This is a genomic window from Clostridium muellerianum (assembly GCF_012926525.1).
Taxonomy (GTDB): domain Bacteria; phylum Bacillota; class Clostridia; order Clostridiales; family Clostridiaceae; genus Clostridium_AM; species Clostridium_AM muellerianum.
This window is the reverse complement of the sequence record NZ_JABBNI010000019.1, coordinates 1-92685: the sequence shown is the minus strand read 5'-3', so window position 1 is coordinate 92685 and position 92685 is coordinate 1. Positions and strand designations below refer to the sequence as shown.

Below are 92685 nucleotides of genomic sequence, written 5' to 3'. Positions count from 1 at the left end.
TTTGCAGTATATATTGGGGGAGATTATGTTAGAATCTCCTTCAGTATATCTCATATCTTTTATTTTATAGTTAATAAATTATAAAATCACATTTAACAAATCAAAAGTTTACCTATTGCTATCCAATAAATCCCAGTATGAATTAGTAAGACTTTTGGCAACTAAACATAGAAATATATGTGTAGTTGGTGATGATGATCAATGTATATATGCATGGAGAGGTGCAGATATAAAAAACATATTAGGATTTGAAAAAGATTATCCTGATGCAAAAGTTATAAAATTAGAGCAAAATTATAGATCTAAGGGTAATATACTAAAAGCTGCAAATGATGTTATAAAAAACAATGCGGAGAGGAAAAGAAAAATTCTTAGAACAGAAAATGAAAGCGGAGAGAAAATAAAAATATATAGAGCTTATTCAGATATGGAAGAAGCAAATTATGTGTGCTCACAAATAAAAAAAATTGGTAAAGATAAAAATATCAATTATAAAGATTTTGCTATACTTTATAGAACAAATGCGCAATCTCGTACTTTTGAAGATATTTTTATGAAATATAACATTCCTTATAGAATAATTGGAGGATTAAAATTTTATGACAGAAAAGAAATAAAAGATATACTAGCTTATTTAAAGTTTATAAATAATCCTCTTGATGATGTAAGTTTAAGGAGAATAATAAATGTTCCTAAAAGGAGTATAGGTGAAACTACAGTAAAAAAAGTTCAAGAATTTGCAAATTCCATGGAAGAATGTATGTATAGTGTACTTCTTGATGTAGAACAAATATTAAGTATATCTGCAAGAAGTATGTCATCTATAAAGAAATTTGTAAGTCTCATAAATAGTTTTATAAGGAGTAAAGATGAAATATCTGTTTCAAGCCTTATAAAAGAAATACTAGATACAACTGGGTATTTAGAAGAATTAAAGAATTCACAAAATGTAGATGCACTAAGCAGAATAGAAAACTTAAAGGAATTAGTGTCAGCTGCAGTAGAATTTGAGAGTACTTCAGAAGACAAGTCATTATCAGCGTTTTTAGAAAAAGTTACTTTAGTTTCGGATATAGATAACTTTAGCGAAGATGCGGATACTGTAGTTATGATGACTGTCCACAGTGCTAAAGGATTAGAGTTTCCAGTGGTATTTATGGTTGGGATGGAGAATGGAATATTTCCAGGAAGTCAATCATTAAATGATTTAAATGAGATGGAGGAATCCAGAAGACTTTGTTATGTTGGAATAACTAGAGCAAAAGAGCAATTGTATATGACCTCTGCAGAAACAAGAAGAGTTTTTGGAAGGACTGTATCTTATTCTCAATCTGATTTTATAAGTGAAATATCAAAGGATCTAAAAGAGAATGATAATGATATAATGAGAAGCTCTATTAAATCAAGAAGCTTTAATATGCATAGTAATAGAGCTAATAATACAGTTAGCAGTACAGTTAATAAACATATACCTGCTGTCAAAACTAATTTAAATACACATAAAGAGAATGCTAATTCTTTAAAAGTTGAAGATGTTAAATCGGGAGTAAAGGTTAAACATAATAAATTTGGAATAGGAACTATTGTAGGAATTTCCAAAAGTGGAGATCAGATAAAACTTACTATAGCCTTTGATAAAATGGGAATTAAAAATTTAATGTATGGAATAGCTGCATTAGAATTTATTTAAGGGGGGCATCAAAAAATATGAGTACAATTGCTGCTAAAAAGGAATATATTGAGAAACTGGTTGAAGAATTAAATAAATATGCACAGGAATATTATCTTTTTGATAATCCAAGCATTTCAGATAAAGAATATGATTTAAAATATGATGAATTGTTAAAACTAGAGAAAGAAACGGAAATAGTTTTGCCGTATTCTCCTACACAGCGAGTTGGAGATAACATATTAAAAGAATTCCAAAAGTACACACACAAGGGTAAGTTGTGGAGCTTAGATAAGTCACAAACAGTTCAGGGAATTATAGATTGGCATTTGAGAAATAAAAAGATTTTGGATGATTATAATTCCACTCATGATGAAAAGCTACCTGAACTTGAATATGTACTTACTAAAAAATTTGATGGACTTACTATAAACTGTACTTATGATAATGATGGTATTCTTATAAAGGCTGCTACAAGAGGAACGGGTGAAATAGGGGAAGATATAACTGCTCAAGCAAGAACAATAATGTCATTACCTTTAAAAATAAATAATAAACATGTTATAGAAGTGCATGGAGAAGCTATAATGACAAGAGAAGCTTTTGAAGAATATAATAAAAATTCAGATGTGCCCCTTAAAAATTTAAGAAATGGAGCAGCAGGAGCTTTAAGAAATTTAAATATAAAGGAAACAGCAAGAAGAAAACTTTCCGCCTTTTTTTATGATGTGGGTTATAATGAAGGCAATGCTTTTAAAAGTTATTTTGAAATGATGAACTTTATAAAAGAAATGGGATTTCCTATAGATGAGTATATTAAAGTATGTAGCAGTATAGAAGAAATAGAAAGTGAATTACAGTATGTAGAAAAAATAAGACATGAATTAAATTATGATATAGATGGAGTAGTAATTGCTATTAATGATATTAAGACAAGAGAAGTATTAGGATATACAATAAAGTTTCCTAAGTGGGCTATAGCTTATAAGTTTGAGGCAGAGGAAGCTGCTACAAAGCTTTTAGATGTGGAATGGAATGTAGGAAGAAGTGGCCGAGTTACTCCTACAGCAATACTAGATCCAGTAGAATTAGCTGGAGTTACAGTAAAAAGAGCAACACTTAATAATATGGATGACATAAAAAGAAAAGAAGTTAGAATTGGGTGCAGCGTGCTTGTACGAAGATCTAATGATGTAATTCCAGAGATAATTGGAATTGATCAGGATACTTTAGAAGGTAGTGTAGAAATAGAACCTCCAAAGAAATGTCCTTATTGTGATAGTGAATTAGTACAAGATGGTGTTCATTATTTCTGTGATAATACTTTATCCTGCAAACCTCAAATGGTAAAAAGTATAGTGCATTTTGGAAGTAGAGAAGCAATGAATATAGAAGGTTTCAGTGAAAAAACTGCTGAACAGCTTTTTGAAAAACTTCAGATAAAATCTATACCTGATTTATATAGAATAAAAAAGGAAGATTTATTGAACTTAGATAAATTCGCTGAAAAAAAAGCACAAAACCTTGTAAGTGCTATAGAAAAGAGTAAAGATTGTAATTTGGCATCTTTTATATATGCATTGGGGATACCTAATGTAGGTAAAAAAACAGCTACCGACTTAGCTAAGAATTTTAAATCATTAGAGAATATACAGAAAAGCACTATGGAGGAACTTATATCAATTCAGGATGTAGGAGAAATTGTTGCTAAAAGTATAATAGAATTTTTCTGTGAGGAGAAAATAATAAAGAGCATAGGTGAACTTTTAGAATTAGGAGTAAAACCAACTTTTGAAGAACAAGAAATATCTAAAAGTCCATTTAGTGATAAGACTGTAGTTGTAACTGGAAGTTTAGAAAACTACACTAGAACTACTATAAAAGAAAAATTACAATTAGTTGGAGCTAAGGTTTCAGGAAGTGTAAGCAAAAAAACTGATTATGTTTTAGCTGGAAAAGAGGCTGGTTCAAAATATGATAAGGCGTTGGAACTTGGCATAAAAGTTATAAATGAAGAAGAATTTCAGCAGATGTTAAAAGAATAGTAAAGTTTTGTAAAAGTGGTTAAATAGGTATTTACAAAATACAGAAAAAAGGTTATCATAAAAATGATTTAGCTTGTACACAAACGTACTCTATATGTGGAGGAGAGGAAATGAAAAAAACTATAAATTTGCTAGGATGGATAGGGGTTTGTTTAACTATTCTTACATTAATATTAACACTCCTTACTACATATCAATTTACATATGTAAAGTATTTTAATAGTTATAATACTATGCAATGGTGTATATTTTTTACTATGATTGCTTGGGCTGGAAAAATGTTTGACTTCAAAGCTAGTCATAGAGATATTATATGTCCGATAACTTGCATAATAATTGCAATTGGAACTATGTTTTTTATATTTATGAAGGTTTACTAGAATAAATTAAAGCTTAATAATTTTTGGCAATCTTTTTAAGATTGCCTTTTTATATTTCAGTAAAACCCCATTTTTGTATAAAATTTAGATGTTAATTTTAATCTGTGTCAAAAATCAATATAGAATCATATAATAAATTAATATTTAATAATTTTTTGGAGGCAAGGTGTGAGGGGATTACTAGAGAAATGGGGTTTCAGCGGAGAAAAAAGTGAATTATATAGAGCAAAAACTAAATTAAAAAAAGTGAGTATAAATGAAGTTCTGAATAATATCACCAAAAGCTGTTGGAATTATAATATACAATATGAAATAATTTTAAAAAATTCAGATAAATTAATTATAAAGCTAATTGGAAGAGAAAAAAAACTCTTGTTAAAGTATCATAAGAAAGATAGCATAATGATGAGAGATTATGAAGAATTTTTGAATTGGTTGGAGCATTGTAAAATAGAAAGGGGTATTTACATTGCTACAGGTTTTTTTGAAAAGAAAATATATAGTGATGAATGCAATCTTTTTCATAATAAGGTAAAAAAAATAGATGTAGAAAAGTTTATAAAAAAACAAATGAATATTGACAGATTAAGTTTTTTGGAATATCTTCCTTAAACAAAATATAAAAAATAAACAAAACTTATATAAAAAGTTTTGTTTATTTTTTATGTAACTGCTAATAATTTAAATATATTATTATACAAGGGAGATACTCTATGAAGAAAATCATTTTCTGTTTATTAATTATAAGTTTTACATTTTTTAATGGATGCATTGAAAAGGATGTACAGAGTAGTAAAAGTATGCAGGTAAGAAACTACATAGTATGTAGTGTTGGGGAAATGTCCAAAGATTTAATTATGCTTAATGATTATAATTTAAGGCAACAAGATTTATTAACCAATTTATTTGAAGGACTCGTTAGAATTGATGAAACTGGAAAAGTGACACCAGCAATAGCTCAAAGTTGGAGTTTAAACAAAGAAGAAACTTGTTATACATTTAAAATAAAAGATAGTGCAAAATGGAGTGATGGAACATCTATCACGGCAGAAGATTTTGTGGTCTTTTTTAAAGAAATCTTAAGCAAAGACAGTGAAAATGTATATGCAGAACAACTGTATTGTGTATTTGGTGCTGAAAATTATAGAAATGGGAAATGTGATTTTAATAATGTGGCAATCAGGGCATTAGACGCAAAAACTTTGGAAATAAGATTAAACTATCCATGCTGTTATTTTTTAAACATATTATCAGAGCCGATATATGGAATAAGGAAGATGGATACCAAATTAAAGAATTGGAATAAAGATTTTAAAAGTATATTGTATTCTGGTTATTTTGTAATAGGCGATTTTAAAAATACTAAAGAAGTTATTTTGAGGAAAAATAAATATTACTGGAATAAGGATTCTGTTAAAAGTGATAGACTACATTTAGTTTTTAACGAAGGAAGTGAAACATCACTTGCAGCATTTCAAAACTCCAAGATTGATTTATTCACAAATCCACCAGTAAGCGAAGTGAAAAAACTTATAGATAAGAGGAATATACTAGAACAGCAAAATTTTTCTGTAGGAGCTTTAGTTTTTAATTTAAAGAAAGATGGCATAGTAAATGATATAAACTTTAGAAAGGCAGTATCAGAGTGTATAGATAGAAATGCTATAGTAAAAAATGTATTAAATGATTTAGCAAAACCAGGAGTATCATTCATACCACCAGGTGTTAGTGATAGTGCTAATGGATATTACATTAACAAGGAGTTTTTATCAGCCAGCATACAAAAAGACAAAGCGTTAAATTTTATAAAAAATAGCAAATATAATAAAGATAAAGATTCATTAAAAATTATTTATTTGGATGCAGTAGAAAATAAGAAAATATGTGAAAGTGTAGCCAAAAATTTAAAAGAAAATCTAGAAATAAAAGTAGAATGTATAGGGTATGGTAAAGAAGAATTTAGTGATGAAATAAAAAAGAATGATTATGATATAGCAAGTATACAGTATGAAGCTGCATATAATTATCCGTTATCATTTTTAGAACAGTGGCAGTCAGTATCTCACAGTAATATATATGGATATAAAAGTGTTGAATTTGATAATAGCCTAACAAAAATAAAAATGGAGAATAATAAGGATAAAAAAATAACTATGGCAAGAATAAGCGAAAATATGCTAATGCAAGATATGCCTGTTGTACCAGTATATTTTAATAGTACATTGGTTTGCAAAAAGACAAATATAACAGGTGTTCATATAAGTAAAAAAGGAAGTCTAGATTTTCACGCATTAGAGACAATGAGAAAACCATAAAAATCCCCTTTATATTTATGAAGGGGATTTTTATAAAAACCTATACTTAAGGTTTCAGAATGTATATGATAAGAAAGAATATAAACATGTTTTTATAACTATCAAAAGAAACCTTGGATGGTTTAAAAGTTTCCTTTCTTTTACTATAAGTAACATGCTTTATAAATATAGGAGCAAGTTCACAGCTCTCAGGTGTAGGTATAGAAGGTGTTCTGAAGAATTGTTCATCTATTAAATCTTCTGATTTCAATGTGTAGTTATTATATCTTTCTATATCATTTAAATTAGGAACATCTGGCCAACTTAATATAATACCTGAATCTACAAGTTGGCGCTTGAATATATCTAATATAATCAGGTTAGTATCATCTTGTTCTTTACTCATGTTACCATGAATCAAGCAAACTAGTAAGTATAGAGATATTTCAGTGCAAGAAAATGTTATATCCTTTTTTTCTGTATGTTTTATAAAAATACCTTTTTCAGGATCATAAAGATTTAAAAGTTTATTATATATTTTTTCGGCATCTTCTTTAAATTTAATAATGCTCATATTTTTATATAAAAGGAAGTAGTTTATATATTTCAAATAATCATATTCTAACTTGTTATCATCAGAAATAGCGGCAGTATCGTTAATTTTATCGGATAGCAATTCACATAAATCTAATAAAAGTACCTTGCATTTTTTATTCTTTGAATAACTATAAAAAATATTTAAACATAGAGTTAATTTTAAAATTTCTTCATGGGATAACAAATATATATCTTCTTTAAATTCAACAAGCATATTAAGAATATCTAGTGCAAAATTTTCATAGAATGTTTTTTCTTCATCATCACTTAAAGAAGAATATATATAATACGCGTTCATAAGTAAGGCTTGAGATGAAAATTTAAACTTTTTGTTTTTTTCCTCAAAGTTTACTTCACCATTAGAAGAATTTTTAGTTTCTTTTTTATCAACAAAAACACCATCTTCGTTTCTGAAATGGGAAGCGTAAAATTCTAGTTGATTTTTACAAATTCCCATGTAAAGCTTAGCTAAATTAAATTTTTTAGTATTAACACCTTCAAAGCGCTTATAATAATTACATAATTCAAGAATAGAAAGAGTCATTAGCGCATTACTACCAATGTTTACTTCTTTTTTAAAGCCTTCATCATCCCAGCATAAATTATTATCAATATTTATGAGCTTAGGATTAGCCTTTTTATATAGGCAGAGAAGTGGAGAAATATTTCCAAATGTGTTAATATCAGAACTAGATAAGTTTTTTATTTTAAGTTCTTTAATAGGAGTGTATACTCCACACTTAGAATATAGTACAATTTGATTTAAAGATTCTTTTGCTAAGAAAAAGAGCTGATGTTCTATGTTTTCTTTTTTTAATTTATTGATTCTTAAAAATGGGCCAATATATTTCAAAACATACACCTACCATAAATTAATCCTTATATAAATAATATGAAGTAGAGTGTGAAATAGTGCTTATTTATTTTTATGGAAAGGGAGAAATTTTAATGAAAGTGGGAAAATTAGATTGGGATGATTTAAAATATATAATAGATAATTCTAGAGGATCAATTAGAGATGATGTTAGAATTAGAAGTGGTATAGGAGAAGACTGCAGTGTTATAAACTTTGGAGAATATGAATGTGTGGTTTCAACAGATCCTATTACTGGAGCGGAAAAAAATTCAGGGAAATTAGCAGTAAATATAAACTGTAATGATATAGCTTCTTGTGGAGTAGAACCTTTAGGAATGTTAGTAACAATATTAGCACCAGAAGGTTCTTCACTAGAAGATATTAAAAATGTTATGCAGGAAATTGGTGAAGAAACTAAAAAACTAAATGTTGAAATTTTAGGTGGCCATACAGAAATAACTAGAGCTGTAAATAAAATGGTAATATCCTGTAGTGTCATAGGAAAAGGAATAAAAGATAGGGCTGTAGCTACTTCTGGAGCCCAAGAAAATGATGATGTTATAGTAACTAAATCATTATGTCTTGAAGGCACAAGTATAGTTGTAAATGATTATGAAGATAAAATTAAAAATATTTTAACAGATGAAGAAATAATAGAAGCTAAAGGATATGTAAATAGTTTAAGTGTGGTCAAAGAAGGAGTTATAGCAGGTGAATTTGGAGTTAATTCAATGCATGATATAACTGAAGGTGGAGTTTTAGGTGCATTATGGGAAGTTGCTAGGGCTAGTAAGTTAGGATTTAAAGTGTATAAAGAAAATATGCCTATAAGTTATATAACTAAAAAAATATGTAAAGAATATTCAATAGATCCCTTAAGGTTTATATCTTCTGGAAGTATGCTTATAACAACTAAAAATGGAGATAAGTTATTAGATATATTAAAAAGTCATGATATTGAAGCAACCATAATAGGTAAGATTGTTAAAGAAAATGGTATTTTAGTAGAAGAAGGTATAGAGAAGGAAGTACTTCCACCGCAACGTGATGAATTATTTGTACTAAAAGAAAGAATAGTATAAATTCAATATTTTTTATAATTTATACTGGTGTTATTGGAGGGGTAAGTTTGAGAATTGATGGTAGAAAAAATGACCAAATCAGGCATATAAAGATACAGAGAAATTATACTAAGTATGCTGAAGGATCTGTATTAATAGAATCAGGAGATACGAAGGTAATTTGTACGGCTTCAATAGAAGATAAAGTACCACCTTTTTTGAAGGGCAAAGGTGAAGGCTGGATTACTTGTGAGTACAATATGATACCTAGAGCAACTAAAGCTAGAAAAGTTAGAGATATCAATAGAGGAAAAATCGATGGAAGAACTATGGAAATCCAAAGAATAATAGGAAGAGCATTAAGATCTGTAGTAGATTTAAAATTAATAGGAGAAAAAACAATTTGGATAGATTGTGATGTTATACAAGCAGATGGGGGAACAAGAACAGCTTCAATTTCAGGAGCTTTTGTAGCTTTAGTAGATGCTGTAAATAAGCTGCATAAACAACATCCATTTAATGTATATCCTATTAGAGATTTTGTAAGTGCTATAAGTGTAGGAATTGTAGGAAATGAAAAGATGTTAGATCTATGTTATGAAGAAGATTCAAAAGCTAATGTAGATATGAATGTGGTAATGACAGATTCTGGAGAATTTATAGAGATACAAGGTACAGGAGAAGAAAAACCTTTTTCAAAGCAAGATCTCAATGAATTACTCTCATTAGCTGAACAAGGAGTAAATCATGTAATTCAAATACAAAAAGAAAGTTTAAAGATGGATTCGTTATGGATTGGAACGGGTGATAGAAAATGAAAAAATTAATAGTTGCAAGTAACAATGAGCATAAGATAGTGGAGATAAAGGAGATACTGTCAAAATACTCTATAGAAGTATTATCTCTTAAAGAAGCAGGAATAAATATAGAAGTAGAAGAGGATGGCACTACTTTTATGGAAAATGCTTATAAAAAGGCTAGCGAAATACATAAGTTTATACAGAATGCAATGGTATTAGCTGATGATTCAGGATTAATGGTTGAATGTTTGGATGGAGCACCAGGAGTTTATTCTGCAAGATTTGCAGGTGAGCATGGAAATGATAAGAAAAATAATGAAAAATTATTATCACTATTAAAAGGAAAAAGTGATGAAGAGAAAAAAGCTAAGTTTGTATGTGCAATGGCTCTTATATCAGATAAAGGCAAAGCTATTAGAGTTCAAGGAGAAATAAATGGTATGATAGTTTGTGAAAAAAGAGGAAAAAGTGGATTTGGATATGATCCAATATTTTATTTACCAGAATATAAAATGACTTTTGCGCAAATGGATTCTCATTTGAAGAACTCTATAAGCCATAGGGCAAATGCTTTAAAGAAATTGGAGGATGAAATTAAAAATCTTATGGAGGATGAGTAAAAAGTGGTAATAGGTGTAATAAGTGATACCCATAGATATGTATGGGTTATTGAAAATGCTATAAAAAAATTGGAAAATGTTGATGTATTAATACATTTAGGAGATAATGTGCAGGATGTTACAGAAATAAAAAAATACTATAAGGGTGAAATTATAAATGTTAAAGGAAACTGTGACTTTTCGGTGGACGTGCCTGGTGAAAAAATGCAAGTTATTGGTGGAAAAAAAGTATTTATAACTCATGGTCATAGATATGATGTAAAGTATGATTTATCGAGAATAAGGTATAAAGCAATGGAAATGGAAGCAGATATAGTGCTTTTTGGACATACACATGTATCTAAAATTGCATATGAAGATGGTATATGGTTTGTAAACCCTGGAAGTCCTGGTGTACCAAGGGATGGATTCAATAGTGTGGCAACAATAGAGATAAAAAATGGTAAGATTAATCCCAGTATAAAGGGGGTTTAAATAAAAAAAATGAAAAAAAATTAAAATAACTATTGACGGATTTAAATATATCGTGTAGAATAATCTATGTTGTCGGGAGTTGATAAGAACTTCCAAAAACATTCAAGATAAAACTTGAATGTCGGGGTGTGGCGCAGATGGGAGCGCGCGTGGTTTGGGACCATGAGGTCGCAGGTTCAATCCCTGTCACCCCGACCACGAAACTTGACAAAAGGGTTTCTATTGTGTTTATAATTAGATATGCGGGTGTAACTCAATGGTAGAGTGCTAGCCTTCCAAGCTAGTTACGAGGGTTCGATTCCCTTCACCCGCTCCAGTACATGCGTCTTTAGCTCAGCTGGATAGAGCAACGGCCTTCTAAGCCGTGTGCCGGGGGTTCGACTCCCTTAAGACGCACCAAATTGCGGTGGACGTAGTTCAGTTGGTAGAGCGCCAGATTGTGGTTCTGGTTGTCGAGGGTTCGAGTCCCTTCGTCCACCCCACTAATATTATAAACATTGGGGTGTCGCCAAGCGGTAAGGCATAGCACTTTGACTGCTACATGCGTAGGTTCGAATCCTGCCATCCCAGCCATATGGTTTACTAGCTCAGTTGGTAGAGCACATGACTTTTAATCATGTTGTCCGGGGTTCGATTCCCCGGTAAGCCACCAAATAGATAAAAGACAATAAAGTATTAAGAAATAAATTTTTCTAATTTCTTTAAAACGTCTATATATCTATGGAATGTTTACAAAATATAATTGAAATATATGCAGGTGTGGCGGAATTGGCAGACGCACTAGACTTAGGATCTAGCGCCAACGGCGTGGGGGTTCGACTCCCTTCACCTGCACCATATATTACAATATGCGGGAGTGGCTCAGTGGTAGAGCGTCACCTTGCCAAGGTGAACGTCGCGAGTTCGAATCTCGTCTTCCGCTCCAATATGCGGGTGTAACTCAATGGTAGAGTGCTAGCCTTCCAAGCTAGTTACGAGGGTTCGATTCCCTTCACCCGCTCCAATATATGCGTCTTTAGCTCAGCTGGATAGAGCAACGGCCTTCTAAGCCGTGTGCCGGGGGTTCGACTCCCTTAAGACGCACCATATACGTGCCATTAGCTCAGTTGGTAGAGCACCTGACTCTTAATCAGGGTGCCCAGGGTTCGAATCCCTGATGGCGCACCATAAACTATAAACCGGGGTGTGGCGCAGATGGGAGCGCGCGTGGTTTGGGACCATGAGGTCGCAGGTTCAATCCCTGTCACCCCGACCACTTTAAAAAAAGACATATTGCGGGTGTAACTCAATGGTAGAGTGCTAGCCTTCCAAGCTAGTTACGAGGGTTCGATTCCCTTCACCCGCTCCATATATATGCGTCTTTAGCTCAGCTGGATAGAGCAACGGCCTTCTAAGCCGTGTGCCGGGGGTTCGACTCCCTTAAGACGCACCACATATGTGCCATTAGCTCAGTTGGTAGAGCACCTGACTCTTAATCAGGGTGCCCAGGGTTCGAATCCCTGATGGCGCACCATTTTTATGTCATGGTGGACGTAGTTCAGTTGGTAGAGCGCCAGATTGTGGTTCTGGTTGTCGAGGGTTCGAGTCCCTTCGTCCACCCCATTTTAATATGGTTTACTAGCTCAGTTGGTAGAGCACATGACTTTTAATCATGTTGTCCGGGGTTCGATTCCCCGGTAAGCCACCAAAAGTAGATAAAAGATAATGAATTTTATAATTTATTTAAAATGGTGTCTATTATCTATAAAATATAACCAAATATATAACATGCAGGTGTGGCGGAATTGGCAGACGCACTAGACTTAGGATCTAGCGCCAACGGCGTGGGGGTTCGACTCCCTTCACCTGCACCACATATATTTCAAGATGCGGGAGTGGCTCAGTGGTAGAGCGTCACCTTGCCAAGGTGAACGTCGCGAGTTCGAATCTCGTCTTCCGCTCCAATATGCGGGTGTAACTCAATGGTAGAGTGCTAGCCTTCCAAGCTAGTTACGAGGGTTCGATTCCCTTCACCCGCTCCAAAATATATGCGTTTTTATGTTTGTAGATTTTAAAGTTTAATTTATAGAACTGGAAGTAAGTAAAACGCACAGATATCCTAATGAGCGCCCATAGCTCAGTTGGATAGAGTGATGGACTTCGAATCCAGAGGCCGCGGGTTCAAATCCTGCTGGGCGCACCATAGTGATTGATATAAGCAGATTTCGATATTTGAAATCTGCTTATTTTTTTATTATAAAATATATTTTTGAATTTGTTAATAATTAGAAATATAAAATTGTTATCATATATAAATTTATATTTTAACCGATTCTTTTAATTCTGTTATATTTGTTCAATATTAAGGGCATAATAACTTAGGTTTTAAATAAGCAGAGATCTGCATGATTGTATTTATCTAATTATAAAGAAATTTGAAGTGTATTATTATAATTATGAAATAAAAAAATCAAAATTCATAAAAATTTATTGCAATAAAATGTAGTTTCTAATAAAAATTCATTGTAGAAAGCTTATAAATATGTTAGAATGTATTTAAAAGTTAAGAAAATAAAAAGACATTTTTGCATATTTGTGTTTGAGACACATATATCTACACACAACGTACAAATGTAAACGTTTGACAGAAAGACAAATTGTAAAATATCTTAATTTTAAGAGTTACACAAGTATAATTTTTATTCAAAGCTATGTATGCAATATTTAATTCGCATTTAGAGTTACGTGACAGAAATTATCCAATGTGGATGAATTATATAAAATATTTATACAAGTAGGGGGAATAAGTTATGGAATTAAATTTAGAAAGAATTAAAAAGGCTCAGGAAAATATCAAGGGAGTTGTAAGAAAAACACCTATGTTCTATACAAGCACTTTCTCAAAGAAATGTGGTTGCAATGTGTATTTAAAATGTGAAAATAAACAAAAAACTGGCGCTTTCAAATTAAGAGGAGCATATAATAAATTAGTTAACCTAACAGAAGAAGAAAAGAAAAAGGGAGTTATAGCTTCTTCAGCTGGAAATCATGCGCAAGGAGTTGCTTATGCTGCAACATCATTTAATGTTAAATCTACTATAGTAATGCCATTAACTGCACCACAAGCAAAAGTAGCAGCGACAAAAGGATATGGTGCTGAAGTTATTCAAGCAGGTCAAGTATATGATGAATGTCATGATAAAGCTGTAGAAGTACAAAAAGAAACAGGAGCAACATTTTTAGAACCATTCAATGATGTGGATGTAATGGCAGGACAGGGAACTATATCCCTTGAAATTTTAGAAGATTTACCTGAAGTTGATGTTATAGTAGTTCCAATTGGCGGTGGTGGATTAATATCTGGTATGGCTACAGCAGCTAAAGCAATAAAACCTTCAATAAGAATAGTAGGTGTTGAACCAGAAATAGTACCATCTACTAAAGCTGCACTAGAAAAAGGAAAGGTTACTACTGTGCCAGGAGCAAAATCTTTAGCTGATGGTATATCAGTTAGTACAGTAGGAGATGAATGCTTCAAGTACATTCAAAAATATGTAGATGAAGTAGTTACAATAAGCGAAGATGAAATAGCACATGCTATGTTCCAAATAGCAGAGAGAAATAAATTGGTAGTTGAAGGTTCAGGAGCAGCACCTTTAGCAGCTTTATTAGCTAATAAAGTAAAGGGAATAGAAGGCAAAAATGTTGTTGCTCTAGTTAGTGGTGGAAATGTTGATATAGCAACTACAGCTAAAATAATAGAAAGAGAATTAGTTTTAGAGAAGAGAAGAATAAGATTTGAAGTAGAACTTCAAGATAAAGCAGGAACATTAGGTGCTTTAATATCTGAAATAGGAAAAATGGGAGGAAATGTTGTTACAGTAAGACAAAATAGTAACTGGAATGAAAAAGGACTTGAATCTGCTGATGTATCATTTGAAATTACAGTTCAATCTGCAGAACATGGTGAAGGCATATTAAAAAGTTTAAAAGACCATGGATATGCAGTAAAGTTACATCAATAAATTGTGTATAAATTTCTTCTAAAAAATTTTATAAAATTAGATTTGTTAAATAGATATCAGCCTATAGGGCTGATATTTATTTTTTGATAAAGTAATTAATATTTGCCAATGATTTTGGTTTAATGCAGAAAAACAAGTATATAAATTTACTATATATATGAGAGTATGTATAAATAAATTTAATAAGTAGCATTAGTGCATATATGCTATCATAGAATTAAGAATGTCTAAAGGTTGTATGTTCATATTTATTAATACATAAGCTTATGTTAAAAAACTTTAATATATAAATCGGAGGATATTAAAATGAATGAATTACCAGAACAAATAAATGAATTTGGAGAAAAAAGAAGAAAAGGTTTTGTAACCATAAAAAACTTAAAGGATGAAGGTAAAAAGGTGGTAGGTGTATTTTGTGCTTTTACTCCAAAAGAAGTAATTGCTGCAGCAGGAGCAATACCTATTGGAATATGTGGAACTAGTGAAGAACCAATACAGGATGCAGAAAAGCATTTACCAAGGAATTTATGTCCTCTTATAAAATCCAGTTATGGTTTTGCTATAACAAATAAATGCCCTTATACATATTTTTCGGATTTAATAGTAGGAGAAACTACCTGTGATGGAAAGAAAAAAATGTATGAAATGCTTGGAAAAATAAAAAGTGTACATGTAATGCAGTTGCCGCAGACTACAAAAGGTGAAGATTCTTATAAACTATGGAAAAATGAAATTATTAAGCTAAAAGAAAAAGTGGAAAAAGAATTTAATGTAGAGATAACAGAAGAAAATTTAAAGGATGCAATTAAACTAAAAAATATAGAGAGAGAAACTTTAAAAGAATTTTATGAATTAGGTAAGATGATGCCACCACCTATTCTAGGTATGGATATATTAAAGGTCCTTAGAGGAGCTGCTTTTAGTTATGATAAAGAGGAAGAAATAAAAACCATAAGGAATATGACAAAAAATATTAAAGAAGCTTATAAAAAAGGAGAAAACAAAGTATTAAGTTCGGCAAAAAGAATATTAGTAACAGGATGTCCTTTAGGAGAATCTACTGATAAAATAATTAATACCATAGAACAAAATGGAGGGGTAGTTGTTTGTTTCGAAAATTGTGGCGGTGTTAAAGATATAGGATTTTTAGTAGATGAAACCATAGATCCTATAGATGCGCTTACAAGTAAATATTTAAATATAGCTTGTTCTTGTATGACACCAAATGATAATAGAATAGAGTTATTATCACAGCTAATAGATGAATATAAGGTTGATGGAGTTGTAGATGTAATACTTCAAGCATGTCATACTTATAATGTAGAAACTTATAGAATAAAAGAATTTGTGACAAAAGAGAAGAATATACCATATTTAAGCATAGAAACTGATTATTCTCAAACTGATATAGGACAACTTAAAACTAGAATTGGTGCTTTTGTAGAAATGATTTAGTTTTTGTAGAAGAATAACTTATAAATGAATTATATGCTATTAAATATTAAAATAACGTTTTCAATGCGAATTGTGTTAATATGTAGTTATAAAAAGTATACTTGGAGGTAGTTATAATGGGAGATTATAGACAATTATGGACTGATTTAGGCGTGGATTTGGAAAAACATGATAAGTTATGTGCTGTGCTACCAGAACTTTATGGTGATACATATTTAAATCAAGAAGATAGACCAGAAGGTATGAATTATTTTAATTTTGTTGTTGCTGAAGTACATGGACTTAGAATACAAGAATTAGATGAACATAGAAAAAAAGGTGGAAGAGTAGTAGGTACTTTTTGCGTGTTTGTACCAGATGAAGTAATACTTGCAGCTAATGCTATTGGAGTTGGTCTTTGTGCAGGTTCACAATTTTGGATTGAGGATGGAGAAAAAGTTTTGCCAAGAAATATGTGTCCCCTTATAAAAGCATTTATGGGAGCTAAAGTTGGTGGTACATGCCCTTACTTCCAATCTTGTGATATGGTAATTGGAGAAACTACTTGTGATGGTAAGAAAAAAGCTTGGGAAGTATTAAATGATTACGTTCCAGTTCATGTTATGGATCTACCACAAATGAAAAGAACTAAGGATTATGCAATGTGGGGCAGTGAAATAAAAGATGTTATTGTAAAAATGGAAGAGCTTACAGGAAATAAGGTTACAGTGGACAGTCTTAAAGAGGCTATAAGAACAGCCAATGCTAAAAGAAGAGCATTAAAGAGATTGTACGATTTAAGAAAGTATAAGCCATCGCCAATTAGTGGGCTGGACTGCCTTTTAATATCTCAAATTGCTTTCTATGATGATCCTCATAGATTTGTTGAAAAGTTAAATGAGCTTTGTGATGAATTAGATGAAAGAGTTAAAAATTTGAAGGATCAAGGGAAAAAGAGATTAATGATAACAGGAAGTCCTATGGCATTGCCAAATTGGAAACTTCATTCTATAATTGAGGGATTAAATGCTCAAGTAGTAGTGGAAGAAACTTGTACAGGTACAAGATATTTTGAAAATGAAGTATCAGAAGAAGGAAATACTATAGATGATTTGATTAAAAATTTAGCTGATAGATATTTGAATATAAATTGTGCCTGTTTTACTCCTAATACAGGTAGAATAGATGATATAATAAAGTATTCAAAAGAATATGATGTAGACGGCGTAATAGATTTTAACTTATCTTTCTGTCATACTTATGCAGTAGAGCATAAGTCAGTGGATAAAGCATTAAAAGAAAAAAATATACCTGTTATGCATATAGAAACTGATTATTCAACAGAAGATGCTGGACAAATAAAAACAAGAGTAGAGGCTTTCCTTGAAATGATTTAAAAGGAAGGTAAGTAAGATGCAGCAAATAAGATACTATATACTATTTCCTTCACATACTGAAGGTATGAAATTAGAAAAAATATTGAAAGAACAAAAAATAAAGTATACAATAGTACCAACACCCAGACAGCTTTCAAGCTGCTGTGGTATTTCAATAATGTATAATAAAGAAGATGAAAATGAAATAAAAGATCTAATAGTTATACACAATGTGAAAACTTTAGGTATTCACTCTGTGGATAGAAAGGTAACAAATCCATACTTGTAAATAGAAAATTTTAAATGGGGAATGGGAAAGTGAGTTTTCTATTCTCCATTTTATTTAAATGGAGGTTTTTAATGTTTTACATTGGAATAGATATAGGATCAACAGCTTCAAAAGTTTGTATTTTTAATGATGATGAAATTAAAGAAACTTTTGTTTTGCCTACTGGATGGAGCAGTGTAAAAATTGCGGAAGATATAAAAGTAAGATTAAAAGAATTAAATTTAAACAAAGAGAATTGTAGAATTGTTGCTACAGGTTATGGTAGAGTTTCTGTACCTTATGCGGATAAAACTGTTACAGAAATAACATGTCATGGTAAAGGAGCATACTACATTTTAGGTGAAGATTGTACTGTTATAGATATAGGAGGACAGGATACTAAGATAATAACTGTACAGAATGGAAAAGTAACTAATTTTACAATGAATGATAAGTGTGCAGCAGGTACAGGTAGATTTTTGGAACTTATGGCAAATACTTTAGGACTTAATATAACAGAAATGTGTAAAATGTCACAGGAAGGAGACGGGGTAACAATAAGTTCTATGTGTACAGTTTTTGCAGAATCAGAGGTTATAAGTTTAATTGGAAGTGGAAAAAGGAGAGAGGATATTGCCTCAGGAGTGGTAGATTCTATTACGAGTAAGGTAAAATCATTATGTCAAAAACACTCAGATAGCTTTAATTATTTTTTAACAGGTGGATTAAGTGAAAATAAATATATAATAGAAAAATTATCTGAAAAACTTCAATTAAAAGTTAGATCTAGTGAATTAGGTAGATATGCAGGAGCTATAGGAGCAGCATTAGCAGCAAAAGATCTTAATTAAGAACTTAGCATATATAAATGATAGTATTCTAATTAGTGTTAAGGTGTATGAAAAAATAAGATGAAAAGATGTTGACTGCATATTTAGTTTATGATACAATGAACAAGATAAAAAATTAAATATAAGATTTTTTTATAACCTTTAAAACTGATACAGTGAGATCAGGAAGGCAAAGTGAGAAAAAATGTAATTGAAATTATTTGAGGAATCATGCCTTCTTTATCTTTATAAAGGAAGGCATTTTTTATACCTTTAAATTTAGCACAGAGAGGCTAAGAAGGAGGAGATATTATGTTAAAAGGTAGAAATTTAATAGACCCTATGGATTTTTCATTAGAAGAATTAGAGGAAATTTTCAAATTAGCAGATCAAATTATTGCAAGTCCGGAGGAATTTGCCCATGTTTGTCAGGGTAAGTTACTAGCCACACTATTTTATGAACCAAGTACAAGAACTAGATTCAGCTTTGAAGCAGCAATGTTAAGGCTTGGTGGTCAAATTATAGGATTTTCAGAACCAAATTCAAGTTCAGTTGCAAAAGGAGAAAGTGTAGCTGATACTATAAGAACAGTAGCATGTTATGCAGATATAGTTGCTATGAGACATCCTAAAGAAGGAGCACCTAAAGTTGCAGCTATAAATTCACCTATACCAGTTATAAATGCTGGAGACGGAGGCCATCAGCATCCAACACAAACACTTACAGATCTATTAACAATTAAGTCTATAAAAGGCAGTTTATCAAATCTAAAAATAGGTCTTTGTGGAGACTTAAAATTTGGAAGGACAGTTCATTCATTAATAAAGGCTTTGTCTAGATATGAAAATAATGAATTTGTTTTAATAGCTCCTAAAGAACTTAAAATCCCTGAATATATAATTAAAGAATTAAATAAAAACAATATAAAGTATAAAGAAGTAGAAAAGTTAGAAGATGTTATTGGAGAATTAGATATACTTTATATGACAAGAGTTCAAAAAGAAAGATTCTTTAATGAAGAAGATTATATAAGACTTAAAGATAGTTATATATTAGATGAGCTAAAAATGTCTAAGGCATCAAAAGATATGATAGTTCTGCACCCTCTTCCAAGAGTTAATGAAATATCTTATGAAGTAGATGAGGATCCTAGAGCATGTTATTTTAAACAAGCTAAATATGGAATGTACGTAAGAATGGCATTAATTGCTAAACTCTTAGGTGTTAAATAGGGTTGAAGGGGGAAAATATAATATGTTAACAATAAATAGTGTGAAAAATGGTATAGTAATTGATCATATAAAGGCTGGACATGGAATAAAAATATTTAATTACTTAGGTTTAGATAATGTAGACTATTCAGTTGCATTAATAATGAATGCAGAAAGTAAGAAGTGTGGGAAGAAAGATATAATAAAAATAGAGAATATTTTAGAATTAGATCTTAAAGTTTTAGGCTTTATAGATCCTAATATAACTATAGATATAATAGAAAATGAAACTATAAAAGAAAAAATAAAATTAAAGCTGCCTGAAAAGGTTGAAAACATAATAAAATGTAAAAATCCAAGATGTATAACTTCTGTAGAAAGAAATTTAACTCATGTATTTCATTTAGTTGATGAAGAACATGGTGAGTACAGATGTTTATATTGTGACGAAACCTACAAAGTTTCAGATATGTAGAACTGCATACAGTTTATAAGTTTATGGTTCACAGCTAATGTATTAGCTGTGAACTTAAAACTGTATACCTTAAGCTGAAAGAGAGGGGATATTTATATGGAACTGTTAATAAAAAACGCAAAAATAGTAGATTGGTCACAAAGTTTTATTGGAGATGTTTATATAAATAAAGGTGTAATTTGGGAAATAGGTAAAAGCTTAAATAATAATTGTGAAACTATAGATGCTAAGGGGTTAACCTTATTACCATCTTTTATAGATTTACATGTACATTTTAGAGAACCTGGTTTCACAAATAAAGAAGATATCGAAAGCGGAAGCTTAGCTGCAGCTAAAGGTGGATATACTATGGTAAATCTTATGGCTAATACTAAACCTGTATGTAGCAATATGGATACTATAAATTATGTTTTGAATAGAGCTAAAGAAGTAGGAATTATAGATGTTCATCAGGTAGCAAGTATAACAAATAATTTTGATGGAAGAGATATAAGTCATTTAGATAATTTACATTCTTCTGTAAAAATCATATCAGAAGATGGAAATGACGTAATGGATAGCAAAGTTATGCTTAATGCAATGGCTAAAGCAAAGGAAAAAGACAAAATTGTTATGTGTCATTGTGAGGAACATTTACTTAGTAAAGTAGATACAAGGTTATCAGAAAATACAATGACCTGGAGAAATATATCACTAGCAAAATTTACAGGTTGTGCAGTTCACATAGCGCATGTAAGTACAAAGGAGTCTATGGAGTATATAATAGAAGCTAAAAAGAATGGTATTAATGTAACTTGTGAAGTTACACCACACCATATAGCACTTACGAATAATAACTATAGAGTTAATCCACCTATTAGAGAAAAAGAAGATGTGGAATTTTTAATAAAGGCTATAGAAGAGGGCTGGGTAGATGCTGTGAGTACAGATCATGCCCCTCATACTGCGGAGGATAAGAAAAATGGTTCACCTGGAATATCGGGTATAGAAACAGCTTTCGCAGTATGTCATACAAAGCTTGTTAAAGAAAGAGGAATAAGTTTAAGTAAGCTTTCAGAAATAATGTCTAAAAATCCAGCTCATATAATGGATGTTAAAAAAGGCCAGATAAAAATAGGATACGATGCAGATTTAGTTTTAGTAGATACAGAAAAACAATATAATATATGTTCTGATGCTTTTAGATCAAAAGGTAAAAATACACCTTTTGAAGGAAAAGAAGTTTATGGAAGTGTGGTAAGAACATTAAAGGCTGGAAAAACAATATTTAACCAAATATAAAAAGTCCAGTAAATGGGAAATGGAGCTGTGATTAATGATAATAGATAGATTATATGAAAGTGTAGAAAAAAAGGGCCATGTGTGTGTTGGTATAGATACTGACATAGAATATATTCCTAAATGGGTAATGGATAAAAATAATTCAATAGAAGATGCTATTTTTGAATATAATAAAAATATAATAGATGCAACTTTAGATATAGCTAGCTGTTATAAAGTTCAAATAGCATATTATGAAGCATTAGGTATATCAGGATTAATGGTTTATAAGAAAACTCTTGAATATATAAGAAATAAAAAAGCTATAGTAATTGCAGATATAAAAAGAGGAGACATAGCTAAAACAGCTGAGATGTATGCTAAAGCACACTTTGAAGGTGATTTTGAAAGTGATTTTTTAACTCTAAATCCATATATGGGTTTAGATGGAATTGAGCCTTACTTACCTTATGTAAAGAATAAAGAAAAAGGTTTGTTTTTATTAGTTAGAACATCCAATAAAGGTGCTGAAGATATACAGTATATAGATACAAAGAAAGAAGAAAAGGTTTATAGTGTAGTAGGCGAAAAAATACAACAAATAGGCAATGAATGTATGGGAAGTTGTGGGTATAGTTCTATAGGCGGAGTTGTAGGCTGCACCCATGTAGAAGAAGGAATAAAACTTAGATCTGATTTAAATAAGATGTTTTTTCTTATACCTGGTTATGGGGCACAGGGAGGAAAGGCTGAAGATGTAGCTCTTTATCTTAAAGAAGGTAATGGTGGAGTAGTTAATTCTTCAAGAGGAATATTGCTTGCTTATAAAAAGGTGGAGAATGGAGAAAAGAATTATGCACAATATGCAAGAGAAGAAGCTATAAGAATGAGAGACGATATACTTAGCAAATTGAATGTTAATAACTAAAATAATATGCAATAATCATTTTAGGAACGGAGAATGATTTATGGAAAATATAAAAATGAATTATTCAACTGAAAAAGTTTATGAAAATGTTGAGATAGAAGATGGAATATACAAATTAACTATTAAGGGAAACTTTAATGGAAAGCCTGGTCAGTTTTATATGTTAAGAAGTTGGAATAGAGAACCTCTTTTATCAAGACCTATAAGCATAAATCATATAGATAAAGAAAAAATAGTTTTTTTATATCAGGTAGTTGGTGAAGGAACTGAAACTTTAAGTAGACTAAAGAAGTTTGAAGATGTGGAAATAATGGGACCATTAGGAAATGGATTTGATATAGATAATATAAAAGGAAAAGTAGCTATAGTTTCAGGAGGTATAGGAACTGCTCCTATGCAGTATGTAGCGGAAACACTTAAAGAGTGCAGCATAGATTTATATGCAGGCTTTAGAGATAAAAGTTATATTATTGATGAATTTAAGCAAGCTGTTGAAAATATAAAAATATCTACGGAAACTGGAAGAGAAGGATATAAGGGGTATATAACAGATATATTTAAGCCTGAACTTTATGATGTAGTGTTGTGCTGTGGACCAGAAGTTATGATGAATAAAGTAGCTAAGTTATGCAAAGATAAAAGCATAAAAGTATATATTTCCATGGAAAAGCATATGGCATGTGGAGTAGGAGCATGCTTAGTATGTACTTGTAAGACAAAACATGGAAACAAAAGAACCTGTAAGGATGGTCCAGTGTTTTTAGGAGAAGAAATTTTATAGAGTTGACAAAGGACAGAGGACAGAGGACAGTGAAGGTGAGTTTTCCTCCTTACGTCAGAAAACTAATTTATTTTAAATCTTATTTTGCTAACGCAAAACAATTTTGGAATTTATATACGTCAGCAATGTTTCGCTTTAGCGAAACGATCTATCCAAAACTTAATTAAAGATTTTTCGTAGTGTAACGGAGAAAAATCCTCCTTCACTGTCCTCTGTCAATTGTCCTTTGTCCTCTGAAAAAGTTGTGTCGCAATGTGCTCATAAGTAGAAATTTTGTATGTATGAAAGTTGAGTTATTAGTTAATAGTTGAGAATGGAGAATTAAGATGAATGTGAATATATGTGGAGTAGATTTGAAAAATCCAGTTATTGCTGCATCAGGTACTTTTGGATTTGGTGAGGAATATGCTAACTTTTATGATGTGTCAAAATTAGGAGCAATATGTACTAAAGGTCTTACACTAAATCCAAAGGAAGGAAATGATGGTGTAAGAGTTTGTGAAACAAGAAGTGGTATGTTAAATAGTGTAGGACTTCAAAATCCAGGGGTTGATCATTTTATACAGTACGAACTTGAAAATATGAAAAAAATTGATACTGTTATAATAGCCAATTTAGGTGGAGCATCTGTTGAAGATTATATAAATGGTGTAGAAAAGCTGAATAATACAGATATAGACATGTTAGAACTTAATATATCCTGTCCTAATGTTAAATCAGGAGGAATGGCTTTTGGTATTAAGTCAAAAGTTGCTTATGAAGTAGTACACGAAGTTAAAAAGGCTTGTAAAAAACCTTTGATAGTAAAGCTTTCTCCTAATGCAGAAGATATAGTAGATATGGCTTGTAAGTGTTGTGAAGCAGGAGCGGATTCAATATCACTTGTGAATACTTTTAAAGGCATGGCTATAGATATTAACAAAAGAAAACCTGTATTTGATAATATATCAGCAGGGCTTTCAGGACCAGCAATAAAACCTATAGCACTTAGAATGGTTTATGAAGTTAGCAAAGCAGTAAATGTTCCAGTAGTAGGACTTGGAGGAATAAGCAGCTTTAAGGATGCTATAGAATTTATTATGGCAGGAGCCAGTGCAGTTCAAGTTGGAACAGCAAACTTTATAAAACCAGATATATGTTTGGATATTATAAATGGAATAGAAAGCTATATGAAAAAAGAGAATATAAAAGACTTAAGTGAAATAAGAGGAATTATATAGAATTCAATATAATGGAGGAATTTATAATGGAAAATACAGATAAAATGGTTATAGATACATTAAAGGAAGTAGGAGCACTTCTAGAGGGACATTTTCTTTTATCATCAGGAAAACATAGTGATAGATACTGTCAGTGTGCAAAATTATTACAATATCCTGATAAGGCTGAAAAAGTTTTAAAAGTAGTTGCAGATAAGCTTAAAAATGTAGACTTTGATATTATAGTAGGACCAGCTATGGGAGGAGTAGTTGTATCTTATGAATTGGCAAGACAAACAGGAAAACCTGGAATATTTGCTGAAAGACAAGATGGAGCTATGACTATAAGAAGAGGCTTTGAAATAAAGAAAGGTCAGAAGGCTATAATATCAGAAGATGTTATAACTACTGGTAAATCATTCTTAGAAGTAGCTGAAATTATAAAGGGTTTAGGCGGCGAAGTAGTTGGAATAAGTTGTATAGTAGATAGAAGAGCAGAAGGGGTAGAAATAGAGTACCCTTTGTATAGTGCTGTAAAATTACAAATTGAAAGTTATGACAAAGAAGAATGTCCTATGTGTAAACAGGGCACTCCATATGTAAAACCTGGCAGCAGGAATATTAAATAGCTAAGTATTTTTCTTTATATATATTTTTATTTTAGACCTCAAACTATTAAAGTTTGGGGTCTGTTTTTATGTTATGCAAAAATTTTAATTAAATAAAATCATAATAGCATTTTTATTTATAAGCTTTTATTGACAACAAATCGGTGGTGTGATATTCTATGTGTAAATATTAATGAATATGAATAAAAATAAATAACTGTTGATGTCTTAACTAATAAAAGGTGAGTTTAACTTATGAAAGGCGAAAAGCAAAGATTTATTTTATGTATAATTTATGTATAAACACTAATTCTAAAGTGAAAAAATTTAATCCTTCTGCCATATGCAGGAGGTTTTATTTATAAAAAAGTGTAGAGGAGTATATAAAAATGAATGGATTATTGTATTTAGAAGATGGCAGTATATATGAAGGAAAAGGATTTGGTAAGAGTGGAACTTCTGTAGGAGAGCTTGTTTTTAATACTTCTATAACAGGATATCAGGAAATACTTACAGACCCATCTTACGCAGGACAGGTAATAACAATGACTTATCCCCTAATAGGAAACTATGGAGTAAATAGTTTTGAAGATGAGTCTTATAAAATACATGCAAAAGGTTTGATTGTTAAAAGCATATCCAATAATCCATCTAATTATTTAAGTGAAAATACTGTAGATGAAATGCTTAGAAAGATGAATGTAGTTGGAGTATATGATTTAGATACAAGAAGTATAACTAAAAAGGTAAGAAGCAAAGGGGCTATGAAATGTGTAATATCAACAAAAGAATTAAATAAGAAACAGCTTAGTGAATATTTAAATGAAGCAGAACTTGGAGAAAATTTTATGGAAGAGGTTAGTACAAAACAACCTATTCATATAGCAGGAAAAGGAGCTAAGGTTGCTGTTATAGATTTTGGAGTAAAGTCAAATATAATAGAAAATTTAAAACATAGAGAATGTGATATAACAATATTACCTTATAATACACCTTATGAAGAAATAGTAAAACTTAATCCACAAGGAATTCTTTTAAGTAATGGACCTGGAGATCCTAAAGCAGTAAAAGAAGGAATAAATTTAATTAAAGATGTGATAAATAAGTATCCAGTATTCGGAATATGTTTAGGCCATCAAATGTTAGCTTTAGCAGTTGGTGGAGATACTTACAAGATGAAGTATGGTCATAGAGGTGGAAATCATGGGGTTTATGATATAGAAAAGGATAGAGCATATATAACATCGCAAAATCACGGTTATGCAGTTGATACTGAAAGTGTAAAAGAAAAGATGATTATAACTCATATTAATTTAAATGATAATACAGTAGAAGGTATGAGACATAAAGAACTTCCTGTATTTTCTGTGCAGTTTCATCCAGAAGGAGCACCAGGACCACAAGATTCAGCATATTTGTTTGATAAATTTATAGAATCAATGAATGAGTAATTAAAGGTTGCAAAACAGGAGGTAGAAATAATGGCTTTAGATAAAAATTTAAAAAAGGTTTTAATATTAGGATCAGGTCCAATAATAATAGGTCAGGCTGCTGAATTTGATTATTCGGGAACTCAAGCTTGCAAAGCTATAAAAGAAGAAGGAATAGAAACTATACTTATAAATAGTAATCCAGCAACAATAATGACAGATAGTAATATAGCAGATAAAGTTTATATAGAACCCTTAAATTTAGAATGTGTAAGGAAAATAATAAAGAGAGAAAAACCAGATGGAATTTTAGCAGGTTTTGGAGGACAAACTGCTTTAAATCTTGCTATGGAATTAAAAGAAAATGGTGTACTGGATGAATATGAAGTAAAGCTATTAGGAATAAATAGTGAAGCTATAAAAAAAGCAGAGGATAGAGAAGAATTTAAAAAATTAATGATAGAAACTAATCAACCTATACCTATGAGTATTATAGCTACTAATGTAGATGAATGTGTGGATTTTGTAAATAAATATGGCTTTCCAGTAATAATAAGACCTGCATATACACTTGGAGGAACTGGCGGTGGAATAGCTGAAAACATGGCTGAACTTTTAGAAATATGTGATTTAGGAATAAAAATGAGTCCTATAGGTCAAATACTTTTAGAACAAAGTGTAGCAGGATGGAAAGAGCTTGAATATGAGGTTATAAGAGATGGAAAAGATAACTGTATAATCATATGTAACATGGAAAATATAGATCCTGTAGGTATACATACAGGTGATAGTATAGTAGTAGCACCTTCACAAACTTTAAGAGATAAAGAATATCATATGCTTAGAAAAGCAGCTATAGATATAATAAGAAGTCTTAAAATAGAAGGCGGATGTAATATACAATTTGCATTAGATACAGAAAGTAGTAATTACGTTGTAATAGAAGTTAATCCTAGGGTTAGCCGTTCCAGCGCATTGGCTTCAAAAGCTACAGGGTATCCTATAGCGAAAATAGCATCGAAAATAGCTATTGGATATAGTTTAGATGAATTGAAAAATTATGTTACTGGAACTTCTAGTGCTTGTTTTGAGCCAACTTTAGATTATGTAGTAACAAAAATACCAAAGTGGCCTTTTGATAAGTTTAGCAAAGCAGAGAGAATGTTAGGAACTCAAATGAAGGCTACAGGAGAAGTAATGGCAATAAGCAGAAACTTTGAAAGTTCTTTATTAAAAGCTGTAACATCATTAGATGGAAAGTTCTCTACTTTAAAGATTGACAAGATGGAACAAATGACTATAGATGAACTTATAGAAAAGATAAAAATGCAGGATGACCAAAGAATATTTGCTGTAACAGAGGCTTTAAGAAAAGGAGTTACTGTAGAAGAACTGCATAATATAACTAAAATAGATAGGTGGTTTTTAAATGGCATAAATAATATTGTCATTATGGAAAATAGATTGAGAATAGAAGAAATGAATGCCACTCTTTTATATGATGCAGAAGCTATGGGATTTATAGAAGAAGAAATATATAGGATTTCTGGATCATCTAAAGAACAGGTAGATGATTTAAGGGTTAAAAATAATATATATCCAGTATATAAAATGGTTGATACTTGTAGTGGAGAATTTGAAGCACAAACACCTTATTATTATTCATGCTATGAGGATGAGGATGAAAATATAATAACTGATGATAAAAAGGTATTAGTAATAGGTTCAGGACCTATAAGGATAGGACAGGGAATAGAATTTGATTACTGCTGTGTACATGGTGTATGGGCTATAAAGGAAGCTGGGCATAAAGCAATAATAATAAATAATAATCCTGAAACAGTAAGTACTGATTTTGATACAGCAGATAAGCTTTATTTTGAACCACTTCACATTGATGATGTAATGAACATTGTTAACAAAGAAAAGGTAGAAGGTGTTATAGTTCAGCTTGGTGGACAGACATCTATAAATTTAGCACAAAAACTTTATGAAAAGGGTGTGAAGATATTAGGAAGTTCTTTTGAAGCTATAGATCTTGCAGAAGATAGAGATAAGTTTAGAAGGTTTTTACAGGAACTTAATATTCCATCACCAACGGGAGCAGCAGTTACAAATATAGAGGAAGCTTATAAGGTAGTAGAGGAGCTTCAATATCCAGTAGTAGTTAGACCTTCATATGTAATTGGAGGACGTGCTATGGAAGTTGTATATGACAAAAAAGGACTTACAAAATATATGAATGAGGCAGTTCAGCTTTCAACAGATCATACCATTCTTATAGATAGATATGTTAAAGGAACAGAAATAGAAGTTGATGCTATATGTGATGGCGAGAATATATTAATGCCAGGAATAATGGAGCATGTTGAAAGAACAGGAGTACATTCAGGAGATAGTATAACAGTATATCCTTATATCACTTTAAAAGAAGCAACAATAAATACATTAATTGAATATACAAAAAAAATAGCGAAGAATATGAACATAATAGGGCTTGTCAATATACAATATGTATTTGATGGAAACAATGTATATGTAATAGAAGTTAATCCTAGAGCATCAAGAACAGTACCTATACTTAGCAAAGTTACAGGAGTTCCAATGGTTAAAATAGCTGTAGAAGTTATGCTAGGGAAAAAATTAAGTGAGCTTAATTATGGTACAGGTCTTTTAAAGAACAAAGATTTATTTGCTGTAAAAGTACCTGTTTTTTCAGGAGAAAAGTTAGCTGATGCAGATATGTATTTAGGACCAGAAATGAAATCTACAGGAGAAGTACTTGGAGTAGACAATACTTTAAGTAAAGCTATATATAAGGGATTTAGTGCATCTGGTGTGAATATAGTTACAGAAGGAAGTGCGTATGTATCACTAAAAGACGTGGATAAAAAAGAAGGAATAGAAATAATAAAGGATTACTTAAATTTAGGATTTGATTTTTATGCTTCAGAAGGAACGGGGGAGTATTTAAAGGAGAATGGGATAGACTGTGAAGTAATAAATATGGATCAAGTTTCAGAACTAATAGTAGAAGGAAAAATAAATATGCTTATAAATACTCCAACTAGAGGTAACAATCCTGAAAGTGAAGGATTTAAACTAAGACGTAAGGCTGCAGAATACAAAGTACCAGTGTTTACATGTATAGATACTGCAAAAGTATTTTTGACAGCTGTGAATATTAAGAAAAATGATGAAGAAGTAGATTATATGAGTATGTCAGAATATTTAAATTAACAGGGAGGGGTATCGGGCAAGAATCTGAATTTATAGAATTTAGAATAATGTTAAGTTTAGCTCTTATTTAGAAGCCGTGAAAGTAGGGCGTAGTGCCCTGTTTTCACGGCTTTTGGTACATATAAATAAGATATGATTCTTAAAATTGTATTTCAAAATAAGCAATTTGGTAGGCAATTTCAATTTTGAATTTTGAGACATATTGAGGTTGTATTATTAATAACAAAAAATTATTATTATTATTTAAACTTTTGAGTTATAATAAATAATGAAGTGTTATGGTATAATAAGAAAATGTAAATACATTTTAAATATTTTATGTAGGAGGAATTGAAGGTGGCAAAACCAAGTATATTTAGTAAGGATTATGAAAAAAAGATGAGAAGAAGAAGGAAAACAATCACCTTCATTGTTGTTATATCTGCTATTGTAGTAGTATTCATAGGAATATATATCCAAGGAATATTTAAGGATTTAAGCAAGGATAACAATGTAGTTAAAAACACTGCTACAAATCAGACTAATCAAGATGAAAAAACAAAAAAACAAGTAGAAGCACCTGCTAAGAAAGAACAGAAACAAGAAAAATCAGAAGGCTATGCAATTAATTTAAGTAATGGCAAAAGTGTAAATGCTGTATATGAAACTAAAAATGGCGATAAGATATTTAAGGAATTATCACCAGCAGGAACTAATACAGTTTATAGCATAAGTCCGTCAGGTAAAAATATGATAGTTTATGATGAGAAAGTTCAGGGTATTATACTTATAGATATAAATGGAAATAAACAAGATTTAAGTAATATGCAGTATACTGCAAGTAATGGAACAGTAATAACAAGAGATGCTCAAATTTCATCTCAGTCTAATTATGTATGGTGTTCCTCCCCAAAATTTATAGATGAAAATAACATTGCTTATATAAGTCAGCTTCCATGGCTTGGAAAATCCACAAAGTATGTTTGGATTGAAACAATAGCAAACAAAAATCATGTTCTTGTTCAAGGTATTGAGGGAGAAGATGTAAAGCTAGATAAAATAACAGATAAAGGATTAACAGTAATTTCAGATGGCAAGACTGTATATTTAACGCCTGATGGAAGTGTTAGTGAATAATTTTGGAGGACATAATGGAAATAGGAATATCATCAGCTAGTTTTTATCCTAATCTTAATACTGAAGACAGTATTAGTTTTATGAGTAACTTAGGATTTAAAAGCGGCGAAATATTTTTGAACAGTCCAAGTGAATATGAAGAGGATTTTATAAAAAGAATTTTAGAACAAAAATTAAAATATGATTTTAAAATTCATTCAGTTCATTGTCTATCCTCAGCTTTTGAACCATATCTTTTTGATGATTATAAAAGAAGAAGAGATGATATGCTGTTATGTTTTAAGAAAATATGCAGGGCGGCAAAGCTGTTAGGGGCTAAATGTTATACATTTCACGGAATGAGATGGAAGAATATAAATGATTTAAATTATAAGTTTATATTAGAAATATATAATCAATTAACATATTTAGCTATGGAAGAAGGTATAAAGCTTGCTCAAGAAAATGTATCCTGGTGCATGTCATCAAATTTAAGCTTTTTAAATAAGATAAAAGACAATGTAAAATATCCTATACATTTTACATTAGACATAAAGCAGGCCTATAAGGCACATGTGCCTCCAGAAAAATATATAGATGTAATGGGGAGTCTTATAGCCAATTTTCATGTAAATGATAGGGATGATAATAATATTTGTTTATTGCCTGGAAAAGGTGAAGTAAATTTTAAAAAAATATCTTGTAAATTAAAGGAAATAGGTTATAATGAAATAGGAATTATTGAAGTGTATAGTAATAACTATGATAATTATGATGAAATTAAAAATTCAAAGGAATTTTTAATAAGTCAAGTATAAATTAAAAAATAATTGTAAAATTTATATTTTTAGGTATATAATTATAATACAGAAATTTAAATTTTAAATATTAAATAACTCATAACATTAATTGAATGTATGTTAATACTTTAAAATGTATGTTATAATGTTGTGGTTAACATAAGCACGTATGGTGATTAGGAGGAATAGTGTAATGAATGCTAAAGTAGAAAAAATAGAAAATAATGTTGTAAAATTAGAAATAACAGTAGAGGCAGAAAAATTTAATGGGGCTATTAAAAAGGCATTTAATAAAAATGCTAAAAAGTTTAATATACCAGGATTTAGAAAAGGTAAAGCTCCAATGAATATAATAGAGAAGTATTATGGAAAGAATGTATTTTATGAAGATGCTATAAACTTCTGCTGTGATGATACATATCCACAAGCTTTAAAGGAAAATGACATAAAGCCAGTTGATTATCCACAGATAGACATAGTTCAAATAGAAGAAGGAAAAGATTTCATATATACAGCAAAAGTTACTGTTGTACCTGAAGTAAAACTTGGAGATTATAAAGGCATCGAAGTTAAGAAAAATGTATATGAAGTAAAAGAAGAAGAATTAGAAAATGAATTAAAAGCAATGCAACAAAAAAATGCAAGAATTGAAACAAAAGAAGAAGGATCAATCGAAAAAGGAAACTTAGCAGTTATAGACTTTAAAGGCTTTGTAGATAATAAAGCATTTGAAGGTGGAGAAGGAAAAGATTATGAATTAGAAATTGGTTCAGGTACATTCATAGATAACTTTGAAGATCAGTTAGTAGGTTTAAATAAAGGGGATGAAAAAGATGTTGTTGTTACATTCCCAGAACAATATGGTAAAGAAGAGTTAAATGGTAAAGAAGCAACTTTCAAAGTTACTGTTAAAGATATAAAGATAAAAGAATTACCAGCATTAGATGATGAATTTGCAAAAGAAGTATCAGAATTTGATACATTAAGTGAATTAAAAGAAGACTTAAAGAAGAAAATGGAAGAAGCAAATGAATTAAGAACTAAAAGAGAATATGAAGAAGCAGTTATTGATGCAGTATGTGCAAATGCAACAATAGATATTCCTAAAGTTATGATAGATAAAGAAATTGACAATATGTTAAAAGACTTAGAAATGAGATTAAAGTATCAAGGATTAGATCTTCAAACATATTATCAATATACAAACAATACAGAAGAAAAAGTTAGAGAATATATGAGAGAAACTGCAGAGAAGAGAGTAAAGACTGACTTAACTATTGAAGAAATATCAAAAGTAGAAAAAGTTGAGCCAACAGAAGAAGAACTTGCAATTAAAGCAACAGAAATGGCAAAACAATATGGAACTAAAGATATAGAAAAAACATCAAAATTAATCCTAGATTCACAGAAAAGTTATTTAAAACTTGATGTAATCAATGAAAAAGTAATAAAGATGTTAGTAGACAATAGTAAAGCAATAGCATAATATGTTAAAAGGATTAATTGCCAGGAGTTTTTCTGGCAATTAATTTTAAATTTAATAAATTTTTTTAATTTTAAATGGGTGAAATCATTATTAGGATTCAAAAAGGAGGAGAGAGTTATGAGTTTAGTACCAGTTGTTGTAGAACAAACTAATAGAGGAGAACGATCTTACGATATTTATTCTAGACTTTTGAAAGATAGAGTGGTAATGTTAACTGAAGAAGTTAATGATGTAACTGCAAGTCTTGTAGTTGCACAGTTACTTTTTTTAGAGGCTGAAGATCCTGACAAGGATATATATTTATACATAAATAGCCCAGGAGGATCAATAACAGCTGGAATGGCAATTTATGATACAATGCAATATATTAAACCGGACGTATCCACAATATGTATAGGAATGGCTGCTTCAATGGGAGCTTTCTTATTAAATGCAGGTGCAAAAGGAAAAAGAGTTGCACTTCCAAATGCAGAAATAATGATACATCAGCCACTAGGTGGATTCCAAGGTCAAGCAACAGATATAAGTATTCATGCTGAAAGAATACTAAAAATAAAGAAAAAGTTAAATACTATATTTAGTGAAAGAACAGGTCAGCCATTAGAAAAGATAGAACAAGATACAGAAAGAGATAATTTTATGTCAGCAGAAGAAGCTAAAGAATATGGACTTATAGACGAAATTATGGTAAAGAAGAAATAACCTTATAGAGAGGTGTAGAGATGGCCAAAATTGATGATAAAAAGCAATTAAAATGTTCATTTTGTGGAAAAACTCAAGATCAAGTTAGAAGATTAATAGCAGGACCAGGTGTATATATTTGTGATGAATGTATAGAACTTTGTTCAGAGATAATAACTGATGATTTTGAAGAAGATACTCAAGTAGATATGAGCTCACTTCCAAAACCAATAGAAATAAAAAATTATCTTGACCAATATGTAATAGGTCAAAGTGAAGCAAAAAAATCTCTTGCAGTAGCAGTTTATAATCATTATAAGAGAATAAATTCAAATGCAAATAATGAAGATGTAGAATTACAAAAAAGTAATATTTTATTGCTTGGACCTACAGGTTCAGGAAAAACTCTTTTAGCTCAAACTTTAGCTAAGTTTTTAAATGTTCCATTTGCAATTGCAGATGCTACAACTTTAACTGAAGCTGGTTATGTAGGTGAAGATGTTGAAAATATACTTTTAAAGCTTATTCAGAATTCTGATTATGATATAGAAAGAGCAGAAAGAGGAATTGTATATATAGATGAAATTGATAAGATTGCTAGAAAGTCTGAAAATCCATCTATAACAAGAGATGTATCTGGAGAAGGAGTACAACAAGCATTATTAAAAATACTTGAAGGTACAGTAGCTTCAGTGCCACCTCAAGGTGGCAGAAAGCATCCACACCAAGAGTTTATACAAATAAATACTACTAACATATTATTTATTTGTGGTGGTGCCTTTGATGGAATTGATAAAATTATTGAGGGCAGAACAAGAGTAAGTACTTTGGGATTTGGAGCTGAAATACAATCCAAAAAAGAAAAAGATATAGGAAAGCTTTTACAAGAAATAATGCCAGGAGATCTTTTAAAGTTTGGTCTTATTCCTGAATTTGTAGGAAGACTTCCTATAGTAGTAACTCTTGATGCATTGGATAAGAATGCGTTAATTAGCATATTAAAAGAGCCTAAAAATGCACTTGTTAAGCAGTATAAGAGGCTTTTTGAAATTGACAATGTTGAGCTTGAGTTTAAAGAAGAAGCTTTAGAAGCCATAGCAAATGAAGCATTTAAACGTAATACAGGTGCTAGAGGCTTAAGGGCTATAATTGAAGATACAATGAAGGATATAATGTTTGATATTCCTTCAAGAGAAGAAATTGCTAAAGTAGTAATAAATAAAGATACTATTGAAACAAAAAAGCCAGAGCTTATTAATGCAGAAGGAGATAAAAGAACTCCTATAAAAGTAAAAAAATCTAGATCGAGAAAAGGATCAGAAAGTGCATAATAGCACTATAGAAGAGTACTGTTTTTTATATTCAGTACTCTTTTTTTGTTTTAAATAAATTTTAATTAATAATTGGTAAAAAATTTATTATATAAGCTTTTTATAGAATATACAAAATGAAAAATGTGCATAATATGAAAGTAAAAGTAACCATGAATAGAATGATAATATTCTAACAGATAATTAAGGAATAAAGTAGCGGAGAGAGGTTTTTAGTAATGATGTACACTTTAATGATTATTGAAATGATATTTACTGTAGTTATGGGGCTTTATTTTTTCAATGCACTAAAAGGTCAAAAGTCAAATAGGATAGTTGTGGATAGAGAAAATAAAAAGGAAATGGAAAACTTAAAAAAACTACGAAGCATAAAGCTTACAGAACCTCTTACAGAAAGAAGTAGACCGTCAAGCTTTAGCGAAATTATAGGTCAAGAAAAAGGAATAAAGGCACTTCAAGCAGCACTTTGCGGTCCAAATCCGCAGCATGTAATAATATATGGACCACCTGGAGTTGGAAAAACAGCTGCAGCTAGATTAGTACTACAGTATGCTAAGAATAAAAGCTATTCGCCTTTCACTGGAATTTCAAAGTTCATAGAAATAGATGCTACCACTATAAGATTTGATGACAGAGGAATAGCTGATCCACTTATAGGTTCTGTGCATGATCCTATCTATCAGGGTGCAGGACCATTAGGGGTTGCTGGTATACCACAACCTAAACCAGGAGCAGTTACAAAAGCTCATGGAGGTATATTGTTTATTGATGAGATAGGAGAACTACATCCTATAGAAATGAATAAACTTTTAAAAGTATTAGAAGATAGAAAGGTTTTCTTAGATAGTTCATATTACAGTTCATCAGATGCTAATATGCCAACTTATATCAAAGATGTTTTCGATAATGGCCTTCCAGCTGACTTTAGACTTGTTGGGGCAACCACAAGGAATCCGGAAGAAATCACTCCAGCGTTAAGATCTAGGTGTGTTGAGGTGTTTTTTAGAGCGCTTACTCCAGAAGAAATTGAAACTATAGCTCTTAATTCTATAAAAAAGATAGGGTTTACTATAGAGGATAAAGCATGCAACATGATAGGGAAATATTGTCAAAATGGTAGAGATGCTGTAAATTTAATTCAATTAGCTTCAGGTATAGCACTAAATGAGGACAGAAATAATATTACAATAGAAGATGTGGAATGGGTAATTGAAAATGGACAGTATTCGCCAAGATTTGAAAAAACAATAAGTGATAAGCCTTCTGTGGGCTATGTTAATGGTTTAGCTGTTTATGGGTCCAATATTGGAGCTGTAATGGAAATAGAGGCCACAGCTAAAAAAAGCAGCATTAGAAAAGGAATATTAAAAATAACAGGTATTGTGGAAGAAGAAGAAATAAGCAGTCAAAATAGAAAAATGATAAGAACTAGTACTGCTAGATGTTCTGTAGAAAATGTAATTACTGTTATTGAAAGAAATTTTGGATTAAACTGTGATGAATACGATATACATATAAACTTTTCAGGTGGTGCACCAGTAGATGGACCATCTGCAGGTATAAGTATTGCTGTAGCAGTGTATAGCGCTATAAATAATGTTGCTGTAAACAATGAGGTGGCAATGACAGGAGAATTGTCTATACATGGAGATGTTAAAGCCGTTGGTGGAGTGAGTGCAAAAGTTCAGGCAGCTAAAAAAGCAGGTGCTAAAGTTGTTATAATACCAAGTGAAAATTGGCAGGAGAATTTTTCAAAGCTAGAAGGAATGAAAGTTATACCAGTTAAAAACATAAAAGAAGTAATAAAAATTTCATTAACAAAAGGAAAAGAAAAGTCTAAGTGCATAAATAATAATACGGATGTATTGGCAGCAGAATCGTTAAAAGCGTAAAAATCTAAGAGTATTTTAATGCTAAATTGTTTTTTTCATTAAAATACTTTTTTATATGGTTTTTAATATAAAAAATATAGAGTATTAGCACAGGTAACTAAAAAAATTAAACAAGTTAAATAGAATAATTGAAAAAAAGCTATTTTATGGGTATAATATATTAGTCTAATTATATATTAAATTATATTTATAGATATACAATATCATAATTAAGTTTTGTTAGTTGAGTTAATCAAAGTTAGAGTTTAGTTTTGATTTTATAGTGAAATTAAGATTTTGAAGTTGAATGTCTATAGTGTATGACAAATTTTTAAAAGTGAGGGGAGAAATAATGAATAAAACTTTAGAAGTTCTTCCTCTAATTCCATTAAGAGGCATTACTGTATTTCCATACATGGTTTTACATTTTGATGTAGGTAGGGAAAAATCTATAGTTGCTATTGAAGAAGCAATGCTTAATGAACAAAAAGTATTCTTAGCTGCTCAGAAGGAAGCTAAAATTGAAGAACCTGAAGAAGAAGATATATTTGTAATGGGAACTATTTGTAATATAAAACAAATTCTTAAGTTGCCAGGTGATACTATAAGGGTACTAGTAGAAGGGGAAAGTAGAGGAAAATTAGAAAGCTATGTTGAAAAAGAACCATTTTTAAAAGTTAAGGTAGAAAAGTTAACGGATGAGGATGGTATTAAGGATAACAAGTGTGAAGCGCTTGTTCGTTCAATTAGAAAAAATTTTGATGAGTACATAAAGCTATCAGGAACTATACCACTAGATACTATAGTTTCATTAGAAGAATTAAATAATCCAGGAAGACTTGCAGATGTTATAAGTTCTTATCTTATGCTTAAACAAGAAAAAAAGCAGGAACTTTTGAATTCTTATGAAGTAGAGGAAAGACTCCAAAAGCTTTTAGATATATTAGTTAATGAAGTTGATGTATTAAAGATAGAGAGAAAAATAGGGATAAAGGTAAAGAATAAAATTGATAAGGTACAAAAAGAATACTATCTAAAGGAACAATTAAAAGCTATACAAGAGGAACTTGGAGAAGAAGACGAAGATAAAAAAGAGATAACTAAATATAAAAACAAAATAAGTAAAGCAAAACTTCCTAAGAATGTTAAAGATAAAGCTTTATATGAATTAGAAAGATTAAAAAGCAATGGCAGTTATTCAGCTGAGAGTGGAGTAATAAGATCATACCTTGATTGGATACTAGATCTACCTTGGAATAAACAAACCGAAGATAATTTGGATATAAAGTCTGCTAGAGCAGTGTTAGAAAAAGAACACTATGGTCTTAAGGATGTAAAAGACAGAATAATTGAATATTTAGCTGTTAAAAAAATGAGTAATTCTTTAAAAGGACCTATACTTTGTCTTGTAGGACCTCCAGGGGTTGGAAAAACATCTATAGCTAAATCTATAGCGCATGCTTTAAATAGAAACTTTGTTAGAATGTCATTAGGTGGAGTGAGAGATGAAGCTGAAGTAAGGGGACATAGAAAAACTTATGTAGGAGCTATTCCAGGAAGAATAATATATGGAATGAAGCAGGCAAAGTCTAAAAATCCTTTATTTTTATTAGATGAAATAGATAAAATGAGTAATGATTTTAAAGGTGATCCAGCAGATGCACTTTTGGAGGTATTAGACAGTGAACAAAATAGTACATTTAGAGATCATTACTTAGAATTAGAATTTGATTTATCAAATGTATTATTTATAACTACAGCTAACAGCTTAGAAAATATACCTGGACCATTATTGGATAGAATGGAAGTAATAGAGGTTTCAGGATATACTAGTGAGGAAAAATTTCATATAGCAAAGGAACATTTAGTAGCAAAAGAATTAAAAGCACATGAAATAGGTGATGATAAAATAAAGATATCTGATTCAGCTATACAACTTATAATAGATAGTTATACAAGGGAATCAGGGGTTAGAAGCTTAGAAAGAAAGATATCTTCTGCAATAAGAAAAGCTATAGCAGAAATTATAGAAAAAGATAAGGAAAGAATTGTACTTAATTCAAGTAAAGTAAAATCTTATTTTGGACCTGAAATATTTACTTATGATAAAGCTGATGAAGAAGATAAAGTTGGAGTAGTAATGGGAATGGCATGGACAGGATATGGTGGAGATACTTTACCTATAGAAGTAAGTGTTATGCCTGGAACAGGAAAGTTAGAACTAACTGGTAAGCTGGGAGATGTTATGAAAGAATCTGCTAAGGCTGGATATAGCTATGTTAGAGCTAATGCACATAAGTATGGAATAAAAGGTGACTTTTATAAAGATAAAGATTTACATATACATGTTCCAGAAGGTGCCGTACCTAAAGATGGTCCATCAGCAGGGGTTACAATGATAACTGCAATTATATCTGCTTTAAGCGGCATGAAGGTTAAACATAATGTAGCTATGACTGGTGAAATAACTTTGACAGGTAGAGTTCTTTCCAATAGGTGGACTTAAGGAGAAAAGTTTAGCAGCTTTTAGAGCTGGAATTACTACTATAATAATACCAAAGGATAATGAAAAAGATTTGGCAAAAATACCAAAGACAGTTACAAGCAAGGTAAACTATATAATGGCAGATAAGATAGATGTTGTTTTAGAAAATGCCTTAGTTAAAAATGAGTAGGTGAAAGTGAAAATATGGAAATAAAGCAATCGGAATTTATAATTTCTGCAGTTGCAAACAGTCAATATCCTCAAGATAATAGGGTGGAAATAGCTTTTGTAGGAAGATCTAATGTAGGAAAATCATCTTTAATAAATACTTTAGTTAATAGAAGAAAGTTGGTTAAAGTTAGTGGTACCCCAGGAAAGACTAGGTTGGTAAACTTTTTCTTGATAAATAATGAATTTTACTTTGTTGATTTACCTGGATACGGATACGCAAAGGTTTCAAAATCAGAAAAGGAAAGTTGGGGGAAAGTAATTGAAAGATATTTAACAGGAAGAGAACAATTAAAAAAGGTTGTACTTCTTGTTGATTGTAGGCATAAACCTAGTGAAGATGACATAATTATGTATAAGTGGATAAAGCATTATAACTATGATGCCCTTATAGTAGCAACTAAAATAGATAAATTAAAAAAAGCTGAACTTAGAAAAAATCTTAATGTCATTAGGGATACTTTTCAATTAAGAGAGGATGAAAAGATTTTAACTTTTTCTTCGTTAAAAAAGTTGGGTAAAGAAGAGCTTTTAGATGCAATTGAAGAGTGCGTAAATGGTTAGTTGCTTTAGGGTGAGGATATAAAATAAGGAGGATATACAATGATAAAATATAGCATTATCAAGAATTTACTAGTATTTTTATTTGTTTATGTTCCTCCACTTGTAATTTTCATAAGATTTTCTAGGGAAAGAAACAAAAGTAAGATAGTATTATTTCTAATAGCAATATTTTATATGATATTATCTGTATTTACTAACAATCTTTTACCTTTTATCCTTACAGCAATTAATATTAAATATTTAAGAGATGCAAATAGATCACATAATTTTTATAAAGATCAATGTTCTTTGTGTCTTTCAAAACACAATTTTAAAGAAACTATAAGCAGTAGATTAAGTAATGATTTTATAAGATTTGGGTTTACCAGGAAAAAGTTCAACATAGTTTCAGCTATAAAATCAGCAGCTTTTTCCTATATGGTAATATTTATGATTTCTATTATAGAAAAAATAATTATTTCTATGTTTAGTGTACAGGTTAAAGATCAAGAAGTAGTTACAGAGATGTCTAATATGCCGTTAAATAAATTCATAATATTAATTCCAATAATTATAATTTTTGCTCCAGTTGTTGAGGAATTTGTATTTAGATGGTTAATATTTGAAAAGATATTTATACCTAGAATAGGGATTTATTTCTCAGCATTAATAAGCAGTGTGATTTTTGCTTTTATACATTTTAATTTAAAAGCATTTCCTTTAATACTCTGGATAGGATTATATAATTGTTATCTAATAGAGAAGAAAGGTTATTGGTATTCTGTATTTAATCATTTTACATTTAACCTTGTAACTACTATGGTATTGTTAGCGCAAAAATTGCCTGCAATTTAAATATAAAAATAGACATATATGGTTTATTACCGTGTATGTCTATTTTTCGTACTTAAATGTAATAATTTTTCGTACTTAGAAATTATTTTCTATATTTTATGTGAAATACACTAAAAATTTCATTAAAAATACCGATATAATTAAATATTAGGATAAAATTATATTGGGGGTAAAAAAGTATGTCTAAAATTTCTCATTTAATAGAAATGATAATTACATTACAATATAAAGGGCTTACTACTGCTACAGAATTAGCAGAAACTTTAGAAGTTGATAAAAAAACCATATATAGATATATAAGTAGTTTAAATAAGGCAAACATACCAGTGCATACCAAGAAAGGAAGGTATGGTGGATTTTATATAGATCAAGAATTTTTCATGAAACCATCAAAACTTAGTGAAGAAGAGCTGCAGGCTTTACTTATGTCTGCGCAAATACTTACCAAAGAAAATGGATTTGTTTATGAAAGTGAATTACAAAAAGCTGTTACAAAGATAAAAAGTTTGTATATAAATTCAGATAATGAATTAAATTATTTAAATGAAGATGGGAATTTTAAAATTAATGAAGTTGGCAGCTTACAAAATCTACAGGACAAAATATCTCAAATAAATTATGCTATGAGTAGAGGAAGAACTTTAAGTATAAATTATTTTTCCATAAATAGAAACAACTTAACTATAAAAAAAGTAGATCCATATAATTTAATTTTTAGAGAAGGTTCATGGTACATAATAGGATATTATTATAAAAATGATAAAGTTGAAACATTTAAGGTATCAAGAATACAAAACTTAAAAGTAACTGAGGAAATATATATGATACCCCATACTTTTTCCTTAAAAGAATATTTAGATGAAAATTGGGCAATTTTTAAAGGAGATAAAAATAAAATTATAATAAAGTTTGATGAAAAGGTTTCGGAATTCATAAAAAACGGAAAATGGCATCCTAATGAACAAATACAAAATCTAGAGGATGGTTCTGTATTATTAACTATTTATTTAGACGAATTAGATGAAATAAAAAGTTGGATATTAGGATTTGGAAAAAATGCAGAAGTTATAGAACCTGTAGAATTGAGAGAAGAAATAAAAAAGGAAATAGAATATATTTATAAGAAATATTAAAAAAATTAATTAAAGTTGAATAAAATTTTTACAAATGGGATATTATAATAAATGTAATTGGGAGATATGATCTCCTAAGGTATCAAACAAGTTACATATAAGTTTGTTTGATACTTATAACCCCCCATCCCCCTTGGGACCGTAAAACGGTCCCTTTTGTTTTTACTTAAAATAAAGAAGAAATTTTAAAATGGTAATTATCTTTACTATTTTCATCAGGTGTTAGTAAGAGATTTATAGTGTAATTTTTTATTGTTTTTTTATCTAAATTTGATATGCCTCTGAAATTTAGAGTCCAATATACTTCTGACACATCTCCATCCTGATTGCATTTATTTTCTTTAAATATACTGTCTTGAAATATATAGGTATTATTTTCTGAAGAAAGTTTTGATATTGATTGTAATTCTCTATTCGATAAGTTACTGCTAAAAATATCTTTAGGTTTAAAGTTTTCAGTACCAGGAAGCCCTTGTACGAATTGAATAAAAGTACATATAGTATCTGCACCCATAAAAGTAGTATTATTTTCATAGTTATAATTTTTAAATTTATAATTTAAAAACATATAATTTGAAAGACTAATAGTATTGTCTTGAAATTTGCCAGAGATAACCTTTGGAGTTTTGTTATTTTTGCAATCAATAAAGCCTAAAATATTATTTGAATTTGAAAGTACATTATCAAACTTTTCATAATTCCAAACAAAAACGTATTGAAGAGGGTTGTCTTTGTTTGAAGTTTGGATAAATATCTCAGGAAGTTTATCTCTGGATACATCCATAAGAGTTATTCTCATAGGCCAATAGGATGAATAATTACATAAGGTTGAAGAATTTTTATATGTTGTAATAGGGAAAATTTTATTTTTAATTTTAACATCTACAGAATACTTATCGTTATTTTTCCTAACTGATAGTATGTCCTCTTTTCCATCACCATCAAAGTCAGCTTTTAACATTTTGTCTTCAGAAATGTTAGTAAAAGTTGGTGAGTAATGTCTTGATAAAAGTAATACAGCTATCAGTATAAAAAGTATCAAAGTAAATGCTATAAAGTAAATATATTTCTTTTTTAGAAATATGACTCTAAATTTCATATGTTTCACCTCCACTTAATTATATGAAATTATTATATATTTAATTATTATGTACAAAATAAAATTAGAAGTACTTTGTAAATAAAAAAATTTTAATATTTAACTTTTGCTAGAAAGGAGGTAACAAAATTCTATGATTTTTAGAAAAAAGGTTACAGCAATATTTTTGATATTATTATTTGCTATCAATAGTATCGCCTGCAATAAGTCCAAGGATCTAGAAAAAGAAAAGCAGTTAAATGTATATGTGGATTTAAAAGATAAAGAATCCTCAAGTATATTAAAATCAGCTATAGAGGAATACAAAAAAGATAATGCTAAAGTTAAAGTAAGTGTTAATAATGTTATAGGAGGTAAAATAGAGGACGATATAGCTAAAAATGTAAATGCTGATGTAATAGTTACTTCTAGAAGCAATATGATTAAATTGAGTAGAAAAGGTTTATTAAGCGATATAGGAAATTTTTATGATGAAAATAAATTTAGTGATAGGTACTATACTGTAGTGAATGCTTATGGAAGATTCAATGATAAGTATTATGGAATAGGTTTAATTCCCTATACTATGGAGGTATTGTATAATGAAGATTCTTTTAAGAAGCTGAATTTAAAAGTCCCATCTAACATGGATGAATTAAAAATTATATTAAAAAGTTTAAATGATATGTCAATAAGAGTTCCTGTAATTATAACAGAAAGTTTAGATATAAATAGTGCGTTAGCTTCCATGATAATAAATAATAAAGTTAGTATGGGAAAATTAGAAAGTAAATATGATAGTGGAGCTGAATTTTATAAATCTTTAAATGAAATGCAGCAAGCTTTTAATGATATATCAACATTTGTAAAAAAGAATAATATAAATAAAAATACTTTTGAAATTGGAAATGATAGTAGTATAAATAAGTTTGTAAAAGGTGATATACCTTTAATTATAAGTTCATCATATTACTTTAAAGATTTTAAGAGTGAAAATATAAAAGTAGTTGATAATTCCTTGAACGGTGGCTCTTCAAAAATAAATGTTCCTGTTATTTGTAATTCTATAATTTGTGTACCTGTAAATAGTAAAAACAGTGAGGAAACAAACAGTTTTATAAAGTTTATAGTAAGTGATAATTTTCAAAAAAAACTTGTAGGTGAGGGACTTGTCAGTGGAAATAAAAAAGTCAATAGCTCTATAAAATCAGGTGTTAAATCTGCAGTGGTAAAACATTTGCAGGAGAGTACGGAAAATAACATAATATTTGTTGAGAATATTCCTGAAAGGTTAAAAAGTGCTATATCTTCTAAAATGGATGAAATGTTATCAGGAAAACAAAGTACAAAGATGTGGGAAGATATTGTAAATGAAGCATATCGATAGATAGTTATTCACATAGCTAAATTTTTTAGCACAAAATAAGAAAGCAGCTAATACAGCTGCTTTTTTAATAAGTCTCTAAGCATTATCTTTACAGGATTTGCAAATGCCATAAAAGTATACTTGGTTTCCAAGAACTTCATATTGAGTATAATTTTTAACCTTATCATTTAGATCAGAAAAGCAAATTCCCTCAATATCATCTACTTTTCCACAGTGAAGGCATTGTATATGTGGATGGGGCATAACATTTCCATCATATCTAAAGTTTCCTTCACCCACATTAAGTTCTTGAACAAGGTTTACGTCAACTAAAGTTTTTAAAGCCTTATAGACGGTCGCAAGACTCATAGTAGGATATTCTGGTTGGAGAGCCTTGTATATTATCTCAGCAGATGGATGTTCCTTCGTTGATTGTAAAAATTTATATACTGCAATTCGCTGAGGTGTAAGTTTTAATTTTTTTTCTCTAAAAATACTAGATAAGTTATTCATATACACCATCCTTATTATATAATTAATTATATTATATAATAAAAATTATCAAGTGTCAAAAATAATTTTATGCTAATGATTACTATCAAGTTTTCGGTATTAAAATATTAAACTACTATTATATTTTAACATTTTAAATTTATTTTAATAACATATTTAATAAAAAAGTGTAGAAAATATAAATATAAGTTTTTGTTAGATTCAGTTAAATATATATTAAGTATTTAAACTTTGTAAGGGCATTGAAAAAATATTGAAAGAAGTGATCAAATGCAGAAAATGCTAAAAAATAAACTACTGATATTTTTTACAATATTTTTTATCCTATTTATATTTAGCATTAAATTTGTAAATAGTCAAATCTTAAATAAGGGTAAGGAGAACATTTCTGAATTTAATGGATTAAGTATGAAAAAAGATTCTATATTAATTAATTTTGAAAATAAAGCATTGAACTTAGATTTACCTATATATGTACAAAATAATAGATATTATTTGCCTATAAGTGAAATACTTAAAAAGATAGAAGGAAAAGTTTCTATAAGGAATGGTATTATAAATATTCAATGGAAGGATGATGATATAGTAATTGATACGAGCAATAATAAATTTATTGCTAATAAAAAACAATATAGCTTAAAAAAGAAAATTATTACACAAGATAATGTAGTATATGCATCTATGATTGATTTTGCTAGATTTTTAGATTTAAAAACTTATTGGGATATACAAAATAAGACTATATGTTTTTACAAGAATAGAGAAGAAACAGTTAAGCCTTTAGAACAAGTTGGAAGTAAAGCAGCTTTAATAAGGTTGGAAGACATTACTGCAGGAGGATTATATTCTTCTAAGGAGTCTTTGGAAAAACTGAGAATAATATCAGATTATTTATATAAACAAAGCATACCATTCCATATAGCTTGGGTTCCTAGATATATAAAGCCTTCTGAAAGTATAGATAATGATATTTCAGAAACTTATAGTATGTATAATGCAGATTTTCTATTTACATTAGATTATTTTATGGAAAAGGGTGGTATTATGGGATTGCATGGATATACACATCAATATGGAAATACTACAAGCATTGATGGATTAGAATTTCATAGGAGCAAAAATGATAATATTCCAGGAGATAAAGCTTATTCAAAAGAAAGAGTAGATAAGGCTTTGAATTCTGCAAAAAAGTTAGACATAGAATGTAATTTTTTTGAAACACCTCATTATGGAATTTTAAAGAATCAGCTGAGTATTATAGAGGAAAAATTTAATTATATATACCAACCTTATTCGGAAGATGGAGGAATAACATCATGTGAAAATATTTATGAAGTTAATAATAACGAAAAAAAGGCAATCTATATTCCTACACCTCTTGATTATGTGGATGGTAAAAAAGATTGTGATAATATGATACATAAAATAAGAAAACTTTCTAGAAATTTATTAGGCAGCTTTTTTTATCATCCTTATATAGAATTTGAAGATATAAAAGTGTATAGGGGAGGAGATGGTTATCCATATTATAATTATTCAGAGGATTCTGTGTTGCATAAGTTAGTCAAGGAATTTAAAAATAAAGAATACAAATTTTATAGGATAAATGATGTTAAATGTTATTACTAGCGTAGGGAAATGTTAACTTTTCCGCTAAATATATAAAGATAGTTTATTTTTTAACAATTAAAAAAGTAAAAAAACACAATTTAACTAGTATTTTGCCAAAAATGTCCACAAGAACCTAATTTTTTTTATAAAGTGTCCGAAAACAAATTACATTGACAAATTTAGCTTGATTTAAAGCAAAAATAATGTTAAGATTTTATCGAGTAAAATATATATTATAATTTAATAGGAGGTAATCCAAAGATGGGGAAAAATGAATTAAAAAAGGAAATTGGACTTGTACCTGCTCTTGCAATCGTTATCGGTATGGTTATTGGTTCAGGTGTATTTTTCAAACCTAAAGCTGTATTTACAGCAACAGGAGCACCTGGATTGGGAATGGCTGCTTGGATATTAGGCGGAATTATATCTATAGCAGGTGGACTTACAGCGGCTGAAATATCTGCAGCAATACCTAGAACAGGTGGTATGGTAGCATATTTGGAGGAAACTTATGGTGATGTTTGGGGATATCTTTTAGGATGGGCTCAAACCATTATATATATTCCAGCAAATATAGCTGCACTTGCAATAATATTTGCAACACAGGTAGTATCATTATTAAGTTTAAGTGATTCTATGTTAAAGCCAGTAGCAATTATAGTTATTATATTCTTGATATGTATGAATGCATTAGGATCAAAAACAGGCGGAGTTATTCAAACGGTATCTACAGTAGGTAAACTAATACCTTTATTTGCAATTATAGTAGTTGGACTTATGAATGGTGGCGGTGGAGTGGTAAGATTATTACCAATAACAGCTGCTGAGCATCCAATAGCTACAAGCCTTGGTTCAGCACTAGTAGCTACAATGTTTGCTTATGAAGGTTGGATAAACGTTGGAGCTATATCAGGAGAAATGAAAAATCCTGGTAAAGATTTACCAAGGGCAATTGTTGGTGGGTTATCATTAGTTATGGCAGTATATGTAATAATAAATGTAGCATACCTATTTGTATTACCAGCATCTACTCTTGCTGCAACAAAAACACCAGCTGCTGATGTTGCAAGAATAATTTTTGGGCCATCAGGTGGAAAGATTATAACTGTAGGTATATTAGTGTCTATATTTGGAGCATTAAATGGATATATATTAACAGGAGCTAGAATACCATATGCAATGGCAACAGAAAATAAATTACCAGGAAGTAAGTGGTTAGCAAAGTTGCATCCAACTTTTAAATCACCTATAAATAGTAGTATATTAATAGGTATTGTATCAGCAATACTTGTATTTTCAGGTAAATTTGACCAGTTAACAGATTTATTAGTATTTGTAATATGGATATTCTATGTTATGACATTCTGTGCAGTAATTACTCTTAGAAAAAAACAACCAGATCTTCATAGACCATATAAAGTTCCACTATATCCTATAATTCCAGCTATAGCAATTTTGGGCGGAATATATATAATATTTAATACTTTATTTACTCAGCCTATGAATGCAGGATTAGGTATTGTGCTTACTTTAATAGGTTATCCAATTTATCTATCTAGAAAAAGTAAGTTTAAAAAATCAGATGAAGATATTGCTTAAAAATTAAATTTTACCTGTAGATAAGAAATTATCTACAGGTTATTTTTTTATAATGATTTGTTTATTTGTAATGTTTGCTATATAATTTATTTGTGAACTACAGAGATGAGGAGATTATATGAATTTATATTTTGTAAGACATGGAGAAACTGAATACAATAAAAGTAATTTTTATTATGGAAAATCTGATGTGTCAATTAATGAAATGGGTTTCGTACAGGCGAAAAAAGCTTGTGAAATGTTAAAAAATGTGAATTTTAATAGAGCATATATAAGTGAAATGAAAAGAACCAAGCAGACAGCAAAAATTATATTAGGTGAAAAAAAGTGTGATATAATTAAAGATTGTAGGTTGAATGAAAGAAATTTTGGGGAATTCGAAGGAAAGGATTATGATAAAATAAAAAAGCTTTATCCTGAAAATTGGAAAGCCTTTTGTGAAGATTGGAAAGATGCAGTGCCACCGGGAGGTGAGAGCTTTACACAATTTTATTTAAAAGTAAAGGATTTTATGGATAACATCCTAAAAATTAATGAAGATAATATTCTTATTGTAACTCATAGCGGGATTATAAAATCTGTATATTGTTATATTTTAGACAATAATTTAGATTTTTTTTGGAAATTTAGTTCAAAAAATGGTGATATAACTCTTATTAAGTATGAATATGGGAATATGTATATAGATAGCATATCACATGTTTAGTTAAAGGGTGTATCAAAAAGAAATAGGGGAGGTTATTATGAAAAAAATATTCAGTAGTTTTTTATTGATAATTCAATTCTTTACTAGAATACCTGTAAATATGAATTTACCTTGTGAAATGCAAGATTTTAAAAGAGGGTCTGTTTTCTTACCAATTATAGGATTAATAATAGGAACTATACAATGGATTGTATACAAAGCATTTGTAAATATACTTCCGGTTGATGTAACAGTAGTGTTAGTAATTTTAGTTGGAGTTATTGTCACCGGTGGATTTCATATAGATGGACTTGGAGATACCTTTGATGGGTTCTTTGCTTTTAAAGGTAATGAAAAAATAATTGAAATAATGAAGGATAGTAGAATAGGAACTTACGCATGTATTGCCACAATAATGAATTTTCTTTTTAGATATTCACTTCTAACATATATAGCTCCAAAGATGTCCATAGTTATTATACTATCTCCAACAATATCTAGGTTTTGTACTGTTTTTATAGCTTTTATAGGTAACACTGCTAAAAGTACAGGTACAGGAAATTTTCTTATAAGTAATGTAGGAAAAAAACAACTTTTTATAAGCCTTATAATGACTTTAGGAGTTTTATCATTAATAATAAGTTGGAAATATGTTGTGATTTTAATGATTTCAGGTGTAATTTTTACGTTTATGTTTAATTTATTTTGTAAAAGTAAAATAGGTGGACTAACAGGAGATACTCTAGGGGCAAGTAATGAGTTAAATGAGATACTTGTATTAATTATTATTACAGCAATAGTTAAAAATTTTGTGATATAGGAGTAAAAACATGGGAAAAGTAATTTTAGTTACAGGTGGAAGTAGAAGCGGAAAAAGTACTTTTGCAGAACAAATTTTGGAAGGCAAAGATAATGTGTTGTATATTGCTACAGCTAAGGCTACAGATGAAGAAATGAAAAAAAGAATAGAAATACATAGAAAGAATAGAAATCAAAAATGGTCTACATATGAGGGATTTAAAGGCTTAGACAAAGTTTTGAAGAAAGATACTAATAAGTATGTAATGTTAGAGTGTATAGGTACTATGATTACAAATTTAATTTTTGAAAAATATCATGATTTTGATAACATTTCAATGGAGGAAATAGCAGAATTAGAAAAGGAAGTAAAAGAGGAAGTGGCAAAGGTGATTTTTGCAGCAAGAGAAAATGATAAAGAAATGATCGTAGTTACAAATGAAGTTGGCTGCACTTTAGTACCAGAGTATAAGCTGGGAAGAATTTTTAGTGATATTGTAGGACATATAAATCAATTTATAGGAAGTTTAAGTGATGAAGCTTACATGATTACATGTGGATTTTCTATTAAGCTTAAATGATTAAAATGGAATTCATATATCTGCAGTTTGTTAAATTTTTTAATTCATCAATTTGTAAGGTACGAAATTGTAACTGATGAATTAAAAAATAATTTTAAATTATAAATAAGTAAAAATGAATAATAATACTTGATATAGGAATAACTAAGTATTACAATTACAATATGATACTGAATTTAAAAATTAAATAATTTTAACACAATATGCATATGATAAGTTTAGTATTGCAAATAAAAAAAAGTGAGGTATGTATTATGGAAAAAATAACTAAGGATATGACAATTGGAGAAATAATTAGAGCAAATCCAAAGGCTGCTGAAACTTTAATGACTTTTGGAATGGGCTGTGTAGGATGTCCTTCAGCACAAGCTGAATCATTGGCAGAAGCTGCTCAGGTTCATGGAATGGATATAGAAAATTTACTAAGAGCATTAAATGCTTTAGATAGATAGAAATAACTGTTAAGAGCAGCAATCAAAAACACTGGTATTTATAATTTAATTATAAATACCAGTGTTTTTGATTACATTTTTTCTTTCCAGAATATTTACAGTAAGAACAATTTTTATCACAAGACTCTAAGTGTATCATAGCATGAGTATTTTTTAAAGACTTTTCAATATCATCTTCTATTATATCGCATATATCATGAGCATCTTTTATAGTCATATCTTGAGGAAACACTAAATGTAAATCAATATATTTAGTGCGTCCGGATTTTCTAGTTCTAAGATCATGAAAATCACAATAGACAGCACTATGTTTATCTATAGAAGCTTTTATTGCACTTATTTGTTTATCAGAGAGTTTGACGTCTAAAAGTGGATCAAAAGCTGTTTTTAAAAGATGATAAGCTTCTTTTAAAATAAATATAGCAACTATAATAGCAACTACAGGATCCAAGAAGTGTAGTTTAGTAATCCATATTAACAGCAATCCGAAACCAACACCTAAAGAGGTATAAACATCTGCTTTTAAATGAAGAGCATCGGCTTCTAAAGCTATAGAATCTTCTTGTTTAGCAATTTTATATATCTTTTTTGATACCATATAGTTTACAAAAGCAGAAATAAACATAACTATGAAGCCTGTTCCTATTGAACCTACAGCTTCAGGGTGTAATAATTTTTTTACAGCTTCTACTATTATCCATATTGAAGCTGCAAAAATAAGAAGTGATTCTATTACACCGGATATATTTTCAACTTTTCCATGACCATATGGATGATCTTCATCTGCAGGTTTATCAGATATTTTAACAGAAAAAAAAGCAATGATTGCAGCAGCTAAATCCATAGTTGAGTGTATAGCTTCAGATATAATACTAACTGAACCAGTAAAAATACCTACAAATATCTTCATTATTATAAGACTTGAATTAGAAATTATAGAAAGTCTTGCAACTTTTACTTTTGAGTTCATTTTAAAGCCCCCTAAAAATTACAAGTAATTATCATTTGATAATTACTATAAGTATATAATAATTTAAAAAAGCTTAAAAGTCAATACATTTAATGATGAAATGTGTTATCAGTTGATAATGCGTTTTAATCTCTTTTGAGTTTTATATTTATTATTATTTCTAGAATCTTTAATTATATTTGTTGTGTATTGTAAATTAAAGTATAGGGTAAAATAATTTTGAGGTGAGTGTTATGTTAGCGAATTTAAAACAATTTTTGATAGGAAAGCCTTTGAAATCTGAAGAAATTCATCATGAAAAATATAGTGTGTTTAGGGGACTTCCAATACTTTCTAGTGATGCAATATCCTCTGTAGCTTATGCAGGAGAAGAAATTTTATGGGTCTTAATTCCTGTTATAGGTATATTATCCTATAAATATCTATTCTATGTAGCTTTAGCTATTGTAATGCTTTTATGTATTTTAGTATTTTCATATCGTCAAACTATAGATAGTTATCCAAATGGCGGTGGATCTTATAAAGTATCTAAAGAAAATTTAGGTACTACCTGGGCATTAATAGCAGGATCATCATTAACAATAGATTATATACTTACAGTTGCTGTAAGTGCTAGTGCAGGTACAGCTGCCATAACTTCAGCTTTCCCTAAAGCTTTAACTCACAAAGTCATTATAACTATGTTAATAATTATAATTATGGGGATAGGAAATTTGAGAGGAATAAGTGAATCATCTAAATTATTTAGTTTACCTACTTATTTATTTATAGCAGTATCTGTAATAATGATAGTATATGGAATAATAAAGTTTTATATTTTGGGTTACACTCCAACACAAGTGCAAGCTATTCCTGAAGCTACAGGTAATATAACTATTCTATTAATATTAAGAGCCTTTGCAGGCGGATGTACTGCATTAACAGGGGTAGAAGCTATTAGTGATGGAGTTCCTAATTTTAAAGAACCAGCTCAAAAAAATGCTAAAGTGGTTTTATTTTTTCTAACATTGATAATAATGATTATATTTGGTGGTATATCATATTTAGCTACATTATATAAAGCAGTACCTACTCTTGACAAAACGGTTGTTTCTCAAATAACAGAACAAGTATTTGGCAAGGGAATAATGTTTTATATAATGCAGATAGCTACAACATTTATATTAATAATGGCTGCAAATACAGCTTTTTCTGACTTACCTTTATTGTTATCATTTATAGCAAAAGATGGTTATGCTCCAAGGCAGTTTTTAACAAGGGGTGATAGATTAAGTTATTCAAATGGAATAATAGTTTTATCTTTTGCGGCTATATTTTTAACTGTACTTTTTAAAGGAGAAACTCATTTTTTACTGCCATTGTATGCTGTTGGAGTATTTATTTCATTTACTTTGTCTCAAACGGGTATGGTTGGAAAATGGATAAAGAGTAGAAAAGCTGGATGGAGGCACAAAGCTTTTATAAATGGAGTGGGTGCTTTAGTTACTTTAATTACGGCCATAATAATAGGGTATACTAAATTTTTACACGGAGCTTGGGTTGTATTTTTTCTTATACCTTTAATAGTACATTTGATGAAGAATGTAAGAAAACATTATGACGAAATTGCAGAGCAATTAAGTATGGAAAATCAAGATTTACCAAAATTTAATGAAAGAAAATTAAAGCATTTTATTGTCCCTGTTGGTGGATTAAATAAGTCTGTGCTTAAAACTTTAAATTATGCTAAATGTTTATCAGATGATATAGTGGCTTTTCATGTGTCGGTAGATGATGAGGAAAGTGAAAAACTTAAAAGAAAATGGGAAAAATATAATATAGCAGTTCCTTTAGTAATAAAAAAATCTCCTTATAGGGAAATTAAAAAACCTTTAATGAAATATATATTTTCAGAAGAATATCCTTCGAGTCCAGGGGATGTAGTAACCATAGTTATGCCACAATTTGTGGTTAGCGCTTGGTGGGGGAATATCCTTCATAATCAAACTGCACTAATTTTAAAGAATACTCTTTTAAGAGAACAAAATATAGCAGTTATTACAGTACCATATATTATAAAGAGTCAAAAGAAAAGTTAGTGAAAATTTAATTTGATTGATCCATACCTGCTTCTTGTATTATTAATATACTAATATTATAATAGTAAAATGAGGTTGAATTTGTTAATTTGACAGAATATAAGAATAGTAGGTGATTTTTTAATGCGTAGTGTAATGCTAACAGAATCAGGTAAGAAGAAGCTAGAAGAAGAATTAGAATACTTAAAGACTGTAAAAAGAGTAGAAATTAAGACTGCTTTGAAAGTTGCACGTGCTCAAGGAGATTTAAGTGAAAATGCTGACTATAGTGCAGCTAAAGATGATCAATCCATGACTGAAACAAGAATAATGGAGTTGGAACAACAAATAAAAAATGCTGTTATAATTGAAGATTCTAATGAAGCTGATGTATTTGGTATTAATAAAACAGCTCTTGTGAAATTCTATGATATTGATGATACAGAAGAAGTTACTCTTGTAAGTTCAGTAGAAGCAGATGCTAAAAACATGAAAATAAGTATAGAATCTCCACTAGGTGAGGCCTTATATAAGTTAAAAGTAGGTCAAAAAGTTGCTGTTCAGTCACCAGATGGAGAGTATGAAGTAGAAGTTTTAAAAATTTTAAACTAAAACAAAGTTCACTTCTTTTATTGAAGTGAACTTTATTTTTAATCTAATGTTTTATTAAACTTTTTCATAGTTGCCCCTATAATTATTAAAATTAAAATTAAAAGTGAAATAATAGGGTTTAAAAGATAAGAAATTCCTACTCCCTTAACGATTATTCCTCTTAATATTTGTAAAAAGTAAGTCATAGGAAGTACATTACTTATATAATATATTAATTTTGGCATGGATTCCCTTGGAAACATAAATCCTGAAAGAAGTACACTTGGAAGTAATAGGGCTATAGAAGCTTGCATTGCTTGAAGTTGATTTTTAGCCACTGTAGATATAAGCATACCCATTGCTAGGGAGCATATTAAAAATAAAGTTCCAAGAAATATTAATAGGGGAATACTGCCTTTTACGCTCACACCGAATATTATATTTCCTAAAATTAAAGCAATTATCATATCGAAAAATCCTATAATAGTGTAGGGAACAAGCTTGCCAATTATAAGTTCAAAGGAAGTAACAGGAGTCATAATAAGTTGTTCTATGGTACCTTTTTCTCTTTCTCTCACCATAGCAAAGGATGTAAGTATTACAGTTATGTTTTGTAAAATAAGTCCAATTACCCCGGGTATATTAAAATTACTACTTTCTAGAGTTGGATTATAGAGTACTAAAGGTTTTAAATTTGGATTCTTAACATTTACAGGTTTTATTTTTAAAGAATAATTATTTACTATAAGTTGAGAATAAGACATGGCGGTTCTTGCTATAGTAGGATCAGACCCATCTACCAAAATTTGAATTTCTGCTTGAGAATTTCTTCTTAAATTTTTTGTGTAATCAGGTGGTATTATTAATCCGACTTTTACTTTACCCATGCTTATATATTTTTCAACTTCTTCAGAAGAATCCATAGATCCATAGAGTTTAAAATAGTAAGAATTAGTAAATTTGCTTAAAAGTTCTCTGCTTTCAAGTGTTTTGCTTCCATCATAAACTGCTAGGTTTACATTATTTACATCGGTATTTACTGCAAAACCAAATAATAAAAGCATCATAATTGGCATTATTAAAGCTATAACAAGACTTGCCTTATCTCTTTTTATGTGTATAAATTCCTTTTTAGTAATGGTAAGTAATCTTTTATATTGCATAAATATCACCCTCTTTTAATCAGATACTTTTAAATCATTAAATGAAGATATAATCTGTCGATTAGAGAATCTTTTAACATAGTTTATAAATACTTCTTCTAAGTTTTTTGTATTATGTTCTTTATAAAGGTTTTCTGGAGTATTTATAGTAATAAGTTTGCTGTTATATATAAATCCGATTATATCGCAGATTGATGCTTCATCCATATAGTGTGTAGTTACTAAAACTGTGATACCACCTTTAACAAGCTCAGTGATTGTATGCCAGAACTCCCTTCTTGAAACAGGATCTACGCCTGCAGTAGGTTCATCTAATATAAGTAAACTAGGATTATGAATTAATGAGCATCCAAGTGCTAACCTTTGTTTCCATCCACCAGATAAAGTTCCGGCTAAATTTTTTTCTTTACCTTTTAAATTTGCCATTTCAATAAGCTCAATTTTTCTTTTTTCCAGGAGTTTTTTAGGTAGCATATATATATTTCCGTAGAACTCCAAATTTTCTTCTACAGTTAAATCTTCATAAAGACTAAATTTTTGAGACATATATCCTATGTTTTGTTTAATTTTTTCCGTATCTTTTATAAGATCGTAACCTAAAACTTTTCCTTCACCGAAGGTAGGTTTTAGTACTCCACAAATCATTCTGATAGTAGTAGATTTTCCTGAACCATTTGGACCTAAGAAACCAAAAATTTTACCTTTAGGAATATCGAATGATAAATTATCTACTGCTGTAAAGTCATCAAATTTTTTCGTAAGACCTTTTATAGAAATGGCATAATTCATAATATTGTACCTCCATTACTTTAAATTCACATCAAAAAGCATTCCTGATTTTACAATGTCCAAGTTATCTAGTATTTGAACTTTAATACCATAGACCATTTTCATTCGATCTTTTTTTGTAACTATATTCATGGGAGTAAATTCAGCAGTTGGTGATATATATATAATTTTGCCCTTTATGGTTTTGTTCTTTATAAAATCATTTGTAAGAGTTACATTTTTATTTAAATTAATATTAGTGAGCATGCTTTCAGGTACATAAATTTTAACCCAAAGGTTTTTAGTATCAATTAAAGTGGCAACAGGGGTTCCTGGGGTGACATATTCTCCTTGTTTAAAGTTAATAGTTTGTACTATGCCGTCTATAGTTGCTGTTAAATTATTTTTATCTAATGCAATCTTAGATAGTTCATATGATTTTTTTGCTTTATCAACATTATATTGTGCAGAATTTTTTTCTCTTTCTGTAGCGCCATTTACTAATAGATTTAATTTTTCAGTAGCAGCATTTAATTGAGATTTGTAATTGTTTAATTGGGCTTCTGATCCATTTAATGCATCTTTAGCATTATTTACTGTACTAGATGCATTATCTAAATCATTTTTGGCTGCATCTACTTTATATTTTGCTTCAGAACCACTATTATATAATGATACAGTATCATCATATAATTTCTTTTTATAATTATAATTAGTATTTGCAGAATTTAAATTATTTTTTGAACTTTCTACAGTGGATTCTCCTTGTTTTACTGCAGCTTGAAACTGTTCTACAACGGCCTGTTGAGCTTTTATTTCTTCTATCCTATTACCATCTTGAATTTTTCCTAATTCATTTTCTGCATTTTTTATACTAATTTCTGAGTTTTGCAAATTTACCTGAGTTTCGTCAGATGATATTATTGCTACTAGTTCACCACTTTTAACTTTACTACCTTCTTTTACTTTAATTTCACCAATTTTGCCTGAAGTTTCGGAAGTTACATTAATAGTGTCAGCTTCTGCAGTTCCAGAATATATAAATGAATTAGATTGTTTATCTTTTAGTGATTTAAATATAAAAAAGGATGAAGTTGATAATATTAATACTAGAAGTAAAATTCCAAGTTTAATAGCATTTTTTTTATTCATCAAAAAAACCTCCTTATATTATTTTGCAACTCCATGCAAAAAAATATCTACTATTTTTTTTATCTCTTCTTCATCATTTTCATTACTGAAGGAGTCAGGAAAAACATTAGTAAGCACCAGATATCCAAGTAGTAAACTCATTATAGTTCTAGTTATAAAGAGCGAATCTTTTTCTTTGAAGTTTCCTTTATCAATGTTTTGTTCTACAAAGTTATTTATAAAAGGAATTACTACAGGACCAAAATTTTTTTGAATGGTTTTAAGAAGCTCTGGTTCATAGGCAGCTTCCATAAATATGGTTTTAATTAGTGAAAAATTTGAATTTATTAAATTTAATCTATCTAAAAGTAATTCTTCCATTACCTCATTTATAGGCTTATTTTCTTTATTTTCCATTATTGTTTGTGCTGATTTAATAATTAAAGGTTTAAAAAATTTTATAATTAGAGGTACCAAAAGTCCCATTAACAAGTCCTTTTTTGTCTTATAGTACCTAAATATGGTGCCTTCAGCTACTTCAGCCTCTTTTGCAATTTCACTAGTCCTACTTCCTTGAAATCCTTTTTCTGAAAATATTTTTAAGGCTGCCTCAAGTATTTGCCATTGTCTTTTGGTTATACTATCTTCTAAATTTTGGTCGCTATTTAAAAGCTTTTCTACACTATTATTAATTTCATCATCATTTAAATTCATAAAATCACCTCATCATATATTCTATTTTAAAAGTACTAGTCAAATAAAATGAGTACTCACTCATTTTATTAAATTTTAATACTTTGTACTTTTGTTGTCAATTAAAAAATTATTGGTGAATACATATGAACTTTCATTTTATTCATAATATCAAAGATAATCTTAAATATTATGAATTATCATATAGTATATATTGACAATAAAATATTCTATATGTTACCATATACTTAAGCTTAAGATATAATTAAGCCTATAAAAAGACATTAACACAAAGATTTTACTATGTGTTATGAGAGCATATAAGTCTAAGAAAATATTTACTTAGATTTATATGCTTTTTTTAGTGAATACTATTATATAGGAGGAGTGAATATGGAAAAAAAATTAAAAAGCGTTTTCTTAATTTTATTAGGTGCATTTCTTGTTGCGTTTGGAACTTATTTTTTTCTTGCTCCAAATGAAATTGCTGCTGGAGGAATAAGCGGTGCTGCTATAATTATAAATAGTATTTTCCCCAAAATACCTATTGGTATATTAATGATGGCAATGGAAATTGTTTTGTTTACAATTGGAGTAATAGTTATAGGACCTATATTTGGTGGCAAGACTATATTTTGTAGTTTTTCTATATCTGGAATGATGTTGATTTTGGAAGAATTATTTCCTAAAATACGTCCAGTAAGTAATGATATTCTTGTTCAACTTATATTTGGAATATTAGTTTGTGGATTAGGAATGGGTATTGTATTTAACCAGGGTGCTTCTACAGGAGGAACTGATATTATTGGTAAAATAATAAATAAATATTTCAAAATTAGTATAGGTAAGTCTGTTTTAGTTCCAGATATAGTAGTAACAATAGCGGCAGCTTCAATATTTGGAATAGATAAAGGCATGTATGCAGTACTCGGAGTATTAATAAACTCAACTATTATTGATAATGTAATAAAAAGTTTTAATACTTATAAACATGTAGCAATAATAAGTAATGAAGCAGAAGGAATTAAAAGCTATATAGTTGAAAAACTTAAAAGAAGTGCTACTATATATTACGCTAAAGGTGCCTATAAAAATCATGAAAAAGAAGTTATAACTACAGTATTAAGTAGAAAAGAGTTTTTAAAGCTAAAGGATTATATAAAAATTGTTGATGATAAAGCATTTATTACTGTTAATGAAATAAATGAAGTTCTTGGTGAGGGATTTCAAAACATTATATAAATAAAATGAGCATAGTGCATTTTGCATTATGCTTATTTTATTTATATAAATGTAATTATTTTTAAGTTTAATTTAAGATAAATTTAGGAAATTACAATAAAATATATGATATAATGAATATAATTCATTTTATGGCAGGGAAGTGATGTATATGAAAAAAAATTCGACATTATTGTTTAGGATGTTAATCATACTTTTGTTTATGTTTATTCCTAATTTTGTACAAGCAGCTGAAGTTAAAAATATAACTGAAAATTATGATTATAGCATTAAAGTGAATGATATAAATAAAAATTATTATAGTGATAATATAATTAGAGAGAATAAAAATCTTCTGAATGCATCTGTACAGCAGTCTGCGAAGCAGGAAGTAAAAGGACCAAGCCTTCTTGCTAATAATTCTTGCAGTACTATAGAACAGGTAAAGCAAATAGCTAAGGATAATTATTTTAATAGAAATACAAAGTTTTCAATTCATTATACTGGAAATTTTTCCGATTTAAAGGGAATACTAAATGAAGTATTAGATTATGTTGATACAGCTGATGATTATGTAGCAAATTCTATTGTAAGCTCTGAAGTAAGATATCATGGTTATAATCAAGATGTAGATATAGATTTTACTGTACAATATTTACTAACACTCGATCAGGAAAATTGGGTGGATGAGAAAGTAGATTCTATACTTAAAAGTATAATAAGAGATTCTATGACAGAGGATCAAAAAGAGAAAGCAATACATGACTACATAGTTAAAAATACTGCTTATGATGAAACACTTGCAAAGCATAGTGCGTATGATGCATTGCATGATGGCACCACAGTATGTCAGGGATATGCACTTTTAGTATATAAAATGTTAAATAAGTCAGGAATACAATCTAGAATTGTAGTTGGTAAGGTAGATGGAAGTAGCGTGGATAACCATGCTTGGAATTTAGTAAATCTTAATGGAAAATGGTATCAATTAGATTGTACATGGGATGATCCAGTACCAGATATTCCTAAACGTGTATCCTATGATTATTATAATTTAACAGATGATGAGCTTGCAAAAGATCATGATTGGAAAAGGGAAAGGTATCCAGGCGCGTATACAAAATATGATATAAGTACTACTAATGTACCAGTTAAAGCTGTAGAATTGGACAAACATCAAATAACTTTAAAGTTAGGAGAAACAGTTTCATTAACTGCAAGCGCAGTGCCATCTAATGCTTCTAACAACTTAATAAATTGGAAATGTGATACACAAGATATAATTTCTTTTGATGGGAAAAATATAAAAGCTTTAAAGTCAGGTAAAGTTTATATAACTGCAGTATCTGATGATGGTAATTTTAAAGATACTTGTACTGTAATAGTAACTAATGAAATTTCAGATCAGGTGGATATTAGTAATTCGATGCAATTACAAGAAAAAACTAGCGTGGATAAAAATAAATTATGGAAATTAAAATTTAATAAAAATATAGCCAGCTCTACGGCAACTAAAAATAATATATATATATTAGATGAATTAAATAATAAGATAGACGTTAATGTAAGCTTTGACATAAGTAAAGATACAATAATAGTTAAGCCTTTGGAAAGTTATAAATCAGGCAAAAGTTATTACTTGATTATAAATGAAATGGTTGTTTCTGAATCGGGAAAAAGGCTTTTCAAGCCTGTTGTAATGAAATTTACTATAAAGTAATATAAAAACATTGACAAAAATAGAATAAAATTGTAAACTTAACAAGTGTGAGTATGGATTTTACAAGATTTAAAAATTTTATGCACAATGGAGTGCATTTGTAAGAGCAGTGTGGCTCTATAGGAAGGTTATTTCCTATAGAGTTTTTTTGTTTTTAAGTGAAAAATCAATACACATAATTTAAAAATATTATAAGGGGGAGATATCTAATGATTAAATTTAAAAGTATAAGAACTATGATATTAGTTTGTATACTTTCACTATTTTTAGCATCAATGTTCACTATATCATTTATAAGTTATAAAAATTCGCAAAGAATAGTTAATGATCAAATAAATGTTAAAGTAAAATATCAATTAGATTATATAGTAGAAAGAACAGAAAAATCACTTTTACAGCATAGGAAGATAAGTGAAATATTATCTAAAATTCCAGAATCATCTAACGGAGTGCTTGCAAAAGATAATTATAAAGTGTTATTACAAAATCTTATTAAAACTAACGATGAAACTTTTGCCTGTGGTATATGGTTTGAGCCTAATAAATTTAATACAAACGAAAAACATTATGGACCATATGCTTATAGAGAAAATAGTAAAATCGTTTATACAGATGAGTATAATAAGGAAGATGCTAATTATTTTAAGTATGATTGGTATAAAATAGGAAGAAATACTAAAAAGAATGCTGTTTGGTCACCTCCATATATGGATGATGTGACTAAAGTTACTATGGTTACAGCTACAGCTCCTTTTTATGATGAAAATAAACAATTTATGGGGGTTGCAACAGCAGACATTAATTTAAGCAGTCTTCAAAACATGATCAAAAATTTTAAAATTGGTAAAAGTGGTACAGCTTTTCTTATAGATAATAATGGAACATATATAGCAGATGTAAATTCAGATAAAATTATGAAGAAGAAAATTTCAGATGATTCTAATAAGAGTTTGGCTTCTGTAGGAAAAGAAATGATTAAAAATGGACAAGGAAGTAGTACTTATTATGAAGGTAAGAGTAAAAATAGAATTTACTATACAAGCATACCAGAAACAGGGTGGATTGTAGCAGTAACTATTTCAGAAAATGAGCTTTTGGCACCAGTTAAATCATTAATAAGTAAGCAAATTATAGTAAATGTAATTATAGTTCCCATAATTATTATTTTTATATTCTGGTTTAGTAAATACATAAAAGATAGTATAAAAAAGGTTCACGTATTATCTGAAGCTATAGCTAATGGAGATCTTACTAATACTATAGAAGTTGAAACTCAAGATGAAATTGGTAGTATGAGTAACTATTTAAATATAATGACGGGCAAATTAAAAAACACTATTTTAAATGTATCAGAAGGTGTGCAGCAGGTAGCAGCGGTTTCACAAGAGGTATCTGCAAGTTCTGAACAAACACAAAGCGCATCTCATGAAATTGCAGTATCTGTTTCTGAAATAGCTTTAGGTAGTGAAAAACAGGCTAATACTGCAAATGAAGCCAATAAAATTGTACAAGAAATTTATAATGGTATGGAGGATATTTCTAAAAACGTACAAACTGTTACAGAATATTCAATTGAAACTTATGAAAAAGCTAGGCAGGGAAATAAAATATTAAATCAAGCTATAGAACAAATGGAAAATGTGAGCAGTACAGTTGATAATTCATCTAAAATAGTTAATTTACTGGGAAATAAGTCTGGTGAAATAGAAAAAATTATTTATTTAATTAAATCTATTGCAGAACAAACTAATCTTTTATCATTAAATGCAGCAATTGAAGCAGCTAGAGCTGGAGTGCATGGCAAGGGGTTTGCTGTTGTTGCAGATGAAGTTAGAAAGCTTGCAGAACAATCGGCCGATGCTTCTAATGAAATAGGTCATCTAATAAATGATATACAGGAGGAAATCAGCAAAACAATTGAAACTATGAATGAAGGTAATAGTGCGGTAAAACTAGGAAGAAACATGGTGGAAAATGCAGGTGATTCTTTTAATGGTATTTTAAATAATATAAGTAAAGTATCTAGCCAAATACAGGATGTATCGTCTGTAACTAAGAAAATTACTTCAGGTACTGAAACACTAGTAGATTCAATTGGAAAAATATTAAGTATATCTAATGATTCTGTTGCAAATACTCAAAATGCAGCAGCTTCTGCAGAACAGCAGGCAGCTATAATGAAAGAACTATCAGAAGCAGCAGAAAAATTGTCTGGTATGGCAGTGAAGCTTGAACAGAATATAGATACGTTTAAAATTAATTAAGTTATTTATAAATGGAATCTTTTTGTAAGATAAAATTTGTTTATAATTGATTATGAATTATTCATTAATATGAGTAAATAAAAATAAGGACTGAAATTCAGTTCTTATTTTTATCTATATTATTTATATGTATTTAGAACATAATGATATTCTAATCCATTAAATGTATATTAAGTTTAGAATAGAAGGCGGAACTTATGGTGTCAGATACAGGAATACTATTATCTTTTTGAAATTTATGAACTGAATATTTAAAGTAATCATTATAAATACCATTAGGCTTAGATTTATAGTAGCCTCTTGATTGTAACATAATTTGAAGTTGATACACATCGGCCCCTATCATTCCGGGTTTCAGTACTCTAAGATGGTCCCCAAAGCTACCGTAAGGTCCTCCCCAAATAATAACTGTGGTACCATAAGGAATAATTTTATATAATTCTTTAACATCTGAATTTCTCATTCTTATACAACCATGAGATGAATTCCAGCCTATGGAACCTGGATGTAATGTGCCATGTATACCATACTTACCCCATGGCACATTAAATCCCATCCAATAGCCACCAAATCCGTCACCCCAGGTATCTTTGCTTACTATTTTCCATGTACCTAAGGGGGAAGGAGTGCTTGGTTTCCCACCTGCAATTTGATAAACTTTAAAGGTAGTACCATCTTTAAAAATTGTTAAATTGTTAGAAGAAACATCGGCTAGAATAACATAAGAGCTTTTTAATTTATCCACATTAAAAGCATTTCTATTAGATGATGACTTATAGCCAGCGTATATTATTATTATTTCAACAATTAATATTAAGAGTAGAATTATTAGTAATTTTTTAAACTTTGACATAAAGATCCCCCCTGTAATAGTTTATGAAACAGAGGGGAGTAAAAGCATTACTTTTTGAATTTATTTTTTGATTTTTTCTTTTTTTGTACTGAATATCCAAACTTGCCTAAAGGCTTGGAATTGAGAGAAAAATACTCTCCGTGGGAGTAGCATATTAAGTTTGCTTTTTCCAAATGAATTTTACCATTTTCATCGAGAAGGTTTTCTTCCACATGAATGGACAAAACTTCAGCTAAAAATAAATCATGACTTCCAAGAGGAGTGATACTTTTAACTTTACATTCTAAAGAAACTGGACATTGTTTTATACTGGGAACTTTTATTTTTTCGCTGTTTTCTAATATTAAGTTGCATTGTTTTATTTTGTCTATAGTTTTCCCGGATCTTACACCACAAAAGTCTACAGTTTTAACCATATCTTTAGATGGTAAGTTAATTGCAAATTCTTCTGTTGCTTTTATATATTCATAGGAAAGTCTTTCAGGTCTTATAGCTACAGTTATCATAGGTGGTTTAGTACATGCAGTACCAATCCAGCCTACTGTAAATACATTTACTTTTCCTTCTTTATTTTGGGAAGTTATAAGAACTGATGGTACAGGGTTTAGCATTGTACTTCCTTTAAAAGATATTTTAGTCATAAATTTTCTCCTTTCTTTCCATATTACATTAATATAAATAGGTTTAATTATTTGTTATTAGTGTTTAAATACTGATTAAAAAAATAATCCACAAATGTAAAACATTTGTGGATTTATTTTAAACACGAGAAAAATTCACAATTATAATTTGTTTGAATTAAGGATTTTTTCTCATGTTATTTATGGGAATGCTTACTTTTTGCTACTTCTATATTAACTCTTCTTCCATTTAACCTTTTACCACTACTTTTTGATAAAATTGTTTCTAATAAATTCTCAGGTATATCTATGAAAGTGAACTTATCAAATATATCTATATCTCCAACTTCATTTACATCTACATCAGAAGTTTCTTCTAGGAAATTTAGTATTTTAACAGGAGTAACTTTATCTATTCTACCTACAGATAAGAATAATCTTATAGGTTTTGTTGATTTTTCTATATCTTCATTATAATCAAAGTTAAACTCTCTATCAAAAAGCATTTTCATAAGAGCAGCAGCCACATCTACTAAATTATAATCTTCATCTAAACCTGTTGCTACAGGAATAAAATCTTTGTAGTCATTTTGATCTAGAGTGTTTTTTACATCTTTTAACATGCTGTTATACTTAGCTTCGAAGATTTCATCTAAAGTAGGGATTTCTTTTCTCTTTATTTTACTTTTCGTAAACTTTTCTAATTGCTTTATCATAATGTATTCTCTAGGAGTTACAAGAGAATAAGCGATACCTTCTTTATTAGCTCTTCCAGTTCTACCAATTCTATGAACATAAGATTCCATATCTTGAGGTAGATCATAGTTTATTACATGGGATACATCATCAACATCAATACCTCTAGCAGCAACATCTGTAGCAACTAAAAAGTCTAAAGTACCTTCTTTAAATTTTCTTAATGTATTTAATCTTTGATTTTGGCCCATGTCACCATGCATACCTTCAACATTATAGCCTCTTCCCTGCATAGATTCTACAAGTTCATCTACACCTCTTTTAGTTTTACAGAAGATTATAGCACTGGAAGGTTCATCTATATCTAAAATTCTGCATAGTGATTCAAAACGATCTTTATGCTTTACTTCATAATAATATTGCTTAATTTTTTCAACAGTTAAAGAATTTTTAACTATCTTTATATGCTTTACTTCAGCTTTCATGTACTTAGAAGCAAGTTTTGCTATTTCTTTTGGCATAGTTGCAGAGAAAAGAAGTGTCTGTCTATCCCTGTTTAAGGATTTTATAATTTCTTCTATATCATCTATAAATCCCATATTAAGCATTTCATCAGATTCATCCAAAATTAAGAACTTAGCACCACTTAAATCTAGAGTGTTTCTTTTTATGTGGTCTAAAATTCTACCTGGAGTTCCAACTACAACATCTACGCCTCTTCTTAAGGATTTAATTTGTCTATCAATTGGCTGACCACCATAGACAGGAAGTAATCTTGTCTTTTTAAACTTTGCAATACGAGCTAATTCATCATTTACTTGTATAGCTAGTTCTCTTGTAGGGGTAAGCACTAATGCAGATATTTTATCATTAGATTCTATTTGGCTTAATACAGGAGCGCCAAAAGCTAAAGTTTTACCTGTACCAGTTTGTGCTTGACCTATCATGTCATTACCTGATAAAATAACGGGTATTGCTTCAGATTGGATTTGTGAAGGTTCTTCAAAACCCATAGCGTCTATAGCTTGCAAAACCTTTTTATGAAGGTTTAAATCACTAAATTTAATATTTTCCATTCAAATTCCTCTTTCTTTTTTATAATACAAAACAAATCTTATCATATCATAGTACTTAGATATTAGCAAATTAAATTTTTATGATATTTATTATATGTAGCTTTTTATTTATTATAATATAAAATATAATGTATTTATAAACTAATTCTAACTAAAATAGAAGGAGATATTTTATGTTCAATGCTAAACAAAAAAATATGCCCAATGGAATAAGGTTAATTACTATAAAGAAGGATACCCAAATAGCTTCCATACATATGGGAGTGAAGATAGGATCAATATATGAAAATACTAATGAAAAAGGAATATGCCACTTCATAGAACATATGCTTTTTAAAGGAACTCAAAATAGAAGTAATGAAAAATTAAATGAGGATTTAGAAAATTTGTGTGGCGAATATAATGCATATACAGATAAGAATACTACTGTTTACAGTATTACTGCTTTAAATGAAGAGTTGGAAAATGGAATTGAAGTTTTGTCTGATATGCTTAGAAATTCTATTTTTCCGGAAAAAGAAATTGAAAAAGAAAGAGAAGTAATACTAGCAGAAATAAGAACGAGTAGAGATGATATAGAAGATTTAAGTTTTAAAAAAGTAAATGAAATAGCTTTTGATAAGAGTCCATTAAAATACGAAATAATAGGTGATGAAAAAAGTGTTAAAAACCTTAATAGAGAAATGATAGTAGATTTTTATAAAAAATATTATGTTCCTAATAATTGTTATATATCTATAGTCTCGCCTTTTGATCATAAAGAGGTTTTTGATATAGTTTGTAGGTATTTTAATGAATGGCAATGGAAACAATTTAAAAGGAAGGAAGTTATTGTAGAAAGTAATATTCCTATAAAAAAGATTTCTTATAAAAAGAATATAGAGCAAAGTACAATAATTTATCTTTTTACATTTCATAACATAAGCAAGGAGGAAGAATTAGCTCTTAGAATATTAAATCATAAATTTGGAGAAAGTGCTAATTCTATATTATTTAGAAAGCTTAGAGAAGAAAAGGGATTTGCTTATGATGTGTATACTGATTTGGATTTAACAAATTATGTTAAAACATTATATATATATACTGCTGTAGGCGAAGAAAATATAGACGAATCCTTAAAGGTTATAGATGAGTGTATCGAAAAAATTAAAAATGAAGAAATAATATTTGATAATAATACTATAAAGCATATGAAGAAGGTTTTGAAAACTGCTATTGCGTTTACACTAGAGGATTCAACTGATATAGGAAACTATGTACTTCATCAGGTAATTGATGGAGATGATATTTATAAATTTGTTACGGACATGGACGATATAGAAAATGTTAAAAAAGAAGATATATATAATGCTGCTAGGCTTATTTTTAAAGAGCCAACTATACACATATTTAAAAGTCAAAAATAAGGTGATTACGTATGGAAAATTTAAAAAAAATTATTACTAAAGTTGAAATACAAAAGAGAAACAAGGATAGAGTGAATGTATATATTAATGAAGAATTTGCATTTGCTTGTAGTGCGCAATTAGTATATGTTCATAATATTGTAAAAGGGAAGAATGTGGATTTTCATTATTTAAATGAAATAATAACAGAAGATAATTATATAAAATGTAAATCTACTGCCCTTAAAATTATAGAAAAAGTGTACAAGACAGAATCTCAGATAATTTCAAAACTTCTTGAAAAGGGGTATGATGAAAAAACTGTATCCAGAACTACAGAATTTTTAAAAGAATATGGTTTTATTAATGATGAAAAGTTTATCGGAATGTATATAAAAGATAAAATAAAAGTAAGTGGAAGAAAAAAAATAAGGTATGATTTAATAAAAAAGGGTATTAGTGAACAAAAAATAGACGAAAAGCTTGCATGCGTGGATAAAGATATTGAAAAAGAATCAGCATTTAGGCTAGCAGAAAAGAAATATAATGTAATAATTAAAAGTGAAAAAGATTATAGAAAAATTTATAGAAGAGTAGGAGAATTTTTAGTTAGAAAAGGATATAATTCGGATATAGTTTCAGAAATATTAAACAGCGTTGTAAAAAAAGAATTATGTGATTTTCAGAAAAAGGATGAAGCAATTTGTACAAAGGAGGCAAACCTGGATAAGTTGTATCAGATTGCAGAAAAAAGGTATAGAATTATAATAAAGTCTGAAGACAATTATAACAAGATTTATAAGAAACTCAGTGATTATCTTTTAAGACGGGGATATTCATGGGAAGATATAAAATCTGTATTGAATTCTATTGTAAATAATGAAGATTCATATATTTAACAATAAACCTCTTAGGCTAAAGCAGTAAATATTTTGTTAAATATAGAATGATAAAATGTCTTTATACATATAGTTAAGAGGTGATTATAAATGTTAGGCATGAATATTAATATGGTAACATTAATGCTTGGTTTAGTATTTCTTTATCCACTTTTAAAAGGTTTTTTATTTAAATTTTCTTCTCATAATTTAAAGACGGATATTAATGAAATTAACAGGAGTATATCTTTTATTATTTCCATGTTTTTGGGGATTTATTTTGGAAGAAAAGTGTTTATCCAACATGATTCCGGTATTTATCAAAAAATATATAGATCAATACCGGTGGATATTTTAAAGTATATAGAAAGCAATAATCTTATAATTTATGCTTTAATAATACCTATAATAATATTAATAATTTACAAGATTATAAAAGTTTGTTTAGATCTTATGAGTTACTTAACTGTATATCCAATGTTAGATGCAATAGAAAGATTTTTAAGGTCTAAAGGTAACTTTTTTAAGAGATTAACAGGAGTGATTTTTCAACTCCCAAAGGCTGTATGTTATTTACTTTTGGTGACATTTGTATTAAATATACTATCTATATTTAGTACAAATAAAAATTTAAACAGGTATTTAGAAACTTCCAAACCATATAACGCTATATGTAAGGAAGCTGTAATACCTATTACAAATTCTAGTATAGCAAAAAAACTTCCAAACATTATTAATAATTCTTTTAAAATCGTAATTAAACAAGGGGAGACTAAAGAAACTACGCCTGGAAGAATTAATAGCGAAGAAAAGGCAGTAGTGTACTATAATGGGGTTACTTTGGATCAAGGAGTGAAATCTGATAGTGAAATAAATAAGTTTGCTAAAGATTTGGCTTCAAAAGATGATACAACAATAGGTAAAGCTAGAATATTATATAATTGGGTTGGTAGTAATATAGCTTATGATCACGATAAGGCTAATAAAGTTTTAAATAATGATTTTAATGTACAATCTGGCGCAATACATACATTTAACACTAAGAAGGGGATTTGCTTTGATTATGCTTGCTTATATGTAGCAATGTGTAGAGCAAATGGAATAAAGACAAGATTAATAACAGGTGAAGGATTTAATGGAGTTAGCTGGGTAAGCCATGCGTGGAATCAGGTATATGTACCAGAACAAGATAAATGGATAAATGTAGATCCTACATTTTATAAAGGAGGGAATTATTTTAATAATAGAAGATTTCAAGTTGATCACAAAAATGCACAAATAGCGGGAGAATGGTAATCATCATATAAATCCATTAGGCTTGATAAAAGTTAATATAATGCACCAAAGAAAAAGCTGTATAATTTATCAAGATAAAAATATAGGGGATGGTGTAAATGGAGGAATATGAAGAAGATAAAAAAAAGAAAGTAAGAAATTTTATAGTATTAGCTGTTTCTTTATTGCTTCTTTTTTCATTTGGTTTTTTTATAGGTGGTAAAATATCACAAAGAAGAAATGTTGTAGTTAATGCTGCAAACTCTAAGACAAGTGATATAGACCAGCAATCTATGGATAAAAGAGAAACTGGTGTAAATCCCAGCAATGAAAAAAACGATGGAGCATTTGATCCTTATAAAGAAGATGGTAAAAAAGTAGTATATTTAACTTTTGATGATGGTCCATCTACAAATAATACTCCTAAAATATTAAATATATTAAAAAAATACAATATAAAAGCTACATTTTTTGTTATTGGACAATCTGCAGAACAAAATAAGCAACTGGTAAAGAGGGAATTATCAGAAGGGCATGTAATAGGAAATCACACATATACACATGATATGCATTATGTGTATTCAAGTACTAAAGCTTTTATAAGTGATTTAGATAAGTGCGATAATGTGTTAAAGTCTATTATAGGTGATAAGTATTGCTTAAAGCTTATAAGGTTTCCAGGGGGATCTTTTGGACAAAGGTTAGAACCTTTTAGAAAATCAGTTAAACAATCAGGATACCATTATGTTGATTGGAATGATTTAACGGGAGATGCAGAACATAATAATGTACCTGTAAGCAGTTTATTGGGTAAAGTTAAAACCTATGCAAATCAGGAACATTTAGTAATTTTAATGCATGATGCGTCAGCTAAAACTACAACAGTTGATGCATTACCTCAAGTGATAGAATACTTTAAATCAAAAGGGTATTCATTTAAAACATTAAAATAGACAAGTCTATTGTTTTTTATCAATATGAATAAAGCTATGAAATTAAGGTAGTAAAAACCTATATTTCATGGCTTTTTTAATTCAAAATAAACAGTGTCTTTTGCTGATTATTTAGATAAATATTTTTTTATTATAACATTTATAGCTTTTTCACAATCAATATCATCATTGTTTAAACACCAAGCCATGTTAAAGTAAATTAGTGCTTTTTTATTATCATTAAGCATTATATAGCAATATCCAAGATTAAAAAAGTATTTACTTTCCCTTTTTAGTTTGATAGCTGATTTAAGTAAGGAAATTGCTTTATTATATTGTTTCAACTTTATAAAACATACTGATGAATTATAAAGAGAAGCAGGTTCATTATCTTTAAATTCAACTGCTTTTTGATATAGTGTAATAGCTTTTTGATAATCTTTTGAATTGTAACACTCATTGGCCTTGTGAAAGTAACTCATTTGAATCCTCCTCAAGTTTGTATATAAATTTATCTATGGTTGTATTTTTAATTAATGATTTTGCAATTGTACAATTTATATATAAATTTATATCCACATTTTAAGAAAAATATTCCACATGAGTAGTAAAATGTTATTTTATAGATTCTTCAGCAAATTTATTATTTACTATCTTATCAAAAGGCGGCTTTTTAGAGATCAGACTTTGATTATAGGATTGAATTATGTCCATAAGCCTATTAAGATTTTCCTCTTTCATTACAGGTGTTACAGCAAAAGCATTTATTGATCTATAATTTTTAATTACAGATACAATGATACTTTCATCTGTTCCAGGGAAAAATGATTTTATAGATTTTGCAACTTCTTCATCACTATGATTTTGAACCCAAATTTGTCCTTTATAAATAGCTTTAGTAAATTTTTTTATAATTTCAGGATTTTTATCCATATAGGATTTTGTTGAAAAGTAACAGGTATAAGGTATAACACCAGCAGATTTTCCTACGGAAGCTACAATATATCCAGATTTATTTTTTTCAAGAATACTTCCTGTAGGTTCAAAAAGAGCTACATAATCTCCTGTGCCAGCCTTAAAAGCTCCAGCAGTAGCAGTATAAGCAATATTAGTTATAAGATTTACATCTTTGCCAGGTTGAATACCATTCTTTTTTAATACATATTCTAAACTCATTTCAGGAACACCACCAGGTCTGCCACCAATAATGCTTTTACCTTTAACATCTTCCCACTTAAAGTCTTTTACATCGTTACGTCCTATAAGAAAAGAACCATCAGTTTGAGTAAGCTCGGCAAAAAGTATAGGATAATCTTCTTTATTTTGGTTGTAAATATAAATTACTTGTTCAGGTCCACAGAAACCAATATCAGAGCATTTACTTAATACTTGTTGCATAGTTTTATCGGCGCCTTGTCCAGTAGTAAGGTCTATGTTTATACCTTCATCTTTAAAAAATCCTTGATTTATAGCTGCATACATAGGAGCATAAAAAACAGAACGAGCCACCTCATTTAATTTTACAGTAGTAAGATTATTAGCAGTTTTTTTATTGCCACCACAACCAGCGAAAATAGTAACAATAAACATGAAACTTGTAAGGAGAGAATAAATAAAAAGTCTTCTTTTTTTCATATATATCCTCCAAAGTTATTTATACACTAGTTTATAATATGATGAGTATAAGAGTTATGCTAATGTTTTTTATAAATAATTGCATAGGATATAATAATATTAAAAATTATTATTGGCTTATTTTTTGAAGATGATTTTATGTACAATAAAAGTACTATGATTTAAAAAGTGATATAATAGAAATATAACATTATAATTAAGTTTTATATATCTAAACCGAAACAAATATGATATATAGGGGGAGAACATTTGAAACAGTATACAGTAAAGAAGGTTTTAAATAATAATGTAGTGATTGCTGAAAAGGATTCAGAAGAATTTGTTGTAGTTGGAAAGGCTATTGGATTTAATTGTCATAAGGGAGTTAAAATTGATGAAGATAGAATTGAAGGAATATTTGTAAAGCAATCAGAAAAATCTAATGAACAATTTAATGAAGTACTAAAAAAGATTAATAGTGAGATTATAGGAATTTCAGAAGAAATAATTTCATTATGTGAAAAAGAATTAGAAATGAAAATTAGTGAAGCTATACATATATCTCTTCCAGATCATATAAACTTTGCTATTACAAGGATTAAGGAAGGCATAGAAATTGAGAATCCATTTTTATATGAATTAGAAGTATTGTATCCTAAGGAATATAAGTTGGCAGAAAAGGCACTTGAAATGATCAATGAAAGATTTCAGGTGAATTTGCCTAAAGATGAAATAGGCTTTATATGTATGCATATTAATGCAGCCATTACTGAAAAGAAGGTAAGTGACACATTATTACATACTAAAAAAATAAATGAAATTATGCAGTTTATATTTAAATTGTTAAATAAGAAAATTAATATAAAATCCTTAAGTTATATAAGAACGATTACACATTTAAATTTTATGATAGAAAGAATATTGAGTAAGAAATTTATCAAAAACAATTTACTTGACACAATAAAAAAGGAATATTACCATGAGTATGGGATAGCAATTAAAGTTGCTATGAAAATTGAAAATTTATTTTCTGTGGATGTTCCAGAAGATGAAATTGGATATATTGCTTTGCATATAAATCGAATTAGGGATATATAAGCAGTGTTACTATTAAATTAGGCATGAGCTTAAAGAAGGTAGCCATTGTATGGTTATTGTCTTTTGGCTCGTGTTTTTTGTTTCATTAATATTCGATTATATAAATTAATACACTAGGATATATTAAAAGAAATATAGTAGTCTATTATACACTTTTAATTTTGAAAAATTTTTTTGGAAAATATACTGAACGGGAGGAATGAATATGAAAAAGTTATTTGCAGTACTACAGAAAATCGGTAAATCATTGATGCTTCCAGTATCAGTTTTACCAGCTGCTGGATTATTATTAAGATTCGGCCAACCGGATTTATTAAACCTAGCTTATGTGGCTAAAGCAGGAGATGCTATTTTTACTAACTTGCCAATGATTTTTGCAGTTGGTGTGGCAATTGGATTTTCGGGAGGAGAAGCAGTTGCAGCACTAGCAGCGGTAGTAGGACAGCTTATACTTGAAGCTATAATAAAAGTAGCTAGTTCTAATGCAGCGCAAGTATTAGCAGCAAAGGTTGCTGCACAGCAGCATATGACAGTAGCAGCTTTTATGAAAACTGCAGCTTATACAGATATAGTTTCAAAGACTACAATCAATATGGGGGTTTTGGGAGGAATTTGTATAGGCTTAATTGCTGGAATCTTATATAATAAATTTCATAATATTAAGTTACCACAGGTTTTGGGTTTTTTTGGCGGGAAAAGATTTGTGCCAATTATTACATCTATTGTAGCTTTAATATTTGGAATAGTAGGTGTAAATATTTGGGCTCCAATTCAAAATGGAATTAATGTGTTTGCACAGTGGGCAGATACATCCGTGTTCGGACCAGCTTTTTATGCAGCGGGTAAGAGATTATTAATTCCTGTTGGATTACATCATATGTACTATCCGGCATTTTTATATCAATTTGGACAATATATTTCAGGTGGTGTAACTTATTTTGGTGATTCTGCTAGATATTTTCACGGAGATCCTACTGCAGGAGTATTTATGGCGTCAGAGTTTCCAATTTTAATGTTTGGTCTTCCTGGTGCTGCTGTTGCTATGATTGTAGCTGCTAAGAAAGAAAAGAGAAAGCAAACAGCTGGTATGATGATTTCTGCAGCTCTTGTTGCATTTTTAACAGGAATAACAGAGCCAATTGAATTTTCTTTCATATTTGTAGCACCAATATTATTTGTATTCCATGTATTTGCAGCATTTACATCAGGAATTATTACCAGTCTATTACATATTAGGTTGGGATACACATTTTCGGCATCCTTTATTGACTATTTATTAGGATTTAAGTTTGCCGGACATCCGTGGTCTATTTGGCCTGTTGGTATAGCATATTTTGCTCTATATTTCTGTGTATTTTATTTTACAATTAAAGCAATGAATATAAAGACACCAGGTAGGGAAGATGAAGAGAGTTTTAAAGTAGCACATATAAATGCTAAAGGTAGTGAAAAGGCAGTTGGAGTTTTAAAAGCTATTGGTGGAAAAGACAACATTGAAGGTTTGGACGCGTGTATTACAAGATTGAGACTTACATTAAAAGATATTTCTAAAGTTGACAAGGATACATTAAAGGCACTTGGAGCAGCAGGTGTATTAATAGCGGGGAATAGTGTTCAAGCTATTTTTGGTACAGAGGCAGAAAGAATTAAAGATGATATAAAAGGAATTATTGCAAATGGTGAAATTATAGAAACTTCAAAGAATGATGAGATTTTATCAAAGGATAAGCTTTCGGTAGATGAAAATGAAAAAGTTCTAAGTAATACATGTACACTATTTAATCCTGTGGATGGAGAAATAGTTGAATTAAAACAAGTGCCGGATGATGTTTTTGCAGACAAAATGTTAGGTGATGGATTTGCTATTATACCATTGGGAAATGAAGTATATGCTCCTGTAGATGGTAAAATAAAGGTATTGTTTCCTAGTAACCATGCAATAGCTATTGTAACAGATGATGGATTAGAAGTACTGGTTCATGTAGGAATTGATACTGTGCAACTGAACGGTGAGGGGTTTATAGCCCATGTTAAACAAGAAGATAGGGTTAAAAAAGGAGATTTACTTTTAACTTTTAATTCTAAAGTAATTAAAGAGAAAGCTAAAAGTATAATTACACCAGTGATTATTACTAATATGGACTGCGTAGAAGATATTAATATAGAATTAGGAAAAAAGAAACACGGTGAGAAAATAGCTATTATAAATACAAAATAAATATAAGTAGTTGGAAATTTATAAAACATACTTGACAGTTTAATAATTAAGGTTATAATAATATTTAAAGTTAATATAGTTTATTAGCTGTGAAGAAGAGGAGTAAAGGTAAGGAATATATTAAGAGAGGAAAGTTTATTAGCTGAAAGGCTTTCTATATGGATTACTTTGAAGGTAGCTTCTGAGCTTCTTTATTGAAATTTAGTAGATAAAGACGGTTTTCTTAACCGTTAGTTGTATTAAGAGCCTGTAATTTTGCAGGAAAAAAGGTGGTAACGCGAGGTTTTTCGTCCTTTTAAGGACGAAAAGCCTTTTTTTATTTTTTAAAAATTTAATATTTCTGTTTATGGAGGTAAAAGTATGAATTTTATTGTTAGACCAGTAGAATTAAAGGATGCGAGAGACATAAATGAAATTAGAACTATGGATGGCGTAAAAGAAAACATTTTGGGAATAATTAGTGAGAGAGTTTCTAAGTCTGAAACATTTATAAATAATTTAACTAAATACGATCATATACTTGTAGCTGAAACAAATGAAAATAGTACTAAAAAAGTTATAGGTGTTGTAGGGCTTAATGTAAATTGTAATCCGAGAACAAAACATTCAGCTTCTATGGGAATAATGGTACACAAAGATTATCAGGGTAAGGGTATAGGAAAAAGCTTAATGAAAAAAATTCTTGATTTATCAGATAACTGGCTTATGCTTGTAAGAGTTGAATTAGGAGTTTTTACTGATAATGAAAAAGCTATAAATTTATATAAAAGCTTTGGATTTAAAATTGAAGGAACTAGGAAATATGCTGCTGCCCGAAATGGCAAATATGCAGATGAATATATAATGGCAAGATACAAAAATATATAAGGAAACTTAAGGAGGAAATTTTATGTCAAAAAATAATGAAATGGCAACTACCTATAATCCAAAAGAATTTGAAAGCAAACTTTATAAGAATTGGGAAGAAAAAGGATATTTTACTCCAAAGGTGGATGAAAATAGAAAACCATATACTATAGTATTACCACCACCAAATATAACGGGAAAGCTTCATTTAGGTCATGCATTAGATGATACTATACAGGATATAATCATAAGAACAAAAAGAATGCAGGGTTATAGCGCTTTATGGCTTCCAGGACAAGATCATGCAAGTATAGCAACAGAAGTTAAAGTAGAAAATGAACTTTTAAAACAAGGACTTAAGAAAAAGGAAATGGGAAGAGAAGCATTCCTAGAAAAAGTTTGGGATTGGGCAAATGAATATAGAGGAAGAATAAGAGATCAAGTAAAACAGCTTGGATGTTCTATAGATTCCACAAGAGAATGTTTTACTATGGAAGAAAAAGCAAATAGGGCTGTTAAAAATTTCTTTGTTAAGTTATATAATGATGGATTAATTTATCAGGGTCATAGAATGATAAACTGGTGCCCAAAATGCCAAACGGCTATATCTGATGCTGAAATTGAATATAGTGAACAGGAAGGCCATTTTTGGCACATTAAGTATCTAGTAGTAGGAAGCGATGAATATTTAGAAATAGCTACTACAAGACCAGAAACTATGCTTGGAGATGCAGCTGTTGCAGTTAACCCTAAAGATGAGAGATATACTCATTTAGTAGGTAAAACATTAATGCTTCCTCTAGTTAATAAAGAAATTCCTATAATAGCAGATGATTATGTAGATATGGAATTTGGAACAGGTGCAGTAAAAATTACTCCAGCTCATGATCCTAATGATTATGCAGTTGGTAAGAGACATAACCTTCCAGAAATAATTGTTATGCATGAAGATGGAAAAATTAATTTTCCAGGAAGTAAATATGATGGACTTGACAGATATGAAGCTAGAAAACTTATGGTTAAAGATCTAAAAAGTCAAGGTTTTTTAGTTAAAATTAAAGATCATACTCATAATGTAGGATGTCATGATAGATGTGGAAGTACTATTGAGCCTATGGTTTCAAAACAGTGGTTTGTAAAGATGGAATCTTTAGCAAAACCAGCTTTAGATGTTGTTAGGACTAAAAAGGTTAAATTTGTACCTGAAAGATTTGAAAAGACATATTTTAACTGGATGGAGAATATTCAGGATTGGTGTATTTCAAGACAATTATGGTGGGGACACAGAATTCCTGTTTGGTATTGTAAAGATTGTGGTGAAGTTATTGTAAGTGTAGATGAACCAACAAAATGTACTAAATGTGAATCAAGTAATTTAGAACAAGATAAAGATGTACTTGATACATGGTTTAGTTCAGCTTTATGGCCTTTTTCAACACTTGGGTGGCCAGAAAAAACACCAGACTTCAAATACTTTTATCCAAATAGTACATTAGTTACAGGATACGATATAATATTCTTCTGGGTAGCAAGAATGGTATTCTCGGGACTTTATTGTGCGGATGATATTCCTTTTGAAAATGTATTAATTCATGGTATAGTAAGAGATTCACAGGGAAGGAAAATGTCTAAATCATTAGGAAATGGTGTAGACCCATTGGATGTGATAGATGAGTATGGAGCAGATGCTTTAAGATTTACTCTTATTACAGGAAATGCTCCAGGAAACGATATAAGATATTATCCTGAAAGAGTAGAAGCTTCTAGAAACTTTGCAAACAAGATATGGAATGCATCTAGATTTGTACTTATGAATCTTGATGAAGAAATAATGAATAAGTATAAATATTGTAAAAATTACAGTTCTGCTGATAAATGGATTTTATCTAGAATGAATACTTTAATAAAAGAAGTAACAGATAATATAGAAAAATTTGAATTAGGTATAGCAGCACAAAAGGTTTATGATTTTATTTGGGGTGAATTCTGTGATTGGTATATAGAACTTGTTAAACCTGTTATGTATGGAGAAGATGAAGAAGCTAAAGGTGTTGCCTTTAATGTTTTAAATAGGGTACTATCTACAAGTTTACAATTATTACATCCAATAATGCCATTTATAACAGAAGAAATATATACTCATCTTTATACTGATTATGAGTCAATAGTTGTATCAAAATGGCCTGAGTATGAGGAAATACTTAATGATGAAAAAGCAGAAAAGGATATGGAATATATAATTGAGGCTATTAAGTCAGTAAGAAATGTAAGAACAGAGATGAATGTACCACCATCAAGAAAAGCTAAAGTAATGGCCTATGTAACAGAAAATGATGCATTAGAAGCATTTAAGAATGGTGAAGATTACTTCAAAAAACTTGCATCAGCAAGTACAGTAGAATTCTTAAACACTAAGGAAGAAGCTCCAGAAAATGTAGTTTCAGTAGTTACAAGAGGAGCAGAAATGTTTATGCCTTTACTTGATCTAGTAGATCTTGAAAAAGAACTTGAAAGATTGAATAAAGAAAAAGAAAAGTTAGAGAAAGAAATAGACAGGGTAGAAAAGAAACTTGCTAATGAAAAATTTGTAGCAAAAGCACCTGAAGCAGTAGTTAATGAAGAGAAAGCTAAGGGTGAAAAATATAAGGAAATGCTTCAATCAGTATTAGAAAGATTAGAAAGTTTAAAATAGTTAAAAGCATAATTATTTTGTGTAACTGCTGGCAATATATTTTGTCAGCAGTTTTTAATTTATTAGAAAATTAACTTTAAAATATAAATTTAGCTATTATATCAACGGTAGGAATATAATCATAAAAAAATTATAGTTTCTTTAATATATAATGAATGTTTAGAATGGTAAAATATATATATTAGAATTGATTAAATATTAAAAATTTAGTAAAATAAAATGGAATTCAGGATAGATTTCAAAAAGTAACTTATGTATTATACTAGTTATTTTGTGAATTAATCTTGCTTAGCAGGAGTTTGTTTCCCTCACTAAGTTTAGATGAATTATCTAGGGACATAGCTACTGTTATCTCCCTCTTTGATGGAAATTGGAATGTTACAGTAGGTAGTCATAAGGTAAAATTAAAATATGGGGATGTGACAGTATGAATTATAAAGATACTATGAAGTATATAACTAATACGGCGAAATTTGGAAGCAATTTAGGCTTAAGTAGAACAGAAAAAATATTAGAACTTTTAGGGAATCCACATAAGAAAATAAAATATATACATGTAGCTGGTACTAATGGAAAAGGATCTGTTACAGCTATGATTTCAAAAATATTGATGGAATCAGGTTTTAAAGTAGGAATGTATACTTCGCCTTACCTTGAAGAATTTGAAGAAAGAATTCAGATAAATGGAACTAACATATCAAAAGAAGCTTTAAGTAATATTGTTACAGAGGTTTCTAAAGCAGTTGATAAAGTTATAGAATTGGGATATGATCATCCTACTGAATTTGAAATAATTACTTGTACTATGTTTTATTATTTCTATAAAGAAAAAGTAGACTTCGGAGTAATTGAAGTAGGCTTAGGAGGAAGATTAGACTCTACAAATGTAGTACAACCATACGATTCCAAGCTTGATGGAGGGGTAATGGCTAGTGTAATTGTGTCTATAAGTAGAGACCATATGAATATATTAGGGGATACCTTAGAGAAAATTGCTTATGAAAAGGCAGGAATAATAAAAATGGGTGTTTCGGTAATTATGTATCCCCAGGAAAAATCCGTAGAAGAGGTAATAGAAGGGGTATGTAAAGAAAAAGAATCAAATTTAGTAAGAGTTCCTTTTAATTGTGTACAGTATGTTGAAAGTGAAAAAGTAAGTAGTAACAGTAATAAATGTTTACAAAAGTTAACAGTAAGGACTCCTGTGAATGTTTATAATATAGAATTATCTCTTTTAGGAAAGCATCAAATGGTGAATTGTGCAACGGCTATTTTTGCCATAGAAGAAATTATAAAAAAAGGGTTCCATATAGAATTAAATAACATAATGAATGCATTAAAGAATGTTAAATGGATTGGAAGACTTGAGGTAATGAAAAACAAGCCTCTGGTGGTAATAGATGGAGCACACAATATAGATGGAATTACAAAATTAAAAGAAAATATACAACACTATTTTAAATATAGAAAAATGATTTTAATTCTTGGTATATTAGCAGATAAAGAAGTAGAGAAAATGGTAGGTACTATAGCACCAATGGCAGAAAAGATTATAGCTGTAACACCTGATAGTTATAGGGCGGAGAATGCTAATGAATTGGAAAAAGTAATTAAAAAATATAATAGTAACTGTGAATCTAAGGACAATTATGAAGAAGCTTATAAAACTGCATTATCTTATTTAGAGGAAGAAGATATTTTAGTGATATCGGGGTCTTTATACATGATAGGTGGAATGAGAAAAATTATTAGAAAAGTTAATAAGGCAATAGACTAGCATATGGACTTGTTATTTTTTGAAGATGCCTAATATAGAATAGGCAAAAGAGTACATGGGAACAACCTTGTACTCTTTTGTTGTTAAAATTTAACATATAGCTTGTTCTAGTGCGATAGCAAGTTGATCAGGACAAGAAGTATCTTTTCCGCCACAAGTAATTCCCTTTAATTTTTTTATAGCATCTTTTACATCCATGCCTTCTATAAGACTTGATAATCCCTTTAAATTACCATTGCATCCGCCTGTAAAACATACATTGTATACCTTATTGTCAATTATATCAAAGTTTATTTCACTTGAACAAACACCTTTTGTTGAGTAATTGTACATAAATATCACCACCCTTTGTGAGTAAACATTTTTTAAATAATAAAATTATTATATATAATATTGAAAAATTACTCAATATAAATGATAAAAAAATATGTCCATTTTCATAAATATTCATATTATATTTGTGAGGGGGGGATAAATTTGAATTATCTATATGTATGTAATACTTCTTCTGATTTTATTTCAAAAGTAAATTTAAATGAGTTTAAAGAGGAAAAAAGGATATTTTTAAAGTCTGGTAATGCTAATGATAGAATTGGCCCTCATGGTATATGTTTAAATGATAAGAAAATTATAACAGCTAACAATTATAATAATAGTATATCTATTCTTGATATGGAAAAGGGAGTAGAAGAAGGAAACTGCTATATAGGTGTACATTGCAATGATGTTGTGGTATTTGGGAAAAATGCATATATAATATGTGGTGATCTTAATAACTTAGTAGTTTTTGATTTAGAGCAAAGAGAAATAATAACACAGATACCTTGTGGTAGTTTGCCGCATAGCATATGTTTAAATAAAGAAAGAAAACTTTTATTAATTTCCAATATGGAAGATGATAGTATAACCTTAATTGATTGTGTTAACAATGAAAATATAAAGAATATAAGAGTTGGTGAATATCCTACTAAAGCAGTATTTACTGTAGATGGTCAATATGCTGTCATATGTGAAAGTAACATAGGTGCTGATTTTAGGGGAAGCATAGCTTTAATGAGTTTAAAAAATTATAAAATTATAAATAGAATAACAGTGGGCAATTCTCCAGTAGATATGTTTTGTAATGAGAGATTTTGTTTTGTATCTAATTTTGGTGATGGAACTATAAGCATTGTAGATATAAATTGTTATAAAGAAAATAGGAACATAATAGTAGGTGGAATGCCGAGGGGAATAATAAAATATGGTGACAGTATTTATATAGGTGACAATTATAATAATTTATTAATTAAAGTAAATATAACAAATGAAAGCAAAAAATATATACCTATAGGAGGAGAACCTACAGGTATGATTTTAATTTAAATTAGTTTTCATTTATGAGCAGTTGAATGATTTTATTATATAAGTCTGAGGAATTATTTTTCCACTTATGGCATAAATCTTTAGCATCTTTATTAGAGCCCACATTAAGTTTAATATCTATAAGTATAGAATCATTTTCAACAGCTTTTAGGTTTACAATAAAGTTATCATTTTTCCCAATTGTATAATCAGCAGTTATAGTAACTTCTTTTTTTATACTACTTAATTTTTTACTTAAGTAATCTTTAACAGCTTTTATTTTATCTTCAGATATTCTGTTTACAAATAAAGACAGAACTCTAATACCTTTTTCTGTAATTATAAGTCTGTGATTGCCCGTTTCATTTGTGTACTTTAAAAAATTAGAGGAAAGCAATTCATTTAAGTATTGTTGAAGAGTAAAATAATTTATAAAATTATTCTCTAAAATAATTTGTGTTATCTGATTATTAGAAACAGGGAATTTAATTTTTTCAAATATAAAAAGTAATAGAAGCTTATTTTCCGCTAATTCTAAAGTATCTTCAAACATTTTTATCCTCCTAATTAAAATTAATAGTATTATATCAAATATATTATAACATAAAATATATGAAAATAAATAAAGCGCTAAAAATACTTAAGTGCTTTATTTTTATTTATAAAATATTGATATTTTTAAAGTTTAAGTAATATTTACATATAAATAATACTATATAAAGTTATGAGAGTAAAATGTTTTGGAGGGGAAACTTTTGAAGAGAAGATTAGTAAAAAAGGTTTTTTTTACGATGTTTATACTTTGTATTGCAGTAATTGGATCTGTTGTTTGCAAAAATAAAAATACAGGTGTATTTATCAATGTTAATAGGAATCTCCCAATATATTGTGTTGATACAAAAGATAAGAAGGTTGCGTTAACCTTTGATGTGAGTTGGGGAACAGATAACACTGATAAAATTTTACAGGTGCTTGATAAGTATAATATAAAAGCTAGCTTTTTTTTAGTTGGAGGATGGGTAGATCAATATCCAGATAAAGTTAAAAGTATTTATGAAAAAGGACATGAAATAGGAAATCACTCAAATAAACATCCTGATATGACTAAGATATCAAGAGATAAAATAATACAGGATATAGATATTAATGATTCTAAGATAAGAAGCCTAACAGGAGAAGGAACAAAACTCTTTAGATGTCCAGAGGGTTCATATAACAATTTAGTTATACAAACAGTAAAAGATACAAATCATTATTGTATTCAATGGGATGTTGATAGTATAGATTGGAGAGAAGAAGGAGCAAATCTAGAATATGATAGGGTTGTGAAAAAGGTAAAAAATGGTTCTATTATATTATTTCATAATAATGCAAAGTATACACCAGATAATTTACCAAGAGTTATAGAAAAGCTAAAAAAGGATGGGTATGAATTTGTTAAAGTTGGAGATTTAATATATAAAGAAAATTATCATATAGATTATGATGGAAAACAAATATCAAATTAATATAAATAAAACACAACCTTATTGAAACTAAGGTCAAATTTGTATTATAATGGAAATGTGGTAACAAATCTTAAGAATGGTAAATGTTATCAAGTTAAATGTAACAATTAAATATAATTTAAATTTTTACAAGTATAATTTAGTCAGTCTGTGAATAATTATATGATGATAAGATAATTTGAAAACGAAGGGAAAGAAGGGTTATAATGGAAAATTCAATGCTGAATAATAAAATTTATTTAGAAGGGCGAGTAATTTCAGAATTACAATTTAGTCACGAAATGTATGGTGAAGGGTTTTATACTTTTTATGTAGAAGTTTCAAGACTAAGTGAAGCAAAAGATGCTTTATTTATAACTGTATCAGAAAGACTTATAGGTGGAATGGATATTAAAATAGGTTCAGAGCTAATAATAGAAGGTCAGTTAAGGTCTTATAATAAGTTTATGGATGGATCAAATAGGTTGATATTAACGGTTTTTGCAAGGAATATATACTATTGTGAGGAAAGAAGCAAAAATCCTAACCAGATATATTTAGATGGATTCATTTGTAAGGAACCAGTTTATAGGACAACTCCTTTTGGAAGAGAAATTTCGGATATACTCCTTGCAGTTAACAGAGCTTATAATAAGTCAGACTACATACCAACTATTGCATGGGTAAGAAATTCCAGATTCTGCAAGACATTAAAAGTTGGTGATAATATAAAAGTTTGGGGTAGATTACAAAGTAGAGAGTATCAAAAGAAAATATCTGATACAGAAACAATTAAGAAAGTTGCCTATGAAGTATCCATATCCAAAATGGAAAAAGCGGTTAAAGATGATGAAGTAAGTGAGAGCGAAAGCCAACATGAAAAAGGAATAAATGAAGCATTAGTGGATAAACAAATATCATAATAAAATAATACAAATAAAAGCTGTGGAATATAGGGTTAGTACCTTAATTCACAGCTTTTTAATTAAAATGAAGTTTATTTATTTTCTTAAATCTTCTAGTATTTTAGTTTTATCTTTAGTTTTATCATCTACTGTTTTGATTATTTTTGCAGGAACGCCAGCTACTACTACTCCAGCGGGAACGTCCTCTACAACTACAGATCCAGCAGCTACAACAGAACCTTTTCCTATTTTTACGCCTTCCAAGATTACTGCGTTAGCACCTATTAAAACATCATCATCTATTTCACATGGAGATTTACTTGGTGGTTCAAGAACGCCTGCAACCACAGCACCTGCACCTAAGTGAACTCCTTTTCCAAGCTTGCCTCTTGCACCAACAACAGCATTCATATCGACCATACTGCCTTCGCCGATTTCAGCACCTATATTTATAACAGCGCCCATCATTATAACAGCATTTTTATCTATTTTAACTTTATCTCTTATAATAGCACCAGGTTCAATTCTAGCATCTATTTTTGTAACATCAACAAGAGGAATTGCTGAGTTTCTTCTATCATATTCTATTCTAAATTTTTTTATTTTATCTTTGTTATCATCTAAAAATTTAGAGACTTCTTCTGCTTCGCCAAAAAGTACATGGAAGCTAGAGTTGCCGTAATCTTCTATGTTTCCTAGGTCACAATTTTGTATGTCACCATCAACATAAACCTTAACAGGAGTAGATTTCTTTGCTTCTTTTATGTATCTTGCTATTTCATATGGATTAGTTAAATCATAGTTCATAGGGATAACCTCCTAAGTTAAATATTATAGTTATTAATATTATTATAATAAATATGTTTTGTCAATTAAAGGGGTAAAGTATTTTTCAGTAACAAAAAGGTATCAAGTGAAATATTTTAATAGTAGAGTGCTTTTGGAGGTAATGTAATTGGATTATGAAATGAAAGATTGTATTGATGCTGGAAGTATATACTGTCCATGTCATTTATCTGAAACAGGGGATTGTGTCTTATGCTCACAACTTTCAGGAAAAAATTTCTGTGACTGCATAAATTGGAAGGGTGTGTGCATATATCAAGAGTATATTTTAAATAAGAGCAAGGCTAAGGAAGGAAGGAAAAATTATTTATGTACAATAGTAAAAAAGGAGCAGATAGAAGAAAGTTTATATATTTTTACGATAAACGCATCTCACAGTTTAGTGCATGATCTTGTATACCCAGGGAGCTTCATATTTATAAGAAATCCGCAGTCTACAAATTATTATGATACACCAATTTCTATTATGGAAGCTGATACAGAAAAAAACACATTAAAAATAGCTATAGAAACAAAAGGAATTAAAACAAAAAGTATATGTAAACTTAACGAAAATGAAAAAATGTTAGTTAGAGGACCATTTTGGAATGGAGTATTAGGGCTAAAAAATGTTTATAGAGCAAGGGAAGGTGTATCAATAGTTATAGGAAGAGCAATAGGCATAGCACCTTTAATACCTGTTTTAAAAAAATTACATTCTAATGAAAATAAAATTATAGCAATAATTGATAAAGCACCTTTTAAAAACATTTTTGGAAAAGAGTATTTTGAAGAATGTAATTCAGAAATATTGGAATGCAAAATGTTAGAACAAGGTGAACTTACAGAAGAATTTAAAATGATGATGAAACAAATTTTAAAAGTAGAAAATGTAAATTTAATTCATTGTGATGGTCCAGATATATTGATTTACAAAACTATGGAGTTTATTGATGAAAATATTAATTTTTCCTGCTGTAACAATTCTAAGATGTGCTGCGGAGAAGGAGTATGTGGTACCTGTAGCACGAGATATAAAAACCATGTAGTAAAAAAATTATGTAAGGTACAAATAGATCCTAAACATGTATTTAAAGAAAGAAGGTTTATATAAAAAATAAAGATAGGGAAATTTTAAAATTCACAATTTAATATTAGGAGGTTTTTTAATGAAGGTAATTATAATTGGTGGTGGATGGGCAGGCTGTGCAGCAGCAATAAGTGCTAAAAAGGCAGGTGCAGATACTGTTTCTCTTTATGAAAAAACTGATATGCTTTTAGGACTTGGAAATGTAGGAGGAATAATGAGAAACAATGGAAGATATACTGCTTCAGAAGAGTTAATAGCTTTAGGTACAGGGGATTTGATAAATATAACTGATAGTAATACACGGCATAAAAATGTAGATTTTCCTGGACACAAACATGCATGGTTGTATGATGTAAATAAGATTGAACCAGCAGTAAAAAGGTACTTACAGGATATTGGTATAGAATTAAATATGATATGTAGAATAATTGATGTAGATAAGGAAGAAGATAAAATAAAAGGAATATATTTAGCAGATGGTAGTTATGTAGAAGGAGATGTATTTATTGAAACTACAGGCTCTACAGGACCTATGGGAAATTGCTTAAGATATGGAAATGGATGTTCAATGTGCGTGCTTAGATGTCCTGCATTTGGACCAAGAGTTAGTATAAGTATGAGAGCTGGTGTAGATGATCTTCAAGGGGAAAGAGATGATGATATATATGGAGCTTTTAGTGGTTCTTGTAAGCTGTGCAAAGAAAGTTTAGATGACAGTATAGTAGAAGAATTAGATAAAAAAGGAGTAGTTATTTTAAAAGTTCCTAAAGAAGATGTAAACATGGATAAGTTGAAAGCAAAGGTATGCCAGCAGTATGCATTAAAAGAGTTTGCTGAAAATGTAATATTATTGGATACTGGCCATGCAAAACTTATGACATCTTACTATCCTTTAGAAAAGCTAAGAAAAATTAAGGGATTAGAAAATTCAAAGTATGTTGATCCTTACGCAGGTGGAAAGGGTAATTCCATTAGATATTTATCTGTAGCACCTAGAACGGATGATATGAAAGTAAAAGGTATAAGTAATTTATTCTGCGGCGGTGAAAAAAGTGGACTTTTTGTAGGTCATACAGAAGCGATATGTACTGGAAGCTTAGCTGGGCATAATGCGGTAAGATGTGCCTTAAAGATGCCTCCTTTAATTCTTCCAAAGAGCACAGCAATAGGAGATATCATAGCTTTTGCAAACTATAAAATGATGACAAAACAAGGAAGAAGAAATAGATATACTTTTGCAGGAGCTGAATATTTTAAGAGAATGCAGAAATTTGGATTATATACTACAGATAGAAAAGAAATAGAAGATAGAATTGAAAAATTAAAGTTAACTAATATTATGAATGAAAAATTATTCTAAAGACTAGGCTTAAGATTAGTTGAAATTTTTCAGTGCTTTTATTATATAGTACAGTGAGATATTATTATTACAATGATTTTCTCACTGTAAGGATTTTTATTTAGTGTTTTAAATGGATATAAAAATCAGGGGTGGAAAGTAAGATGTACACCCTGCTTTTTTTATGCTATTATGTTTTTATCAAGTGATTCTTAGACTCAGGTGGAGTTTACTTATGAGGAATGCCCCTCTTTCCATCTGAGTCTTAGAAGAACTTATCCAGGGGCGTATCAGCCGTTATCTCCAACCTTAAAGAAAAGCAGAGAACCAAAATCTATGATTTTGTGTGAATCGCTTTCGCTGTATGTGATGGGAGTGTTACGGATGGTAGCCATCGGATAAAATTTTGCAAGGGTTATATAATAAATCTAAGGGGGCTTTATAGTAATGATTAAAGATAATGTAATATCTAATAATGTGCAAAATATAGAGATTTCAGGTATAAGGAAATTTTTTAATAAGGTAGTTAATTACCCAGATGCTATTTCTTTAACTTTAGGTCAGCCTGATTTTAATGTACCTGAAAAAATAAAGGAAGCCATGATTCAAGCAATAAATGAAAACAAAACTACATATACATCTAATGCAGGAATTGTGGAACTTAGGGAAGAAATCTCAAAGTATTTAAAAACTCAACATATAAACTATGATAAGGATGAAATATGTATTACTATTGGTGGTAGTGAAGGGTTAATGGATGTTTTCGCGGCTTTATTAAATCCTTCAGACAAAGTTCTTATACCCACACCGGCATATCCAGCTTATGAAAGTTGTGTAAAACTTATAGGAGGAGAAGTTGTTAACTATAATTTAAATGAAGATTTTTCTATCAACTTTAAGGAATTAGAAAATTTAATAAATAAAGAGAAACCTAAAGTTATAGTAGTATCATATCCATGTAATCCAACTGGAGCTATTTTATCAGGTGAGGATAACAATAAACTTCATAAGATTATTAAAAATAATGAAATTATAGTTATAAGTGATGAAATGTATAGTTCATTATGTTTTGAAGACCAATATTATTCTATAGCTCAATTTGATGATATAAGAGATAAAGTAATAGCTGTTGGAGGCTTTTCAAAAATGTTTTCCATGACAGGTCTTAGAATAGGGTACGTGTGTGCAGTAGAACGTTTTATGAATGCTATAATGAAAGTTCATCAATATAATGTATCATGTGCAGCGTCCATTGTTCAATGGGCAGCTTGTGAAGGATTTAAAAGTTGTATGGAAGATGTAGAATACATGAGAAGAGAATTTATAAGAAGGAGAGATTATTTATATAATAGATTTATTAAGATGGGTTTTGAATCAAATGTTCCTATGGGAGCTTTTTACATGTTTCCGGCTATAAAAAAATTTAATATGAAAAGTGAGGAGTTTTGTGAAAGACTTCTAAAAGAAGCAGGAGTTGCTGCTGTACCAGGATCAGCTTTTGGAATTGGGGGAGAAGGTTATATGAGAATTTCTTATGCTTATAGTATGGAACAATTAAAAGAAGCGTCAGATAGAATAGAAGAATTTATAAAAAAATTAAAATAGCTTAGGCATATTCAAAAAAATAACAAGTCAGTATGTTAGTATATTTTGCGTCATACTGCATCAACAGAACCCTTTGATAGAACAACTATCAGCGGAACCTGTTTCCTTGTCTATCGCAAAATATACTAACATCTTTGACTTGCTATTTTCTTTCATATGCCTTATAGTGATTGGACATTCACCTTAAAGTTGTGCATTTAAATATTGTAAAAAATAATAAAAATCAAAAAAAGTGGACTTTTTAAAAAGTCCACTTTTTTGATGTGATTTAAAAAATGTTATCCTGATATTATGTAAATTTATCCCAAAATTGGATTGGATGTCTTGGCGGAAATTATAATAAAATATAAAAGTTATTATTAATGAATGAAATTATGCAATTTTTAACATTAAGATATTCATAGCATATTTTAATGTGTTTAGAGAGTATTTTAATTTATTCAAAGATAGATAATATTAAAAATTTATTGGTATAAGGTGAAGTAGCTTGTGAATCAACAGTATTACATAACTAGTTATGGTTAATATTGTATGATGGGGCTATGTATGAAAGAATACTAAATGTAACACAATATTCTGAAAAAAGATATTTTCTGAAAACGTTTGATATGGATTTTTTCATGTGGTATTATAAAAAAGAGGAATGGATTAATCCATTAAGCCATTACTCTTTATGGATTTTTAATAATTAATACTGTACAAACTTATGTTTATAATTTTTAGAAATATAAATAAATTTTTAAAAGCAATTTTTAGGGGGTTTCATGATGAAAACTTTAGTTATTGGTGTTATTGGCTCAGATTGCCATGCAGTTGGAAACAAAATATTACAACATTCATTTACAGAAGCAGGATTTAATGTAGTTAACATTGGTGTGTTATCTCCACAAGAAGATTTCATAAATGCTGCAATAGAAACTAATGCAGATGCAATAGTAGTATCTTCACTTTATGGACATGGAGAAATTGATTGCAGAGGATTAAGAGAAAAACTTAATGAATCAGGATTAGGCGGAATACTATTATATGCTGGTGGAAATTTAGTAGTAGGAAAACAAAAGTGGGAAGATGTACATAAGAAATTTAGAGAAATGGGATTTGATAGAGTATATGCACCAGGAACATCACCAGAAGTTACAATTGCTGATTTAAAAAAGGACTTAAAAGTTGAAGATTAAATAAAGATCGTGTACAAACCATATTAATGAAAAAATACTTAGTAAAAGTTGATTAGGGGGTAATTCAGGTGGAACTTAAAAATAAAAAGTGGACAGATGAAGAATTTTTCGAAATGAGAAAAGAAGTATTAAGCCAGTGGCCAACAGGAAGCGAGGTAGACTTAAAGGAAGCTGTAGAATATTTAAAAAAGGTGCCAGAACATAAGAACTTTTCAGTAAAATTAAGAAAGGCTAAGGAAGCAGGAATAACATTAGCACAGCCAAGAGCAGGGGTTGCGCTAATAAATGAACATATAGAACTTTTAAAGCATCTTCAAGATGAAGGAGATGCAGATTTATTACCATCAACAATAGATAGTTATACAAGACAGAATAGATATGATGAATGTGAAATAGGAATAAAAGAAAGTTTAGCAGCAGGAAGATCATTACTAAATGGATTCCCAGGAGTAAACCATGGGGTAAAAGGATGTAGAGAAGTATTTGAAGCAGTAAATTTACCAATTGAAGCAAGACATGGTACACCAGATTCTAGATTGCTTTCAGAAATAATACATGCAGCAGGATGGACTTCAAATGAAGGCGGCGGAATATCATATAATGTTCCATATGCTAAGAATGTATCAATAGAAAAAAGCTTATTGGACTGGCAGTACTGTGATAGACTTGTTGGATATTATGAAGAACAGGGAATATCAATCAATAGAGAACCATTTGGACCTTTAACAGGAACTTTAGTTCCACCAAGTACATCGAATACAGTAGCAATAATAGAAGCTTTGCTTGCAGCAGAACAGGGAGTTAAAAACATAACAGTAGGATATGGACAGTGTGGAAACTTAGTTCAGGATGTTGCAGCAATAAGAGCATTAGAAGAACAGGTAAATGAATATTTAAAACAATATGGATATAATGATGTTTATATAACAACAGTATTCCATGAATGGATGGGAGGATTCCCACAGGATGAAGCTAAAGCATTTGGAGTAATAGCATCAGGAGCAGCAACAGCAGCACTAGCTGGAGCAACAAAGGTTATAGTAAAAACACCACATGAAGCAGTAGGAATACCAACAAAAGAAGCAAATGCAGCAGGAATAAAAGCAACAAAAATGGCATTAAATATGTTCCAGGGACAGAGACTTCCAATGTCAAAGGAACTTGAAACAGAAATAAGCATAATAAAAGCAGAAACTAAATGTATGATGGATAAGTTATTTGAACTTGGAAATGGAGATTTAGCAGTAGGAACAGTAAAAGGATTTGATGCAGGAATAGTAGATATACCATTTGCACCAAGCAAATTCAATGCAGGAAAAATGATGCCTGCTAGAGATAATAA

The 92685-nt window shown here is 29.4% G+C and carries 76 protein-coding genes, 21 tRNA genes, 2 pseudogenes and 1 other annotated feature; of the genes and pseudogenes, 83 read left to right on the top strand and 16 right to left on the bottom strand.

Annotation, left to right across the window (positions count from 1 at the left end; all coding sequences use genetic code 11):
• Nucleotides 1-121 precede the first annotated feature (121 nt).
• The 5 genes and pseudogenes from HBE96_RS11260 to HBE96_RS11240 form a co-directional block, all read left to right on the top strand.
• Nucleotides 122-1690, top strand: a pseudogene (locus tag HBE96_RS11260) (ATP-dependent helicase); the annotation flags it as partial.
• A gap of 17 nt (nt 1691-1707) precedes the next feature.
• On the top strand, nt 1708-3714 hold the full coding sequence (ligA, locus tag HBE96_RS11255) for an NAD-dependent DNA ligase LigA (RefSeq protein WP_169297847.1): 2007 nt from the start codon (nt 1708-1710) through the stop codon (nt 3712-3714).
• 110 nt (nt 3715-3824) lie between these two features.
• Complete coding sequence (locus HBE96_RS11250; protein ID WP_169297846.1) at nt 3825-4094, top strand: hypothetical protein; 270 nt, start codon at nt 3825-3827, stop codon at nt 4092-4094.
• A gap of 168 nt (nt 4095-4262) precedes the next feature.
• Nucleotides 4263-4706: a hypothetical protein gene (locus tag HBE96_RS11245; protein ID WP_169297845.1), complete on the top strand. Its 444-nt coding sequence runs from the start codon at nt 4263-4265 to the stop codon at nt 4704-4706.
• A gap of 101 nt (nt 4707-4807) precedes the next feature.
• Nucleotides 4808-6409 (top strand): peptide ABC transporter substrate-binding protein, encoded by a 1602-nt coding sequence (locus tag HBE96_RS11240; RefSeq protein ID WP_169297844.1) that lies wholly within the window; start codon nt 4808-4810, stop codon nt 6407-6409.
• A gap of 46 nt (nt 6410-6455) precedes the next feature.
• Here HBE96_RS11240 and HBE96_RS11235 read toward each other — a convergent pair whose 3' ends face one another.
• On the bottom strand, nt 6456-7838 hold the full coding sequence (locus HBE96_RS11235) for a hypothetical protein (protein WP_169297843.1): 1383 nt from the start codon (nt 7836-7838) through the stop codon (nt 6456-6458).
• A gap of 95 nt (nt 7839-7933) precedes the next feature.
• On the opposite strand from HBE96_RS11235, the gene HBE96_RS11230 reads away from it, so the two are divergent.
• The 49 genes and pseudogenes from HBE96_RS11230 to HBE96_RS10990 all read left to right on the top strand — a co-directional run bounded on the left by HBE96_RS11230 (nt 7934) and on the right by HBE96_RS10990 (nt 42349).
• Nucleotides 7934-8923 carry an AIR synthase family protein gene (locus tag HBE96_RS11230; RefSeq protein ID WP_169297842.1) on the top strand — a complete coding sequence of 330 codons (990 nt, stop codon included), beginning with the start codon at nt 7934-7936 and terminating at the stop codon, nt 8921-8923.
• A gap of 47 nt (nt 8924-8970) precedes the next feature.
• The gene (gene rph / locus HBE96_RS11225; protein WP_169297841.1) at nt 8971-9720 is read left to right on the top strand and encodes a ribonuclease PH; all 750 of its coding nucleotides are present in this window, start codon (nt 8971-8973) and stop codon (nt 9718-9720) included.
• On the top strand, nt 9717-10322 hold the full coding sequence (locus HBE96_RS11220; RefSeq protein ID WP_169297840.1) for an XTP/dITP diphosphatase: 606 nt from the start codon (nt 9717-9719) through the stop codon (nt 10320-10322). The genes rph and HBE96_RS11220 overlap by 4 nt, the downstream gene beginning before the upstream one ends.
• Nucleotides 10323-10325: 3 nt before the next feature.
• A complete protein-coding gene (locus HBE96_RS11215) occupies nt 10326-10796 on the top strand; it encodes a YfcE family phosphodiesterase (protein WP_169297839.1) in 471 nt (156 codons plus the stop codon).
• 122 nt (nt 10797-10918) lie between these two features.
• Nucleotides 10919-10994, top strand: a tRNA-Pro gene (locus tag HBE96_RS11210).
• A gap of 44 nt (nt 10995-11038) precedes the next feature.
• Nucleotides 11039-11112: transfer RNA gene (locus HBE96_RS11205), tRNA-Gly, on the top strand.
• 6 nt (nt 11113-11118) lie between these two features.
• Nucleotides 11119-11195 (top strand) — tRNA-Arg (locus tag HBE96_RS11200).
• 7 nt (nt 11196-11202) lie between these two features.
• A tRNA-His gene (locus HBE96_RS11195) sits at nt 11203-11278 on the top strand.
• Between the two features lie 16 nt (nt 11279-11294).
• Nucleotides 11295-11369 (top strand) — tRNA-Gln (locus HBE96_RS11190).
• A gap of 3 nt (nt 11370-11372) precedes the next feature.
• Nucleotides 11373-11448 (top strand) — tRNA-Lys (locus HBE96_RS11185).
• Nucleotides 11449-11549: 101 nt separating this feature from the next.
• A tRNA-Leu gene (locus HBE96_RS11180) sits at nt 11550-11633 on the top strand.
• Nucleotides 11634-11646: 13 nt separating this feature from the next.
• Nucleotides 11647-11721 (top strand) — tRNA-Gly (locus HBE96_RS11175).
• A 4-nt stretch (nt 11722-11725) separates the two neighbouring features.
• Nucleotides 11726-11799, top strand: a tRNA-Gly gene (locus HBE96_RS11170).
• A gap of 6 nt (nt 11800-11805) precedes the next feature.
• Nucleotides 11806-11882, top strand: a tRNA-Arg gene (locus HBE96_RS11165).
• A 5-nt stretch (nt 11883-11887) separates the two neighbouring features.
• Nucleotides 11888-11963, top strand: a tRNA-Lys gene (locus tag HBE96_RS11160).
• Nucleotides 11964-11975: 12 nt separating this feature from the next.
• Nucleotides 11976-12051: transfer RNA gene (locus HBE96_RS11155), tRNA-Pro, on the top strand.
• A gap of 19 nt (nt 12052-12070) precedes the next feature.
• Nucleotides 12071-12144, top strand: a tRNA-Gly gene (locus tag HBE96_RS11150).
• Nucleotides 12145-12151: 7 nt separating this feature from the next.
• A tRNA-Arg gene (locus HBE96_RS11145) sits at nt 12152-12228 on the top strand.
• 5 nt (nt 12229-12233) lie between these two features.
• Nucleotides 12234-12309: transfer RNA gene (locus HBE96_RS11140), tRNA-Lys, on the top strand.
• Between the two features lie 13 nt (nt 12310-12322).
• Nucleotides 12323-12398, top strand: a tRNA-His gene (locus HBE96_RS11135).
• 9 nt (nt 12399-12407) lie between these two features.
• Nucleotides 12408-12483 (top strand) — tRNA-Lys (locus HBE96_RS11130).
• An 82-nt stretch (nt 12484-12565) separates the two neighbouring features.
• Nucleotides 12566-12649, top strand: a tRNA-Leu gene (locus tag HBE96_RS11125).
• A gap of 15 nt (nt 12650-12664) precedes the next feature.
• Nucleotides 12665-12739, top strand: a tRNA-Gly gene (locus HBE96_RS11120).
• Nucleotides 12740-12743: 4 nt separating this feature from the next.
• Nucleotides 12744-12817 (top strand) — tRNA-Gly (locus HBE96_RS11115).
• A gap of 84 nt (nt 12818-12901) precedes the next feature.
• A tRNA-Arg gene (locus tag HBE96_RS11110) sits at nt 12902-12978 on the top strand.
• 607 nt (nt 12979-13585) lie between these two features.
• Nucleotides 13586-14800 carry a threonine ammonia-lyase gene (gene ilvA, locus HBE96_RS11105; RefSeq protein WP_169297838.1) on the top strand — a complete coding sequence of 405 codons (1215 nt, stop codon included), beginning with the start codon at nt 13586-13588 and terminating at the stop codon, nt 14798-14800.
• A gap of 306 nt (nt 14801-15106) precedes the next feature.
• A complete protein-coding gene (locus HBE96_RS11100; RefSeq protein ID WP_169297837.1) occupies nt 15107-16255 on the top strand; it encodes a double-cubane-cluster-containing anaerobic reductase in 1149 nt (382 codons plus the stop codon).
• 116 nt (nt 16256-16371) lie between these two features.
• Complete coding sequence (locus HBE96_RS11095) at nt 16372-17631, top strand: double-cubane-cluster-containing anaerobic reductase (RefSeq protein ID WP_169297836.1); 1260 nt, start codon at nt 16372-16374, stop codon at nt 17629-17631.
• A 64-nt stretch (nt 17632-17695) separates the two neighbouring features.
• Nucleotides 17696-17899 (top strand): putative Se/S carrier protein, encoded by a 204-nt coding sequence (locus tag HBE96_RS11090; protein ID WP_243186906.1) that lies wholly within the window; start codon nt 17696-17698, stop codon nt 17897-17899.
• 71 nt (nt 17900-17970) lie between these two features.
• On the top strand, nt 17971-18729 hold the full coding sequence (locus HBE96_RS11085) for an acyl-CoA dehydratase activase (protein WP_169297834.1): 759 nt from the start codon (nt 17971-17973) through the stop codon (nt 18727-18729).
• Nucleotides 18730-19020: 291 nt separating this feature from the next.
• Complete coding sequence (pyrB, locus tag HBE96_RS11080; protein WP_169297833.1) at nt 19021-19941, top strand: aspartate carbamoyltransferase; 921 nt, start codon at nt 19021-19023, stop codon at nt 19939-19941.
• Between the two features lie 22 nt (nt 19942-19963).
• On the top strand, nt 19964-20395 hold the full coding sequence (locus HBE96_RS11075; protein WP_169297832.1) for an aspartate carbamoyltransferase regulatory subunit: 432 nt from the start codon (nt 19964-19966) through the stop codon (nt 20393-20395).
• A 96-nt stretch (nt 20396-20491) separates the two neighbouring features.
• Entirely contained in the window at nt 20492-21676 is a 1185-nt protein-coding gene (locus HBE96_RS11070; RefSeq protein WP_169297831.1) for a dihydroorotase, read from the top strand.
• A 34-nt stretch (nt 21677-21710) separates the two neighbouring features.
• The gene (pyrF, locus tag HBE96_RS11065; protein WP_169297830.1) at nt 21711-22583 is read left to right on the top strand and encodes an orotidine-5'-phosphate decarboxylase; all 873 of its coding nucleotides are present in this window, start codon (nt 21711-21713) and stop codon (nt 22581-22583) included.
• 49 nt (nt 22584-22632) lie between these two features.
• Nucleotides 22633-23364: a dihydroorotate dehydrogenase electron transfer subunit gene (locus tag HBE96_RS11060; protein ID WP_342590176.1), complete on the top strand. Its 732-nt coding sequence runs from the start codon at nt 22633-22635 to the stop codon at nt 23362-23364.
• A gap of 326 nt (nt 23365-23690) precedes the next feature.
• On the top strand, nt 23691-24584 hold the full coding sequence (locus HBE96_RS11055) for a dihydroorotate dehydrogenase (protein ID WP_169297828.1): 894 nt from the start codon (nt 23691-23693) through the stop codon (nt 24582-24584).
• A 26-nt stretch (nt 24585-24610) separates the two neighbouring features.
• On the top strand, nt 24611-25192 hold the full coding sequence (pyrE, locus tag HBE96_RS11050; protein WP_169297827.1) for an orotate phosphoribosyltransferase: 582 nt from the start codon (nt 24611-24613) through the stop codon (nt 25190-25192).
• Between the two features lie 368 nt (nt 25193-25560).
• Nucleotides 25561-26622 carry a glutamine-hydrolyzing carbamoyl-phosphate synthase small subunit gene (gene carA / locus HBE96_RS11045; protein ID WP_169297826.1) on the top strand — a complete coding sequence of 354 codons (1062 nt, stop codon included), beginning with the start codon at nt 25561-25563 and terminating at the stop codon, nt 26620-26622.
• 30 nt (nt 26623-26652) lie between these two features.
• Nucleotides 26653-29841: a carbamoyl-phosphate synthase (glutamine-hydrolyzing) large subunit gene (gene carB / locus HBE96_RS11040; protein WP_169297825.1), complete on the top strand. Its 3189-nt coding sequence runs from the start codon at nt 26653-26655 to the stop codon at nt 29839-29841.
• A gap of 336 nt (nt 29842-30177) precedes the next feature.
• Nucleotides 30178-30957, top strand: a complete 780-nt coding sequence (locus HBE96_RS26300; RefSeq protein WP_342590174.1) for a hypothetical protein — start codon at nt 30178-30180, stop codon at nt 30955-30957.
• 14 nt (nt 30958-30971) lie between these two features.
• Nucleotides 30972-31754, top strand: a complete 783-nt coding sequence (locus HBE96_RS11030) for a sugar phosphate isomerase/epimerase family protein (protein ID WP_169297824.1) — start codon at nt 30972-30974, stop codon at nt 31752-31754.
• A gap of 175 nt (nt 31755-31929) precedes the next feature.
• Nucleotides 31930-33222 (top strand): trigger factor, encoded by a 1293-nt coding sequence (tig, locus tag HBE96_RS11025; RefSeq protein ID WP_169297823.1) that lies wholly within the window; start codon nt 31930-31932, stop codon nt 33220-33222.
• A gap of 117 nt (nt 33223-33339) precedes the next feature.
• On the top strand, nt 33340-33924 hold the full coding sequence (gene clpP, locus HBE96_RS11020) for an ATP-dependent Clp endopeptidase proteolytic subunit ClpP (RefSeq protein WP_169297822.1): 585 nt from the start codon (nt 33340-33342) through the stop codon (nt 33922-33924).
• A gap of 20 nt (nt 33925-33944) precedes the next feature.
• Entirely contained in the window at nt 33945-35234 is a 1290-nt protein-coding gene (gene clpX / locus HBE96_RS11015; protein ID WP_169297821.1) for an ATP-dependent Clp protease ATP-binding subunit ClpX, read from the top strand.
• A 218-nt stretch (nt 35235-35452) separates the two neighbouring features.
• The gene (lonB, locus tag HBE96_RS11010) at nt 35453-37126 is read left to right on the top strand and encodes an ATP-dependent protease LonB (protein WP_169297820.1); all 1674 of its coding nucleotides are present in this window, start codon (nt 35453-35455) and stop codon (nt 37124-37126) included.
• A gap of 331 nt (nt 37127-37457) precedes the next feature.
• A pseudogene (gene lon / locus HBE96_RS11005) lies at nt 37458-39780 on the top strand (endopeptidase La).
• 14 nt (nt 39781-39794) lie between these two features.
• Entirely contained in the window at nt 39795-40382 is a 588-nt protein-coding gene (gene yihA / locus HBE96_RS11000; protein WP_169297819.1) for a ribosome biogenesis GTP-binding protein YihA/YsxC, read from the top strand.
• Nucleotides 40383-40421: 39 nt separating this feature from the next.
• Nucleotides 40422-41216 (top strand): CPBP family intramembrane glutamic endopeptidase, encoded by a 795-nt coding sequence (locus HBE96_RS10995; protein ID WP_169297818.1) that lies wholly within the window; start codon nt 40422-40424, stop codon nt 41214-41216.
• Nucleotides 41217-41395: 179 nt separating this feature from the next.
• Complete coding sequence (locus tag HBE96_RS10990) at nt 41396-42349, top strand: helix-turn-helix transcriptional regulator (RefSeq protein WP_169297817.1); 954 nt, start codon at nt 41396-41398, stop codon at nt 42347-42349.
• A 166-nt stretch (nt 42350-42515) separates the two neighbouring features.
• Here the strand turns inward: HBE96_RS10990 and HBE96_RS10985 are convergent, their stop codons facing one another.
• On the bottom strand, nt 42516-43448 hold the full coding sequence (locus HBE96_RS10985) for an FG-GAP repeat domain-containing protein (RefSeq protein ID WP_169297816.1): 933 nt from the start codon (nt 43446-43448) through the stop codon (nt 42516-42518).
• A 133-nt stretch (nt 43449-43581) separates the two neighbouring features.
• Here HBE96_RS10985 and HBE96_RS10980 point away from each other — a divergent pair, with 133 nt between their 5' ends.
• Nucleotides 43582-44814: an ABC transporter substrate-binding protein gene (locus tag HBE96_RS10980; protein ID WP_206154900.1), complete on the top strand. Its 1233-nt coding sequence runs from the start codon at nt 43582-43584 to the stop codon at nt 44812-44814.
• Nucleotides 44815-44889: 75 nt separating this feature from the next.
• Here the strand turns inward: HBE96_RS10980 and perR are convergent, their stop codons facing one another.
• On the bottom strand, nt 44890-45306 hold the full coding sequence (gene perR / locus HBE96_RS10975; protein ID WP_169297815.1) for a transcriptional regulator PerR: 417 nt from the start codon (nt 45304-45306) through the stop codon (nt 44890-44892).
• Between the two features lie 408 nt (nt 45307-45714).
• On the opposite strand from perR, the gene HBE96_RS10970 reads away from it, so the two are divergent.
• From HBE96_RS10970 to HBE96_RS10945, 6 genes are all read left to right on the top strand, one after another.
• Nucleotides 45715-46935 (top strand): DUF2334 domain-containing protein, encoded by a 1221-nt coding sequence (locus HBE96_RS10970; RefSeq protein WP_243186905.1) that lies wholly within the window; start codon nt 45715-45717, stop codon nt 46933-46935.
• A gap of 243 nt (nt 46936-47178) precedes the next feature.
• Nucleotides 47179-48516, top strand: a complete 1338-nt coding sequence (locus HBE96_RS10965) for an APC family permease (RefSeq protein ID WP_169297813.1) — start codon at nt 47179-47181, stop codon at nt 48514-48516.
• A 118-nt stretch (nt 48517-48634) separates the two neighbouring features.
• Nucleotides 48635-49222, top strand: a complete 588-nt coding sequence (gene cobC, locus HBE96_RS10960) for an alpha-ribazole phosphatase (RefSeq protein WP_169297812.1) — start codon at nt 48635-48637, stop codon at nt 49220-49222.
• Nucleotides 49223-49259: 37 nt separating this feature from the next.
• Nucleotides 49260-50021, top strand: coding sequence for an adenosylcobinamide-GDP ribazoletransferase (gene cobS, locus HBE96_RS10955; protein WP_169297811.1), 762 nt, complete (start codon nt 49260-49262; stop codon nt 50019-50021).
• A 10-nt stretch (nt 50022-50031) separates the two neighbouring features.
• On the top strand, nt 50032-50580 hold the full coding sequence (gene cobU, locus HBE96_RS10950; RefSeq protein WP_169297810.1) for a bifunctional adenosylcobinamide kinase/adenosylcobinamide-phosphate guanylyltransferase: 549 nt from the start codon (nt 50032-50034) through the stop codon (nt 50578-50580).
• A 254-nt stretch (nt 50581-50834) separates the two neighbouring features.
• Nucleotides 50835-51032, top strand: coding sequence for a DUF1858 domain-containing protein (locus tag HBE96_RS10945; RefSeq protein ID WP_169297809.1), 198 nt, complete (start codon nt 50835-50837; stop codon nt 51030-51032).
• A gap of 49 nt (nt 51033-51081) precedes the next feature.
• Here the strand turns inward: HBE96_RS10945 and HBE96_RS10940 are convergent, their stop codons facing one another.
• The gene (locus HBE96_RS10940; RefSeq protein ID WP_169297808.1) at nt 51082-52002 is read right to left on the bottom strand and encodes a cation diffusion facilitator family transporter; all 921 of its coding nucleotides are present in this window, start codon (nt 52000-52002) and stop codon (nt 51082-51084) included.
• A gap of 233 nt (nt 52003-52235) precedes the next feature.
• Here HBE96_RS10940 and HBE96_RS10935 point away from each other — a divergent pair, with 233 nt between their 5' ends.
• Nucleotides 52236-54080: an APC family permease gene (locus tag HBE96_RS10935; protein ID WP_169297807.1), complete on the top strand. Its 1845-nt coding sequence runs from the start codon at nt 52236-52238 to the stop codon at nt 54078-54080.
• Between the two features lie 123 nt (nt 54081-54203).
• On the top strand, nt 54204-54671 hold the full coding sequence (gene greA, locus HBE96_RS10930; RefSeq protein WP_169297806.1) for a transcription elongation factor GreA: 468 nt from the start codon (nt 54204-54206) through the stop codon (nt 54669-54671).
• A 38-nt stretch (nt 54672-54709) separates the two neighbouring features.
• Here the strand turns inward: greA and HBE96_RS10925 are convergent, their stop codons facing one another.
• The 4 genes from HBE96_RS10925 to HBE96_RS10910 are packed head-to-tail and all read right to left on the bottom strand — an operon-like array spanning nt 54710 to nt 58426.
• Nucleotides 54710-55813, bottom strand: coding sequence for an ABC transporter permease (locus HBE96_RS10925; RefSeq protein ID WP_169297805.1), 1104 nt, complete (start codon nt 55811-55813; stop codon nt 54710-54712).
• A 15-nt stretch (nt 55814-55828) separates the two neighbouring features.
• Entirely contained in the window at nt 55829-56602 is a 774-nt protein-coding gene (locus HBE96_RS10920; RefSeq protein WP_169297804.1) for an ABC transporter ATP-binding protein, read from the bottom strand.
• A gap of 15 nt (nt 56603-56617) precedes the next feature.
• Entirely contained in the window at nt 56618-57733 is a 1116-nt protein-coding gene (locus HBE96_RS10915; protein ID WP_169297803.1) for an HlyD family secretion protein, read from the bottom strand.
• Nucleotides 57734-57751: 18 nt separating this feature from the next.
• Nucleotides 57752-58426, bottom strand: coding sequence for a TetR/AcrR family transcriptional regulator (locus tag HBE96_RS10910; protein ID WP_169297802.1), 675 nt, complete (start codon nt 58424-58426; stop codon nt 57752-57754).
• Between the two features lie 372 nt (nt 58427-58798).
• Here HBE96_RS10910 and HBE96_RS10905 point away from each other — a divergent pair, with 372 nt between their 5' ends.
• The 3 genes from HBE96_RS10905 (at nt 58799) to HBE96_RS10895 (ending at nt 63610) form a co-directional block, all read left to right on the top strand.
• The gene (locus HBE96_RS10905; RefSeq protein WP_169297801.1) at nt 58799-59647 is read left to right on the top strand and encodes a YitT family protein; all 849 of its coding nucleotides are present in this window, start codon (nt 58799-58801) and stop codon (nt 59645-59647) included.
• Between the two features lie 151 nt (nt 59648-59798).
• Nucleotides 59799-61346, top strand: coding sequence for a transglutaminase domain-containing protein (locus HBE96_RS10900; RefSeq protein WP_169297800.1), 1548 nt, complete (start codon nt 59799-59801; stop codon nt 61344-61346).
• A gap of 209 nt (nt 61347-61555) precedes the next feature.
• The gene (locus HBE96_RS10895; RefSeq protein ID WP_206154899.1) at nt 61556-63610 is read left to right on the top strand and encodes a methyl-accepting chemotaxis protein; all 2055 of its coding nucleotides are present in this window, start codon (nt 61556-61558) and stop codon (nt 63608-63610) included.
• A gap of 151 nt (nt 63611-63761) precedes the next feature.
• On the opposite strand, the gene HBE96_RS10890 is transcribed toward HBE96_RS10895, so the two are convergent.
• The 3 genes from HBE96_RS10890 to HBE96_RS10880 form a co-directional block, all read right to left on the bottom strand.
• The gene (locus HBE96_RS10890) at nt 63762-64463 is read right to left on the bottom strand and encodes a L,D-transpeptidase family protein (RefSeq protein WP_169297799.1); all 702 of its coding nucleotides are present in this window, start codon (nt 64461-64463) and stop codon (nt 63762-63764) included.
• Nucleotides 64464-64510: 47 nt separating this feature from the next.
• Nucleotides 64511-65104 carry a flavin reductase family protein gene (locus tag HBE96_RS10885; protein WP_169297798.1) on the bottom strand — a complete coding sequence of 198 codons (594 nt, stop codon included), beginning with the start codon at nt 65102-65104 and terminating at the stop codon, nt 64511-64513.
• Nucleotides 65105-65280: 176 nt separating this feature from the next.
• Nucleotides 65281-66855 carry a DEAD/DEAH box helicase gene (locus HBE96_RS10880; RefSeq protein ID WP_169297797.1) on the bottom strand — a complete coding sequence of 525 codons (1575 nt, stop codon included), beginning with the start codon at nt 66853-66855 and terminating at the stop codon, nt 65281-65283.
• 173 nt (nt 66856-67028) lie between these two features.
• Between HBE96_RS10880 and HBE96_RS10875 the strand changes: the two genes are divergently transcribed.
• From HBE96_RS10875 to HBE96_RS10860, 4 genes are all read left to right on the top strand, one after another.
• Nucleotides 67029-68261, top strand: a complete 1233-nt coding sequence (locus HBE96_RS10875; RefSeq protein ID WP_169297796.1) for a M16 family metallopeptidase — start codon at nt 67029-67031, stop codon at nt 68259-68261.
• Between the two features lie 11 nt (nt 68262-68272).
• Nucleotides 68273-69139, top strand: coding sequence for a recombination regulator RecX (gene recX / locus HBE96_RS10870; RefSeq protein WP_169297795.1), 867 nt, complete (start codon nt 68273-68275; stop codon nt 69137-69139).
• Between the two features lie 99 nt (nt 69140-69238).
• A complete protein-coding gene (locus HBE96_RS10865; protein WP_206154902.1) occupies nt 69239-70414 on the top strand; it encodes a transglutaminase-like domain-containing protein in 1176 nt (391 codons plus the stop codon).
• Nucleotides 70415-70512: 98 nt separating this feature from the next.
• Nucleotides 70513-71346, top strand: coding sequence for a polysaccharide deacetylase family protein (locus HBE96_RS10860; protein ID WP_169297793.1), 834 nt, complete (start codon nt 70513-70515; stop codon nt 71344-71346).
• 107 nt (nt 71347-71453) lie between these two features.
• Here HBE96_RS10860 and HBE96_RS10855 read toward each other — a convergent pair whose 3' ends face one another.
• Together HBE96_RS10855 and HBE96_RS10850 are read right to left on the bottom strand one after the other, a co-directional pair.
• On the bottom strand, nt 71454-71807 hold the full coding sequence (locus HBE96_RS10855; protein ID WP_169297792.1) for a tetratricopeptide repeat protein: 354 nt from the start codon (nt 71805-71807) through the stop codon (nt 71454-71456).
• A 133-nt stretch (nt 71808-71940) separates the two neighbouring features.
• Entirely contained in the window at nt 71941-72960 is a 1020-nt protein-coding gene (locus HBE96_RS10850) for an ABC transporter substrate-binding protein (RefSeq protein ID WP_169297791.1), read from the bottom strand.
• 249 nt (nt 72961-73209) lie between these two features.
• Here HBE96_RS10850 and HBE96_RS10845 point away from each other — a divergent pair, with 249 nt between their 5' ends.
• The 5 genes from HBE96_RS10845 to HBE96_RS10825 all read left to right on the top strand — a co-directional run bounded on the left by HBE96_RS10845 (nt 73210) and on the right by HBE96_RS10825 (nt 81570).
• The gene (locus HBE96_RS10845; RefSeq protein WP_169297790.1) at nt 73210-74037 is read left to right on the top strand and encodes a PRD domain-containing protein; all 828 of its coding nucleotides are present in this window, start codon (nt 73210-73212) and stop codon (nt 74035-74037) included.
• A 205-nt stretch (nt 74038-74242) separates the two neighbouring features.
• Nucleotides 74243-76255, top strand: a complete 2013-nt coding sequence (locus HBE96_RS10840) for a glucose PTS transporter subunit IIA (RefSeq protein WP_169297789.1) — start codon at nt 74243-74245, stop codon at nt 76253-76255.
• 80 nt (nt 76256-76335) lie between these two features.
• Nucleotides 76336-76553: a binding site (T-box leader), on the top strand.
• Nucleotides 76554-76615: 62 nt separating this feature from the next.
• Nucleotides 76616-77122: a GNAT family N-acetyltransferase gene (locus HBE96_RS10835; RefSeq protein ID WP_169297788.1), complete on the top strand. Its 507-nt coding sequence runs from the start codon at nt 76616-76618 to the stop codon at nt 77120-77122.
• Nucleotides 77123-77144: 22 nt separating this feature from the next.
• Complete coding sequence (locus tag HBE96_RS10830; protein WP_169297787.1) at nt 77145-79793, top strand: valine--tRNA ligase; 2649 nt, start codon at nt 77145-77147, stop codon at nt 79791-79793.
• 427 nt (nt 79794-80220) lie between these two features.
• Nucleotides 80221-81570: a bifunctional folylpolyglutamate synthase/dihydrofolate synthase gene (locus HBE96_RS10825; protein WP_169297786.1), complete on the top strand. Its 1350-nt coding sequence runs from the start codon at nt 80221-80223 to the stop codon at nt 81568-81570.
• A 90-nt stretch (nt 81571-81660) separates the two neighbouring features.
• Here the strand turns inward: HBE96_RS10825 and HBE96_RS10820 are convergent, their stop codons facing one another.
• A complete protein-coding gene (locus HBE96_RS10820) occupies nt 81661-81903 on the bottom strand; it encodes a TIGR03905 family TSCPD domain-containing protein (RefSeq protein ID WP_169297785.1) in 243 nt (80 codons plus the stop codon).
• A gap of 144 nt (nt 81904-82047) precedes the next feature.
• Here HBE96_RS10820 and HBE96_RS10815 point away from each other — a divergent pair, with 144 nt between their 5' ends.
• A complete protein-coding gene (locus HBE96_RS10815; protein WP_169297784.1) occupies nt 82048-82935 on the top strand; it encodes a YncE family protein in 888 nt (295 codons plus the stop codon).
• A gap of 1 nt (nt 82936) precedes the next feature.
• Here the strand turns inward: HBE96_RS10815 and HBE96_RS10810 are convergent, their stop codons facing one another.
• Entirely contained in the window at nt 82937-83467 is a 531-nt protein-coding gene (locus HBE96_RS10810; RefSeq protein ID WP_169297783.1) for a DUF4364 family protein, read from the bottom strand.
• 202 nt (nt 83468-83669) lie between these two features.
• Here HBE96_RS10810 and pdaB point away from each other — a divergent pair, with 202 nt between their 5' ends.
• Nucleotides 83670-84422 carry a polysaccharide deacetylase family sporulation protein PdaB gene (gene pdaB, locus HBE96_RS10805; RefSeq protein WP_169297782.1) on the top strand — a complete coding sequence of 251 codons (753 nt, stop codon included), beginning with the start codon at nt 83670-83672 and terminating at the stop codon, nt 84420-84422.
• Nucleotides 84423-84628: 206 nt separating this feature from the next.
• On the top strand, nt 84629-85324 hold the full coding sequence (locus tag HBE96_RS10800) for a single-stranded DNA-binding protein (protein ID WP_169297781.1): 696 nt from the start codon (nt 84629-84631) through the stop codon (nt 85322-85324).
• Nucleotides 85325-85402: 78 nt separating this feature from the next.
• Here the strand turns inward: HBE96_RS10800 and dapD are convergent, their stop codons facing one another.
• Nucleotides 85403-86113 (bottom strand): 2,3,4,5-tetrahydropyridine-2,6-dicarboxylate N-acetyltransferase, encoded by a 711-nt coding sequence (gene dapD, locus HBE96_RS10795; protein ID WP_169297780.1) that lies wholly within the window; start codon nt 86111-86113, stop codon nt 85403-85405.
• Between the two features lie 148 nt (nt 86114-86261).
• Between dapD and HBE96_RS10790 the strand changes: the two genes are divergently transcribed.
• From HBE96_RS10790 to HBE96_RS10770, 5 genes are all read left to right on the top strand, one after another.
• Nucleotides 86262-87245 (top strand): sulfide/dihydroorotate dehydrogenase-like FAD/NAD-binding protein, encoded by a 984-nt coding sequence (locus tag HBE96_RS10790; RefSeq protein ID WP_206154898.1) that lies wholly within the window; start codon nt 86262-86264, stop codon nt 87243-87245.
• 55 nt (nt 87246-87300) lie between these two features.
• Entirely contained in the window at nt 87301-88581 is a 1281-nt protein-coding gene (locus HBE96_RS10785; RefSeq protein WP_169297779.1) for an FAD-dependent oxidoreductase, read from the top strand.
• A 426-nt stretch (nt 88582-89007) separates the two neighbouring features.
• A complete protein-coding gene (locus HBE96_RS10780) occupies nt 89008-90165 on the top strand; it encodes a pyridoxal phosphate-dependent aminotransferase (protein WP_169297778.1) in 1158 nt (385 codons plus the stop codon).
• Nucleotides 90166-90932: 767 nt separating this feature from the next.
• Nucleotides 90933-91343 carry a methylaspartate mutase subunit S gene (glmS, locus tag HBE96_RS10775; RefSeq protein WP_169297777.1) on the top strand — a complete coding sequence of 137 codons (411 nt, stop codon included), beginning with the start codon at nt 90933-90935 and terminating at the stop codon, nt 91341-91343.
• Between the two features lie 68 nt (nt 91344-91411).
• On the top strand, nt 91412-92685 hold a 1274-nt coding region (locus HBE96_RS10770; protein WP_169297776.1), incomplete at its 3' end, for a methylaspartate mutase subunit E.

What these genes read in the sequence shown, in the direction of transcription:
- ligA (WP_169297847.1), top strand. Translation starts at nt 1,708, where the DNA reads ATGAGTACAATTGCTGCTAAAAAGGAATATATTGAGAAACTGGTTGAA.
- HBE96_RS11250 (WP_169297846.1), top strand. Translation starts at nt 3,825, where the DNA reads ATGAAAAAAACTATAAATTTGCTAGGATGGATAGGGGTTTGTTTAACT.
- HBE96_RS11240 (WP_169297844.1), top strand. Translation starts at nt 4,808, where the DNA reads ATGAAGAAAATCATTTTCTGTTTATTAATTATAAGTTTTACATTTTTT.
- HBE96_RS11230 (WP_169297842.1), top strand. Translation starts at nt 7,934, where the DNA reads ATGAAAGTGGGAAAATTAGATTGGGATGATTTAAAATATATAATAGAT.
- HBE96_RS11220 (WP_169297840.1), top strand. Translation starts at nt 9,717, where the DNA reads ATGAAAAAATTAATAGTTGCAAGTAACAATGAGCATAAGATAGTGGAG.
- ilvA (WP_169297838.1), top strand. Translation starts at nt 13,586, where the DNA reads ATGGAATTAAATTTAGAAAGAATTAAAAAGGCTCAGGAAAATATCAAG.
- HBE96_RS11100 (WP_169297837.1), top strand. Translation starts at nt 15,107, where the DNA reads ATGAATGAATTACCAGAACAAATAAATGAATTTGGAGAAAAAAGAAGA.
- HBE96_RS11095 (WP_169297836.1), top strand. Translation starts at nt 16,372, where the DNA reads ATGGGAGATTATAGACAATTATGGACTGATTTAGGCGTGGATTTGGAA.
- HBE96_RS11090 (WP_243186906.1), top strand. Translation starts at nt 17,696, where the DNA reads ATGAAATTAGAAAAAATATTGAAAGAACAAAAAATAAAGTATACAATA.
- HBE96_RS11085 (WP_169297834.1), top strand. Translation starts at nt 17,971, where the DNA reads ATGTTTTACATTGGAATAGATATAGGATCAACAGCTTCAAAAGTTTGT.
- pyrB (WP_169297833.1), top strand. Translation starts at nt 19,021, where the DNA reads ATGTTAAAAGGTAGAAATTTAATAGACCCTATGGATTTTTCATTAGAA.
- HBE96_RS11075 (WP_169297832.1), top strand. Translation starts at nt 19,964, where the DNA reads ATGTTAACAATAAATAGTGTGAAAAATGGTATAGTAATTGATCATATA.
- HBE96_RS11070 (WP_169297831.1), top strand. Translation starts at nt 20,492, where the DNA reads ATGGAACTGTTAATAAAAAACGCAAAAATAGTAGATTGGTCACAAAGT.
- pyrF (WP_169297830.1), top strand. Translation starts at nt 21,711, where the DNA reads ATGATAATAGATAGATTATATGAAAGTGTAGAAAAAAAGGGCCATGTG.
- HBE96_RS11055 (WP_169297828.1), top strand. Translation starts at nt 23,691, where the DNA reads ATGAATGTGAATATATGTGGAGTAGATTTGAAAAATCCAGTTATTGCT.
- pyrE (WP_169297827.1), top strand. Translation starts at nt 24,611, where the DNA reads ATGGAAAATACAGATAAAATGGTTATAGATACATTAAAGGAAGTAGGA.
- carA (WP_169297826.1), top strand. Translation starts at nt 25,561, where the DNA reads ATGAATGGATTATTGTATTTAGAAGATGGCAGTATATATGAAGGAAAA.
- carB (WP_169297825.1), top strand. Translation starts at nt 26,653, where the DNA reads ATGGCTTTAGATAAAAATTTAAAAAAGGTTTTAATATTAGGATCAGGT.
- HBE96_RS11030 (WP_169297824.1), top strand. Translation starts at nt 30,972, where the DNA reads ATGGAAATAGGAATATCATCAGCTAGTTTTTATCCTAATCTTAATACT.
- tig (WP_169297823.1), top strand. Translation starts at nt 31,930, where the DNA reads ATGAATGCTAAAGTAGAAAAAATAGAAAATAATGTTGTAAAATTAGAA.
- clpP (WP_169297822.1), top strand. Translation starts at nt 33,340, where the DNA reads ATGAGTTTAGTACCAGTTGTTGTAGAACAAACTAATAGAGGAGAACGA.
- clpX (WP_169297821.1), top strand. Translation starts at nt 33,945, where the DNA reads ATGGCCAAAATTGATGATAAAAAGCAATTAAAATGTTCATTTTGTGGA.
- lonB (WP_169297820.1), top strand. Translation starts at nt 35,453, where the DNA reads ATGATGTACACTTTAATGATTATTGAAATGATATTTACTGTAGTTATG.
- yihA (WP_169297819.1), top strand. Translation starts at nt 39,795, where the DNA reads ATGGAAATAAAGCAATCGGAATTTATAATTTCTGCAGTTGCAAACAGT.
- HBE96_RS10995 (WP_169297818.1), top strand. Translation starts at nt 40,422, where the DNA reads ATGATAAAATATAGCATTATCAAGAATTTACTAGTATTTTTATTTGTT.
- HBE96_RS10990 (WP_169297817.1), top strand. Translation starts at nt 41,396, where the DNA reads ATGTCTAAAATTTCTCATTTAATAGAAATGATAATTACATTACAATAT.
- HBE96_RS10985 (WP_169297816.1), bottom strand. Translation starts at nt 43,448, where the DNA reads ATGAAATTTAGAGTCATATTTCTAAAAAAGAAATATATTTACTTTATA.
- HBE96_RS10980 (WP_206154900.1), top strand. Translation starts at nt 43,582, where the DNA reads ATGATTTTTAGAAAAAAGGTTACAGCAATATTTTTGATATTATTATTT.
- perR (WP_169297815.1), bottom strand. Translation starts at nt 45,306, where the DNA reads ATGAATAACTTATCTAGTATTTTTAGAGAAAAAAAATTAAAACTTACA.
- HBE96_RS10970 (WP_243186905.1), top strand. Translation starts at nt 45,715, where the DNA reads ATGAAAAAAGATTCTATATTAATTAATTTTGAAAATAAAGCATTGAAC.
- HBE96_RS10965 (WP_169297813.1), top strand. Translation starts at nt 47,179, where the DNA reads ATGGGGAAAAATGAATTAAAAAAGGAAATTGGACTTGTACCTGCTCTT.
- cobC (WP_169297812.1), top strand. Translation starts at nt 48,635, where the DNA reads ATGAATTTATATTTTGTAAGACATGGAGAAACTGAATACAATAAAAGT.
- cobS (WP_169297811.1), top strand. Translation starts at nt 49,260, where the DNA reads ATGAAAAAAATATTCAGTAGTTTTTTATTGATAATTCAATTCTTTACT.
- cobU (WP_169297810.1), top strand. Translation starts at nt 50,032, where the DNA reads ATGGGAAAAGTAATTTTAGTTACAGGTGGAAGTAGAAGCGGAAAAAGT.
- HBE96_RS10945 (WP_169297809.1), top strand. Translation starts at nt 50,835, where the DNA reads ATGGAAAAAATAACTAAGGATATGACAATTGGAGAAATAATTAGAGCA.
- HBE96_RS10940 (WP_169297808.1), bottom strand. Translation starts at nt 52,002, where the DNA reads ATGAACTCAAAAGTAAAAGTTGCAAGACTTTCTATAATTTCTAATTCA.
- HBE96_RS10935 (WP_169297807.1), top strand. Translation starts at nt 52,236, where the DNA reads ATGTTAGCGAATTTAAAACAATTTTTGATAGGAAAGCCTTTGAAATCT.
- greA (WP_169297806.1), top strand. Translation starts at nt 54,204, where the DNA reads ATGCGTAGTGTAATGCTAACAGAATCAGGTAAGAAGAAGCTAGAAGAA.
- HBE96_RS10925 (WP_169297805.1), bottom strand. Translation starts at nt 55,813, where the DNA reads ATGCAATATAAAAGATTACTTACCATTACTAAAAAGGAATTTATACAC.
- HBE96_RS10920 (WP_169297804.1), bottom strand. Translation starts at nt 56,602, where the DNA reads ATGAATTATGCCATTTCTATAAAAGGTCTTACGAAAAAATTTGATGAC.
- HBE96_RS10915 (WP_169297803.1), bottom strand. Translation starts at nt 57,733, where the DNA reads ATGAATAAAAAAAATGCTATTAAACTTGGAATTTTACTTCTAGTATTA.
- HBE96_RS10910 (WP_169297802.1), bottom strand. Translation starts at nt 58,426, where the DNA reads ATGAATTTAAATGATGATGAAATTAATAATAGTGTAGAAAAGCTTTTA.
- HBE96_RS10905 (WP_169297801.1), top strand. Translation starts at nt 58,799, where the DNA reads ATGGAAAAAAAATTAAAAAGCGTTTTCTTAATTTTATTAGGTGCATTT.
- HBE96_RS10900 (WP_169297800.1), top strand. Translation starts at nt 59,799, where the DNA reads ATGAAAAAAAATTCGACATTATTGTTTAGGATGTTAATCATACTTTTG.
- HBE96_RS10895 (WP_206154899.1), top strand. Translation starts at nt 61,556, where the DNA reads ATGATTAAATTTAAAAGTATAAGAACTATGATATTAGTTTGTATACTT.
- HBE96_RS10890 (WP_169297799.1), bottom strand. Translation starts at nt 64,463, where the DNA reads ATGTCAAAGTTTAAAAAATTACTAATAATTCTACTCTTAATATTAATT.
- HBE96_RS10885 (WP_169297798.1), bottom strand. Translation starts at nt 65,104, where the DNA reads ATGACTAAAATATCTTTTAAAGGAAGTACAATGCTAAACCCTGTACCA.
- HBE96_RS10880 (WP_169297797.1), bottom strand. Translation starts at nt 66,855, where the DNA reads ATGGAAAATATTAAATTTAGTGATTTAAACCTTCATAAAAAGGTTTTG.
- HBE96_RS10875 (WP_169297796.1), top strand. Translation starts at nt 67,029, where the DNA reads ATGTTCAATGCTAAACAAAAAAATATGCCCAATGGAATAAGGTTAATT.
- recX (WP_169297795.1), top strand. Translation starts at nt 68,273, where the DNA reads ATGGAAAATTTAAAAAAAATTATTACTAAAGTTGAAATACAAAAGAGA.
- HBE96_RS10865 (WP_206154902.1), top strand. Translation starts at nt 69,239, where the DNA reads ATGAATATTAATATGGTAACATTAATGCTTGGTTTAGTATTTCTTTAT.
- HBE96_RS10860 (WP_169297793.1), top strand. Translation starts at nt 70,513, where the DNA reads ATGGAGGAATATGAAGAAGATAAAAAAAAGAAAGTAAGAAATTTTATA.
- HBE96_RS10855 (WP_169297792.1), bottom strand. Translation starts at nt 71,807, where the DNA reads ATGAGTTACTTTCACAAGGCCAATGAGTGTTACAATTCAAAAGATTAT.
- HBE96_RS10850 (WP_169297791.1), bottom strand. Translation starts at nt 72,960, where the DNA reads ATGAAAAAAAGAAGACTTTTTATTTATTCTCTCCTTACAAGTTTCATG.
- HBE96_RS10840 (WP_169297789.1), top strand. Translation starts at nt 74,243, where the DNA reads ATGAAAAAGTTATTTGCAGTACTACAGAAAATCGGTAAATCATTGATG.
- HBE96_RS10835 (WP_169297788.1), top strand. Translation starts at nt 76,616, where the DNA reads ATGAATTTTATTGTTAGACCAGTAGAATTAAAGGATGCGAGAGACATA.
- HBE96_RS10830 (WP_169297787.1), top strand. Translation starts at nt 77,145, where the DNA reads ATGTCAAAAAATAATGAAATGGCAACTACCTATAATCCAAAAGAATTT.
- HBE96_RS10825 (WP_169297786.1), top strand. Translation starts at nt 80,221, where the DNA reads ATGAATTATAAAGATACTATGAAGTATATAACTAATACGGCGAAATTT.
- HBE96_RS10820 (WP_169297785.1), bottom strand. Translation starts at nt 81,903, where the DNA reads ATGTACAATTACTCAACAAAAGGTGTTTGTTCAAGTGAAATAAACTTT.
- HBE96_RS10810 (WP_169297783.1), bottom strand. Translation starts at nt 83,467, where the DNA reads ATGTTTGAAGATACTTTAGAATTAGCGGAAAATAAGCTTCTATTACTT.
- HBE96_RS10800 (WP_169297781.1), top strand. Translation starts at nt 84,629, where the DNA reads ATGGAAAATTCAATGCTGAATAATAAAATTTATTTAGAAGGGCGAGTA.
- dapD (WP_169297780.1), bottom strand. Translation starts at nt 86,113, where the DNA reads ATGAACTATGATTTAACTAATCCATATGAAATAGCAAGATACATAAAA.
- HBE96_RS10785 (WP_169297779.1), top strand. Translation starts at nt 87,301, where the DNA reads ATGAAGGTAATTATAATTGGTGGTGGATGGGCAGGCTGTGCAGCAGCA.
- HBE96_RS10780 (WP_169297778.1), top strand. Translation starts at nt 89,008, where the DNA reads ATGATTAAAGATAATGTAATATCTAATAATGTGCAAAATATAGAGATT.
- glmS (WP_169297777.1), top strand. Translation starts at nt 90,933, where the DNA reads ATGAAAACTTTAGTTATTGGTGTTATTGGCTCAGATTGCCATGCAGTT.